A 103,381-nucleotide genomic window follows, 5' to 3' on the forward strand; every position below is an offset into this window, starting at 1 on the left:
TTTTTCGCATGTATTTCTTTGCTTCTGGCACATACCTAATCCATAATTCTCCCCTCCCTCGCATGTATTTTACACGTTGCTCCTCATATATTTCCTATGCATGTATAATTTTCACAAACTAACCTCTAAAAAAATAATGTTATTAAAGTAATAATTGAAATAAATATCTTGAAATATCCGACACAGAACTGTGTCATTAAATGGTTAAAAGAAAAAATGATCTTTGAATTAATTTTTTGAATTATTATTCTGCGTTACTATTCTGCGTTATTGTGTAAAAAAATGGGGAAGTACAAGTACTTCCCCAGAATAAAAGCTATATACTATCTATCAAAAATTACTCAATGATAGTAGCTACACAACTGTTAATATCACAATTTGTATTGTTCGGAATATTTTTAGTGATGTTGTATTTCATAAGATGTTACATTTTGTGATTATTATATCTATTTCGAAAGTTTTTCAAGTCCAAAATAAGCCCATGGATTTTTTACCTCCAATTCAAATGAAAGGACTGATAACAATGAAATTAATACACACAGAATATAACCCGATGCATAACAGCATCGACATTAACCACTATAACGGCTACATCCTCCGGATTGATTGCAATCAGGCTGAATCCGGGATACGAACTACTCCTAATTCCCAGAGGTGTCTGAACGCTCTGGCAATTGATAATCCGTTAGAATATGCCCGGCTTGCGCTGGATGGCGAGATGCAGGCATGGGTGGATGCAGAGGATAGTTTGGAGCCTTTTTAAATTTATCGACTCAATTTATCTCTCTACATATAATTACAACAGATGGCTCATGCGAGCCATCCGCTACTTTTTCATTCATTACCTCTTTCTTACTTGCCACCTTTATAATCCATATAAGCACGATTATCTTTATCTGTATACACGTTACTTATATTATCGTTTTTATCCTTATCATATGAAAGATGTCGGTTTTCTGTTGTGCTATAAACTGAAACATGCATTGTTCCATCTGCTTTCGTTTTTTCACTAATTCCACCGCCACTTGATAAAATAGATTTCGTAGCAACATCAAGATTAATTGTACCTGGATTGTAGTTCTTTGCCATGCTATCCGCTCCTTTTTATAAATTTTAAAATGATATTACTATACTGGCATAAATAAATTTTACACCAAATATACTCACACAATTGGATGCTTTCTATAATCAATCGTATCTATTCCATATACTTCAGTACCGATACACTCAAACAAATCCGGATCAAACAAAGCTAAATTATACCCTCCGCTATGCATTACGCTTTTATATTCTATACCAGCATATTCCGCTTTACCATCACGAATAATACTTTTGACAAAATCAGTAATATATTGAGTCGGGACATAATCTAAGGCACTATCACTCCTTCTCATGATTTTGCCCATCTCGTCATTTATCTTGTTTAAATGTTCTTTATTAATCGCATATTCCAAACAATCCAATCCTTCTATAAATGGACTAATTTGATTGATTTTCTTTAAATCAACAACAATAATATCTTCTTTCAATCTAAATTTTCCAACCGTTACATAATCATATGCACCAGCTCTAGCTTCATATATTGTAGTCTCAGCAGTATCACCCAAATATAAACACCTAATGCCTCTTGCATTTGCTCTACCATCTGTTGTCTTATCAATTGGCGGTGCCCCCATTTCTTCAATAGGAATTCCTTCTTCTGTTGAAATTCTACATCTATAGAATACTTCTCCTGCTTTATACGGCTTGCGAATATATGAGCAAAAACGTTCCAATAAATCTAAATCTACATAATGAGTATGGAAACGATTCTTCGTTTTTAACGCTTCCACAAAATCATCCCATGAATTTGTGGTCAACAAGGAATGTTTTGATAAATACTCATGGTCATATAATTCTTGAATCCCAACCGGCTGGTCAAACAACTCAGCATTGTATTCATACTTTTCCTTACATATTGCAGTAATTATGTTATATACATCTGCTTTGCTTTTTTTATTAAATATATTCCAGTTGTGAATTAACTCACTCTTCAGCAAGCTAGTATCTGATTTCGGATATGACTCGGGCAACAATGAAATCGGTGTATATATGCTTAATAATTCATCAAATATCATACTCAAATCTTCATATTTATCCGTATCATATATATGTACATTTTTGCTTTTACATAGTGGGCAATCCCCAATCTCTGCTTTATTTCGAATAACAGAGATAACTTCTGTATCGCAAAAACATCTTTCGCAAATTATCATAAGCTACTCCTTATCCAAATATTTTCCTATCAGCTCTAAGTGATGCATAATAGATAGCTTCTTCACGGTTCCCAGTCCCGGATATGCTTCTCGGCGATACAAATCCTCAAACTCTTTCATTGCCACCGTATCAAGTTTCTTTTCTGCATTCCATTCTACCAATTTCGACAAGGCTTCTTGAAATTTTCCCGCAGGGTCACTTATGTCATCATTCGAGTCAGACACAAAATGCTTTACACGCAAACTTTCATCTGTATCAAAATAAACAATATGTATTGCAACTGCATATGGTGCAAAGCCGGTTTCATTATATTCCTCACCAACTACAGAATAATCCGCAAATCCCACATATCCATCTTCTGAATAATACAAATGATCTTCTGAAAATGGCTCATCGTCAATTTCTATATAATCATTGTTTCTTTCCTGTTTATTAAACTTATCCGCTAATAGCACTCTATTTTTTCTTACTTTCCTTCTAAAGCCACTTTCATCAGGGATTAAATTAAATTTAACATCTGTCTCTGAAAAGTATGATTCATAAATAGGAACTGCATCTTTATCAACACAAATGGTTCCCATATTATCTGCATGTCTTTCAATAAACTTCTCCGGTTTTGAATTCGCCCTTAGTAAATTCATATAGAGAATGTTGCTATTTTCTTTTAAGCATGCAGACAAACTTTCCTTTAACTTCTGATTTTTCTCTTCTTTGACATCACTACTAAAACTACCCACATTAGGATTAGTAATGATGGCAAGTTGTTTACTATTTTCCCCATATGCTTCTATTGTCTTAACCAGTGTGGAAGATAATTTTACAGGTTCAATAATTGGTGTGATTCTATTACTCAAAACACCTTTCTCCACCAATTCACGCAATGCAATCAATTCAAATTGTCGTCCTCTTAAATAAGGGAAATACATGTCTACGCACCTCCATATTGACGTTCTAAAAACACTTCAAGTTTCTGATAATCATCATATGTCAATTCCATGAAATACGCCAAAAACTTTAATTCGTATGGAATCTTAACAAACTCTTCTTTCTCTAGTTGCATTCTCTTTTTTAATATTCTCAAAACACATAAATATGACTGTTCTATTGGTATCTGTAAAAACATTTTTTTACAAGCAGCATAATATTTGAACTGTGTAACTTCCGGTAAATATCCATACCACTGAGCAATTATATCTTCATATTCACTTTTTCTTAGCAACTTGAAAATAATATCCTTGTCTAAATCGCTTATGTGCCTTTGCGGTTTCCGAACCGTACCCAACTTCCCATTTTTTCTTAGCACATAAATACCAACAGGTTTATCTATACCATCCAGCACCCTTTGTAACTGTTGCAGATTTTTCTCATAAGTTACTACAGCCACATGATCAAATGCCTTATAATAGTCATCTATCTGAGAACTTAGTCTCTCCAAGTTATCAAGTTCTGTTTTGATCTCATATACAACAGCTTTACCATTTATCAAAACAAAATCTGCTTTAGATTTTGCTATCGCAACTTCTGTCAACGCAGTTGTCGTATTAACACTATGCACACCTAGAAGCAACTTATTAAGTAAAGTATTTTTATAAAAATACTCATTACGGTAATTATTCTTCAATTCACAATAAATTTCACTTATTAATTCTCGGTTATTCTTTTGGTCAGCATTACTTGTATATCGTCTAACTACTAATGAATATACATTATCAATTTTCCCATCTATAAAGTGGCGAAGCATATTGCGGGTAAATATTCTATTTAAATTACTCATTTTATTCGTTTCCATCAGCTTCGCCTCCTTCCTGTACCTGATTATTAAATGATATTTTACCATACTTCTTTATGAATTCACAGATATTCTTTTAATGTTTCTGCCAGACGAATGTTTCTGCCAGAAAGTTTCCAGCATTCACATTCCATAATATTAAAATTATTACTGCCTATCAGAAAAATAGAATCATCCCTGCCATAAATCCAAACATAATTTCAAATATAATTAACTCGACAACATATTTTATTTTTTCTACCCTGTTTCCTTTAGTACCATAATTACTAGGTGCCATAAATATAGCCCATAGCATTATACCCAGCAGAAACAATAAAACAAATATTTTATTAATAATCTCCTGTATCCCATAATTTAAATTAGCATACCATACTTTGACACACTCAATTAATTCATCCACTAGAATCGTTAAATTATTTCCTAGCCATATCGTTACAAACATAATTACTACTGTCACAAATATGTAGAAAAAAAATTTAATTATCCTCTTTTTCTCACCATTTTTCCACTTGAAGATTATAAGTTTTATACTTTTTTTTAATCCGTCTAAAAATTGTATCCTGAATTTCTTACATCCATCTTTCGCTCTGCTATATTCCCTGAGGATTTCATCCCTACGCTCATAAACTCTTTCTGAATGTGGTTCCACCAATTTTGCAGGTATATTCTTCATCCATTCATATATTGTAGGAATTGTAAATACAGCACTAAAGAATAAAATAAGCATATCCTCTAATCCAATCTGTGTCATATCTTTCCAATAATGATTTATTCTTATGCAAACAACAACCAACCAGACAAATGATATGAATACACTCAAAATTGCTTTTCTTCTTTGTCTTATCTTCTTTTCACATTTTCCATATACAAACAATGCATACGCAACAAATAAGCCTATTACGAGGGCCATCATTAAAGTATCAGCCGATAATATCTCTAACGCTTCCATCAGCGATGTCATTCCCCATAACACTCCAATAAACAGCAACAGAAAATGTATTACTTCAGCTAGCAATATAAACTTGTACCTTTTTACTTGCGGTTTGTTATTTTTATATTCATCGATGTATAATGCCCCTAACAAGAAATAATCTTCTATTTTCTTCTCTTCTTTTCTGTTTGATATAACAAAATAAACCAAAGGTCCAACAACAAAGAATGACACTAATCTCATCACAATACCAATATCAACACTTTCACTCCCATTAATTACCACAATAAGAAAAGATAAGAATAATACAGGTAACACTGATATTACTACACAATACATACATTCTAGAATTATGTGCACAATTTTATTTTTAGACTTCCAAACAGATAATACTGCCGACATATATATAACAATTTTCAATGTCCAATTTAATATACTATTATCCATTATTCTCACCCACTTTGCTTGTACATTAATGAGAGCTACTTACCTTTTTCTATGTAATCCTCCCATGTTTCTCCTATTACGTTTTAATTCTCTATCCCCCATACGGATAATAATGCTCTGCCTTCGACTGAAACTCCCTTAAATCGTAAATCTTCATATCCGCATCAAACCCAGCAATGGTGACTCCATCAAAACCATCCACATTTCCCTCGTAGTCACACTTAAAATACCATTCCACAACGGCTGTATTCACGGAAACAATCACACGCTTTATATCCCACTGCAAAACAGTACCTTTTCGGTTCCAATCCCCAAACCATCTGATTATCTGTCCGATGCCTTTATACACTGGACCATAACACTCACTGTAAATAATATCCTCGCTAAAAATCTCCTTTACAGCATTAATATCTTTATCCAGCCAGCATTGAAAATATTTTCTTATAACATCTTCCATTCTGAACTTACCCCTTCATTCGCTTGATCGTTTCATCCACAGAAATACACTCCGCATATCTGCTCTTCCACATAAACTCGTTATAATACTTATAACTCTGCTCCCCTGTCATAAAAGCATTATCAAATGTAGAATTTGCATTCTCCGGTACAATCATTTTAAAACTATGCTCAAAACCACACTTAATTGTTGCATCAATACAGTAATCGGTCTGCAATCCAACAACAGCTACTGTGTGGACATTCTTTTCCGCCAAATACTCCAACAGCCCCGTCCCCTTAAAAGAACTATTTACCGTTTTATCGAAAATCTTCTCACTCGGCTGTGGACCAAAACCTTCATATATCTCAAAACCCGGTGTTCCCTTTGTCAATTCCGCACCAGCTCCATCATCGTGTCTTACATAAATAACCTCAACATTATTCTCTCTGGCTGCAGCAATTAACGATTTAACAGCACATTCGAACGCATTGAAATTATATAAATCAGGTGTCGTTATTAATTTCTGTGTATCGACTACTAAAAGTACCATTTACGCTCTCCTCATCATAAATATTTCTCTATCACGCTCTGCTCCACAACCCTTTTTCCAAGCAGCGTCATAGCTTGCTTCGGGCAATTATTAATGCACCTATAACACATAGTACACCGGTTATTCTGTACCACTTTCTTATCGACAATCTTGATATTATTCATAGGACATAACTTTTCACACTTGCCACAACCTATGCACTTATCTTCATCTACACGCAATTTATCAGAATAATTCTTTGTCTTATGTCCAAAATACAGTCTTTGTCCAAAGATACCCGCCATGCGATATAATACACCAATTCCCTCCTGGGTTGGTTTCCCTGATTTCAAAAGCTGAACCGACTTGTTAATCTTCTGCTCCGCTTTCTTCACAAGCTCCTTATTCTTTTCCAACGGACGCTTCAACACTTTTTCATCACCTATGCTATCCGGCATTTTTAGATGCAAACCACCTAGTATTTCTGCTCCGTATTTCTGCAAAAGTCGCCCAAGAATGCCTGCACCATCACCACTAAACAATCCCATCGTGGCAATAACAAAAACCTTATTACTCTCCCACAGTTCTTTATTTTCAATTATAAAATCACGCAGTATTTTCGGCACAGTACTATATTGCACCGGACAGGCAAATACAAGCATTTCTTCGTTTTTCACAACCCGGGTAATATTATCGTCTTCTAATGAAAATTCTTTAGTCGCTTCATCATATTCCTTGCAAAACAATTCTGCTGAATATCTGGAATTGCCGGTGCCACTAAAATATATTCCAACCATTTATATCACAAACTTTCCATTTTATATCGTAGTTTTCTTCTATATTTCATACTTTTTAATTATATCATCTACAAAACACAACTACAACTAACAAAAACAGCCTCGCCACACTGTAACGAAGCTGTTCTCTTCATCTTTTACTCAACCATCTGCAAATAAATCCACATTGCGGGTTGATTTTCTTTTATCCAATCCATATCATGTTGTTCCAATACCTGCACTGCACCCTTTGCCCATTCATCAAAGTACTTTTGTCCGGTTTCTGCATATAATCGAAGCTTTGCTTCCGGTGCCAAATCATCTAAAAGTATCCTCATCAATTGACCACGCAATCCGTTCTGCTCTCCTTCCATAAATTTATTAAAGATATAGTTTAAACTGTATTGTCCATAATACGTAAGCTCTCTATATTCCAGAGAATGTGCATCAATATAATCTGCCGGATTCGATGAGGTTGCCGGAGATGATTCAATTGTATCAAATAATTCGTCTATAACGGCTTCTGTATCTATCTGATAATACTGAACCGCTCTACTATAACACTCTTGTATTTGAGCCACCACATATTTCTGCGTATCCAGAGCATCTTCTTCAATTTCATCCGGAAATTTGTCCCTAATATCCGATACATAATAACTTCCATCTCCGGGAACCCAAAAATCAGTCACCGTATATGTGTTATCTGCCACTTCAAAAGTAATGGCCACCGGCATATGGCTTCCACCGACTTGATTTAACTTACCTTCCGAATAAGAAAATGACTGTTCCAATGCCATTCCGTATACCGTTATCAACTCTTTCGACACATTCCCACCAGCAATAGACACTCCGCATAATTCCTCCCTATGCAACTCTACAAAGCTGGCACAATGATAGGCACCAACCGGATAATCGAATGCAGTATGTTCAACAATAGCGTTTAATATGGCTGTATCTAAGGAATCCGTCTTGTCCACTATATTTTCAACTTCCGGCGTTTCCGACCTATCAATTTCCACTGCGCCCTCACTTGTCTGAAAATCTATCTTCATTACATAGAATCCGGATTTTCCACGAACATAAATGGAATAGATTGCTTCATCACGTTCATCGCCTCGAACAGAAACCTCCAACTCAAACTTTCCCTGTGGATTACATTCCAGCTCATAAGTTTCTCTTTCTACAATTACTTCTTCCGATGTGTATTTATGATACTCCTCATTAACAACCAAAATATCCGTATCTGTACCACCATCCACTGTAAATATCAGCTTACCGGAATTATTTATAGGATTGGAATATAAATCATCATACTCCCCTTCATAGCTACTTGAATAATAGGCAGGCTCAATATAAGCATTGTAATCTGCACTAACGGCATTGCAACTTAAAATATCTGTACGTTCCAATCTAAACAGGAAACGGATGTGTGAGCCTTCCTCCAATATATTCGTACTATTATCTATATCATATCCGTAAGTCAGATATACACTGCCATCTTGGTTCTGCAGAAAATAGTAAAAACTATTATCCGCATTTATCCGCCATGCCTTATTTATTTCACTTCTGAATTTGGACCAGGTATCATTTGAAATAGTGAACCCTGTCATATTAAAATGGTTATCAAAATTTTCAGCTGTAATCTCTACCTCTTCAAAATCCCCCAACTGTTGCACCCACTCCGTTGTACTCTTATCATCCAATACATCTCCGGATACAAACATAGCATAATCTGAAGTAAACTGATATCTGGGCGCTGTTTCCGGTGTGATTGCGGAGGAATAACGGGCATCTATGAAGAAAATCTTTTCCACCCTGTAGCTATGACCAAAAGGTTCCGATGCATGCAAAGGTTCTTCCTTGGGATTGGATACACATATCACAATTCCTAAAATGCATATCACAATTGCCCCTATGGTAACCCAAAAAGTAGGTTTCTTCCACGCTGCCAAGTTTTTGATGCGTCCTTTGGTATCCACCTCACCAAATGCAAGTGGCATTCCAAACATAATAGCATTATTTGTTGCTAAATTCAGTAAAGAAGCAGAATAATCTGCTCGTACATCTTCCCCAAGTTTTTTGACAACCGCCTCATCACAACTCATTTCCATGTCCTTGCTAAATAATAGAAAGGCCAGCCAAACAAGTGGATTAAACCAATGGATGCAAAGGGCTACATAGGCAAGTAACTTAAAAATATGGTCCCCTCTGCGAATATGATATTGCTCATGTTTTAGAATATACTCCTGTTCCTGTTCGCTTAATGAAGATAACAAATAAATATGCGGTCTGAATATGCCAAGAACAAAAGGAGTGGTAATGTAATCCGCAACATAAATATTATCCTTTACCCGTACAGCTCCAACCAGACTCTTTCGTAACTTAACATAAGAAATCATGCTAACGCCTATCATAGCCACGATTCCAGCCAGCCATATATAGGTTGCAATGCTGACAGGTGCCTCCAAAGGGTCTGCCACAAGTTGTTCCTCTCCTTGCGGCAACACATTATTTATCATATTATCCAATACTGGAACGGGTAATGTCACTTCAGGCTTCCCTGTATGAACAATATTAGTCGGAATATATGTAATCTGACTCACACTATCAGTTGTTTCCACAATTGGGGTATCAAATAACCTCAATAACGACAATGGTGTATTTATGGTGATAGGACAAAGCAAACGAAACAATACTACCGACCATAACATATAGGAATATACCTTGGGCGCCCGTTTCAACAACACTCTGAGTATAATCACCGTAACAATGATAACGCTTGCTGTAAGACTCATATTCAAAATCTTCGGTAATAATTCATACCAATCCATCCACTCACCTCCTCATACTATCTATCACCTTTTTCAATTCTTCCACTTCCTTATCCGATAACTTTTTTCTGGAACCGAATGCAGTCAAAAAAGCCGGTAACGAACCTTCAAAAGTATCATTCACAAACTTTTCACTTTGGAGAGCATAAAACTCTTCTCTACTGATTAAGGAAGTAATAATTCGGTCCTTGTTTTGAAAAATTCCTCTTTCACATAACCTTTTTAAAATGGTTAAAGTAGTCGTCCGCTTCCAATTCAATTCAGCTTCCGCGAGTTTCTCCAATTCTACTGGTCGCAATGGTTCATTATTCCATATGATATCTGCAAACTTGGACTCTACTGCTCCTAATCTTATTTCACTCATATGATCCCCCTTTTGTCTACTGTGTGTAGTCGTTTGTGTATAGTCTACTATCAGTAGTCATTTTTGTCAACCAATTTTTACTTGAAGATACAACCACTTTATATGTAACATTCTATATGCGTGTTTCCTCGATGAATGCGGCATTCGCCGCATTCTCATAAGCATAAAAAAGCCCAGAAGCAAGCAAGCTTGCTCTGGACTTTTTTACACTTATTTAATGCTTCTCATTGCTAACGCACAATTACTCAATGATGGTAGCAACTCTACCAGAACCAACGGTTCTACCACCCTCACGGATAGCGAAGGTAAGACCCTGCTCCATAGCGATAGGATGGATCAGTTCGATGGTCATCTCTACGTTATCACCAGGCATGCACATCTCAACACCAGCGGGCAATTCGCAAACGCCGGTAACGTCGGTGGTTCTGAAGTAGAACTGAGGACGATAGTTGTTGAAGAAAGGAGTATGACGTCCACCTTCATCCTTGGTCAGAACGTAAACCTGAGCGGTAAACTTTCTGTGGCAGGTAACAGTACCGGGCTTAGCCAGAACCTGTCCTCTTTCGATTTCAGTTCTCTGGATACCACGAAGCAGAGCACCGATGTTATCACCAGCCTGTGCCTCATCCAGCATCTTACGGAACATTTCGATACCGGTTACAACAGTCTTCTTGGTCTCTTCCTTGATACCAACAATTTCAACTTCATCATTCAGATGCAGAACACCACGCTCTACACGACCGGTAGCAACGGTACCACGACCGGTAATGGTGAATACGTCCTCGACGGGCATCAGGAAAGGCTTATCAGTATCACGCTGAGGATCAGGGATATAAGAATCTACAGTATCCATCAGTTCCATGATCTTGTCGCCCCACTCGCTGCTGGGATCTTCCAGAGCCTTCAGAGCGGAACCCTTGATGATAGGGCAGTCATTGAAGTCGTACTCTTCCAGCTGCTCGGTTACTTCCATCTCAACCAGCTCGATCAGCTCGGGATCGTCAACCATATCACACTTGTTCAGGAATACGATGATGTAAGGAACGCCTACCTGACGGGACAGAAGGATGTGCTCCTTGGTCTGAGCCATAACACCATCAGTAGCAGCTACAACGAGGATAGCACCATCCATCTGTGCAGCACCGGTGATCATGTTCTTAACGTAGTCAGCATGGCCCGGGCAGTCAACGTGTGCATAGTGTCTCTTCTCGGTCTGGTACTCGATGTGAGCGGTAGAAATGGTGATACCACGCTCTCTCTCTTCGGGAGCCTTATCGATGTTATCGAAGTCAACCTTCTCGTTACCGGGTACTCTCTCGGAAAGAACCTTGGAGATTGCAGCGGTCAGAGTGGTTTTACCATGGTCAACGTGACCGATGGTACCAATGTTACAATGGGGCTTTGTTCTGTCAAATTTAGCTTTAGCCATTATTTAAGTCCTCCTTAAAATAATTAAACTGTTTATATTTTTCTACTCGCCGAAGTGGCGAACGCGCACTCGGCGCTTTTTAACTCGGCTACCTCTGATTATATTAAATAATCAGAGGTTTTTCAAGTTATTTTTATTGTTTTAATGCTTATTTCGCCTTTGCAGCAAGAACCTTTTCCTGAACGTTCTTAGGAACGGGCTCATACTTTTCGAAGAACATGGAGTAGTTACCACGACCCTGGGTCTTGGAACGCAGGTCTGTGGAGTAACCGAACATCTCAGCAAGGGGAACGAAAGCCTTAACCATCTTACCACCGCCGATGTCTTCCATACCTTCTACACGACCACGACGGGAGTTCAGGTCACCGATTACATCGCCCATGTATTCCTCGGGCATGGTAACCTCAACCTTCATGATCGGCTCAAGCAGTACAGGAGCTGCCTTCTGCATTGCTTCCTTGAATGCCATGGAACCTGCAATGTGGAATGCCATCTCGGAGGAATCGACCTCATGATAGGATCCATCATATACGTTCGCATGAACACCCAGTACAGGGAATCCACCCAAGATACCAGCCTGAGCTGCTTCCTGGATACCTTCACCTACTGCGGGGATGTATTCCTTAGGAATGGAACCACCAACTACAGTAGATTCGAATAACAGGGTAGGAGGATCGTTGATCAGAATGTTTGCCTTAGGATCAAATTCAAACTTCTCACAGTTAGCCTCCAGGGGCTCAAACTTAACTTTACAATGTCCATACTGTCCACGACCACCGGACTGCTTAGCATACTTGGAATCCACTTCGACAGCCTTGGTAAACGCTTCCTTATAAGCAACCTGAGGAGCACCTACGTTAGCTTCTACATGGAACTCACGAAGCAGACGGTCAACGATGATCTCCAGATGCAACTCACCCATACCGGCGATGATGGTCTGACCGGTTTCCTGATTGGTATGAGCACGGAAAGTAGGATCTTCTTCTGCCAGTTTTGCAAGAGCTTCACCCATCTTGCCCTGACCGGCTTTGGTCTTAGGCTCGATAGCCAGCTCGATAACGGGCTCAGGGAACTCCATGGACTCCAGGATTACAGGATGCTGCTCATCACAGATGGTATCACCGGTAGTGGTGAACTTGAAACCAACTGCTGCTGCGATGTCACCGGAGTAAACCTTTTCCAGCTCTGCACGCTTGTTCGCATGCATCTGCAGGATACGTCCTACACGTTCCTTCTTGTCCTTAGTAGCATTGAGTACATAAGAACCGGAATTCAAAGTACCGGAATATACACGGAAGTAAGCAAGCTTACCTACGAACGGGTCAGTCATGATCTTGAATGCAAGTGCAGCGAAAGGCTCTTCATCGGAAGACTTTCTCTCTACTTCATTACCGTCAAGGTCAACACCCTTAATAGCCGGTACATCCAGAGGAGAAGGCATATACTCGATAATAGCATCCAGAAGCTTCTGAACACCCTTATTTCTGTAAGCAGTACCGCAGCATACGGGAACGGCTCTGCACTCACAGGTAGCTTTTCTCAAAGCAGCCTTCATCTCTTCAACGGAAGGAATTTCACCTTCCAGATACATCATTGTCAGATCATCATCCAGCTCACAAACCTTTTCAATGAGCTCGTCATGATATAAAGCAGCCTCATCAGCCATATCTCCAAGATCATCGGTAACAGTGATGTCATCACCCTTATCATCGTTGTAGATGTAAGCCTTCATCTCGAACAGATCGATGATTCCCTTGAATTCATCTTCCTTACCGATAGGCAACTGAAGGCAGATAGCATTCTTACCAAGTCTGGTACGGATCTGATCTACTGCTGCGTAGAAGTTAGCACCCAGGATATCCATCTTGTTGATGAATGCCATACGAGGTACATTGTAGGTGTCAGCCTGACGCCATACGTTCTCAGACTGAGGCTCTACACCACCCTTTGCACAGAAGACGCCGACAGCGCCATCCAGTACACGAAGGGAACGCTCAACCTCAACGGTGAAGTCTACGTGACCCGGGGTATCAATGATGTTGATACGATGCTCCAAAGCACCGGGCATGGGTTTGGTCTCTTTTTCAAGAGTCCAGTGACAGGTAGTAGCTGCAGATGTAATGGTGATACCTCTCTCCTGCTCCTGAGCCATCCAGTCCATGGTAGCAGTACCTTCGTGAGTATCACCGATCTTATAGTTAACACCTGTGTAATACAGGATACGCTCGGTAGTAGTGGTCTTACCGGCATCGATATGAGCCATAATTCCGATATTTCTAGTTCTCTCTAACGGATATTCTCTTCCAGCCAAGTTTTTTCCCTCCTACTAGAATCTGTAATGAGCAAAAGCCTTGTTTGCCTCTGCCATCTTGTGCATGTCTTCTTTTCTCTTAACTGCAGATCCGGTATTGTTGGCTGCGTCAAGAATTTCGTTAGCAAGTCTGTCTTCCATGGTCTTCTCACTTCTCTTACGAGAGAACATGGTCAACCAACGAAGGCCCAGAGCCTGACGTCTCTCAGGTCTGACTTCGATAGGTACCTGATAGGTAGCACCACCGATACGTCTTGCTTTTACTTCCAGAACAGGCATGATGTTGTTCATAGCCTCTTCGAATACTTCCAGAGCAGGCTTGCCGCTCTTCTCTTCAACCTTAGCAAATGCTCCGTATACGATCTTCTGGGCTACACCCTTCTTGCCATCCAGCATGATGTTGTTGACAAGCTTGGTAACCACTTTGTTGTTGTATAAAGGATCTGCTAATACATCTCTTTTCTGAATATGTCCTTTACGTGGCACGGTTCTTCCCTCCTTAACAAATTGTTCTCGTGAGATACGTTATCTCGGTTTTCTGCGAAAACCTCGATGTCGGCTGTTCGCCGACCAATCCCTCCATAAAAAGTTCGCTCGTAAGCAAGCTTACGCTCTCTTTTCATGTCGGTCTTGCCTTCTCACTAGTTGCGTTAAATCATCGGTACTCACATGTGTTTCCCCAAGTGTTCGCGCTGTTATATCTGTATCACAGAATTCCAACACTTTTCTTAGTTTCGTTTTTGTGGTACAAAGATGTCTCTCTGACATCTCCAAAAATCCTTGCGGATTTTCATCGGACTTATCATCCGACGTTCAAAACGCCCCGGATACTACTTATTTCTTAGCATCCTTAGGTCTCTTAGCGCCGTACTTGGAACGAGCCTGTTTTCTGTTAGCGACACCGGCAGTATCAAGGGTACCACGGATGATGTGGTATCTGGTACCGGGCAGGTCCTTAACACGACCACCACGGATCAAAACAACGCTGTGCTCCTGCAGATTGTGACCTTCACCGGGAATGTAGCTGGTAACTTCAATTCCGTTGGAAAGACGTACTCTGGCGATCTTTCTAAGAGCAGAGTTAGGCTTTTTAGGAGTTGCTGTCTTAACAGCGGTACATACACCACGCTTCTGGGGAGCAGAAACGTCTGTTGCTTTCTTGTGAAGAGAGTTGTAACCCTTCTGGAGAGCAGGTGCAGTAGACTTCTTAACAGAAGTCTGACGTCCTTTTCTTACTAACTGGTTAAATGTTGGCATTCTGTTTCACCTCTTTCTTAATAGTATAATAGACGCACCTTTTCTGGCACGCTTTAACAGTATACTTGTTCCGACTTCCGTTGTCAACAGGTTTTTCGTGAAATTTACAGGGTTTTTCATGACTTTTTCATATATTATAAGTCGAGTAGGCTGGCTCCTACTCGATTTGTATACTTTGTACACCATCTCGCTTAAAAGCTCGATGATGTACATTCGCCAAAATGGGAGCCGTACCGTTTCCGATACCGCTCCCTGAAGTATTTCCCGTTATTTTCCTGCTTACACAAAATCTGTTTACAGGATTTCTTTCAGATATCTCTCTAACGCATCCTGCCAGGAAGGAAGCCTTACGAATCCGTTCTCTGTCAGCTTGGCTTTGCTCATGCGGCTGTTCTCCGGTCGCTTGGCTTTCGTCGGATACTCGGAAGCCGGTACAGGAGCCACATCCACTTTCATGCCAGCCTGGCGGAATATCTCGCAGGCAAATTCATACCAGTTACAGATACCTTCGTTGGTAGCATGATAGATACCGTATTTATCCGTCAGGACCATATCCACCAGAAGTCTTGCCAGATCATAAGTATAGGTAGGAGATCCGAACTGGTCATTCACCACTGTGAGATGATCATGGGTCTTGCCCAGATTCAGCATGGTCTTGATGAAGTTCTTGCCGTTGACTCCGAATACCCAGGAGATTCTTACGATAAAATATTTCTCCAGTGTATTCTGTACTGCCAGTTCTCCTTCGTATTTGGTCTGTCCGTATACATTCAGCGGATGACGCTCGTCCTCTGGCTCCCAGGGTCTGGTGCCCTCGCCGTCAAACACATAATCGGTACTGATATAGACCATCTTGCAGTCCAGCTTCTTGCAGACATTCGCAATGTTCTGTGTGCCGTCCGCATTGACCTTACGGCAGATTTCCACGTTATCCTCCGCTGCATCCACTGCGGTATAGGCTGCACAGTGTACCACAGCGTCCGGTGCCGCCTCTCCAATCACCTTTTCCACGCTGGCCGCATCTGTGATATCCATCTCCTGAATATCCACGCCGACAGCCTCAATTCCGCGCTTTGTCAACTCATTTACCACATCATATCCCAACTGGCCTTTTACGCCTGTTACCAAGACTTTCATAGATTGCCTTCCTTTTCTTTCCTATGCTTGTGGCGCGGGTCTCTGAACCGGCCACATACATGATTATAACATTCCCGGCAGACATCAGCAACGAAATACTTCACTTTTATAAATCTGGTGTAAAAGATCCGGGGATGATCCCCGGATCTTTCTGATTAAATTTAAACAGTCATATAGCTTTGCGCTGCCCGCCGGATATCCTCGACAATTCCTTCTGCCTTTTTATCCTCCAGTTCGGTTACCTGCTTTCTAAGTTTCCACCAGTTCCAGCCGGGATGTGCATTTTCCTGCAATTCTATGATTCTTTTCTGGTATTTTCTGCATAATATAAAATAAATCACCAAGAGTAATAAAACACCAATGCCCAGCATTCCGGCTACTGTGTCACCGTAATATCCACTCTTTGCTGCCTGTGCAAGCGGTGTCGCTTCATCTTCAATTTGTACGATTCGATAACCTGTCAAAATCACAGGTATGGAATATAACATGCCGCTCATCTCGACCGCCTCCGTTATTTCTTAGTCTCTATCTATAAAGACTACTTATCCATGAAAAACGGCTCACATTTTTCGATATTTTTTTCAGGAATTCCTACCGGTCTGCTTCCGGAAATTTTTATCGCATAAATTTACTTTTTATGGGAAATCCGATATAATGGTGATATAGATTTTCACACGGCTATTTGTGCTGCAGGCGTCACAAAGCAGCCCTTATCGCAGAATCAAATTTGAAATTTGATTCGCGATTTCTCCGACGGAAGGAATCGTCTGCAGAATGGAGATTATTATGAAAAAAAGTTTCATACGACATATTTTTGCTGTAAGTATATTGTCCTGTTGTCTGTTATTCGGAGGATGCAGTCAGAATTCTGACGGAGAGGATACATCCTCCGCCACGACTGCTTCCACCTCCCCGTCTGAGACTGTTGCCGCCCTGCCTGCCGATGTTTCCCCGGATTCCGAGTCGTCTGCCATAGAATCCACTTCGGAGGATACCAGGGCACTCACCCTGTCGGTAGTCAATATGTGTGGCATCGAAGTCGGTATGGTAGCGGTCATTGATCCCGTGACCGGGGAACAGGTAAATCTGGATTCCCTGTCGGATCAGGAATCGATCTCTATGGAAGCAGACTGGCCCTCCTCTGTCAATGAGTTCCAATGGGCTCTCTACAATACTGACGGTGAATTATGCGTTGAGGGGACAACCGATATCAGCAGTGCCCAGGCCACAGTGACTCTTCTTCTGACCGGAGACGGTGATCTGGAAAAAGTTGAAGAGCTCTTCGAGTAATCCGCTTTCCAAGGTCTAAAAAACGACATCCACCGGGAAAATCCCGATGGATGTCGTTTTTGTTATCTTTTATTCTTCGATATCTCCTGCATTTTCTGCCTGAGCCTTCAGCTTCTTCTCATTGTGCTTCTTGTACATTTCATATCCGGTTGCACCGAGGATCAGAATGATCAGCCACCACCACCAGGACATCTTTGCATGTTCGCTTTCCACAGCTACATCTGCCAGGGGAACAGCCTCTTCTTCGATATTTACGGCTTCCTTGGTCTCTTCCTTATCGGAACCTGCCTGAACGGTTTCCTGTGTATTTGCAGGAGCTGCTTCTGCAAGAGGCGCTGCTTCGTCAGCGATCTGTACAACGGGTGCTGCTGCCTGGTTCTGTGCAACTACGGTTGCCTGTGCTGCGGGTGCTGCTGCCAGTGCAACAGGTGTAACAACTATTGCTGCCTCTCCGGCGCCGCCTTCCTCTGTATCACCGGCACCTCCGATCTCACCTTCTCCACCTGCAGGTGTTCCGGGTGTAGGTGCAGGAGTCAGACGCTCGATCACCTTATCCAGCTCTCCGCCTGCCTCATCCAGGCTGCCCAGAATCTCCTTCAGAGTATCTTCTGCATCCTTTTTGTTCTGTTCAGCCACGGCCAGCTTTCCTTCCAGTTCCTTCAGAGCTCCAAGGTTACTGGTTCTGTTACTCTTCAGAGCTTCGATCTCTGCCTTCAGTTCCTCTACCTTGCCCTGTGCTGCTACCACATCTTTCTGTGCGTCCTGTGCATTCTGTAACAGCTTCTGATACTTTTCGGTCAGAGCCTTGGCATCATCTACAAATTTACGATATGCTTCATCCTTCTGGGTCAGTTTGATGTTGCCCTGAATGTAATTCAGGTTCTGGATAATCTGGCCGGTCAGCACTTCTGCATTTTCATAAGTCTCAGTTCTGACAGCAGTATTGGTTGTGGTCTCTCCGGTTTTCTCCAAATAATCAATCTCATAGGAATAGCTGGTATGAGCAATGGTATCGGTATCTGTAGTCTTCACATTGTACACACCGGTTGCGCCACTTGCTTTTGCCTGTGCCAGTGCTGCATCCTGTACCGCATTCTGTGCCTCCTCAGCAGAGGTCTTCTCATCGGTCTTAACGCTGACACCTGCCACATAGCGGATGGTTGCCTTGCCGAACTTCCAGTCATCCCAGTTGGCACTTACAAAAATACCACCGTCTGCCTCGACTGCCTTTCTGGCTGCATCTTCCAGCTTCTTGTTCGTAGCTTCTCCCTTACCAAACAGGGCTTTGATATCATTCCAAAGAGAACCGAAGGTACTCTGATCGACAGTTTTCTTGGTAACCTTTGCGTAGGTTGCGGATACAGTGCCGGATACGAGGAAGTCGGAATCATCATACCAGTGATCTTCTGTATAGCCGGTTACCTTAAGATCACTGCTTACACCGATCAGGTATAAGTCGTCATCATCGTTAATCTTATTGCTTAACGCCTTCTCCTGCTCTTTCGTAACCTTTGCTACTGCTTCTTCCTCTGTTCTTACACCATAATCCGTCTTTTTATCTGTATGCTTCCATTCAACCTCTTCATCCTTCACATTCACAGTCTTCGTAAAGGTAGGAATGTAGGTTCCGTTACCGGTATAAGTATAATCCGTTTTTTCTGTTCCTGTAACGGTTACATCCTTGCCGGCAGCGTCCTTCAAATCCTTTTCCTTTGCAGCAGCTGCAGCATCTCTCTCTGCCTCTGTCTGATACTGTTCGGTAGAAGTGAATTTTGCATCGGTATAGGTGATGGTGGTCACATCAGCGGTCACGGTCTTGATCAGGTTGCCGTTCTCATCCAGTTTCCAGGATTCCTTCTCGGTAGCCTCATTTACATCAGTATCAACCTCGCCGTTTTCGGTCTTCTGGTTATTGTCAGAAATAATGATACTCTCGGTTCCGTCGTTCTTGATCACTTTCTTTCCATCTACTGCAATAATGGTTCCGTCTTTCAGACCTTTTTCCACTTCGGAAACAGTGATAGTATCCCCATTTTCCTTCACATACTGATCCGGATTGGTCTCCTGCGCCGTCTTCCAGTTTACTTCCTCAATTCGCTTCTCAAAGATCACGATATTGTCCTTGGAAGTCTGTTTGTCATCCATCACATAGTTGTAAAACTTTGTCTGCTTATTACCATTCTCATCGGTATAGGTTACTTCAAAATAATTCTTGGTATTATTGTCTTCACCCTGTCTGCGGACAACCTTAATATCATCGGCAGTGATCTTCTGTACCTCGGGCAGATAGTAGTTCTGCATAATGGAAATGAAAAGCTTATCCTCATTTTTCCAGTTAAGTCCCTGATCTCCCTGTGTCAGAGCTTCCTTATCTGCAATATCCATGGCACCTGCTGCGGAGGTATCCACTGCGCTCTTGGCAGCTTCCAGAGCCTTTGCCAGTGCTTCTGCATTTTTCTGTGCTGCCGCAAGTTCCTCTGCTGCTGCCACAGCGTTAGCATCCGCACTGTTTATAGCAGCCTCATAAGCCTTTTCATAATCTGCCACCTTCTGTGCTGCCTCTTCATAAGCTGCCTTGGCGGTATTGTACTCCCCGAGCTTTGCATCAAAATCTGCCTGTGCCTGATCCACGGTAGTCTTTACTTCTTCATAGGCAGCATTGGCATCGGTGATAGAAGCAGCATCCTTGATATTCTCGATCTGTCCATTTACCTTATCCTGGGAAGCCTGCATGGCATCCTTTGCTTCTGCCGCAGTCTGTCCTGCATTTGCCGCAGCATCAGCTGCCTTATTCAGTTCTGCGTCGGACAGCTTGTCATTGGCTTCCGCAACCCCCAGCGCAGTATCTGCATTCTCTACGGCAGACTCTGCATCCTTCAGGGATGAACCGTCTTCAACAGTCTTATCCTCTACTTTGGCATTGGCATCCAGAATGTCCTGAGACAGATCCTTTCCCTCGGCATCCTTCACATCTCCGGCTGCCACCTTGTCAACCACTTCCGCCTTCACATCAGCGGCACTCTTTTCGGCGCCCTCTACAGCCTTGTCGGCATCTTTTGCGGCTGCTTCCGCCTGATCGCATACACCGGCTTCCGGTGTCACTGTAATGTTCTTATCCTCGTTTCCTTCGGAAGAATTCCCCTCTCCTTCTGCTGCCAGTGCAGTCAACGGTGAAGATGCCATCAGCATTGCGGAAATGCCGATCGCCATAGCACGAATCACTTTTTCGTTCTTACTGTTTTTTCTCATATGATTTTTCCTCTCCATTCTATTTTTCAACAATATGTTCGAATAAATACTGCAACACTTCCGGCGTGAATTTTTTCGCCGAAATAGCTACTTTGAAGCTTCCGTCTTCCAGTGCTTCCTGCCTGGTGACATCCGCATACATGATCATCGTATCCGCTACGATTATGATGTCTTTCCCCTTAAGATCAGGAGATCCGGCCGGCATCGTAAAAGCTATGCCCAGTGGGCTGACATTGCATGTTTCGACAAAAATGCTCTCTCCCGAATCACATACTACGATAACGCTCTTAGCCTGATAGCCAACACGGTCGATCCGTCTTCGTTCTTCCATGTCCCCTTTTGCTCCTTTCTTCCAGAGATGCCTGTTAAAACGCCCCTTTTATTCTGTCTTATCTATTAAGACTCTCCGTCTCAGAAAAAAGGTTCAGAAAAACAGAAATATTTTTCTTTTTTTTTACATTTTTTTCAAAACATTGTATTCTTAGCATTTTTCCCATCCCTTTTCCTTACACTCACCTCCATGGCCAGCAGATCCGCAAGCAGGATCATCCCTCCCAGCACCGCCGCCAACGGTTCTCTCCACCATCCATATCCAAACAATACCACGGCACCGGTCATTCCTACCCAGTTCACCCGGGTTCCATGCATCTTCATTCCACCTCTTCTGCCTCTCTTTCTAATACGCATCCGCATGCTTTAACAACACTGTCACCGTCTTGCACAAAATCCGGATATCCTCCATCAGTGACCAGTTATCAATATATTCCACATCCAGCTCCACGATCTTTTCGAAATCCGTCACCAGACTCCTGCCGTTCACCTGCCACATGCCCGTCAAGCCCGGCTTGATACTGATCCGCCGCCACTGCCTTGTGCCGTATTTCTCCACCTCGTCCGGGGTCGGCGGTCTCGTTCCCACCAGACTCATGGAACCTCCCAACACATTAAAAAACTGTGGCAGCTCATCAATGCTTAAATTCCGCAGGATCCTGCCCACCCGGGTGATCCGGGGATCCTCCCGGATCTTGAACATTACGCCCCCGGCGATCTCATTTTGCGACAGCAGCTCTGACTTTCTCTCTTCCGCATCCACATACATGCTGCGGAATTTATAGATCTGAAATGTCCTGCCGTTTTTCCCGACCCGGATCTGCCGGAAGATCACAGGACCGGGGGAATCCAGCTTAATGGCCAGCGCCGCCAATAACATCACCGGAGAAAACAAAACGATCCCTGCCAGGCCTCCTGCCACATCCATGATCCGTTTTATCACCTGTTCTCCGGTATTCAACGTCACCGTATGGTAGGTGATGACCGGATAGGTTCCCACACAGCTTACATAGCTGTCGGCTCTGCGCCTCTTATAGAAATCCACCACCATCCGTACCGTCACCCCCATATCAATGCACAGATCCACATATTTCTGCATGGAAAAAAGCTGTTCCTCGCGCTTTTGCAGAATATAGATCTGATCCAGATGGTACCGGCGGATCAGCATTTCCAGATCTTCCAGACTTCCCAGATATTCTCCTGCATCTCCTTCTGAAATCTGTGCCAGTTCCTGTGCCGATGCCGCAATATACCCCACAAGCTCCAAGGGGATGCTGGTCTTCTTCAAAAAATACCGAAACTTGTTGTACTGCGCCCTTCTTCCCACAAATGCGGTACGCGGCACTTCCCCGCGATTTCTTTCCATGTCTCTGCAGCATCTGCCGTGTCGCAGCAACGGTACGCTTTCCAGACTGTACGCCAGGATCAGAAACAGAAAATATCCCCTCTGATCCTCTGTAATGTATGGCAGCAGGACCACGGTTGCCGCTGTTGCCACCAGAAACGATCCTGTTCTGCGCCGCTGTATCCTGTCCGGATAACCGAACAGGGTCACATTATACAGATATTGCTCTTCCTTTCCCAATACATAAAGCAGCACGAATATCGCTGCCAGTCCTGTCATACCCCCAAGTGTCCGAAGGCTCCATGCTCTTCCCATAAATAACACAGCCACTCCATAAGCCACCAGAAGCCGCAGCATATCCTTTACTATGTGTCCGATATCCTTATTTGCACTCGTATTTGACCGATTCATTTTTCTCCCCCTTCTCGTGTCACTTTTTCATCCGGTCTGTCGTTTTCCGCTGTCCTTTGTCTCTCTCTGTCGACCTTCCTTTGGTGACAATCGTTTTTCCCCCATGCTAAAATAGCACCAGCAAAGGAGGTAAGATAATACTATGTTCAAGCTTGTGCTGATCGATGATGATGCCGAAGTGCTGGCGATCAATCAGAAATATCTCACCGGTGCGGGATTCACCGTGTATACTGCCATCTCCCCCCGGGAAGGCGTCTTATCCATTCGAAAGAATCTTCCGGATTGTATCTTACTGGATGTTATGCTGCCCGAAGCCGACGGTTACCGGGTGTGCCGTTACATCCGCTCTTTTTCCTCTGTGCCGATCCTGTTTCTCACTGCCAGAAGTTCCGAGGAAGATGTGATCCGGGGACTTACCTGCGGCGGGGACGATTATCTGGTCAAACCCTACAGTCTCCGGGAGCTGAAAGCCCGGGTGGACCTCCTGATCCGCAGACGCAGACAACTGGCGCAGGCTTCCTCCGATCTGGTACTGACGATCGGAAATCTTTCCATCGACAGGGTAGCCCACAAGGCCTTCTACCGGGAACAGGATCTGTGTCTCGCCAACCGGGAATATGAAGTCCTGCTGTATCTGGCAGAACACCCGGACCGGGACATCACCTTTGAGGAACTGGGCACGGCTCTCTTCGGTGTCTACCGGGAAAGTGACAGACGCAGCGTTATGGTCAATGTCAGCCGTCTCCGCAAACGTTTTGAGGGCAATTACGAATTGGAGAACCGCATCGAAACCGTCTGGTCCAAAGGGTATCGTTTTCTGAAAGGAGGTATCTGACCATGGCACAAAATTCCCGCCCCGCTTTCCGTTCTCCCTCTCTCGAACAGGAGACCGTGGAAGAACTGTCCCGCAGGCTGCTGGAAATCACCGCGCAGCTAAATGCCAGCAATCGCTCCCTGCAGCACCTGCAACAGGAACGTACGGAAATGCTGGCCAATCTCTCCCATGATCTGCGGGCTCCCCTCACTGCCATCCGCAGTGCCGTGGATTATCTTACTTCCGGACAGTCTCTGTCTGCACAGGATATCGAAGGTGCCCTCACCCTGATCGATCACCGGACTGCGACACTGGAACATCTGATCCGGGATATGTATGAGTTGTTCACTCTGGAGGATCCTTCCCACGCCTTTTCCTTTCAGGAACTGGATGCCCCGGCCTTTCTGGAAGAATATTTCTATACCGCACTTCCGGACAGCCACTATGCCGGTCATCTTCTCTGTTTATCTGTACCGCAGGATCTCCATGCCACCCTTTTTGCAGATTCCGGAAAACTGGTACGGATTCTGGACAATCTGCTCGGCAATGCCGCAAAATATGCTCCCGCCGGAACGAAAATCACTCTGTCTGCCGCGCCTTCCGCTGACCTTACTTCTCTCCGGATCTCCGTGACCGATGAGGGGCCCGGCATTCCGCCGGAGGACCTCGAGCGGATCTTTAACCGCACCTACACCGTCTCCTCCGCCAGAACTCCCGGTTCTGCCACCGGCAGTGGTCTGGGACTGGCCATTGTAAAGACGATCACAGAACGTCACGGCGGAACCGTGTCCTGCGAAAATGCCCCCGGTGCAGGCAGTATCTTTTCTGTGACACTTCCTGCAAAATTCTTACAATCATGATACATTTCTTTACTTCCGCCCCTGTGTTCCCTATGCTGTAGTCACACAGGGACTTTCCCCGTGTACATCTCTGCATAAGGCAGACGGAAAGGAGAATTCTTATGAAGCATTGGACACAACCTGAACTGATGGAACTGAAGGTATCCGAGACCGCCTGTGGATGGTTTCCCTGGTACCCCGGACATCCCGGCGGAGGAGGACATCATCCCGGACACCATCCCGGTGGCGGCGACTGTCAGCCCCCGCAGCCTTCTGAGGAACCGGAAGAGTTCTTAAGCTGACACGACGTTTCGCAGTGCGTGTACTTCCGCTGCCACCTCGGCAGTGGAATCACCTGCTGCCGGTCTCCTTATCCAAAAGACCGGTATCTGCTCCGCTATTTTCAGGCAGTTCTGCCAGATTTCCATTCCCGGATCCTGTTTTTTCCACAGATGTCTTAAGAACAGATTGTCTTTATACACGATCATGCTGTCGGGGCCTGTGATTTTTTCTGCTTTTATCTTCCCGGACTTATCTTCCGCCTCTTTTTTCCATCGGATTCCCAGAAAAACAAATCGTTCCAGTCTGGCCTTTTCCCTTTGAAATACCCCGGTACAGGGCACCAGAAATTTGTCCTTTTTTTCATCAATATACAAAAGTTCTTCCGGGGGATATCCCTGCCTCAGCACCACATCCCTGCACAGCTTCATATAAGGAAAAGCCGGATACACCCACACCCCTTCTTTTCCGGAAATGTCCACCACTGCCATATCGTCTGCCAGAAAACGATACCCCCGTTTCAGCAGTTCTGCCGTCAGTGTGGACTTGCCCGCGCCACTCTCTCCGGCGATCAGGATCGCACCACCTTCCGGAGTTGCCAGCGCACTGCAATGTATGGGAAGTTTTCCCTGCTGAAGGCTGAGCATTGCTATTCCAAAGCCCAGCAGATAGGTTCGTACCGCTCCGGGATCTCCTCCCTTCCGGATGTGATACCGGATCACCTGTCCCCGCTCCACACTCATGGCCAGCGTACGATTACACAACCAGCCTTTTTCTGTACCCAAAAAACTTCCGCAGACGCAGTCTCCGTGTTCTTTCCGAAACTGTGCTTCCTCCTCTTCGTCCATCGCCCGGATCCGGACCTTTTCCAGTCCGAAGTCCCTGTCATCCTCCGGTAAACGTACCGGATCCAGCTGTACAAAGTCCAGATCCGCTGTTACCCTCATGCCGTACAGATAGTAGTGGTACTGCATTCTTCCGTCACACTCCCTTCCCGGATGCAAAGTTCTCTGTCACAATATTTTAAAACACCCTTCCTGTGGGTGATAAGCAGGCAGGTGGGTCTCGGTTCTAATGCCCGGAGCCCCTGCAATACAGCGACCTCCGTAGCTTCATCCAGCGCCGAGGTGGCCTCATCCAGGATCAGAAACGGTGCTCTCCGCAAAAAGGCTCTGGCAATGGCGATCCGCTGCGCCTGTCCTTCCGACAGGCCATGCCCTCTTTCCCCGATGACGGTATCCAGCCCCTCCGGCAGTGACCGGACAAAATTTTCTCCGGAAGCCAGTTTCAGGGCCGCCCACAATTCTTCCTCCGAAGCATCTTCTCTGCCCATCTGCAGATTTTCTCTCACGGTTCCGCTGAACAGAGTATTCCCCTGGGGGACATAGGCAATAAACTTCCGGACGAAAGCTCCGGTCTCCTGCCTCTGTCCGCTGCCATTGTAGAAATCCACCGTTCCCGCTCCCGTTTCCAGAAAGGCCATCAGAATGCGGATCAGTGTTGTCTTGCCGATACCGGACTCTCCTACAATGGCGACAAATTCTCCCGGACAGATCTTCAGATTCACCCGTTTCAGCACCGGTTCCCTGGTATATCCGAAGCATACATTTCGAAGCTCCACTCCGATCTCCCATCCACGGATCTCTCCGGCTGCCCTTTGCTCCCCGGGAATTCTCTGTAACTCCATGATCCTCCCGGCGGAAGTCAACAGGGCAATGATCCGGGGAATCTGCTGGGCCAGTCCCAGGATCGGCGCCTGTACCCGGTTCACCAGTGTCAGAAATACCGACATAGTACCGTAGGTGATCTGTTGTCTCGACAGCTGCCATGCCCCGTAGGAAAATGCTGTCAGATATCCTCCCTGAAAAGCCAGTGACATCACCGTGGAACTGGCGGTTCCCAGTCCGGTCTTGCGGTATACCCAGTAGAACCGTTCCTCCCGTAGCTTTGTCAGGCGCTCCACCGCCCGGTCCTCTCCGGTAAAAGCCTTTACGATCAGAAGGTTGGCCAGACTTTCCTGCAAAAAGGAACGGTATTCCGACTCACTCTCCTGCACTTTCCGCTGTAACCGTTTCAGGCGTTTTCCCAGCCACCAGGAGCACAGGGCTGCCACCGGTGCCACCAGCAGGGCAAACACCGCAAGGAGCGGGGAATAATAAAACAACATACAAAACACTAGTACCAACTCGATCCCCAGCTGTAAGATATTGGGGATCGTCCCCACAATACCGTCCGCCACATTTCCCGCATCGCTGGTCAGTCTTGTCATGAGATCACCGGTATGATAGGCCGTCACTTCCCGCCAGCCAGAATGCAGGATCTTCTCATAGATCTGCCGTCGGATCCCGAAGGAAAACCGCTCCGTTACCAGTGCAGTAAGCAGTGTCGACAACACCGAGATTCCCTGCATTCCCAATAACAGCAGCACATAACCCGTAAGCAGCCGTCCGAAACCGCTTCCCACTGTGGCATGATCAATGATCTCCTTGGTGATCTGCACCATGGCCAGCGAGGCAAAAGTCTCCAACAGCCCAAACAATAACAACAGACCAATCCTGCCCGCATAGGGAGCGGTATATTGCCACAACCAGGAAATATAATCTCTTCCTCTTATTTTTCCCATATGTGTCTACACCTCTTCCAGGATCCCTGCCTGTTCCAGTTTTTCCAGAAATGCCAGCACCTCTTTTTCACACACCTCTTCCATCACTTCATATTCTTCCATCAGTTTATGTAAGATAGCCTCCACCGTTATGCCGTCTTCGCCTTCCTGCCCGTCCAGCATATCCCAGATGTCGTTTCCCACACCTTTGATGCAGAAATATTTCCCCTGTTCGAAATCCACCATGACCTTTTCTCCCGCCAGGTCCGTCACATTCCTTTTCGCTTTCATTCGGATTTTTGCCGTTTTGTCCATTTTCTGTTCTCCCTTCTTTTACACGCTCTGTCTCCGTCTGTTAATCGAGCAGGCGGACTCATCATATACACCAAAAAAGCCCATGTAACCATGAGCTTCCCTGATCCATTCTGGCATTTTCCTCTCATACAGTCCGAAAACTACTGTACGTCTACGGTAGGTTCTCCGGAATTGCCGGAAGAAGGACCGTAAGTGGGGATAGTATACTTACCGTCATCGGACTGGTAAACGCCGTCCTCGATCAGACCTCCCTTAGGGCTGTAAGCCGTTGCTCTTACGTTCAGTTCCTCCATTTCGGGCTGACTCCATGCTTTCATTTTCCATTCCTCCTTATTACATTTTTATGATTTCTTACATTTCTGATTATAATAATTTCCCTGTAAAAATACCCTCTTTCTAACAAAACTGTAAGATTTTCGTTACGACCTCGTGGAGTGTATCCTTGTCCGACTGCCTGATCACTTCATAGATTCCGGCCTGCCCTGCGATCCGGACCAACTGTTTCATCAAAGGATACGGAATCCCGGTACTGTACCGGTAGGTATCCGCCAGATACAACTGGCTGCTCAAAGTCTCCAGTGCTTTCTGCCCGGTGAGCTTTTGGATACTCACTGCCTCTTCCCCGGTATTCTGCACCGCATCCTGCCACCCGGCCACAGCATCCTTTCGCAGCAAAAAAATCTTCCCGAGGAGCGCCGCCTCTTTCCGATAGCAATCCTGTCTGCGCCAGGCATATTTGTCCCTCTCTTCGTCAATATAGATCAGTTCTTCCAGCGGCTTCCCGCATTTCAGTGCCATATCACGACAAAGCTTCTGCTGCGGGTAGGAAGGCTCCGCCAGCATCCCCATAGTTCCCGGATGCACCCTCACTGTGTCATCCGCCAGAAATCCAAGCTTTCTTTGCAACAATTCCATGGCCACCGTAGACTTCCCGGCCCCGCTCTCCCCACAGAGTAAAATGGCCTGTTCCCCGGTATACAATGCACTTCCGTGAAAAAAGGGTTCCCCCCTCTGCAGACAGACCAGTGCCATCCCGGCACTGAGCAACAGGGAAGTGATCACAAGCAGTTGCGGTTCCTCCGAAAGCTCAACGGTGATCCTGCTGCCCCCTTCCACATAGACCTGTGTTCCGTCCCGGATGCGGAACCAGGCCGATACAAAGCCGTTTGTCCAGGTCCCGTAGCCCTTCTGTCCCGCTTCCAGCAGGAAATCCGGCATCCTTCCGAATACAATTTTTACCTCTGCCTCTCCCGCCGTCTCCGGTACTGCCTCCGAAAAGGGGATCTGCGACTGCACCCGCAGTCCGTAGATTCTGTAAAAATATTCCATCATACCTCAAACCTTCTCCGATATTCCTGTGCCAGGCCCACATAAAAGCCACGCACCATGTCTGCTTTTGAGTGCCCGTTTTCCCCGGACATCGTCTCACCCGGAATCCCCGACAGTTCCTCACAGATCCGTTCCCACTGCAAGGCGAGCAGTTCCTCACTTCCCACGCCCTGTCTTCCCTTGTGGAATTCATCCGCCAGGATCTCTTCCGGGATCTTCCCCTGTAAATACTGCCGAACCAGGCGTCTCTCCTGCCCGGCATGGGTGAACTGTTCCGCCGGGAGACTTAGCACCAGTGCGATCAGCCGCTTGTCTCTGGTGGGATCTCTGGGCACCACTCCGGTGGCCAGAGACAGCTTTACTTCATATTCTCCGATCTGCCGCAAGGCACTTTTGTCATACATATACCGGGACACCGCTTCATGATCCCCACCGGCTTCCGCCGTGAGAAGATCCCACCAGATCCACTTGCGGCTCCTGCGGTATTTTCTGCTGTAGACATTGATCTCCCGCACCAGTTCTTTGATTCTTCCCTGATGTAACAGTGTCAGGAACAGGCTTCGAAAATCCCCATAGGATATGGTAATATTTCCGTACTGTCCCGACAGCAGGATCCCACAGTCTTTCTGAGCTGCCAGACGATAACTTTCATACATCCAGGGCAGATTCAGTACCGCTTTACAGGGAACTTCCAGAACTTCCCACAGCCTCCGGTTCTCCGCCAGCAGATCTCCCCGGTTGGTCACCAGATACTCCGGTTCCAGATTCCCGTGAAATCTCCGCACCAGTTCCACACTGCTTCTCTCATCCTCCACAGCGTATTGTCCCGGGATCCGTGCTCTTTCCTTCTCCTCCGGCACCGCAGTAAAGGAATACAGTTTCTTTCCTCTGGCAGCAAGGTAAGGTGCTGCATAAGCTGCCACCGCATTGGAGTCCAGCCCGCCGCTTAACAGAATTCCTGTTTCTTTTCCACCCCGGCCTTCCCGGATCACATCCTCCACGCAGTGCCGGAACACCGTGGTCACCAGCTCCCGGTACCCTGCTTCCGTCTTCCCCCGCAGGATCCTCCTTCCCGCAAAGGGATCCCAGTAATCCCTTCTGTGCACCCCTTCTTCAGTAAATACCACAATTTCTCCCGGAGCCAGTCGCAGGATCCCCGCATAGGGTGTCTCTCTGGGTTCCGACACCGCCCGCAGATCCCGGATGGTATAGAACCGGTCAAACCAGCCCGTATTTTCCTTCCAGTTCTCCCGTTCGCAGGTGATCCCCGCAAGCAGCGTGGAAAAATAGACCTTTTTTTCCTCCTGAAAATAATAGACCGAACGGTTTCCCACCGCATCATTGAACAAAGTCAGGCTCCGCTTCCCCGGCTCCAGATACGCACAGGCATAGGCTCCTCTGGCCACGGCAAGCGTTTCCTCCGGATGGCTGCAAAAGCTTTCATACAGAATTTCCCCGTCCGGATGGCTGCACAGATCCCGGATGCCTCCAAACCGCTGCACCAGTTCTCCGCGGTTATCCAGGATCACATCCGCCACGAACAGACTTCTGCGCTCTCCCTTTCTTTCATAAGGGAATCTTTCTTCCACAGCTTCCCTTGTGACATCCTGTACCCCGCAGGCCAGATAATAGGTTGCCTCCCTTTTTTCCTGTATCCGGTCCAGGCAGCTCGTCCTATAGGCCTGCCGCATCCGCAGAGCCTCTTCCCACAGGTTCCCTGCACGATTTTTTCTTTGTGCCTCTGACTGCGCCGCACTCAGATCCACAATTCCCCAGATTGCCGACATACTTATCCCCTCTTTCCGGAAGCCTCCTTACAGAACCGGGCCACGGTAGTATATCCGCCGCCGTCCCCTCCGGTCACATACATTTCCCCAAAACGCAGCCAGGCATGGGCCACCATTTTACCTTCTTCCATGCCACACCCCAGATACAGGGTGGAAGAAAGTCCCTGTCGGTACAACAGTCTCTGGGCCGCCAGCGCCCGCACCAGACATTTACTCTCCCAGGGAGTCTTATCACAGACCTTTCCCACGATCCGGGCGATACGCGCCGCCTGCCGGTATCCTTCCCGGGATGCCGTTCCTGCGGATTCTTCGTTTTCTCTGCCCCAGCCCTTCCGCAGTTTCCCCGGCGGCAGGAGCAGCAGTTGCATGCGGAAGATCGCCGAATAATAATAGGTAAGTAAGGTTTCTTTTTTCCATGGGTTCTTCCAAAGAAACCCTGACGGACTTTTCATGGCTTTCTTACACTCCTTATAAATATTTCAATGGAACAGACTAATGAAAATGTAACTGCAGTCTGCGGTAGATATCCTGTCTTACACCGATCTGTGATGCATCGATCTGCCGCAGCATTTCCCGCTTGTATTTTCCCCGGCCGCAGACCACACCCCGAGCGGCCCGGATTCCCCAGGCTGCCGGAAGCAGAAATTTTCCCGCAACGGGATTTCTCGAAAGCCACGGGTAATACAACACCATATATTCATAAGGAGGGAACCAGTACCAGCGTTTCAGGGCATCTCGGCCCTTTTCTCCCTTCTCCGGCTGCGCATCGCAGAACCGGTTCCAGATACCGTTTTCATCCTTGCCATAGATTCCACACCCCTGCATATAGTCAAACAGTTGCTGATAAAACGCTTCACCGGGCTCTCCCTGCAGCCAGATCCGGGCCAGCTTCTCCATATGCTCCGTAAATGCCGTCAGTCCCAATCCCGCAAACTGCTTTTGCAGATAGTCTGCGTTCATTTCCCCACCGAATTTTTCCAGAAACACATAAATGTCCACCAGATTCCGGATACCACAGCCTCTCTTGTAAAAATGCTTTGCCATATGAGCCATCATGTAAATATAGAAATCTTCCGCCTCAAAATCATACACATACAGAAAACCCTTTCTGAGCACCGCCCGGGACAGATCCGAGAAATAGGCATACTGCCTCTCGTCCACTGTCCGGTCATACATGGCTCTGTGCGCCTCCACCACGATTCCCGGTGCTTTCCGATAGATATCATGATGCTTGATCTTCTGTTGCAGGACATACCCCATGGCTTCCAGTTCCACTGCCGCCTGCTCCATGAAATCTCCGTGGATCAGAATGTCAATATCACTCATTTCCCGCAGAAACGAAGACGGATAATAGAATTTCATCCGGGCTCCTTTCATGGGTTGACAGGGAATCTTTGCCTGTTCCATCCGTTCCTCCAGCTTCTTCAATTCCTGCAGCTGCATACCGGTAAAAAGCATGCTTCCCAGTACTTTTTCCCGCAAAAGCCCTTTTTCTTCCTCCGAAAGCCCATCTGTTTTTAACAAGGCTCCCAAAAGCAGATAATCCATATGGTTCTCCTCTGAAATCTTTACAATCTCCCTTACAGAGACTCCCTCTGGCAGAGACGCCGCCTTTCTGTCCTCCAATCCGGCCTTTACCAGTTCCGCCAGATATTCTGCCATTGTTTCCATACGTAGTCCCCTTTCCCTTTATTCTTCAGGTACGCTTTCCGTGACCGTTTCCTGTACTCCGTCAGGAGCCTCCGTCTGATCCACAAGCGTTATAAGCTCTTCCGTATATCGCAGAATATATTCTCCCCGTGAGGCAAAATATTCCTGAATCGTATCCCCGTCAGCCAGATATCCTTCCTCTGTCTGTCGCAGGCCGTAGCGCTCCGCCGTGGCTGTCACTGCCACCCGGTAAGTTTCCAGAAGCGGTGTCAGATACTCTTCTGCCTTTTCCTTCGTCAGTTCTTCCACGTATTCCCGCATTCTCTGCCGGAACGCTGTCTGAAAGTCCTTATTTTTCAGCAATCCCTGTAAAAACAGATCTTCTGCCACCCCCGGACACAGATAAGTATTCACACTGTAATTACTGACCTTATTCCGTCCCAGAGTATCCGTGGCATCCGAGAATTCCCAGTGCCATTTTCCCGTCTCTCCTTCTCCTGCCCGTCGCCACAAAGTGGTGGAAAAAGAGTCAAACTGCGAATTACCGAAATAGAGATTGGCACAGTAATAATCCAGATAGCTTTCCAGATCCATCTGCTCCAGGATCTTCTGATACGTTCCGTGTCCGGAAGTATTCCCCTCGGTCACCAGCCGGTACAGTTCTCCGTATTCCGGAGCGATCTGGGAGGGATAGCGGTTCTCTATGACCTGAATTTCTTCCGGGGAACCGCCGGCTCTTCGGGCAAAGGTTTCCGCCGTATTTACCCTGCCCACCAGATACAATCCCCAGAACTCCCCGTCCACAAACACCAGACAGCCCTTCCGCTCTTCCAGCGTAAAATCCGTGATTTCTTTTAACAGCAGTTCCTCTAAAACCTGTCTGTTCTTGGCCACATGATCCGTGCCGCCCCCGTACAGAAGAAACGTGCCGTCCCGGAAAAGCTCATACAGCTCACAACTGCTCTCCGGCACCGGATCCGCTCCCGTCATAAGAAAACTTTTCTGCCCGTAATCCAGATTTCCGTCCTTCCGCAAACTTAAAATTACCTCCCCCTCATAAGTCAGATATCTGTCCGCTTCGAAGTATTCCACATGGGCATTCATCTCTCCACCCCGGTAATAATTGGCAGAATCAAACCGCAGGTCATCCGCCGCCAGCGCATTCTCATAATCCACACCTGTGACATAATTGCCGCCAAAATAATCAAACAGCTCCACAGGATCCACAGTCAGCGACAACACCGGCAGATCCCGGTACATTGCTCTGGCCTCCATAGCCACAAAATAGCTGGCGCAGGTGACATTACTTGTCCTGCCTCCGGCATCTACTGCCACTGCCTGTAACACCACCGCTTTGTCCACGTCATTAAACGGCGCATAGTCCTGGTAGGCTGACACTGTGGAAATGGCGGAGTAGACATTGGGACTGCCGCAGACATTCGTTATCTCCACCGGTGCCTCATAGAGAATTCCGTTCTCCGGATCCGGCACCGTGCCATCCAGTGTATAATAGATACTGCTTCCCGCCGGTGCAGCGATCTCTACCGTAATATCCTCCGGATAAAACCCTCCCGGCAGGGAAAATACCGGCTGATCCCCTGTTTTGCTCCGTGTAACACGACTCCGGATCTCGATCTGCCTGCTTCCTTCCGTCTGTTCTTCCCGCTGCCCGCTGTCCTGTACCTGTTGTGTCAGCTGCTGTCTGTCATTCTCTTGGCTTTGCTGCAGCCAGATCAGAAAAGCGGAAAATCCCACACATGCTAACAGTGCCAGCGTGATTCCTATTCGTTCCCCCGTTTTTTTCTCTGTATCCATTTCTTCCCTCACTCAGTCCCTGTAATAAATATCTCTGGTGTATACCTTCTCCCGGACATTCTCCAGATCTCTGTGATAACGATTGGCCACGATCACATCCGACTGCCGCTGAAAGGCTTCCAGATCCCGTATGACCGGGCTTCCGAAAAAATCATCCTCCGAAAGTTCCGGCTCGTACAACAAAATCTGTGCCCCTTTGGCCCGGATCCGTTTCATGACGCCCTGGATACTGGACTGACGGAAATTATCGGAGCCGGACTTCATGATAAGCCGATAGATTCCTATGACCACCTTTTGCCCCGGTACACCGCCTCTACCCTGACTTCCCTGATAAAATCCCGCCTTCTCCAGAATACTGTCCGCGATATGATCCTTGCGGGTACTGTTGGCGGACACGATGGCCTGGATCAGATTCTGGGGAATGTTCTCATAATTGGCCAGTAGCTGCTTCGTATCCTTCGGCAGACAGTATCCTCCGTAGCCAAAAGAGGGATTATTGTACTGCATCCCGATCCGGGGATCCAGGCAGACACCCTCGATAATACTGCGGCTGCTTAAGTTCCGCATCTCCGCATAAGTGTCCAGTTCGTTAAAAAAACTGACCCGGAGCGCCAGATAGGTATTGGCAAACAGTTTTACCGCCTCCGCTTCCGTAGGGTCCATGATCCGTATGGGGATCTCCTGTTTTTTTGCACCCTCACGCAAAAGCTCTGCAAACCGTCTTGCATACTCCGCCATTTCAACGGACTTTGTGTCTGCTCCCACAATGATCCGGGAAGGATACAGATTGTCATACAGTGCATGCCCTTCCCGCAAAAATTCCGGAGAAAACAGGATCCTGTCCGTGTGATATTTTTCCATCAGAGACACTGTATATCCCACCGGCACCGTACTCTTGATCACGATCACCGCGTCAGGATTCACCCTCCGTACTGTCTCCACCACCGTTTCCACAGAACCGGTATCAAAAAAGTGAATTCCGGGATCATAGTTCGTCGGTGTGGAGACGATCACAAGCTCCGCATCCCGGTAAGCCACCTCTCCGTCCAGGGTAGCCTGCAAATGCAGCCTGCCGCCTGACAGATATTCTTTGATCTCTTTATCCCGGATAGGTGATCTCCCTTTTTGTAACAACTCTACCTTCTCCGGTATCACATCCACCGCCGTTACTTCATGATTCTGGGCCAGCAGAACTGCCATGGACAATCCCACATACCCGGTTCCCGCTACTGCAATCTTCATAGAAAGCTCCCACCTTTCCGTAATCTGCAAACTTTGTGGTTTCCTCTGCGGATCGGTCATTTCCCGAAGCCGCTTTATCATGAGGTATTTCAGGCAGAAATCTCTTCCCCATTGCCAACAGGGCCCGGAAATCCTTCCGGCCTCCGTAACACAACAGAAAAATGCCGTTGGACACAAGCAGACATACCAGTGCCCGCTCCAATAATTCCCGGATTCCTTCTACCGGTATCTGACTGCATACCCGGTCGGTCAGCATACAGTTTAAAAATGTTACGCTTCCATAGAAGACCAGTGTCCCCAGATAGCTTTGCCGGTCCTCTCCGTCAAACAACGTCGTAAACAGATTATGTATCAGCCACGGCATTCCTACGATGAGCGTAGCAACTACCGTAGACAGGATCACTCCGTACAGCCCCATAGGTTTCACCAGCAGAAGATTCAGGACCAGATTCACTCCTGCCGTTGTCAGTGTCCGGAACCGGTCTCTGTGCCAGATCCCGGCGGCATCCTTGTAGGCATTGAACAGCTGGTTGAACTCGTAGATAAAATAATATACACACAGACAGATCACGATCTGTCCGGGCAAAATGCCTGCCTCTCCGATCCACAGTTTCATAAAGGGCTGCAACAGACACAGCAGGCAGCAGGTGCAAAGTCCTGCGATCCAGGCGATCAACAGTGTAAATTTACAGAAGTCCGCATAATTTTTCCCCCGGCTCTCGGTCAGAAGACTATTGCCGATCCCGGCTAGAGTGGAGGTGAAAAGCACCCCTACCAGACCAATAACGGAAGTAACGATGTAATAATAATTCTGATAGACTGCCAGCACCGTCAGTCCCAAAAATGCCGAAATGACCAGAGTATCCGCGGAATTCACAATGACCACCCCCACCCGGGAGGTAAACAGGTCCTTGATCTTGCCCCGGATTTTTTGCCTGGTCTGCTCTTCCACCTGTCCCTTTGGGACATAATCCGGATAATTTTTCTGTGCCACCAGTGCGGTACACAGATTCGTCAGGATCTGTGCTCCCAGTGCCGCCAGCAGATACCAGTAATAATTCCGAAAGCCCACCAGCAGCCCGGCCTGTATAAGATACTGCAGCGTCCGTACCGCCAGATCCGCCTTATTTGCCAGGTCACTTCGCTGATGAGCTGCCAGCAGACTGTTTTTATACGCAAACAGCCAGTAACTGATGACACAGGCTCCCAGATGCAGCAGATACAATACATACAAATCCACATCCGGCGGAATACTGTCCGTTTTCACCAACGATGGCAGAAACGGCAGCAGCACTATTCCGGCCAGAAAGATCCCCAGACCGATCAGGCGGTAATATCTGCGATACAATGACAACAGAGCACAGATCTCGTCCTTCTTTCCTTCCGCGATGGGAGCATACATACTGTAGCCCAGTGCACTCCCTACTCCCAGCTCCGCCAGATTCAGGATCTGCAGTATGGAAGTAAACAGACTGTTCAGCCCCAGATATTCCATTCCCAGATACCGGATCAGCAGCGTGCGCATGATAAAAGGAACCAGAATCTGATACCCCTTCAGGAGTCCTCCGAAGATCACATTTCTGACGGCATTTCGGGTCCTTTTCATTCACACTTTCTCCTTCCGGCTTTCTGGCCGATCCACAGATCATAGGGAAAGCTCTGTAGCAGTCCCTCCCTCAGTTCTTCCAGTTCGGGCAATTTCATGGGTTCTGTTTCCTTTGCTTCCGCAAGGGATGTTGCCGAGCGCACCTCATATCTGCCGGTGGCAAAGTACCAGTCATAATATTTCAGCATCTCTTCCTCCATCCCCTGCCGAAGGAATACCGACGGGACCCCATAGCTCTCCGCCAGAATGATCCCATGTAACGAAGACGAGTATACCACCTCCGCCTCCAGAATTTTGTCGAGGAAGGTCCGGTAATCTCCGGTTCGTATGGAAAGTCTGTCATCTCCTGTCGTTTTCCGCTTCATGTAATGGTCGATCACCACATATTTTTTCTTTTTCTCCGGTCGTCTGCCGGGATAAATCAGAGGCAGCAGGATCGCCGGGTCTCCGTAGATCTGCGGACAGGTATATCCGTTCTCCCGGAGCACCTGTGCGGTGATCGGACCTCTGACTGCCCGGATATCCAGCTTCCGGTATCCCTTTTGTGTAGTCACCCGTCCCACATGAGCGAAGGAATTGACCCCGCTGCCCCAGATCACCGCATCGAAAACTCCCAGTCCCAACACGGAACCAATGGTCATCAGATGGCAGGGCTTTGCCGCCTCTCTAGACAGATCCAGTCCCAGACGGTGCAACATCCACTGCGTCACCACCGGTGCCAGCAGATCCCCCAGATTCTCATTAAAATTCCAGTACTCCAGATTTACTTTGTTCCTGTCTGCTTTTCTTCCGTCCAAGGTTTTTCGATTGCGCAATACGCCGATCTGTTTTGTCAGTTCCAATCCTCTCTCCTTCCCCTGTCCTACCGCCACCGGTACAGACTGTCCAATAGCCGGAATCTCTTATGCAGGAGCAACTCCCGCAGCAAGCGCCTCTTTCCCGTGGCACGGTATTCCCGCAGGGCATTCTGCAGCGGCAGGGAACCACCGATCCGTTTCAGTTCCGCATATTTCCTGGTTTCCTCATAGCCGGAATCTCTATAGATCTTATGCAGATACATCAGACTCTTCCCCACGAAACAGGCATTGACCTCCGCATACAGTTCCTGCTTTGCCTGAAGCGTTCGGAAGCACTGCCAGGTGCGGTCCCGGAAATACAATAAAGCCTCATAATAGTTCTCATGAAAACGGTTCACCAGATTCTCCGCTTCCTTATAGTGATAACAATACAACGACTCCGGAACCACACAGATCCCTTTGCTCTTTTCCAGCACCTGCATGGAAAAAGCCATATCCTCACAGATGGCAAATTCCTCTCCGAAGCGGATATCATTTTCCAGAAGCAATTCCCTGCGGATCAGCTTATTCCATGGCGGATTGAAAAATTCCCGCCGGAAGTCCGATAAAAACCGCTCCTCCAGATATTCTTTTCCTCCACCGCAGAAAGCTTTTTCCGGAAGGTTATCCACACATTCTTTCGTCTGTTCCACCAGATATGTAAAACCGCACACCGAAAGATCCGCGCCGGATACTTTTGCCTTTTGATATAAAGTTGCCAGGGTATCCGGGAACAGGGTATCATCACTGTCCGTAAAAAAAAGATACTCTCCTTCAGCCTTACAGATCCCCAGATTTCTGGCACTGCTGACACCGCCGTTTTCCTTGTGCCAGACCCGGACCCTTGTGTCCTGCGCCCCCAGCCTGTCACACAAGGCCGAAGAGCTATCCCTGCTGCCGTCATCGATAAGCAGCAGTTCCCAGTTGGAAAAGCTCTGCCGGAAAATACTGTCTACACAGCGCTGTAATTCTTTTTCCGCGTTATACACCGGCACTACGATACTGATCTTTGTCTCTCTCATTTTTCTCCATCACACTGCATATTCTCTGCGCCACCTTGTCCCAGGAATACTCTCTCAGATACCATTCCCTCCGCCGTTCCACTTCCTCCCGGTATTTCGGATCCTGAAGTACTTCCCACAGATCCAGTGCCAGTTCCTCCGCATCCTCCCCGGAAATAAGCCTGCCGGTGCATCCGTCCTCAATGAACTCCGACATAGCGAATTTATCTCTGCCGATACAGGGCAGACCATAAGTAAGTGCCTCTGCAAATACCAGTCCATAGGCTTCAAAATAAGACGGCATACAGAAGACATCACACAGGTTATAATAGTCTGTCAGTTTTTCAGACCCCAGATCTCCCAGCAGGTGGATCTTCTGCCAGTCCACCTCTTCTACCCTGATCTGCCTCTCCCGCAGAGCGTCCCGGATGTCCGACTCCTTTGCCCCCGCCAGATACAGCTCCGCTGACCACAGATATTTTTTCCGCAGGATTGTGAAAGCCTGTACCACCAACGGACCACCTTTTCTCACAAAATTCCTTCCCACAAACAGGATACGCCGCCCCTCCTTTGATCCCGGGCGGATCCCTGCAGCATCCACATTGATGCCGCCTCCCACCGCATGGACCTTTTCCCGGGGGAGCCCGCATTCCCGGATCAGGAACTCCGAAAGCCACCTGCTCATGGTGAATACCCCTTCACTTTGCCGGTATTGCTCCAATTGTCTCGCCGCCCTGCGTTCCAGCGTCTTTTGCGGCACCTGATCATACTCGCAGTACCGATAGCCCACCGGATCTTCCCTCTGCAGCCACAGAATCGCGGAAATGGAAAGGTCCTGATAGAGATAGGATGCCAAATGCGCTCCCGACGGCCAGCCGCCAAACTGAAACACAGGCATTTTTTCGTCTGTCCTGTGCCGATGTCTCCACGCAGCATATCTCCCCGACAGCCGCAGCCGGTCCCGCAGGACCGGCCCGGGGTTCAGTCCCTTCTTCCTCTGCAGTCTCCGGAGTATTTTGCGGTACAGAGGATCCGAAAGTGCCAGATCCTGCACCTGCAGATAAGACTCCATGGCCTGTCGCAGGGACCAGGCCGTTCCGGACCAGGTTCTCTTTTTATCTTTGTACCACAGGCATATATACAGTACTTCCGTCATAATCATCTCTTCCTTTCCGCATACAGTGCGATCTGTGTGCACCCGTCCGTGATGTCATAGCATACCGCCCACTGTGCCCCCGGCACCACCACATCGATATCAAAGGGAAAATCCTCAAAGGTCATATCCGCCGTTCTGTCCTCATAGGGCGGACACGCCTTAACAGGCAGTATTATGGTCTGTCTGGGCGTCACGATCATCAGCTTCCGTTCCTGCGCCGTATCGTTGGTCACGCTGAAATGGATCCTGCCCTCTTCATCCACGAATCTGCTGCCTACATACAAAGTATCCGTCGTATAAATATTCTCCATGGTGACCCCCGCCGTGACATTGCGATGGTAGAAGGTTCCATAACGGGCCGCATCCCCTACCGAGATATTACACAGCACCACATTCTCCAGAGAAAAACCGTCTTTTACCAGTGTGTAGATGGCATAACCGCCTCCGTTGAGAATGCAGTTTGTGAAATAGATTCCTTTGGCACCGCTCTTCTCCGGGGCAATCATGAGACAGGCATTCACATAGCTCCCCCCTCCGGGGATCGCCGGTACTTCGAATCTGCAGTTGTCGAAGGAAATATTCTCCGCCGTAAGAGAAGGATATCCGAATATCTGTACCCCGTCAGAATGTACTGTATCCCCGCTGTCCGGATGTGCCAGATCCGCAATGTAGCAATCTCTCAGTGTCACATTGCGATAGGGATTCAACGCATCTCCGCTGCTGCCACCCAGACGGCACCGGGTAAACGTGGCATTGCTTCCCTGAAAATTACGCAGGGTGCAGTCTTCGAACACATAGGATATCCGGGCATCCTCCCGCCCGGTAGTGACTGCATCGAATTTACAGTTCCGGAAAGTCACCGTGGTCTCCACGACAATTTTGCCCTCATTGACCATCAACAGTGCATACCGGGAAAAATCCATATTCCGGATCTCTATCTCATTCCCCGCCTGTCTGTTGCTGTAGACCAGATCCAGTGCCAGCTGTCCTCCGGCTCCGGTCTTATACTGGATTCCACCGTAAATCCCCGGTTCCGGGATCTCCGTCAGCTCTGTATCTGTATCCACACCGGTATTGAAATGGTCCGGGATCTCTCTGGGTGCCGCCTGCGCCCGTATCCCCAGACTCATACTCAGAACTATTGCAAACAGCCAAAAACTTTTTCGCATTTTCGTTTCCTTTTTTCGTTTCTTCTCTCTATTTACCTTATGTATCTGTGCACCGCTTTGTGTTGCAAATCCGACATATTTTCCCATTTTTCCCGGGAGATCACCTGGAACAGTGCGATGGGAAGATACGCATACTTGATGGTCTGCAGCGTATCCATCCACCACAGATTTAAGAAGTACCCGCAGACCGCAAGCGCCAGACTTAACATTGTTCTGTCCTTCTTTTGAATCCCGCATCGCACCATCTCCCCCACCGCCTGCAGGATCAACAGTCCGTAGACCACCAGTCCCGGATACCCGTAGCGGATATAATTGGCCACATAGAAATTGTCAATGGAGTGGATCGTGGCCCCTCCCGGAATATACCAGGAGAAATGATATCCGGAGCCCTGCCCCAGCCAGGGGTTCAGCCAGTCCACCGTGAAAATATCCAGCAGGGCATCCCTGTAGGAAGCGCTGTTGGCAAGGGAGGTGCTGTCCACCCCGTAACGGATGGCATAGGAGGTTCCAAACATCTCATCCACCACCGTACTAAGCTGCAACAGAATATAATGTCCCAGCGGAGAATTGGGGAATAAAAATGCAAGAAGCAGAATCAAAAGCCCGGCCGGTACTATGGTAAATAACAGTTTCTTCCTCTGCTCTCCCGGTGCCAGCACGGTCAACAGCAAAAGCTCCAGTCCCATGACCGCCAGCGTGGAGCGGGATCCCGTAAGAAATACATTAACCACCACCAATAGCAGGAGAGGCAGATGCCGAAACAGCGTGAAGCAATGTTTCTCCTCATCAATGCACAATAATGGTAACCCGGAGATCAGGATCAGCCCATACGCCAGAGAATGATTGGCCGGTCCCATGATCCGGTAGGCACCGGAGCGGATCATGCCTCCGGTATAAAGTCCCCTGATGGTCTCCAGATAGGCAAAGGGTGTCTTTCTCATGACCGCCTCCACGAGTCCCAACACACACAGAAACAAAAGCATCCGCCGGAAAAGCACCAGAAATCCATCACTTCCCAGATACTCCCGCAGTACGTAGATCACCAGAAAAGCTCCCAATAATTCAATGAACGGATAAAGAAAAGTACCTATGTGAAAACGCAGTACCGCCGTATAGAAACAGATTCCCAGATATCCTGCCATAAAAAGCCACAATCTGCAGCTTCTCACCCCTTCCCAGAACATCTTTTTCCTGGATTCTTTGCTCAACAGAAAGAGACACAGAATCGTTATGAGCATTCGCTGTGCCGTCAGATCAAAGCCCGGCAGCCGGATTCCGAAATACTGTGGTAAAATATAATAGGCCACAAGAAAAGAAACCGACAAAAACTGTCCAAGACTCCGCTCCCCACAATTTTCAAAATAGCGGTTGCTGCTCTGCCAGCCCTGCCCCGTTGTCTTCGTTTTTTCCACCAGATATCTGCTCATTGCCTCATCCTCTGACTGCCATGGCAAATTCCACCGGCAGAGATTTTTTGCTGTGATAACAATCCCGGTATTTCCATAAAAGCGGCACAATATTCCACAATTTTCGCTGTTCCATCAGCTCGATCCGAAGGGTGGTGGCCCGGATATTGCGTCTTAACAGTTCCTTCGCTTCCTCCGGCATTCCAAAGTCCTCGGCGAACCGCAGAGTGGTTTCATGACTCTTCTGCAATTCCCTGAAAAAAGCGATCCGTCTGTCCAGATCCCGCATCTTGCGTTTGGATACATTACCCGAGTGCATTCGCCGCCGTAACGTAACACTGTGCAGAATGTAACAGCCGTCCATGCACAGGGACAACTTCCAGGCATATTCATCATGCGCCCACCCGGGATACCAGTACTTCTTCGTCTCTTCCAGGAACTCTCTGCGCAGACACATGGTACAGCCCTCACTGCCGATGAAAATATGGGCCGGACTCCATGCAACATGCTCCATGCTTCCGTCCCCCCGGAAGCTTTTCAATACGCTCCGGCTGACAGAAGGAGCATCGGGATCCACTGTAAACGGTACGAATTCCGATCCCAGCACCAGTATCTCTCTCCGTTTTTCCATCTCGCTCACCATATCTTCCACCCGGTCCGGTTCCCAGATATCGTCCTGATCGCAGAAAAAGACATAATCACCGTCCGTCTCTTCCACCGCTGCCCGGAAATTCTCCGCATACCCCAGTCGTTTTCCGTTCTGTGTGATCCTCCATGCCGGTGCCAACTCGTAAGTCTCCAGATATTCCCGTACGATCTCCAGCGTCTGATCCGAGGAACCGTCATCCCGCAGGATCACCTGATCCACCGGAAGGCTCTGAAGCCGGATGGAATCCAGCTGTTCTGTGATAAATCTGGCCCCGTTATAAGTGGCCATTGCTACCGATATCCGCATATTTTTCCCCTTTTCTCTGTCCGCCATTTTCTATCCCGGTAACCCTCCCGGCCTGCATCTGCCGATGGTTCCCCCACAGATCCCGCACAATGCCGGTGTGGCGATCCGCAGATAACGCCCTTTCAGTCCATTGCCCAGATAAGGGTTCTTCCGATACTCCGGAAAATTTTCCCGAAGGAACACAAAAGTCTCTTCCCGCAGAGATTTCCGCAGCTTCCGGTCCCGCACTCTGGAGATCCGCCCCATGGAACTGCACAACAGGATCCTCATACAGAAATATTCCAGTTCTTTCCCATAAGTATCCATCAGTTCTTTTTCCCGGTAAAACCGACAGGCATCCTGCAATACCGGAAAAATATTTCCCACCCGTCTGCTTTTATTGTCATTCATGGTAGAATCCCCTCTGTCCCGGTGATAGACATAGACTCCCAGCATTTTCGCCTGTTTTTTCACAAAGGGACGTAACTTCAGGTAGAAAGAGGTGTCCTCATAGATATACCCCTCCGGGAACCATATATCGTTGTCCGTAAGCAGTCTCCTGCGGATCAGCTTGTTCCAGGGAGCCGCCGAACCGTAAGAGCGCTTCTCTCTGCCGTCTTCCTCCAGATAATGAAAATCACATTCCACCAGATCCAGTTCTTCGGAACCGGCCCTGGTGTACATGGCCGCGTACATACGCCTGTCCACATAATCATCCGAATCCACGAATCCCACATATTCTCCCGTGGCAGCCGCAAGTCCTACATTTCTTGCCTTTCCCTGCCCTGCGTTCTTCTGGGTGATGACCCGGATGTGTTCGGGATCCCTGGCACGATATCTTTCCAGAATCTTGGGAGAAGCATCCGTGGAACCGTCATCCACGAAGATCAGTTCCAGTGAAGACAACGTCTGCTCTGTCAGGGAACGAATGCATTCCTCCAGATATTTTTCCGTATTGTATACCGGAACGATCACGCTGACTGCCGGCATAAGATTTCCTCCACACTATGTAATAAAAATTCCGGAAAATACAGACTGATCTCCCCGTGTTCCTTGTAATGTGCCACGTCCTCGCTGCAGCGGTATCCCTTTTTCGCCAGATCCCGGCGCAGATAGCGGATATGTTCCTCATAGGTGTGTTCGCTGTCGGAATAATGCAGATAGATCCTCTGGGAGGGCGCATAACGGTTGGCTGCCACCTTTTTCGGAAGATACTCATTGAGGAATTCGACCTTTTCCTTACAGACCTGTCCGGCAATATGCTTCAACGCCTCAATATTCCCGGTGTCCAGCAGGCTTTGTCCCAGAAAATACTGGGGACCACCCACCACCATATAGCTTCCGGGATAGTCCAGTCCGAAATTCAGTGCCGTGTAACCGCCCTTGCTGGAACCGCAGAAGATCAGGCGTTTTGCTCCGGTCTGCTCCCGTACCCGGTCGATCAGTTCCCTTACAACGACCGCCTCCTCGAATTTCATATTGCTGCCCAGATAAAAGGAACCTCTGTGATCTGACGCAAAATCATCCAACAGAAACAACTTGTTACAGGGAACTTCCTTTAACGTCCGGACATAATTGTATCTGGCCCGGATCCCTTTTCTGGTGCAGGAGCTGAAAACGATGATCAGATCCCGGGAATCCACCCGGTCCAGCATATATTTTAATGTTACTCCCCGGGAGCGATATTTTTTCTGATCCCGCAAAAGGCGCAGCTTCGTCATCATATACTCTCCCAGTTTTTTCCCTTTTTTACGAAATTTTTGAATGTTTTCCATGGTTTTCCCCCTCTTCCGCAATTAAAAAATTCTCAATATCCTTAAGGATCCTCCGGGTATTGGAATGGTATCCGGCAAAGTCCCTGCTGCCGGTATCCCGGATGCAATCCCCCAGTTTCTCACTGTCATAACAGGCACAGATCAGGTTCATTCCGTCGAATTCCCGAAGCAGCTGTACCTGATGATCGTCCACATGCTCCCCGTAGCTGGCAAGTCTCGGCACTGCGATCACTTTTTTCCCTTGTTTTACGGCGCCGATGATCACACCGGTTCCACCATGGGTAATGACCATCTGGCATTCCCGCAGCTTCCCGGTGAAGCCTTCTCTGTCCAGAAACCTGCAGTATTCATAATGCTTTGGCTGATAATCGCTGACTCCGATCTGGGCAAACACCTCCTCTCTTATCATGCCTTCCTCGATCAGCAGATCTATCCTTTGTAACAATCGATTGAACTGGAACTTCTGAGATCCGGTCGTTACAAATATCATCCTAATAAATTCCCCCCAGGCAGATCGCATCCGGATAGATTTCCTTCATCTGTGTCCATTGGACATAAAAACGATCCGCATAATGATATAACAGTTTTCCCGTCAGTGTGGCCGAAGTCACTTTGGCAAATGACTCGATGTAGATCAGCTTCCTGCCGGAGAGCTTGGCTTCCATGCACAGCGGGATCATGGCCAGCACTCCGGTGCAGACCACCACATCCGGCTGTTCTTTATGCAACAGCCGCAACGAATCCACGGTATTTTTCAACAGATAAAAAAGGCATCTCCACTGTCTCCGGTTCACCTGCTGCAGATAGTAACATTTCACCGGTGTCTTCACCTCATAGCCTGTTTTCTCCGTTACTACAAAACTTTCGTATTTTTCCATTAGCGGTTTTAACATCATCAGTTGTTCAAAGTGGCCGCCCGACGATGCGGCAAAACATATTTTCATAAAGACCTCCCGGTTTTTTTCAAACTGCTTCCCCATTTTGCTGTTTATATTCCTGCCAGTATTGCTGCAGTCTGTAGTTACAGTCCTTAGATTTTGGCGGCAGGCCGTTGAACAGGATGCCGCAGATATCCGCATCCACCTGCTCTAACAGTGTCACCGCCGACTTTTCCCGGCTCATATGGCTGACGCCGGCCCGCACCACCAGAAGATAGGCGGTGACTTCATGGGACAATAGCAGGGCATCCGTCACAATTCCTACCGGCGGCAGATCAATAATGATGCAGTCGTACCGGCTACGCAACGTCGTAAGCAGCTCCTTCATCCGCTCTCCGCCCAACAGTTCGGAAGGATTCGGTGGATTTTCTCCTCCCACCAGCACATCCAGATTCTGCCGGTATTCCACGATCTGCGGTGTCTCCCGCAATCCCGCCAGATACTGGCTCAGTCCAAGTCTGCCCCGGAGCTTTAGCAGAGATGCCACCGACATATTCCGCATGTCTCCGTCGATGAGCAATACTTTTTTACCCAGCTGTGCGTAACTGATGGCGATGTTGACACTGTTCAAAGTCTTGCCTTCATCCTTATCCGCACTGGTGACGGCATAGACCGGACAACGTTCTCCTTTTCCCGTGAACAGCAGGTTTGCCCGGATGGTATTATAGGATTCCTTCACGGCAAAGGAGCTGTTCTCCCCCAATACCAACACGGGCTTACTCTTCCGGTCCGGCGCCTGGATCTGCGGAATATCTCCCAGCACCGGAATCCGGAATGCCAGCTTCAGTTCGTACCGCCTGCGGATCGTGGTATCCATCAGTCCTGCCAGCAGAAACAATACAAAGGATGCCCCAAAGCATCCGGCAAAGCCCACCAGTGCATATTTGACCAGACTGGTGGAACTGTAGGGTGCTTCCGGCAGTGTGGCATAATCGATCACCTCAATGCCACCGGACTTCACGATCCGGCCGATCTCCTTCGGAGCCACCCTGCCGATAGCATTGGCCAGCTCCAGGGCCCGGTAAGGATCGCTGTCATAAGTGTAGACATAGAACACTGCCGTGTTTTCCACCACACTGGTACCGATTCTTCCCGACAAAGCTTCCGTTCCGTAATCCAGCCCGGCTTCCTCCAGCACCTTCTGAAGGATCGTGTTACTCTTCAGGATTAATATGTAACTCTGTACCAGATTCTTGGCCTGGGTAAATTCGGAATTTGAGATATTGACCGAAGAATCATACACGTAGTCCGGATCACTGTATACATAGAAGGATACCTCCGCCCGGTAAAGTGTACTGTTGGTCAGATATGCATAAGCGCCTCCTGCCATTCCTCCCAGTACCCCCAGGATCATAATGTATGCAATCCTTTTTTGCAGGATCCACAGGATCTTCTCCAGATGAAAATTATTCAAGATCGTTTCCAACATTGTCCTCTCCTTTTCGACAAATTCTGCTTTTCCCTAAAATGAAAATATCCACCAGGGAATTCCCTGATGGATATCTTACGCCGGACATTGGCCTGTCCGTTTTCTTCTTATGTAAACCGTATAAATAATACGTTCCATATATGCAGCCACGCCTCCACTCATACACTCCGGAAGCATTTCCGTATATAAAGACGGCGCTAAGAAGCGGAATGGCTCAATATTTCTTTTCTTTTTTTTAAGTGCCTGTTATGATATAATGAGCGTAAGAGAGCCAACATGCTTGCATGATTGGCGAACGGCGAAGTTGATCATGATAGTTGCGAAGCAACGTTAAGCACCGAAGGTGCGAATCATGATATAATAAGCGCAAGAGAGCCAACATGCTTGCATGATTGGCGAACGGCGAAGTATTTTCCCGATGTACACCTCACCACCAGCGCAATCAAAGGAGTGAACCTATATGATACAGAAAAAGAAATTCGTAAAAACCTTCCGTAACACCAAAACCGTGCAGTTAATTCTTCTTCTGCTGTTGGAAACCGCCTATGTTCTGGTCCTGACTCTGAACCCTGCACTGGGCACAAAGCTTTTCGAAGACCGGACTCTGTTTATCTTATGCACACTTTCCTGGATCCTTGCATTATTTAATCTGATATGGTTATTATACGATTTCTATAAATTACGCACTTTTGCCGAAGAAAGCCATGCTCTGAACCGTGCGGCCTTCCTGGATCATCTGACCGGTATCCCCAACCGGCACGGTCTGGATGTGGTCTTTGAGACCTACGATTCACCGGAATCTCTGGCCCACGTAGCATGCTATATGGTCACCATCACCAATCTGAAGGAGATCAACCAGACTATGGGACATGTGGTAGGCGACCAGATGTTAAAAGATTTCTCCGGCATTCTGGAGAGCGTTGGCGATGCCTTCGGTGTAGTGGGACGTAACGGCGGTAATGAATTCCTCATGATCGTCAACCACGGTTCCCATGACACCATGGAATATTTCATCGAAAGTCTGAACCAGCAGTTAAAAGAATACAACGAGGAGCACAGTAACGCTCCCATTCAGATCCAATACGCATATATTTTAAATGAAGAAGCACATGCAGAGTATTTCTCCACTCTGCTTACAGAGACATACAATAAGCTCCACGCTTAAGGAACCCGTTAACCAAGCAGTGAGACGAACGCATGAAAGACATGAACATTCCTTACATTGCCGGTCTTGTGATCCGTGCCCAGCACAGCGACTCGGATGCCTTCGCGGAATTGTATGCTCTTACCTATAATAAAGTATACAACTACACCAGGCATTATCTGAGAGATGACTTTCTCGCTCAGGACGCTATGCAGGAGGTCTACATACTGGCTCTGAAAAACATTGGAAAACTGAATGATCCCACGGTTTTTATCGCCTGGCTGAACCGCATCTGCTTCCACGTCTGCTATGACATGACCCAGAAGAACCGACCGCAGAACGACTGCCAGGTCTTGAGCCAGGAGATTCTGGATATTGTCCAGGATCCCCACCTGGACACCAATCCGGAACTGCACTACCAGCAGAAGGATGAATACTCCCGGCTGACGGACGCCTTAGAGCAGCTTCCTTTCAATGAGAAGCAGGTCCTGATCATGCGCTACTATAACGACATGAAGCTCGAAGAGATCGCTGCAGCCATGGAGATCAGCCGCAGCAGCGTCAAACGCTACATTGCCTCCGGACAGGAACATTTGAAAGAAAGTATGAAAGGATAACAGAATGATGTTTTTTCATAAAAAAAACAGATATGAACTGGACATGACAACTGCCAACAATGCTTTGCAGAATATCCTGTCCAGTTGCAACCAGCCGGTCAATACGATCCCTTTTGACAAGCTGGTGCTTCGCAAAAAAGTGAATGCCGCCTCCTACAACCGGCTGATCGTTGCCACGACACTGATCTTCGTTCTGACCTTTTTGTCGCCGCTCGCCATCGTTCCTCTCTCTGAGATGACTGAAAAACTGTTGGCCCCCACACCTGCGGTGCTTACACTGGATTATGTGGAAAATAATATTTTAAGTCTGAAGTTCACCGGTGACAACATTCTTTACGAGGAGGCTTTTATGGAGACTGTGTCCGGGGAGATCATCGAACCGCTCTCTGTGGATTCCTCCAAGGGTGTGATCAATTTTCCGTTTTTGTCCGAGGAAGCCAATATTTATGTCCCCGTCAAAAACGGTGAGACTCTCCACCTGCTTTTTACTCCCGATAATGTAACGGGCCTGGAACAATAACAACAGGATGTAACGATTTTTATGCGGATGCCAAAATTATCTGCGCGACTGCGCATTTTGCTAATTACATATTCCATGACAATCGGCTTATGTGCCTGCGGATCCGGCTCTGACAATCTGCCTGTGGATGCCCCCGTCGCAGACACTTACGGCGAACCATCACAATCCTCCGCAGTTCCTTCTTCTGCGGATACGAATATCAGCTCTGCGGATGCCTCTTCTCCTGAAACGGAAGCCGTAACTGACGCAGAGCCTCTCCGGGATGCCACGCCTGTCTGTCTTGTGCCCCGGGCCGACGGAACAGCAACAGCTTCCAATGATGTGGCTGTCATTGACTATTCTCATATGTCTGACGGCTATGTCTGTGCCAATTACACCGGCACCTGTCCCAAGGTCAAACTGCGCATTACCGGGCCGGATACCGTTGTCTATACTTACGATCTGCACGGTGGCGGCTATGAGACTTTCCCCTTGTCTTCCGGAGACGGATATTATGACGTGACGATCTATGAAAATATCTCCGGTACCAATTATGCCACCTGCCTGTATGCAGACCTCGATGTACAGATTACGGATGCATTCAGCCCTTTTCTCTACCCCAACCAGTACGTGAATTTTACTGCGGACAGCAAAGTGGTAGCCAAGGGACAGGAACTTGCCGAGGGTGCTTCCTCGGATCTGGAAGTGATCACCCGGATCTATGATTATATTACCCAGAATATTACTTACGACTACGACAAAGCCTCCGATCCTCCTACGGGCTATACCTCCGATGTGGATGCCATTCTTGCTTCCGGCACCGGTATCTGTCTGGATTATGCCGCGGTAATGGCAAGCATGCTGCGAAGCCAGCGGATCCCGACCCGGCTGGAGGTCGGCTATGCCCAGGATGCCTACCATGCCTGGATCAGTGTCTACACCGATGATACCGGATGGCTGAACGGCATCATAGAATTTGACGGCAATGTCTGGACCCTGGTGGATCCTACGTTCGGTGCCAACACGGATGACAAGACTCTGAAAAAGTTCATCGGTGACGGCAGTAATTATATCCTGCAGAAAATGTATTAGTGAAAGGGAACAAAACGCCATGAAGACCACAGAGAAAAAACTACTTTCTAATGAAGAGATCGCTTCTTTTTGCAGTCAGGCTGCCATGCTGTTTCAGGCAGGCATTCCGCCCGTGGAGGGCATGGCCATCCTGCAAAGTGATGCCCAGTCTCCCGAAGGCAAGGCGATCTTCGAGGAGATCCTTACCGTATGCCGACAGGGAGAAAGCTTTCACAAAGCACTGGAAGCCACCAAGGTCTTCCCCGATTACTGCCTGCATATGATCGCTCTGGGTGAAGAATCCGGTAATCTCGATGTGTGTATGAGCTCTCTGGCGGATTATTATGAAAAAGAGGATGCCATCGCAGGCAGTATCCGGGATGCTGTAACATATCCCTTTATCATGATCGCCATGATGGCCGCTGTCATCGTGGTACTGGTCAGCCGCGTCATGCCGATCTTCGAGCAGGTCTATATAGAGCTGGGCAGTGAGATGACCGGGTTTGCTGCATCACTTTTGCGTCTCGGCAACCATCTGAACCGGTATTCCTTTATTTTCGTAAGTATTCTGTGCATATTGTTGTTACTGTACCTTTTTGCTACCAGAACCCAGACCGGCAAACGTGTCACCGCCCGGTTCCTGAACTGGTTCCCCCTCACCAGACGTTTTTATGAAAGTGTGGCCTGCGAACGTTTTGCCAGCGGTATGGCACTGACCTTAAGCAGCGGTATGGATACCTATTCCAGCCTGGATATGGTGGCCGCTCTGGTAGGCAACGAGAAAATGAAACAGAAGATTCTGAGCTGTAAGGAAGCCATTAATGCCGGTGCCAATTTTGCCGAAGCTCTGACCGGTGCCGGCATTTTCAACCACCTGTATTCCCAGATGGTATCTGTCGGTTTTCGCAGCGGTAACGTAGATGTGGTTCTCAAAAAAATAGCGGATCGTTATGAGGAAAATACCAACCGCAGACTACAATCCATCATTGCCATTCTGGAGCCGACCCTTGTCATTATTCTGTCGGTGATCGTGGGCTTGATCCTGTTATCGGTCATCCTGCCTCTTATGGGTATTATGACCAGCATCGGATAGGAGTACGATACTATGAACCGTTTTGAGCAAAAAAGTATGTCCCTCGGGCGTAAGCTGATCTATTTACTTCCCATTCTGGCCTTTGTGATATTGTTTGTTCTTTTTCTGCGGGGCATCGGCTCCGTCGGTGAATCTACTCTGAGCAAGCAGCAGGAAAGTCTGGAAACCGCATTGGAACACAGCATTTCCCAGTGCTATGCCGTAGAAGGCTGTTATCCTCCTTCTCTGGAATATCTGGAGCAGCATTACGGACTGTTGTATGACGAGGACAGCTTCTTCATTGACTATGAATATTATGGCAGCAACCTTCTTCCGGAAGTCACTGTACTTCGCCGGACCGGTGCTCACTAAAGGAGTTTCTGACATATGAACAATAGAAATCATCAGAAGCAGGAAAAACATTTTATTGTGGATATCTTGTTCGTTCTGGCGTTGTTCGGTGTATTCGCTGTCTCCGCACTTGCCCTTGTTACCATCGGAGCAGATGTATACCAGCACACTGTAGAAGATATGGGCGTCAATTACGAAAGCCGGACGGCGGTGTCTTATATCATGGAAAAGGTGCGGCAGAACGATACCGCTGACAGTATTTTCCTGACCGATCTGGAAAATGTTCCGGCGCTCTGCATGCTTTCCGAAATTGACGAAGAAACCTACTGTACTTACCTCTATCTGTATGACGGACATTTAAAAGAACTTTTTATGCGGGAAGGAGCTTCTCTCGGCGGACAGGTATTGCCTGCCGGTACGGATATTATGGACTTGCAGGAGTTCTCCTTATCCTATGCGTCGGACGATCTGATCCGGATATCCCTGAGAACCGCCTCCGGAGAGGACCATACTTTTTATATCCACGTGCACTGTAATACTACCACAGAATAGAAACCGAACAGAAAGGATTCCGAACTTATTATGAAACATTCCAGATCCAGTTTATTTTTAATGGAAATGATCATAGCGATCCTGTTTTTTTCACTGGCCAGTGCCGTCTGTATCCAGTTGTTTGCCCGCTCACATCTTTTGAGCACACAGACGGTAAACCAGAATCATGCTGTCATTCAGGCACAGAATCTGGCAGAGTCCTATCTCTCTCTGGAGGGCAATGTGGCTGCCATGCAGGATTTGTTCTCCCCATCGGAGCTGACCGATGAAAACACTCTCCGCCTTGCCTTTGACAGCAGCTGGACTCTGTGCACTGCCGAAGATAACGCCGGCTTTTATGCAGAACTAAAAAGCACTCCGGCAGAAGAGACCGGAATCATGAAAGGCGAGATCACCGTCTATGATGTATCTACACCGGAATCTCCCATTTACACACTCTCTGTCATGCATCACACCGCAGAAAGGAGGGGATCCCATGAATAATTCCTCCAGAAAAAAACAATTCGGCATGAATATCGGATCCGCCTCGATCCTTCTGGTATTCGTGATCCTCTGCCTGGTGTCTTTTGCCGTACTGTCCATCGTCAGTGCCAACGCTGATAGCAAACTCAGCGCCCGTGTGCTGGAACGTACCACCGCTTATTATGCCGCCTGCAATCAGGCAGAACAATCCCTGGCAGGTATGGATAAGACGTTGCAACGCATGTATGCATCCAGTGACAGCGAAGAAGCCTATTTTGTGGCGGTAGGTCACGGAAAATCTTACGTGATTCCAATCTCCGACTTACAGACCCTGCAGGTGACCATTGAGATCCTCTATCCGGAATCTGATGAAGATACCTTTTACCGGATCACTGCCTGGCAGGTTCTGAATACAGAAGAATTGCAATAATTGTTCCGATTCTAAAAGGCTCCCCGGGAAAATCCCGGAGAGCCTTTCTTAATAAAGTCTTTTTATTTTACTGATTATCAGCGTCTGTTCCCACTTCCACAGTTTCTGCTTCTGTGTTCACATCTTCATTCAGTTCTGCACCTTCTGCATCCAGTTCGCTTCCGTCGCTCAGGTTCAGTTCTGCATCGTCACCGTACATATCACCACCGAAGTCAATGGTCTCTACGGTATCGGTGCTCAGTCTGGTATTGCGATATCTCTTCATACCGGTTCCTACAGGAATCAGCTTACCGATGATAACGTTCTCCTTCAGACCGATCAGATTATCTACCTTACCCTTGATGGCAGCTTCTGTCAGGACCTTGGTGGTCTCCTGGAAGGATGCTGCAGACAGGAAGGACTCGGTTGCCAGTGCTGCCTTGGTAATACCCAGGATAATACGCTTACCTTCTGCAGGCTCCTTGCCTTCAGCGGTCAGCTTCTCGTTCATTTCTTCGAAATCCAGAACATCTACCAGAGTTCCGGGCAGGAACTCGGTATCGCCGTTATTCTCGATACGAACCTTCTTCAGCATCTGACGTACCAGGACTTCGATATGCTTATCTGCGATATCTACACCCTGCAGACGATATACACGCTGTACTTCACGAAGCATGTAATCCTGTACGGCACGGATACCCTTGATCTTCAACAGATCGTGAGGGTTTACACTACCTTCGGTCAGTTCATCACCGGCCTCCAGTACCTGGCCGTCGATAACCTTGATACGGGAACCGTAAGGAATCAGATATGCCTTGGATTCACCGGTCTCTTCGTTGGTAATTACCACTTCACGCTTCTTCTTGGTATCACGGATCTCAGCCTTGCCGCCAAATTCAGCAATGATTGCAAGTCCCTTAGGCTTTCTGGCCTCGAACAACTCCTCGACACGGGGAAGACCCTGAGTGATATCGTCACCTGCGACACCACCACTGTGGAAGGTTCTCATGGTCAGCTGGGTACCGGGCTCACCGATAGACTGTGCAGCGATGATACCAACTGCTTCACCTACCTGTACGGCTTCACCGGTTGCCATGTTGGCACCGTAACATTTTGCACAGATACCAACGTGTGAACGGCAGGTCAGGATCGTACGGATCTTCACTTCCTCAATGGGCTCACCCTGTGCATTGACACCAACACTTAAGATCTTGGCAGCACGGCTGGGGGTGATCATGTGGTTGTGCTTAACGATCAACTGTCCGTCTTTATCATAAATATCCTCGCAGGAATATCTTCCTGTGATTCTGTCTTTCAGGCCTTCAATGGTCTCTTTGCCATCCATGAATGCCTTGACTACCATACCAGGGATCTCAGCCTGACCCTCACAGCAGTCTACTTCACGGATAGAAAGTTCCTGAGATACGTCAACCATTCGTCTGGTCAGATAACCGGAGTCTGCGGTACGCAGAGCGGTATCGGACATACCTTTTCGTGCACCATGTGCGGACATGAAGTATTCCAGTACGTCCAGACCTTCACGGAAGTTTGACTTAATGGGCAGCTCGATGGTTCTACCTGTAGTATCAGCCATCAGTCCACGCATACCTGCCAGCTGTTTGATCTGCTGACTGGAACCACGCGCACCGGAGTCTGCCATCATGAAAATGTTGTTGTATTTATCCAGACCGGACAGCAGTACGTCGGTCAGCTCTTTATCGGTCTCGTTCCAGGTCTCTACAACGGCACGATAACGCTCTTCCTCGGTGATCAGACCACGTCTGAAGTTGCTTGCGATCTTGTCTACGGTAGCCTGTGCAGCTGCCAGCATTTCACCCTTCTTCTCAGGGACGGTCATATCGGAAATGGATACGGTCATAGCAGCTCTGGTAGAGTACTTGTAACCGATAGCCTTAACATCATCCAGTACCTCTGCGGTCTTGGATGCTCCGTGGGTATTGATGACCTTCTCCAGGATCTGCTTCAACTGCTTCTTACCTACGTGGAAGTCTACTTCCAGCTTCAGGAAGTTCTCGGGATCGCTTCTGTCTACGAATCCCAGATCCTGAGGCAGGATCTCATTGAAGATGAAACGTCCCAGAGTGGACTCTACCGTACCGGTAATGGTCTCGCCCTCTGCATTTACCTTGTGCATACGCACATGGATGCGGGAATGTAAGGTCAGCGCCTGGTTCTCATATGCCAGGATTGCTTCGTTTACGCTCTTGAAATACTTACCTTCACCGATCGCACCGGGTCTCTCCTGGGTCAGATAGTAGATACCAAGTACCATATCCTGGGAAGGAACGGCTACGGGTCCACCATCGGAAGGCTTCAGTAAGTTGTTGGGAGACAGCAGCAGGAAACGACACTCTGCCTGTGCCTCCTGGGACAGAGGAAGATGTACAGCCATCTGGTCTCCATCGAAGTCCGCGTTGAATGCGGTACATACCAGGGGATGCAGCTTGATTGCCTTACCTTCTACCAGGATCGGCTCAAATGCCTGAATGCCCAGTCTGTGCAGTGTCGGCGCACGGTTCAGCATAACAGGATGTTCCTTGATAACCTCTTCCAGCACATCCCATACCTGTGTATCCAGCTTTTCTACCAGCTTCTTCGCATTCTTGATGTTCTGGCTGATTCCCTTGGCTACCAGTTCTTTCATTACGAAAGGCTTGAACAGTTCGATTGCCATTTCCTTCGGCAGACCACACTGATAGATCTTCAGTTCCGGTCCAACGACGATAACGGAACGTCCGGAGTAGTCTACACGCTTACCTAACAGGTTCTGGCGGAAACGACCGGTCTTACCCTTTAACATATCGGACAGAGACTTCAGTGCTCTGTTACCGGGGCCGGTAACAGGACGTCCGCGTCTGCCGTTATCGATCAGAGCATCTACCGCTTCCTGCAACATTCTCTTCTCGTTACGAACAATGATATCAGGAGCACCAAGCTCTAACAGTCTCTTCAGACGGTTATTACGGTTGATGATCCTTCTGTACAGATCATTCAGATCGGAGGTAGCAAAACGTCCGCCATCCAGCTGTACCATAGGACGCAGATCGGGAGGAATGACAGGAACCACATCCATGATCATCCACTCCGGCTTATTACCGGACTCACGGAAAGCTTCTACAACTTCCAGTCTCTTAATGATACGTGCACGCTTCTGACCGGAGGATTCCTTCAGACCGGTCTTCAGCTCTACTGCCTCTTTTTCCAGGTCAATGGCCTGCAGCAGCTCTTTGATAGCCTCTGCACCCATGCCTACACGGAACTTGTTGCCCCAGGTCTCTCTTGCATCCTGATATTCCTTCTCGGACAGCACTGCCTTGTATTCAAGGTTCGTGGTTCCCGGATCCAGAACGATATAGGAAGCGAAGTACAGAACCTTCTCCAGGATTCTGGGAGACAGATCCAGGATCAGGCCCATACGGCTGGGGATACCTTTGAAATACCAGATATGGGATACGGGAGCTGCAAGCTCGATATGTCCCATACGCTCTCTACGTACGCTGGCTTTGGTAACTTCTACACCACAACGGTCGCAGACAACGCCCTTATATCTGATCTTTTTATATTTACCGCAATGACATTCCCAGTCTTTGCTGGGTCCGAAGATTCTCTCACAGAACAGACCGTCTCTTTCGGGCTTCAGTGTTCTATAGTTGATCGTCTCGGGCTTTAATACCTCACCATGGGACCACTCCCGGATTTTCTCCGGGGAAGCTAATCCAATCTTGATGGCATCAAATGTCATAGGCTGATAGGTTGTTTCATTTTTTGTTTCTGACATTAATGGCACTCCCTTCTATACAAAGCATTAAAATTCATCATCACTGCCGTCAAAGCTATCATCGGTGTAATCATCGTCAACGTAATCGTCGTCCTCAGAGTTCACCAGCTCACCATTGTCATCAAATTCCTGTGACTGATAGCCCATCTCGCCAAGGGAGCTCTTGTCGTAATCGTCATCGTACTTACGATCACCTTCCATCTCATAACGGTAATCGGTATCGCCGTAATCGACAGTCTCCATGATCTCAACCTCGGTCTGATCCTCACGCAGCACTCTGACATCCAGACCCAGTGCCTGCAGTTCCTTTAACAGAACCTTGAAGGACTCGGGGATACCGGGCTCAGGGATATTGTCTCCCTTGATGATTGCTTCGTAAGTCTTCACACGTCCGATCACATCATCGGACTTCACAGTCAGAATCTCCTGCAGGGTGTAGGATGCGCCATACGCCTCCAGAGCCCATACTTCCATCTCTCCGAAACGCTGGCCGCCGAACTGGGCTTTACCACCCAGAGGCTGCTGTGTTACCAGGGAGTACGGTCCGGTAGAACGCGCATGGATCTTATCATCTACCAGATGATGCAGTTTCAGGTAATGCATGTGTCCGATCGTTACAGGGCCATCAAAGTATTCACCGGTTCTACCGTCACGAAGACGCACCTTACCGTCTCTGGAAATGGGAACACCCTTCCATACTCCTCTGTGATCTCTGTTCTCAGACAGATACTGCATAACCTCAGGAAGAAGCTCTTCACCATGCTTGCTGGTAAAGGTCTCTCCTGCCCAGGGCTTACCGTCTGCGGTAGTTTCCTGTCCCTTTTCTTTCCACTCTGCACTTTCTGCATCGTCGAAAGGAAGGTTTACATAATCGTTGGCAAGATCCAACGTATCCATAATATCTTTCTCGTTCGCACCATCGAAGACAGGTGTTGCCACATTGAATCCCAGAGCCTTGGCAGCCAGGGAAAGGTGGATCTCCAGGACCTGTCCGATATTCATACGGGAAGGCACGCCCAGAGGGTTCAGCACGATGTCCAAAGGACGTCCGTTGGGCAGATAAGGCATATCTTCTACAGGAAGCACGCGGGAAACGACACCCTTGTTACCATGACGGCCTGCCATCTTATCGCCTACGGAGATTTTTCTCTTCTGTGCGATATAAATGCGGACTGCCTGATTTACTCCGGGTGCCAGCTCATCGCTGTTCTCACGGGTAAATACCTTGGCATCCACTACAATACCATATTCGCCATGAGGTACCTTTAAGGAGGTATCTCTTACTTCTCTTGCCTTCTCACCGAAGATGGCACGCAGCAGTCTCTCTTCTGCGGTCAGTTCAGTCTCTCCCTTAGGAGTAACCTTACCTACCAGAATATCACCGGCACGAACCTCTGCGCCGATACGAATGATACCTCTGTCATCCAGATCCTTCAGTGCATCGTCACCGACACCGGGAACATCACGGGTGATCTCTTCCGGTCCCAGCTTGGTGTCACGGGCTTCTGCCTCATACTCCTCGATATGAACGGAAGTATAAACATCGTCACGTACCAGTCTCTCACTTAGCAGAACCGCATCCTCGTAGTTGTAACCTTCCCAGGTCATGAAACCGATCAGAGGGTTCTTACCCAGTGCCAGCTCACCCTGAGAGGTGGAAGGACCGTCTGCAATGACCTGACCTGCCGCTACATGGTCACCCTTGAATACGATAGGCTTCTGGTTGTAGCAGTTGGACTGGTTACTGCGGGAGAACTTGGTCAGATGGATCTCTGCCTTTTCTCCGTCATCATAAGCAATGCGAATGATCTTGGAAGATACATAGGTAATGGTTCCGGGCTTCTTGGCCACTACGCAGACACCGGAGTCAACCGCTGTCTTTACTTCCATACCGGTACCAACCACAGGAGCCTCAGTGCTTAACAGAGGCACAGCCTGACGCTGCATGTTGGATCCCATCAGCGCACGGTTCGCATCATCGTTCTGCAGGAAAGGAATCAGTGCAGTAGCCACAGAGAATACCATTCTCGGGGATACATCCATGTAATCAAACATTTCCTTAGGATATTCCTGTGTCTCATCCAGATAACGTCCGGAAACAGATTTTCTCACGAAATGTCCCTCTGCATCCAGTGCTTCGTTTGCCTGTGCCACATGGTAATTATCCTCTTCGTCCGCAGTCATGTAGACTACTTCATCGGTAACGCGGGGGTTCTTAGGATCGGACTTGTCGATCTTGCGATAAGGAGCCTCTACGAAACCATATTCATTAATTCTTGCATAGCTTGCAAGAGAGTTGATCAGACCGATGTTAGGACCTTCGGGTGTCTCGATAGGGCACATTCTTCCATAATGGGAGTAATGTACATCTCGAACCTCGAATCCGGCACGGTCTCTGGACAGACCGCCGGGGCCCAGTGCAGACAGACGTCTCTTGTGGGTCAGCTCACCCAGAGGGTTATTCTGATCCATGAACTGAGACAGCTGGGAAGATCCGAAGAACTCCTTCACTGCAGCGGTTACAGGCTTGATATTGATCAGAGACTGGGGAGAAATATCCTCAGCATCATGTGTTGTCATACGCTCACGTACCACTCTCTCCATTCTGGACAGACCGATACGATACTGGTTCTGCAGCAGCTCACCTACTGCGCGGATACGTCTGTTGCCCAGATGGTCGATATCATCATCGTTGCCCAGGCCATACTCCAGATGCATATTATAGTTGATGGAAGCCAGGATATCTTCCTTGGTAATATGCTTGGGTACCAGTTCATGTACGTTCTTCTTGATTGCTTCTGCCAGCTTCTCGGGATCATCGCCGAACTCTTCCAGGATCTGGGCCAGAACCGGATAGTATACCAGTTCATGGATACCGAAATCCTTGGGATTGCAATCTACATAGTGGGTCAGATCTACCATCAGATTAGACAGTACTTTTACAGTTCTCTCTTCGGTCTGGATATATACGAAGGGAACTGCGCTGTTCTGGATGGTATCTGCCAGCTCTGCGGTCACCTTGTCTCCTGCGGATGCGATCACTTCACCGGTGGAAGGATCCACTACATCTGCAGCCAGGATCTGATGACGGATACGATTCTTCAGAGCTAACTTCTTATTGAATTTATATCTGCCGACTTTGGCTAAATCATATCTTCTGGGGTCGAAGAACATAGCATTGATCAGGCTCTCAGCGCTCTCAACGCTTAAAGGCTCACCGGGACGGATCTTTTTGTATAACTCTAACAGACCCTCCTGATAATTCTCAGCAGTGTCCTTGGTAAAGCTTGCCTCGATCTTGGGCTCGTCACCGAAGAGTTCACGGATCTCATCATTGGTACCGATACCCAGGGCTCTGATCAGTACGGTAATGGGAACCTTACGGGTTCTGTCCACACGTACATAGAAGACATCGTTAGAGTCGGTCTCATACTCCAGCCATGCACCACGGTTCGGGATCACGGTACAGGAGAAGAGCTTCTTACCGATCTTATCATGTCCGATTCCGTAGTAGATACCGGGAGAACGAACCAACTGGCTGACGATAACACGTTCTGCGCCATTGATTACGAAAGTACCGGTCTCAGTCATCAGCGGAAGATCACCCATGAAGATCTCATGCTCACTGATTTCTTCCTTCTCCTTGTTATAAAGGCGAACCTTAACCTTAAGAGGTGCTGCAAAGGTAGCATCTCTCTCTTTACACTCTTCGATAGAATACTTCACGTCGTCCCTGCAGAGTTCAAAATCCACAAATTCCAGACTCAAGGAACCGCTGTAGTCAGCGATCGGAGAGATGTCGTCAAAGACTTCCTTCAAGCCTTCGTCTAAAAACCACTGATAGGAGTCCTTCTGGACCTCGATCAGATTGGGCATCTCTAAAACCTCTTCTTGTCTTGAATAACTCATACGCATAACCTTGGTACCGGCAATCGGACGTATTCTGTTCTTTTCCATTGACATTTCACCCCGTTCTTTCAGATTTAAAGCCTATTTTGCGTCGGCAACAATGCAGTATATATAAACGCCAGTTTTTTGGCATGACAAATAAGCATGGTACCGCACAATAGTGCACTATCCATAATAGCACAATGTTAGAAATACGTCAAGGAAATATTTTGAATTATTTAAAAAGAATAGATATTTTTAAAAATTAATAACTGACAGATGCGAATAAGAAAAACCATGCGCCGGCAGGTGCCGGCACATGGTCCGTCATATACTGGTTAAAAATTACTTCAGAGTAACCTTTGCGCCAACTTCCTCAAGCTTCTTCTTGATGTCCTCAGCCTCTTCCTTAGAAGCGCCTTCCTTAACAACCTTAGGAGCTCCGTCAACTACGTCCTTAGCTTCCTTCAGGCCCAGACCGGTTACTTCACGAACAACCTTGATAACCTTAACCTTCTCAGCGCCAACCTCGGTCAGCTCTACGTCGAACTCAGTCTTCTCTTCTGCTGCTTCAGCAGGGCCAGCTGCTGCTACAACAACGCCAGCTGCTGCAGATACGCCGAACTCCTCCTCGCAAGCCTTTACGAGATCATTTAACTCTAATACAGATAACTCTTTGATAGCATCGATTAATTCCTGTGCTGTTAATTTAGCCATTTTAATTTCCTCCATTTGAAATATTTTGATTGATTGTCAATTAGCTGCAATTATTATTCAGCTGTGGGTGCTGCTTCGCAAGCTGCTGCGCCGCCTTTTTCAGCCAGCTGATTCATAACACGTGCAAAATTGGTGATAGGACTCTGTAAGCTGCCAAGCAGTTTGGAAATGAGTACGTCTCTGGAAGGGATGTTAGCGATTGCAGCCATACCCTTAGCATCATAAACAGTACCTTCTACCACACCGGCCTTGATCTCAAGCTTATCAGCAGTCTTAGCGAACTGAGCCAGTACTCTTGCAGGAGCGGTTGCATCCTCGGTAGAGTAAGCCATTGCGCTGGGTCCTTCCAGATACTCGGACAGACCTTCGAACTGTGTACCCTTGAACGCGAAGTTCATCATGGTGTTCTTGTAAACCTTGTAGCTAACTCCTGCCTCACGTAAGCTCTTACGTAACTGGGTATCCTGCTCAACAGTAAGTCCACGGTAGTCTACCAGAACTACAGACTGGGCATCTTTGATACCAGCAGAAATCTCTTCTACTACAGGCTGTTTTAATTCAACTTTTGCCATTTCTTTACCTCCTTATAGATTTTGTGCCGATAAGAAGAATATAAATAGAATCCTGCTCGCAGGATTCTACGCCTGCGGCGAATCGCTTTAGCGATATATTCCACTTCGCCGCAGTGCGATCCTCGCGGAGCGTTTTGCTTTATAGGATAAAATCCTATAAAGTAAAAAAAACTCTCTGTGAAGACACAGAGAGATGATATCATCATACTTATCTCCTCGGCAGGACTTACGCTCGGTCTCCCTTGCACCTGCTGTCTTCGGCATGGTTTTACAACCTCAGATAGAATAGCATGGGAGACCGTGTTTGTCAAGGATTATTTAATAATTTTCTGCATGAATTTCAAAATAGCTCTGGGGATGATTACATACGGGGCAAACCTCCGGTGCCTTGGTGCCTACCACGATGTGCCCGCAGTTGCGGCACTCCCATACCTTCACTTCACTCTTCTCGAACACTTTTGCTGTCTCCACGTTCTTTAACAGTTCGCGGTATCTTTCCTCATGATGCTTTTCGATCTCTCCAACCATACGGAATTTCTGCGCCAGTTCAGGGAATCCCTCATTCTCTGCAGTTGCCGCAAAACCTTCATACATATCAGTCCACTCGAAATTCTCACCTTCGGATGCTGCAGCAAGATTTGCTTTGGTATCACCGATGCCGTTCAGTTCCTTGAACCACATTTTTGCATGTTCTTTCTCATTATCTGCAGTCTTTAAGAAAATAGCTGCGATCTGCTCATACCCTTCCTTCTTTGCTACAGATGAAAAATAAGTATATTTGTTACGTGCCTGGGACTCTCCGGCAAATGCCGCCTGGAGATTTTTCTCTGTCTGGGTTCCCTGATATTTGTTCATGGTGTTTTCTCCTTCTCTTTTCATCTACTATACCTTTTGGAGGTAACCTTTATTCTAAAACATACGGTTTCTCCGTTCTTCGAACGTTCGAACTCGTAACCAGCATACCTGCAGGCAGCCAGTTATTGTTTCCTAAGGATAAATGTATTCTATCACAAAAACCGCCTCACTGTAAACAGTGAAGCGGCTCTTTTGCATTCGTTATCTAATTAGATTAGAGATCAGATTAGAACTTTGCTACGCTAACCTTAACGCCAGGTCCCATAGTGCTGGTCAGAGTGATGCTTCTCAGATACTGACCCTTTAATGCGCTGGGCTTAGCCTTTACGATTGCGTCCATAAGTGCATTGAAGTTCTCCTGCAGAGCTTCCTCAGAGAAAGAAGCCTTACCAACGGGAACATGCACGATGTTGGTCTTATCAAGTCTGTATTCAATCTTACCGGCTTTGATATCGTTAACTGCCTTGGTTACATCCATGGTTACGGTACCAGCCTTAGGGTTAGGCATTAAGCCCTTAGGTCCGAGAACCTTACCCAGACGACCTACAACGCCCATCATATCAGGGGTTGCTACTACAACGTCGAAGTCCAGCCATCCTTCGTTCTGGATCTTCGGGATCAGCTCCTCGCCACCAACATAGTCAGCGCCTGCAGCCTCAGCCTCATTGATCTTATCGCCCTTTGCGAATACCAGAACTTTTACAGTCTTACCAGTTCCGTTAGGCAGTACAACTGCGCCACGGATCTGCTGCTCAGCGTGACGTCCGTCACAACCGGTTCTGATGTGAACTTCGATGGTCTCATCGAATTTAGCAGTTGCAGTTTTCTTAACCAGAGCGATAGCATCGTTGGGCTCATAGAATGTAGCACGATCTACCAGCTTGGCAGCTTCGGTATATTTCTTACCATGTTTCATTATTTTACCTCCTAGGTTCCAGCGGCAATATTTTTTTCATTGCCTCCCAAATATTTATAAGTTACTCCTCAACAACAATACCCATGCTGCGTGCAGTACCAGCGATCATGCTCATAGCTGCTTCCAGGCTTGCTGCATTCAGATCCGGCATCTTCATCTCAGCGATTTCCTGAACCTTAGCCTTGGAAATGGTAGCTACCTTGGTCTTGTTAGGAACGCCGGAACCGGACTTAATGTTGCAGGCTTTCTTTAACAGTACTGCTGCAGGGGGAGTCTTTGTAACGAAACTAAAGCTTCTGTCTGCATATACAGTAATAACTACGGGGATGATAAGATCTCCCTTGTCTGCTGTTCTTGCGTTGAACTGCTTGGTAAATTCAACGATGTTAACCCCGTGCTGTCCAAGTGCAGGACCAACAGGGGGAGCCGGTGTTGCTTTGCCGGCAGGGATCTGTAACTTGATATATCCTTCTACTTTCTTTGCCATTGTGGCACCTCCTATAATGTGGTAATTCGGCGCAGGCTGCCTTGTTGCTCGCCTCCTGCTCCCACTGGAACGACTTCTCGTTCCTTTCATGCTGCCACTCTCTTCACCTTGCGGTTTCTGAGAGTTTTATATTTTATCTCCGGAATTGCCCGTGAGAAAAAATATCCTTGTAAACTTATTAAAGCTTTCTGACCTCTGCAAAGCTGATTTCCACAGGGGTCTCTCTTCCAAACATTTCTACATTGATCGTAGCTGTCTGTTTGCCATAGTCCAGTTTCTGCACCACGCCGACGGTATCCTTCCATACTCCGGCCACAACAGCAATGCTGTCGCCTTCACCAAAGTCGATGGATACATTCTCGGTCTTAATGCCCAAAGGCTTCATCTCAGCTTCTGTAAGAGGTACAGGTTTACTTCCGGGACCTACGAAACCGGTCACACCACGGGTATTACGAACGACATACCAGGTATCATCGTTCATCTCCATGTTGAGAAGCACATAACCGGGGAACATTTTCTTGGAGACCGTCTTGCGGGCGCCGTCTTTCAGTTCTACGACATCCTGCATGGGAACTCTTACTTCAAGGATCTGTTCTGCCAGACTCTTGTTGTTCTCTATGGTCTTCTCAATATTGGCTTTGACCTTGTTCTCATATCCTGAATAGGTATGGACTACATACCATTTTGCCTCTGCCATACAATCACCCTCGCTCTATAATGATGTTAAGAAGTTTACGCCGTACTGGATAAAATAATCCAGAACCGCAATAATCACACCCACTACAACTGATATTGCAACAACCGCTACGGATTGCTTCAATGTTGATTGTCTGTCCGGCCATGAAATTTTCTTAAATTCAGCTTTTGCGCCTTTAAAGAAACTGGGGCGCTTCTGTTTTTCTGCGGAATCTCCCATTTCGACCTCCCATACTAGAACGGCTGATTATTTGGTTTCTTTGTGCAATGTATGTGTCTTACAGAATCTACAATACTTCTTGGTTTCCATTCTATCAGGATGAGTCTTCTTATCCTTGGTAGTATTGTAGTTACGCTGCTTGCACTCGGTACATGCTAAAGTAATTTTTGTACGCATTTTTCTACCTCCACGTGTTTTCTGATCTCTAAATTTAAGCATAAAAAAAAGACCTAAATCTCATCTCGCTTGGATACTATAACATAATCTGCGGTCTTCGTCAACTGTTTTCCCAAAAATCCCACTATTTTTCTTGTTTCTTCTTATTTATTATGCTATAATGATCGCATAAAAGTGGGGTATTGGATTTCCCCGTCCCAATTCATCCGCAGGGAAGAAAGGAGATGCCTATGAGTGCTATCATGAACACTGTCTATAATAACTACTTGACCACCTATGCATCAAGACAGATTACAAAATATGACACCCATAAAAAGAGTGAGCTTCGCAGTGTATACAACTCTATCGTAAAGCTGAACAAGGACACTCCCTGGTATCTTCCCACCACCAATAAAGACACACAGCATTATGCCGTGGATCTGAAGGAAAACGCCCGCGAACTGCACAACACCATCGCACAGATCGGCGGACTGGAGACGGATGGACTGTTCCGGAAAAAGAGTGCCTACTCCACAGACGATGATATCGTGGAGGCTTCCTACATAGGCTCCGATACCACCACAGGAGCTTCTCCGGAATTTGATATCGAAGTAAAACAGCTGGCCACGCCGCAGGAGAATCTGGGTTATTTTCTTCCGGATCTGGCAACCACGCTTGCTCCTGCCACCTATTCTTTTGATATTGCGATCAACGATATGAACTATGAATTCCAGTTCAATATTGGCGAGGGTGATACGAACCGGCAGATCACGGAACGTCTGTCCCGTCTGATCAACAACGCGGATATCGGTATCACAGCAGATGTGATGGAATCCGATTCCCGTTACGCACTTCGTCTGACCTCGGATGCTACCGGTGTACCGAACGGCAAGGCCTATCATTTTCAGGTCAGCGATGATCATACCAGCAAGACCTCCGGTGTTGTGGATTACCTCGGACTGAATTATGTCAGTCGTCCTGCCGGCAACGCAAGATTTTATCTCAATGGTGAAGAACGAACCGCTTCTTCCAACCACTTTACAATAGGAAAACTGTTCGATGTACAGTTAAAAGCCGTCAGTCCGGAGGATCAGCCCACACATGTCGGTCTGAAAACAGATACCGAATCCATCACAGACAATATCATCCAGCTGGTAGGCAGTTATAATGAATTTATTAAAACAGCTTCCTCCTACCTGGAGACACAGTCCAGAAGCAAACAGCTGATTCACGAATTCTCCTCCATAGCTTCCCACTACGGTACTTCTCTGGAAAACATGGGAATGCACCTGCAGGAGGATGGTATTCTATCTGTCAATGATGAAAAGCTGCGGCAGACCGCCGCGGAATCCGGGAATGACCTGTCCGGCTTCAATGTACTAAAAGAATTCAGCAGTTCGCTTTTACACAAGAGTGATCAGGTTGCTCTGAATCCTATGAATTATGTAGACAAAAAAATTGTGGCCTACAAAAATCCCGGTCACAATTTTGCCAGTCCTTACATTACCAGCGCTTACAGCGGTATGATGTTTAACAGCTACTGTTGATTCCCTTCCGGGGAATTAACAGTAGCTGTTATTTCATTTTCTGCTTCTGTTTTCTTATTTTGCCTTTTTGGATTTGGCCTTGTACTTATCAATCTGTACAAAATCATCCATCAGCTCCAGAATCTTGTCTCTACCTGTCTGGTTCAGCTTCACGTAGTTCTGCATAACACGGTTTTCCAGAAGCTGTGCTCCCAGAGAAGCATCTCTCTCCAGAGAAGAGAAATCCACCGGGTTCAGGCTCAGCTTGTCACACATCTTGATCACTGTTCCGTACGCCATTCCTTCAATCCCGCGCTCCAATGCAGTCACCAGTGTGCTGTAGGGAATGTTCATCTCCATGGCAAACTGTCTGACACTACGATACTGTCTCAAAATTTCTTTCTTTAAAATCTCCGCCTTAGTCATATTTATTCCTCCACGTATCCTCCAAAATTGGTACAGCTATAATATACGATTTCCCGTTTTCCATTTCAAGTAAAAAACAGAAAATTAAGAATTTCGACGAATTTTTAACAATATTTTTATATTTCTTCCAATTGATCCAGCCAGATCCTGGCACAGGCATCGGACGGCATCCGCAGATCACCTCTGGGTGACAATGCCACACTTCCCACTTTCGGTCCGTCCGGCAGGCAGGAACGCTTAAACTGCTGTGTGAAAAATCTCCGGTAAAAATTCTTCAGCCACCTGCGGATCGTCGGATCGTCATATTTTCCTTCAAAGGTCTCTCTCGCGATCCGGTAGACCTTGTCCGGTGCATAACCGCACCGAAGCATATAATACAGGAAAAAGTCATGCAGTTCGTAAGGACCTACCAGATCTTCCGTCTTCTGTGCAATGTTCCCCTCCACCGGTGGAAGCAGTTCCGGGCTCACCGGCGTATCCAGCACGTCCTTTAGGACTGCGGTAAGCTCTGCATTATTACAGGTATCGGCATAATAGGCCACCAGATGTCTCACCAGTGTTTTGGGCACTCCGGCATTAACGCCATACATGGACATATGATCTCCGTTATAGGTAGCCCACCCTAAGGCCAGTTCCGACATATCTCCCGTGCCAATGACCAGAGCATTTTCCTTGTTGGCAATATCCATGAGCACCTGGGTACGCTCTCTGGCCTGTCCGTTCTCATAGGTGACATCATGGCACTCCATATCCTGACCGATATCCGTAAAATGTCTGGTGACCGATTCCCGGATATCCACCTCCCGCAATGTAGTTCCCAGCGTCTTCGCCAGCAGACAGGCATTCTCATAAGTCCGGTCTGTTGTTCCGAAACAGGGCATGGTCACTGCAATGATCCCCGACCTCGGAAGTCCCAACAGATCAAAAGTGCGCACTGCCACTAAAAGTGCCAGTGTGGAATCCAGTCCTCCTGAAATACCCAGGACCGCTGTCTTACATCCGATATGCTCATATCTCTTTTTCAGGCCGAAAGCCTGAATGGATAAAATATCTTCACATCTGCGGTTGCGTTCTACCATGTCCTCCGGTACAAACGGGTGTGCAGCGAACTTCCGGTCCAGTTTTGTCCCAGTCAGCTGCATGGAAAAAGGAACTGTAAGATAGGGCTTCATCGGTCTCTTTCCGAAGGTACCCATTCGCCTGCGCTCACTGCTTATTTTTAATACATCCAGATCTGTGTAAAGAATTCCCGTAGTAAAACGAGCGGACTGTACCAACAGTGTTCCGTTCTCTGCGATCAGATCATGTCCTCCGAATACCAGATCCTGCGTGGATTCCCCTTCTCCGGCAGAGGTATAGATATAACCGCACAGAAGTCTTGCACTGGAAGCTTTTATCAGAAGGGTACGATAATCATCCTTGGAAACCGTCTCATTGGAGGCCGACAGATTCGCAATAACTGTAGCTCCCATCAGTGCATGCGAGGTAGAGGGCGGCTCTGCCACCCACAGATCTTCGCAGAGCTCACATCCCAATATCAGCTCCGGAAGTTCCTCACACCGGAACAACAGGTTGGATCCGAAAGGAATCACCTGTTTTCCCAGACGATATTCCGTCACCGTTTCCTCTCCCGGTGTGAAATGTCTGCCTTCATAGAACTCCGCATACATAGGGATATTTTTCTTAGGAATCATTCCCAGTATCCTACCCCGGTACAATACCGCAGCCACATTGTACAGACGGCCATCCTTGTCCACGGGAAGTCCCACCAGAAATAACGTTTCCAACTGTCCGGTCTCTTCTGCAATCGTAAGCAATGCTTCTTTTGCTTTTTCCAACAAAAGTTCTTGCAAAAAAAGATCGTTACAGGTGTATCCGGTAATACATAATTCCGGAAACACTACGATCTTTGCTCCATGCTCCGCCGCTTCTTTTGCCTGTTCGCAGATTACCTGCGCATTATAGACCGGATCCGCCACCCGGATCCTGGGTGTGGCGGATGCTACCTTGACAAATCCCTGTTTCATAAGCTTCCTCGCTTTACTGTATACATTACTGGATCATCTGTTTCAATTCATCCACGGTAAAATTATAGTTTTTATTACAGAAGTGGCAGTTCACTTCGATGGTCTCTCCATCATCGATCATGGACTGCAATTCTTCCCTGCCAATGCTGATCAGTGCTTTTCTCACTCTGTCCTTGCTGCAATTGCAGGAAAATTCCACAGGAAGTGTATCGTTGATCTCCAGATCCATTCCGGAAAGCAGTACTTCCAGCATTCCCTCCGGAGTCTTGCCGGCATCCAGCATAGTAGTAACGGAAGAGAGATTCTTGATATTCTCTTCCAGTTTGCTGATCATTTCCTCTTCCGCAAAGGGCATCAGCTGTACAATGAAACCGCCTGCCTGTCTCACGGTATTGTCTCTGTTCATCAATACCCCAAGTCCTACCACGGAAGGTACCTGTTCGGATACCGCAAAATAATAGGTCAGATCCTCTGCAATCTCGCCGGTCTGCAGCTCTATCTGTCCCACATAGGGATCCTTCAGTCCCATATCGCGGATCACGCTTAAAACACCTGCACCTACGGCACCGCCCACATCCAGTTTCCCCTGGGCATTGGCTGGCAGGATCACATCAGGCACATTGGCATAGCCCTTTACGTGACCGTTCATATCTGCTGTAACTGTCAGTCCGCCAATCGGACCATCTCCTTTGATCTGCAGTGTGATCAGTTCATCGTCACCCTTTAACATGCTTCCCATCATGGCGCCCGCGCTGAGTAATCTTCCCAGTGCCGCCGTTACCACAGGGCTGGTATTGTGAGACGCTCTTGCGGTCTCCACCGTCTCTCTTGTCGTGCAGGCGAACGCTCGGATCTGCGCATTTGCCGCGGTTGCACGTACCATATAATCCTTCATTTATTCCACGTACCTTTCTGTCTACAGCTCTTTCTGCTGCTCTTTTGCTACGATATATACTCTTTCACTGGTCTCCGTTACCGCCTCACCGGTATCGGAATCCATGATCTCCAGAATCTTCAGTCCGGCCTGTTCCACCAGTGTCCTCATCTGTTCTACGGTATAACCCCTCTGCAAATGGGTCTCGGTAAATCTGTGGAAGGTATCACCCTCTTCCTGGACGAAGATTGTCAGATCATACTCGTTGATCTCTTCTTCCGGATCATAATAATTTTCCCAGATAAAACTGCAATCCTCCCGGTTCTCCGCAATCGTCGTATTGCCGATGACTTCCCGGTATTTATAATCTGTATTAAAATCAAAGATAAAAATGCCACCGGGGTAGAGATAATTGTTCACCAGCCGGAATACCTGCAAAAGTTCCTCTTCTTCCAAAATATAATTGACGGAATCACAGACGCTGATCACCGTACCAACAGTAGAATACAGATCCAGTTCCCGCATATCCTGATGCAGATAGAGGATCTCCGAACCGCTCTCCACCTTTTTCTCCATGGCAATGCCCAGCATCTCTTCAGAATTGTCCACGCCGATGCAATCATACCCTTTTTGGTATAACAGTTCTGTCAAAGTGCCGGTGCCGCAGCCCAGATCCACCACCAGATTCCGCTCGGAATCCAGAATTCCTTCCGCGTCCCGCGTAGGTCTGGATACACCATAGGACGCAATCAGCTGATCCAGACGATTGCACCACATTTCATAGGGTGTATTATCCATCAGTTCGTCATATACTCTTGCAAAGTCTGTATAGATTTCTTCCGTATTCTCCATAATTGCAGCATCTCCAGTTTTTTTAGAAAACAGTCCCCAATGCGCCGAATACTCCCATGCTGAGCAATCCCATGATCACGCCTGCCAGAACCACACCGCACATTACTGCAATGACACTGGACTTGAAATCCATGTCTAACAAACTTGCTGCCAGCGTTCCGGTCCACGCACCGGTTCCGGGAAGGGGAATACCCACGAACAACAACAGCGCCACGAACAGACCTCTGCCCGCTTTTTCCTGCAGCTTTTGTCCGCCTTTATGTCCTTTTTCCAGGCAGAAGGTAAAGAACTTGCCGATGACCGGCTTGTCCGCACCCCATTCCAGTACTTTTCTTGCAAAAAAGAAGATAATAGGTACCGGCAGCATATTTCCCAGAATACAGATAATATAGCTGGGAAGCAAAGGAAGATTCATTCCAACCGCAATAGGGACAGCACCTCTCAGCTCGATCAGAGGAACCATAGATACCAGGAAAATCATCAAATATTTTTTTAACATGTGTTTACTCCAATTCTTTTAATTTATTTATGCCCGCTTTTCCAGATAATTTTTCAAAAAAGCGATCAATCGGTCCATTTCCTCATCCGTGCCGACTGTAATACGCAGGGAGTTGGCAATTCTCGGTTTATTCCAGTGTCTGACATAGATGTCAGCCTCACGGAGAGCCCGGAACAGTTCTTCCGCGGGAACTTCCTTATGAGAAGCAAATATAAAGTTTGCTTTCGAATCCGGGAAAGTAAAGCCCAGGCTCGTCAGTTCCTTCTTGATCCGCTCTCTGGTAGCTGCGATCTTTGCCGTGGTGGCCTTGAAATAAGCATCATCCTTTACCGCTTCCACGCCCATGACCTGGGAAGGCAGGTTCATGGTATAGGAGTTAAAGGAGAATTTTACATCATTCAGATAGTGTATCAGCTTCTCATTACCGATACAGAAGCCGATACGCATTCCCGCCATGGCTCTGGATTTGGAAAAAGTCTGTACTACCAGAAGATTCTCATATTTTTTAAGCAAGGGCAGTGCACTTGTGCCTCCAAAGTCCACATAAGCCTCATCCACGATCACTACCACGTCCGGATTGGCCTGTAAGATTTCTTCGATCATTGCCTGGGACTCTTCCACACCGGTAGGTGCATTGGGATTCGGGAAGATCACACCGCCGTTGGGCTGTTTGTAATCTTCAGGGTTCATGTGCCAGTTCTCATCCAGGGCGCAGGTATGATACGGAATGCGATACAGATCCGCCCACACATCATAGAAGGAATAAGTCACATCTGGGAACAGAACCGGCTTTCCGCTGTTGAAAAATGTCAGAAATGCCATGGATAATACATCATCCGATCCCACACCTACAAATACCTGTTCCGGTTTCACACCATAATATGCTGCCAACTCGTCCACCAGGGGCTGCGCATTTGAATTCGGATATAAGCGCAGTGCCGCACTCTCCATATTTTCTGCTGCCTTCCGCACTCCCGGGGCAGGAGGATAAGGACACTCATTCGTATTCAGCTTGATCATGTTCGGGCGGTTCGGCTGCTCTCCTGCCACATAAGGAACCACCTTACGTACGTTTTCTTCCCACTTCATGTTAATAACCATGCCTTTCTCAAAACCTGCAAGCTTTCAGAGACTTTCGTCCCTTGTGCAGGCACAAATTTGCGTGTGAAAAATTTATTTTCAGTTATCTGTTTGTTCATTCTGTCGATGTTTTAATTCTTCCGCATAGCTCCGGGCCTGTGCAGGAAGTCCCAGCTGCTCATAACAACGGATCAATCCCTGTAAAGGTTCTTCTTCCGAACTCCGCAGCGCCAGTACCGGCTGTGTTTCATAAGCTGCATTATAATACCAGACAGCCGCTTCCTCAAAGTCTCCCGTCTCTTCATAGAAATACCCCAGTTCACAGCAGATTTCCGAACAGCCGTCCCCTGCAATCACCTTGGAAGTATACTTGAAAAATGTCACGGCAGCTCCCCGCAGTCTGGCGGCTCTGGCCACCACACAACAGCCTTCCGTAATCTCATCCGCACTTCTGTCCGGGGATGAAACTTCTGCCCGGAAATAATCTTCCGCTTCCAGAAAATCCCTTGCCTCTCCCGCCAGGAACAGTTCTCTCGCATACATTCCGTACAGTCTTCTGGAAAGTCGTCTTCCCTGCGCGATCTGTTTGCGGAAATTTGCCAGATCCCTGCCCGCATGATTCTGTTCCGGCATGTGGGTGATGACTATATCGCTGTCATAGACTACCGGTTCCAGCCGTACAGTTTCATGGATTGGTTCTTCCCACACGAAGCTTCGCAGTCTGCGGAATAATTTGGGACGATATTCTTCATCAAAATTATACACTGTGCCGTTCTGTAGCTGATTGCCGTATTTCATCTGGACGATCTCGATCTCCGGAAGCAGTGTCTCCTTTAACAGTCGGAACCTTCTCCGGTTCTCTTCCGAAAGCACCTCATCCGCATCTGCGGAGTAAATATATTCCTTCGTAGCTTTGGAAAATGCAAAATTTCTCGCCGCACTGAAGTCATCGTTCCATGTGAGATCATATATTTTATCGGTGTATCCGGCTGCAATCCGCTTTGTGGCATCCGTGGATCCTGTATCCACAATAATGATCTCATCCACCAGATCCCTGACACTGTCCAGACACCTTTTCAGAACCCGTTCTTCATTTTTTACAATCATACACAAAGATATTGTGATCATTCCGGATCTCCGTTCCCGCATTTTTGCATGCGATGCTGTTCCTACAGCACTTTGGATAAGAATTCCTGTAATCTTGGGCTCTTAGGATTGGTGAAGAACTCCTGGGGAGTATTCTCCTCCACGATATTACCACCGTCCATGAAAAGCACCTTCGTACCCACTTCTCTGGCAAATCCCATCTCATGTGTCACGACCACCATGGTCATACCGCTCTCTGCCAGTTCTTTCATAACTTCAAGTACCTCTCCCACCATTTCGGGATCCAGTGCGGAAGTAGGCTCATCAAACAGCATTACTCTGGGATTCATTGCCAGAGATCTGACAATTGCAATTCTCTGCTTCTGACCGCCGCTTAAAGATGCCGGATAAGCATCTGCCTTTTCCTCCAGTCCAACTCTCTTTAACAGCTTCAGGGCATTCTCTTTTGCTTCTTCCTCACCCATCAGTTTCAATTTCACGGGGGCAAGGGTAATATTGTTCATGATCGTCAGATTGTTGAACAGGTTAAAATGCTGAAATACCATACCCATATGCTGACGAACTTTGTTGATGTCGATCCTGGGATCCGTGATGTTCTGTCCATCGAACCAGATCTCACCGCTGGTAGGTCTCTCTAAAAGATTCAGGCAGCGTAAAAATGTACTCTTACCGGAGCCGGAAGGTCCTACCACCACGATCTTCTCACCGGGGTGAATATGATAATTTACCCCTTTTAATACCTGATTATCTTCAAAGCTTTTATGCAGATCTTTAACGATTATCACTCTTACGCAGTCTCCTTTCCAGTTTTGCAAGCAGAATGGACAATACCTTGGTCAGTACAAAATAGATGAAGGCAATACCAAGCAGCGGTGTAAATACATCAAACAGCTTGGAGGTCATCTGGTTGGCCACACGGGTAAGGTCACTCATTCCTACGTAACCTACAATAGAGGTTTCCTTAATCAGCACGATAAATTCATTGCCCAGAGGCGGCAGGATGCTCTTGAATGCCTGCGGAATGATAATGTATCGCATCGTCTGGAATTTGTTCAGTCCCAGTGATCTGCCCGCTTCCATTTGTCCCTTGTCCACAGCCAGGATGCCTGCTCTGACGATCTCCGCCACATAAGCACCGGAATTGATACCGAATGTCAGACTGGCGATCAGCACACTGTTCTTACAGGTAGCCAGAATGCCGGACCACATGATCAACAACTGTACCGTAGTAGGAGTTCCGCGGATAATATCAATATAAGCACTTGCAATCCGGGACGCTATGGTCTTCGATCCGTTTTTTCTCGTGGATAATTTCAAAAATGCCGCTATGGTTCCGATCAGGATACCAAGCAGTGCCGCAAAAAAAGAAACCTCTAAGGTTACTCCCAGTCCTTTCAGATAAAGCTTCCATCTGTCCGCTTCAATGAAGGCTGCATAAATATGTTGCCAGATATTTTGCATGTTATTTCCTATGCCTTTCTTGTGAAAATATAAGTGTACGATTGGTCAAACCGTATATGTTGCCTACCTTAATATAGCAAAAAGAAGAGAATGGCACAAGCCATTCTCTTCTTTTTCATGTATATTTTGTATAAAAATTATTCACCGATGTACTCAGCTACCAGTGCATCAAAAGTACCGTCAGCCTTCAGATCAGCCAGTGCCTGATTTACCTGCTCTACCAACTCGCTTCCCTTAGGCAGTGCGATAGCGTATTCCTCAGCTTCGAAGCCGAAATCAGCACCGTCGATGATCTTAACCTTACCCTCGAATTTGGTATTAAATACTTCTGCAGGGTTCTTATCAATGATAACAGCGTCTACTCTGCCGTTTACCAAATCGTTTACTGCATCGATTGCTCTGTTGTAGGTCTGTGCGGTAGCACCTTCGATATCCTCTGCCAGGAACATACCGGTGGTACCCAGCTGACAGCCGATGGTCTTGTTCTTCAGATCATCTGCAGCTGCGATCTCGGAATCTGCCGGTACGATCACAAACTGTACAGCTTCATAATACGCATCGGAGAAATCTACCTGCTCCTTACGATCATCAGTAACGGTCATTCCTGCGATAGCACCGTCGATTCTGTTGCCAATGGAACTAACCAGAGAGTCAAACTCCATATTCTCTACCTGTACTTCCATACCCAGTTTCTCGCCTACAGCCTTGATCAGAGCTACATCGAACCCGTCGGGTTCTCCGTCATCTCCTACATACTCAAAGGGAGGGAATTCTGCGTTGGTACCGAATACCAGTACGCCACCCTCGGTCTTATCAGCGGCCTCAGTAGTAGCTGCTACTTCTGTAGTGGTTGCTGCAGCAGTCTCTGCCACACTGCTCCCGGAAGCCTGAGAGCTCTCGTTTGCTGCGGAATCAGAACCACAGCCGGTCAACATTGCTGTACACATTACAGTTGCAAGTAACATTGCGATTGCTTTTTTCATAATATTATCCTCCTGTCTGTTTTCTACGGACGACAGCCGTCCTTAAACGTTGATTACTATAGCACCTTTTTGAAAATTGTGCAACTGTTTATGCATAAATATACGCAGCTTTACTCTGCAAATACAACATTACCGGGATCTGCACCCAGAAGGTTACCACTATATATGGAATAAACGGCTTCGGTACACGAAGTTTTCCATCCGGTGTCACATTTCTTCTGCAAAACTGTACTGCAGCCAGCAATGTCAACGCCGATAACATATGGATCAGAAACCACAACAGATTCCCCTGCCAGGCGCAGCCTGCCAACGCACATACAGAAAATGCATGACAGTCAGCTCTTCCGTACATTTGGGCAAACAATATCTGCTGCAGGAGTACAAACAATGCCACTGCTGCCGCCTGCTGTATGCTAAACCTGTCAGTAATCCTGCACACTCCATCCTCCATATAAGCTTCCGACACCGGAAGCCCCAGCAGTATTCCTGTCCATGGCAGGCACCACCACCATACATAATTATACACATAACTGTGTACAGCATCCATGCAGGCCGCCGCTAACAAACCTCCCGCCAGCAGGGAGCACAGGATCTCCTGTGCCCCCAGGATCACCAGTCTGTTTTCTTCCGGAAGTCTTCCACCCATTCCCCCTATAACAAGAATCACAACTGCATTGATCCAGGCCAGTCCCCCGAGAAGCCACGCTTTTCCGGGTTTCATCCTCTCGATGTCTCCCGATAGTTCCACACGCAGCAGCCAGATTGCACTGCCATAGATAAGGCCTCCCAGAACCACCGACCACAGTATCCGGAACACGATTTCCAAGACTCTCATACCTCCTTACCGTAACCGGGTACGCAGTTCATCCAACACATTTCCCGACACTCCGATCACGCTGATCGTCGGATGATCTTCCAGCCTCTTGTCACCTTTAAAGGCCCGCACTGTGATTTCCTGTGTCTGGTTCTCCGGAGTATATAAAGGCACCATAAATTCCAGTTCTTCCGTCTTACGATACCCCTGACTTTCGGTATAATCATAGACTTTATTCAATGTCGGATCCAGTGCTGTCATACATTCCGGGAAAATGACCTCCACCCGGTCCGCATATCCCCATGTGGTAAAGGTAAGAATTCCGCTTTCGCCGCATTTGAAGACCGGCTCCTGCGGCTCCAAAATACGTTTCACACTGCTTTCCAGTGCAAATTCCGTCGTACCGTAACAGATACGGCTCTCATTCCCCACATGATCCGAAGCATATCCCAGTACCGTAAAATCCCCGCTGAACAGCGGTTCGTCCTCTGTGATTGTAATCACGATACAGCCATCTTCTCCGGGAAAGTAGGTCTTAGAAACAGCATTGTCCGTATTACTGATAACAATTGTAAAATGATCCACACCACTTAGAGCATCTGTGGCAGTAACACGTATGGTAACAGCTCCGTCTCTGCGATCGATCAGTGCCCGGTTCTCCAGTATTTCCATCCCCCTGATGACCGGAGCTTCTCCGTCAGCGATCAGAGCGATCCCGTTTTTCTGATCCTGCGTAGATACAGAATATATTTTATCTGTTCCGTGATCCGCTTCCGCTACCGGAATCACCCGAATCGTTTGTCCGTTCCGGTCTCCACTTATGACAAATTGCTGTACTCCGGTAAGTTCCTGGTTCCGGTGTGACCGCAAAGTATAGGAATAGGAATGTTGCTGCAGCACATTGGTCCCCTCAGTCGCATAAGACAGTCCCTCCGCATCTGTCCGGATCACATCATCCGTTATCTCCGCAGACGGTGTGACAATGATATTTCTCGCCCTGCCACCGTCCTCCGTCACCGTTTCATATATTGTCCCATTCAGTTGATAGTCCGGTCTGGCTGTACCTTCCATATAAGATGCATTCGTTAACGTGAACGGTGTCTTTCCGTCCGCCCGGACATACCAGGTTTTGTCCGCTGCCGCCGGATATACATTGCCCTCTGCCTCGTTTATCTTAAGCTGTTTTGTATGAAGCTTCCACAGAATCTGTTTTCCATCCACACAAATATGTGTGGTCTCGCTTACATTTCCCGCCACATCCACAGCGGCAACATGCAGATACTGCACCCCATCCTTTACCTCCAGTTCCATATGGGGTTCTTTACAATAACCGGCATCGTCCGTTACGACGGTATCCCTGTTTTGATCCACAAGATAATAATATCCCCTGATACCGCTAAGCAATGTGTTTTTTGCGATATTGGAGTCACATAGTTTGGAAGTACTGCCCGTCAGATAAGATTCCGCTCTATGATAATATACCGTCCCGTAATCCTCCGGCTCTGTCCACGAGATTCTTATTCTTTCACTGTCCAGTGCTTCTCTTACGACGTTCTCCGGAATTTTCCCGGGAGCCGCAAGATCAGTTGCCCTGACTCCCTTCAGCTGTAAAGTCTCCTGGTAGCCTATTGCTTTTGACTGCAGACACAACAGCCCGTCTCCACTCCGTACTCCACTTTCACTTTCATATAGCAGTGCACATTCCGGATTTACATAATTGCTTCCGCCATATGCCGGCTTCGAGAATAGGACCTGGCCTTCCGTATAACCGCATACAAGAGTTCTCCCACCACTGAAACTAAGTGAGCTGATTCCCGCGGTAAACCAGACATTTCCTCTTAAATGAAAATTCAGATGCACGTAGATATGTGTCGTTCCTTCCGGTAATGAGATATGCAGGGACTGCCGGAAATCACTGGCTGCCGGGTCTCCGCCGCCATGTTTATCATAAAAAGGATAATCCCGAAATTTTCCCTGTGCAATTTTTGTTCCTTTCTGATCCAGGATTACAAATTCCGACGGCTGCTCCTCATCCGGCAGCCAGTCGGTATTCACAATATTTCCACCCAGAGATCCCCATCCATCGCAAAAATATGAAAGATTCAATGTCGTATTGCCATTGGTGGGAATCCCCCGATAACCGGAAACATTCCACATCTGTTCCTTAGGATAATTCCCGTTTCTGGCCCATCCGACCCGGACTATGGCACGGCTCCACTCATCATCGTCCGTACTTGTGGTATGTCCGTTATACTGATAAGAATTTGTGCCTGAGGAATCAAAGCAATTCGATCCCCACATAAAATATTCCCAATCTCCGAATGTTGGTGTATAAGAAGCATTTCTATAGCAGTCATTCGTATGGTGATGCACGATCTTCTCTCCGGCGGTTCCTCCATAATATCCGGCTCCGCCTCCGGCCATACCCGCTTCTCCTTCCTGCTGCCCGAGGACACTTTCCATGCTGCCACCCTTGCCGCCTGCACCGCCCGGTGATGCTCCACCGCCTCCTCCTGCGATCAGCAGGATTCCCTTCCGGTCGGATACCACGGATGTCATTCCTCCTCCGTTTCCATAATTTGAAGCTCTGCCGCCTTTGTTATACCCGTTTTGACCACCCACGGCATAGGTCAGCTGTTCCCCCCTCTGCAGCCAGAATGTTCCGGAGGCACTTCCCCCACATCCTCCCCGAAAGGAACCATAGCCCTGTCCCTGCGCCCCCATCGCCTTTATGACGTAGAGTCCGGTATACGGCACGTTATATGTCCTCGTCTTTGCTTCATAAATACCGGTCAGTTCAACGGCCGCTCCGCTGTTGATATCCGTTGCACTATTAATCCGCATCCAGGCACCGTCTTCCAGTCTCTGATAAATAAGGTACGTTTTGTTGTTGTGATCCGTCTGCTCCCAGGACAGATCCACTGCTCCTTTTCCTTCGTTTTCCTTGTAGTTATCTTTCGCCAGCAGGGTAAGATCCACCCATTGCGCGTACAATGTCGTATTTTCGGACGGTATGATGCTGTCGCCCGCTCCTCCTGCCGGCCGTCGGAATTCCGAGTCATAATACCAGCCTCCAAAGGACCACCCGGGTCTGGTGGTCTCCGGTAATGTGACAGGTTCCGGCTGATAGACTGCCGTCAGCCTGTCCACATTACCGTCCGGAGCATCAAAGATATATTGCTTTCCATCCAGACTCCCCCGGAACGGATGCACCTTTTTCCATTCGACAAACCGATTTTTCCCTTGCACCGGAGTGATCTCCGATCCGCCATTAGCACGAAAACAGACTGTATACCCATCTGGTGCGCAGACCAGTTCTTCCTGCAACAGATATCTTTCAAGATATGGCTGCGTTACAGAAAATATCTCCCGGTCATCATACTTTCCTCCATTGGCATAAAGCACAAGGGTGCTTTCACTCCGCACCCATTGTGCATATAAATTGACTACACCATGATCGTTATCTGTCCAGGTTGTCCGGTCTCTCCAATCCGCCTGCCTGAGATTTTCGATTGCAGCTTTATCCGCATAAGCGGTTCCTGAACCATCTGGCTCTGTGTTCCAGCCCGCGAACAAATATCCGGTCCTGCTGTAATTGTTCTCTGTCAGGTGTGTCACCGGAGTGACCGTCTTGCCTTCGTAGACTATGGCATCGTTGTACATATGGATACTGTCATCCATATAACCGTTATAAGATGCACCTCCCGTATTGGCCTGATAACAGACCTTATACTGATTCCAGGAAATATTTTTACATTTATGTGCCGGCAGATCCACCCCCTGCTCCAGATTGTCGCAGAACGGACAGAGATAATAGTAGCTCATCGGTTTTCTTTCGTTGCCCAGATCCAGGTACTGTATCGAGGCCGCCGCTTCTCTGCTCATATAGATATTGTACTCTTCAATGGCTTCTCCGCAATCCGCACAATAGGCTTTCCAGCCGGAATAATAATACTGCATGCATTTTTGTCTGCCAAAAGATACCCCGTGCCAGTTTTTTCCGGTATATCCATTATGAATACACTGTCCCGACCGGTGGACCACTTTCCAATATCTCACTGGGATTTCTCCATACCGTTTCTCTGTATAAATATGTTCTCCCACTACCGGATCTCTCAGCGAAGAAGGAATCTGCGTATACACAGTGGTGCTGTCATCCCGGGCATACCACACATAATTCCGGTCTCCTGCGCAGGTTGTAAATGCACGTCCATCCGGACTGAAAGAAACATAAGGACTGTTGTAAATGGTCTTTTTCGCTGCCGCTTCCGACTGTATCGAAAACAGGAGCGCAATTCCCAGCACGAGTAATCCTGCCAGATATCTCCCATACCGCATTCTCATTCCTCCTGCCTATCCGTATCCTCTGCCTTGACCACACGCAAGGAGCCCTGTGCCAGTGCAGCATAAAAGTCCGCCACCCTTTCTTTTTCCATATAGATATTTACTCTCTGTGCCGGAGTTGTCCCATCATCACCGCCGATTGCAGCTCCATTCCGGTCAAACACCTGTTGGACAAACACATTTTCCCACAACAGTTTCCCGTTTTGTTTCTCTTCCTCCTGTTCCACACAATAAATATGGATCCTGTCTCCGGCACGCAGGACACCTCCCACTACCTGGTACAGATCTTCGGCGCGGAATCCGGCTATAACAGGTTCCCGCATCTGCTCTGTGATCTCCGACAGTGCCCGCAGCATGCCTGTAGTCAGTACCATCCCCTGTTCCACTCCATATGCCGCTATTCTTCCGCTTGCCGCCTCTGTGCTTTTCAGTGCAGTCTCCGGCACAATTCTTTTGTCGATTTCCATGACTGTAATATACTGCTCTGCATTTTCCGCGGAGATTTTTTCTCCCCTGGGAATTGCCGCCGTTACCACGCATACCTGTTCTTTTTCGTATTCCGTAAGCACTCTCTTTTCTGTCTGCAGCAAAAAAACAAATACTGCCATAGCCGCCACAAACGCTGCCAGGATACTTCCGTTCCAGATTCTATTCTTCCACGCCTGACTCATCTTCCGTTTTTTCATTCGTTTCCTCTCCCATATATTCACTGACCACATCTACCAGCTTACTTTTTTCAGCAGTTACTGTAATTCCCAGAAAACCTTCCACCGGATATGTGATCTCACTGTACACACCGGTATTCTCAATGGTCTGTCCCCCCGGAGTCCTCACTTCTCCCAGGGTTCCTTCCCATTCCAGGATCCTTCCGTCACCGTTTCGTTCCCACACCTGCACTTTTGTTCCCGTGACATTATAGATAATGTAATTTCGTATCTCTACCTTTCCGGAAATCAGCTTGTGACCTACTGCTTCATAATTTTCATTTAACCCCAGATTTTCACGGACAGCAGAACAATATCCCGCATACGCCTGTTCCTGATCTGTGATATGTACCTTATGTGTGCTACCATACTCCCGGATGTCAATGACTGCCGATGCCAGATTGGACAGTGCCAATGCATCTTCCAGATACCGTGCAGATGCCTTGTACATTGCCAGTTGCAGCTGCATATACAACAAAATTGCCAGAAACAGTATCAGAAACAATCCCAGCACCCAGGAAACCTGTCCGCTTTCTGCTTTTCCTGTCTCCTGCCGGTTCTCAGTTTTTGGCAGTCGATACTCTCTTTTCCCGTATTTCATAATGTCCGCCCAGCTTTCCGTGAATCTGCAGGATAATGCGTTCCCCATATCCTGCAGGTTCCAAAGTACTTCCCTCATAATCGATCTCTGTCAGTCCTGCCGTCTCCAGTTCTGCCGTGAGGTGTGCCTGCTCCGCCGGTTCCAGATATCCTACCGTTTCCATTTTCAGCAGATAGGCCCTCGCCAGCTGTCCTACATTCTCTTTTGCCTGGAGCAGCTGCACATTCTGCAGGTAGTTCAGCATCACTACCGTCAGTGCCAGCACACACATGCCCATCGTCAGCAGCTCTCCTATGTTCCCTGGCTGTTTCCCTCGTTCCGTCATCTTCTCTCCTATCCTATACCCCTGTCAGGATATCTGCCGCTTTGGTCTGCATCGCTGTTACAATGGTCTGTATAAACGTTGTCAGACTGTCCTTCATGACCACGCACAATAACAGTGCAATAATACACAGACCTACAGTGACCAGGATCCCGTCGATCCCCTGCTCCTGCCGTAAGGCATGTTCTTTTACTTTTCCCCAGATTCTCTGTAAATTCTTCATATTTTGTCCCTTTCTTGTTTTGTTTTATTGGTATTTCAGAATTGCACCACTGCCCGGAACATATATCCCACACAGGCATATAAAATGATTCCCAGTACCGCCCCCAGCATTCCCAGCTGATAAAAAGTAATACTACGGTCCAGAGCACTTTTTTGCTGTTGAAGCACCGTAAGTTCCATATCCTTCAACTGCTCTCCCATGTCCTTCAACAGATCTACCGCCTGCCCCGACTCTCCTGCCTGGATCAGGGTAATGCACAATGCATCGATCTGACGGTTGTCAAATTTCTGTTGGAAGTCAGACAAAGCCGTAACCAGATCCGACTGTATGACCAGATCTCCGGACAGTTCCATCAATGCCTGCTGTAATCTCTGCGTCCGTACGCTCTGGCAGCATTCCGTCAAGGCATCCGTTACATAGACTCCGGCACAGGTCTGTACCTCCAGTGCCTGATAGATCAGCTGCAGATCCGGCATCATCTTACGATTGTCCTGTCGGTTCAGGTACAGCAATAACAGTTCCGGCACATAATACAGTCCCATTGCCGCAAGCAGTGCATATCCCCAGCCGATAGATTCCAGTGTCAGTACTGCGCCAAGAGAAAGAAACAGGCGCATCAGCAGGTATTTTACCGGTGTAATTTTCTTCCCATAGTGAAATTTTGCACCGTTTTTCCTTAATTTCTTTTCTGTTCCGGTGACCCAGTTTTCATACCTTCGGCTCTCCCGCAGCATTCCGGTAAATTCCTCGCAGGCATGCAACACCGTTTTCGGCATTGTTCCCATACCCAGCCGGAACACAAAAATTCCTCCCAGCACCGCTCCCAACAGTTCGGGAATCCAGATAACTCTCCAGCTCATTCTCCACACCTCCCTGACTAGCGGCGAAAACCATACAGTTTCCGCAAAAACAGAAACAATATCAGTCCATAGACACCCACTGCCAGATGCCCCGGTAAAGTCCCGGATACTATTTTCCAGACCGACACATCGATCAGCCGGTCCACCGTCAGCAGGGCGAATACCGACATTCCCAGAAGCAACGCCATATTGATACCTGCCTCTCGAAGCATCCCTTTACGTTCCTCTTCCATACGCAGATACTCCCTTGCGGAACGTCTGCTGCTGTCTACCAGTGTGGTCAGATCTGCCATATAGCGGATACTGATCTCCAGATTTCTGGCCAGTTCCTTTATCTTGGGATGTTCTATTCGTTCTGCCATGGACAAAAGTGCCAGCGAACTATCTCCGGTCGTCTGTGCTTCATAGGCACATTCCTCCAGTGCTCCCTTTAACGGTTCTTCCACATAACGGCTCACCTGACCCAGAATCATGGTGATCTCTCCCGCTGTCAGGCTGTAATTTCCCAGGAAATTCAGACATTTCAGCAGATTTTCATTGGTCATCCGCAATTCTTCTGCCCGCAGCGTGCTCAGGAACAGATATTCCACTGCTCCGCTTATCATTATCCCCGATAAAGCTATCAGGAATTTCCCACTGCTCCCAAGCAACACTCCAAAGATCACCGTCATTCCCAGAAGATTTCCTGCGATCCATTTCTCCGGGGTGCACGCCGGAAATCTGCGCCGCATACCGCAATAACAGAGAAATTCTTCCACCCGGCAGATCCAGGTATTGTTACGCTGTAGCTCCTGCAGCTTGTGCCGGTTTTCCAACACCCGCAGTCTTGCCGACTGATCCATCCCTTTTTTCGTCCGGGACAGCAGGCTTTTTGCTGTCTCCACCCACCGTATCCTTCCAAACAGAAGCAGAAAACCCGTAAATATTAAACAAAAGATCCATACGTATATGATCATAAGTTTCTCCTCTCATGTAATGGTCAAAACAATCTCTCATACTCCAGATTCTCTTTCTCCGCATTCCACCCCAGACAGGCGAAGATCTCCTTCACCCGGTAATGTTCCATAAACACCAGGGTCTGAAAGCAGTCCATCATTTTCATTAATTCGTTGCGGGAATAACGACTGTCATACATTGCATAGTCCACGATCTTCTCCGGTGCCCTGTCCGCAGAGGGTGCATGTACCGTAGCCGCACAGATCTGTCCTGTATACGCCGCATTCAACAGATACAGCGCTTCTCCTCCCTTCACCTCACCTATGATAAAAAAGTCCACGTCCATCGTCAGTCCCGCTATACTGATATGCTTTAAATCATAATTCACACTGCTTTCCGAGGTTCCCGGAAGCGAATGAAGGAACATCATATCCGGATGAAACAGTGTGGTCAGCTCATCCGCCTGCTGTGCCACCAGAATTGCCATATCATCCGGAAGCGTCTCCTTCAACGCATTTAACAGTGTGGTTTTACCGGAAGAATTTCCTCCGCAGATCAGGGTCGATCCCTGTCGGAACCTCTGCACCAGCAGTTCTGCCGTATTCCTGTCCAGCATCTCTTTCTCCACCAGTTCTGTCATCATGGGAAAACTCTTCGGCACCTTCCGGATACACAGATAAGGTTCGCTGTAGGTATTGACAATGGGCATGGATAGGGTAAAACGAAAGATAAAGTCCGGATGACTTTCTGTATCCGTAAACCGTTGGATCGCATTCAGGTTAGAAATATTCACCTGATTTCTGGTTGCCACATAATCAATAAACTGCCGGTACTCCTTCTCCGAAGCAAAGGCAATTCCGGCATCCATACGTTTTCCTTCTCTCTTGATCCGGATACAGTCATGACTCACCACCCGGATATCCGAAATGCTTTTGTCATCCATGAGCGGTGACAGTCTGGAATAACCGAAAATATATTGTTCAAATGATTTTAAAAGTCTTTTCCTTTTCGTTGCCGGGAAATGATAATATTGATCGATATGTTTTCCTGCCTCCTGCAGAAATTCCTCCTTGCCCAACACACCCTTTTTTACCTGGATCAAAAGCACCTGTTTCTGTGTGATAAAATCTTCTACCAGCCTCTGCAATTCTGCATCAGAGGCGGTTTCTTCCCTTTTGTTTTCTCTTTCCTCCATACATCCTCCTGTTGGTTTTTCTCAAAATAATCCATTTTGCACTAATTAATACATTATGTGATTCCTGGTCGAATATGACCTGATATTTAGAATTTTGACCTCGACTGACCTGTCGGGTAATATGCAGATTACTCCCTTCCGTGGCATCTGTCAACGCCTCCGGAACTATTTTCTCATTTTCGGAAGAATGGCCAAAGAAAAACCGCATTCTGTCAGGTTAATTTCAAAAAGCCCGTCAGAATGCGGTCTGCGCATTTGTCTATTTTGTCTTTGTCTATTTTGCCATATCCAGCTCCCGTTCCTGCTGCCAAAGCAGTTTGTCGAACTCCTCCACCGGCATCGGCCGGTAGAATAAAAAGCCCTGTACATCGGTACAATTACAGCCTAACAGGAACTCCTTCTGTTCTTCCGTCTCCACACCTTCAATGACGATATGTGCTCCCAGCTGCTGCAGCATGGCAATGGTATTGCGGATAATGATCTGACTCTTATCTTTCTCCAGATCCCGGATGAATTCCCGATCGATCTTAATCTCATCCAATGTCTGATTCTTTAACATGTTCATAGTAGAATATCCGGTACCGAAATCATCCATGGACACCAGGAACCCTCGCTCCCGCAGGCTTTCCATGCGGCGATACATACCAACCTCGTCCTCCAGGAATGCGCTCTCCGTCAGTTCCAGCGGAACATACTCCGGCAGAACATCATATTCCTCCCTGAGACGGAGCAGTGTCTCTGTCAGTTTCTCATCATACGCATGCAATCGGGATACATTGATGGAAACGGGAATAAGTGTCCGGCCTTCCTTACGCAGCTTTCCAAGATAAGCAAACACTTTCTCCCAGATATATTCATCTACATTGATGATAAATCCGTTTTTCTCCAGTACGGGAATAAACTCTCCCGGTGGCACCAGCCCCTTTTCCGGATGCTTCCAGCGCACAAGCGCCTCACCTCCGATCACTCTTCCGGCCCTCATATCGACCTTGGGCTGCACATACAGCTGTAGTTCTCCGTTCTCCAGTGCGGACACGATATCATTTTCCACCTGGCGTTCTCGCATCTTCTGACTACGCATTTTTTCATCAAATACTGCATATGTCCGATATACTTTGCCTTTAATACTGTTCATAGCCATCGTGGCGCAATCTTTCAGATAGCTGATGGCAGGGGCTCTCTCCGGTGAGATTCCGATTCCAAAGGATGGTTGTACACGGTAAGCGAACGGAAAGTCAGTTATCTTTTTTCTGATCTCCCGCACAATAATTTCCAGTTCCTCTACTTCCTCATAGCTTGTGCATAAGCAAAAGATATCTGCTCTGATATGGCAGGCATAGCTATCCGGCCTGTTATTCTCATACCAGTCAAAGCAGGACGCAATAAATCTTAGCAATCTGTCTCCTTCGTCTCTGCCGCAGAACTCATTCACAGCCTTAAACTGTACAATATCCATAATTATGACACCGTATTTTTTATCCGGCTGCTGCTTGATCATTTCACCGCACAGATAGAAAAAAGAATTGATATTATGCAGATTTGTCAGCCCTGTTCTGTTATTTTCTACATTTTCTTCCGCCATTTTTCTAAGAGAATACAGATATAATTCTTCTTTTCCGGCATCTGTTTTCTGCGGAGAAGATTCAACGATTTCCTCTTTTGCTTTCTGATACGTCATAGGCACCCTCCTCAAAACATAAACCAGTCCCGATGAATGCTTTTATTATACTTCATTTTGGTGATTTTTTCTACTATATGCCGATTTTTATTGTTTTTTTTAGGAAAAATGATATAATATGGGTGTCTGTAAAGTTATTTCAGAGAGGAGCGTACTTTATGTTTTTACTTTTAGCCGGCGGACTTTTGATCATCCTTTTGGCAGTAGTGATCGCCGTAGTATCCTCCGTGGTATCCGCAGTTGCGGCAGCTACCGACGATGCAGAAGACTGACATTCCGGACTTCGGACTGTCAGTTTTCTTCGCCCTAGCTTTTCTTTTTCTCATCTGCTTCCACAGTATCTTTCAATAACACTTCTACTTTCCGTGTTTTGAATCATAATTACAATTCTACCACCAGATCTGCATGGGCCAGCGTGGATTCCCGGTGAGCAATCACAATCGTTGTCCGCCCCGCCATCATTCTGTCCAATGCTTCATTTACCAATTTTTCAGAGTTATGATCCAATGCCGAGGTTGCCTCATCCAAAATAAGGATAGGTGCATCTTTCAAAACAGCTCTGGCAATGGCAATTCTCTGGCGTTGACCACCGGATAACAGGTTTCCGCGTTCCCCCACCCGAGTCTCATATCCATCTTTCAGCTCCATAATAAAATCATGTGCATTTGCAAGCTTTGCCGCATTGATAATGTCCTCCTGACTTGCGCCAGGCCTTCCATAGCGAATATTTTCTGCAACGCTTACGTCATAAAGATATGGTTCCTGAGGCACATAACCTATCAGTTGCCGTACCTCTGCTAAAGGATATTCTTCATAAGCCTTTCCTTTGATAAAGATTTTTCCTTCCTTTACAGGATACAGGCCCAATATAAGCTTGGCAATGGTACTCTTGCCCTTCCCCGATTCTGCCTTAAGAGCCACACATTTTCCCTTGGGAATATCCAAATTGAAATGCTGCAAAACATCCTGCCTGCCATCGTAGGAAAAGGTTACATCCCGGATACTGATTTCCGCATCTCCCTGGAAGGAAATCGCCGATACACTCTCATAGCGTTCAGGTTCTTCCTCCATATCCAGAAACTCAAACACTCTTTTAGCATTTGCAAGATAATTTGCCATAGACGGAATATAAAGTCCCACCTGTAACAAATTCCAGCTCATAGATCCGTATAACAAATAAACTGCTGCCAGCCTGTCCACCGTAGTGATTCCCTGACTGACCATAACAAGCCCCACCGCAATAAACACCAACGAGCCAAGAAGTTCAAAGATCTGATTCAGTCCATCCAGACTGGCAGACATAAAGTTCCTCTTGTTTTGCTCTTTGCGATACTTTTCATTTTCTTTGATATATTGTTCTACCATCACAGATTTCAGGGAAAATATTTTAATCTGCTCTATGCCTGACAAAATATTGGAAATTCGTTCCGCAATGGATACATTGATGGTGGACATTTCCCAACTGACTCTTTGCATGGGTTCGATAAACAAGCCGTTTATCACAAGCAGTATAGCACTGGCGCCAAAGAGGCAGAGCGTCACCTGCCAACTGAGCATCAGCATTGCTGTCAGATAAAAGCTCATCATCAAAAATGGCATCAATACCCGCCGAAATCGAGAACCATAGATACCCTGGGCCCGTTCACAGTCATTAATCACCTTTGACATGAACTCGCTGCTGCCCGTCTGTTCATAATAAGAATACGGTAATCGCATACATTTGGAATATAGGGCCTTTTGTAAATCAGCGCCACCCTTTTTTGCCTCCATAGTATATACATAAAAGGACAGTGCATAAATAAAAAGCATCAGACATCCTATCCCTGCACACAGCAGCACCTCCTTTAAAAGTCCTGCAAACATATTCCTCTGTGCATAGTTTTCTACACGAAAAATAATATTTTTGAACAAGAGTGCAGTTATCATATCAAAAACAGACAAAGCTGCACTCATGAATATAATAGCCAAAAGATATCTGATAAATCCTGTCTTCATCATTTTCAACATCCGCCAAAGGATGCGTAAATCATTATCACTGTCCGCATCCCTGGGTCCACACTGTCTGATAATCACATCACTATATGCCATTTGTCCGTACCTCCCTTCTCACAATTTCCCCATTTTCAAAGACATATATCTCGTCTGCATCCGCAATAGTGTTCCGTCTGTGTGCAATAGTTATTACCGTCCGATTATGTGAAATTTCTCTCAAAGCCACCTGAATCTCCTGCTCCGTCTCCACATCCACTGCGGAAGTTGGTTCATCCAAAAGCAAAATAGGTGCGTCCTTTAAAAAGGCTCTGGCAATAGAAACCCTCTGTTTCTGGCCTCCGGACAATCTTGCCCCTCGCTCTCCCACTTCTGTGTCATAACCCTGAGACAGTTTCATAATAAAATTATGAATATTCGCCTTTTCACAAGCCTCTATGATCTCTTCTCTGGCAGCACCAATCTTACCATACGCCACATTCTGGGCAATCGTTCCGGGGAACAAAAACACATTCTGGGACACCAGACTGATATGTTTGCGCAGTGCATTCATATCCCATTCTCTAAAATCGTGCCCATAAATACGGTATTGCCCGGCCTGTGGATAATAAAAACCAAACAAAATCTTCATAACGGTAGACTTACCTCCACCAGAATTACCGATAAATGCCACATTGCTGCCCCTTTTTATGGTCAGGCTAATATCCTTCAAAATCTGCTTTTCTTCTGAATACCCAAAATTCACATGCTCAAGTTCCAGGACGCTCTCACCTTCAGGCGCAAAAACGCCTTTTCCAGACACCTCCTCTTCCTGATCAAGAATCTCCTGTAATCTTTTTATAGAAATACTGTACTCTCGGATAGAAGCAATCCGACCCGGGATATTTCCCATAGGTTTTGAAATCTGATCCAGCAGCATTGAATAGGCTAAAATTGTGCCAACAGTCATCCTTCCATGACAGGCCTCATAAATGCAGAACAAATAACAGCAGAGTTTTGGTATCCATCGCACCAAATCCCTCACAACAAAATTCATTGCCAGCACCTTGGTTCGGCATGACTCATTCCGCACAATCTAATCTGCTATATCAAAAATACGTTTCTTCTGGAGTTCATATAAATGAAAGGTCCTGCCCACTGAAATCCCCTGAATTACATCATAAGCAGAATTTTCCAATTCATCATACAACTGCCTGCGCACTACGGCTATTTTCCCAACCATTTTGGTCAGTTTCCCTGCACTCCAAAACAGCAACGGATAGCAGATCATTGTCACCAACAACAGACGTACACTTTGTAATCCTATGTAACTGCACACAGTTATTATAGTAATTATCGCTACGAAAAGCTCCGGGATGCCCTCCGCAAATAATGCCTCCGTCTGGTACATATCCGACAAAAGTTTATTCATTAAAGTTCCCGTTCCTTCTGTATCGAAATACGGAATCCGAATCTCTACCAGCTTACTCACCAACATATTGCGTATATCTGTTTGCATGCAGATACTAAAGGTATTCTTGGAATAACTCTTGCCAAAAGCTATTGCCCCTCCCAATAGCATGAGAATAATAAATGGAATCATAAACTCCAGCAAGGCAGCCTTTTCTCCGGCAAATAAACTGTCCGTAGCGTCAGCAATTTTACTACTTCCAATCACAATTATCCGAATCAATAGATAAGAAAAAATTATATATAAGAAACAAAGATACCAATATTTTCGAATGGGATCCAAAAGCTTCGGATTTTTAGTGGTCATAAAAGGCTTCATTCGTACTTCTCCTTTAACGTAAATTATGCTGGAAACACCATCTCTTCTTTTCTCCCAAATGGTACATCAGTTTTTTGAAGAAAACCTCTGTATATACAGATAGAATGCTTGATTTTTCAGTTTTTTTGATATATTTTAGAAATAAAGCTGTTATTCCATTAAATACGCATAAGGAGAATTACCGTGCCGGCACCAATCCATCCAGATTACAATTTCAAGGTAAATCATAAGAAACGTGACAACCATTACTCTATGAATACCGCTGCATCCTATGAAAATATGTACGGCATTGGTTATATGATTTCCGGGGACCGTATCATCATTACTCCTCAAAAAACGGTAACTGTACATCCCGGCACAATTCAGTTCATTCACAAAAATCTCATACATCGTACTACTTATATTTCTGAGGGAATCTATGAAAATATTGATATAAAATTTCGGGAATCCGTGGCAGAATATATCATTTCCGTAATCGGGCAGGAGCGTTTTAATATGCTTTATGACCAAATCAGCATTACTCTCACTCCACAGGCCATCGAACAAATCGATCAGCTCGTTAAACTTATAGAACATGAATGGAATAATTATGACAATTACTCCAATACCATTATTCAGGGACTTGTTATACAATTTTTCGTAACAGCATTACGCGGACAAACGTTTTCTTCCCAAAATGATGTCATTCTGAAAGAAACTCATTTTTCCTTAATAAATGCAATCCATTACGTTCAGTGCCACTATGTAGAGGATCCTTCCCTGAGAGAAACGGCAGAGGCAGTACACCTGTCTGATTCCTATCTTTCCAGACTGTTTACATCCCGTTTGGATACCACCTACTCCCGTTTCCTCACAGGGATAAAAATTTCTCATGCCATGGCATTACTTGTTAATACAAATCTGCCCATTATGGAGATTGCCGGTCAATGCGGTTATGACAACAGCAATTATTTTTCTGATTCATTTAAAAAAATTGTTGGTGTTTCTCCGTTAAAGTACAGAAAGCAGATAAATAAATAAAAGAACAGACTTTTTCTGTCTGCTCCTTTAACTAATTTCTTTGTGGGTATCAAGCCTTACTTAGAGGTTTTAATCAATCCGTTTACCTTTTCGTTACATACTTCTGAAATCTGCTCTTTGGTTTCTCTGGTATTGTATTATATGCTCTGAAATCTTTTTCTTGGGCATTGCTATTTTTCAAAGTAAACACAATATGCAAAATTATTTTATATTTTAAAATCCATTCAAACGTCCTCTCAGTTCTTCCTGAATTCCATATGCATCTAATTTTTTCTTTCCACCTTCTGTCTTTATATATACCTCTCCTTTGGACGTAGAAAATAAAATGTCATTTGTCCAACTTTTTACTACTACTTCTACAGCATACAACTCCTCAATAATCTTGCTCTCGTCAGCTATGTTTTGAAATATAACTTCAACACAATCTGAGCTTACATATGGTTTCATCTGTCCGACTCTTTCAGCTATCTTTCTACTTATAACATCCTGATCATCTTTAGATAATTTTACTCCCTTCACTATTCTTTTATCACTTATCCCCCACTTTATTGTTCCTATACCAACGACACGACTATTTAAAAAAGCATTAATGTATATCTCAGCAACATCAATTATAGCGTTTATTGGACTACTACCCTTTATTTCCTTATACTCTATATTTCTCTTTTCAGTTTCCTTCACTTCCTGATTTAACATATACTTTACAATTATTTTTCCTTCTTCGTTTTTTTCTTGCCCCCTCATTATTTGCTTCATATTATTTTTAAAAATTTTATTATAATCAAATTGAGGTCGAGTAGATATTATATCTTTGCAGGTTCTTATCAAGTATATTACATTTTCTTCTGTTTCTTCAGTTATAGTGGTAGTTAAAATAATTTGAACATCTTTTAATCTTTTCATAACTTCTATCAAATTATTTCTAATTTTTGAATCCACTTTAGCAAAAGGTGCATCTAATAATATAATACTATTTGAAGGAATAAGATATAGCAAATTTAAAATTTGTATAACGCTTTGTTGACCTTGAGACATATATACCCCTTCATATGCCAAAGAAAAATACCTTTCCATATCAACATTTTTTAATAATTTCATCGCATTCTTTATCATTTTAGTATTCAATTGACAATCATAATCCAGAAATTCTCCACTAAAAATAAACACCTTGTTTTCTTCCATTCTTGCAATTTTCTTTATATCTGCAAAAGATGATACAAAATATCCAGATTGTCCTTTTTTATATACCTTTTTTAAAACTAATTTTTCTTTGGAATCATGCAAATTCATACATATATATGCTTCTTGATTTTTATTCGTAAATTTGATTATTCCAGAATCGTGAAATAATGAATACAATAGTGCAAGTAAAGTTGTTTTCCCAACCCCATTCTCCCCTTGTATTATATTTATACTTTTATCAAATTTTAAAAATAAATTTTCCCATAATCCTAAATTCGAAATTTCTACTGTATCTATTATCATCTTACGTGTCCTTTACATAGTTTTTGGCTCTCATTTTATATATAATGGCAATAATAACTTTTGACACTCTTACTTTATTTCTCGAATATACATCATTATTAAATTCAACCCATGCCATACCCTTTCTCCTAATCATAAGCACTACACAAAGCAGATAAATATTTGTTTCATTTTAGTTGTCAATTTTTTATTTTACTCAATTACTTCCCATTCACCGGCTTTAGTAGCACCTTTTCTTGTAATTTCTCCAGATTTCTTCATCAATTTAATTCGATAGCGCACTGCCTCTGCTTTCACATTCAGCATCTCTGCTATTTCATTAGCACTAATTGCCGGATTTTCTTTCATTAACTTCTTAATTTCTTTGGTAATTTCTTTGGTAATTTCTTTGGTAATTTCTTTGGTAATTTCTTTGGTGACATCCGAACTCTTCTGCTCTTCCTCACGAATAGCTGCAAATTCATCATTAATCATGACCACTGCCATTGTATAATCATCAGTGTCGTTATCCGGCAAAAATTGCAATTCCGGTGAATGATTCTCTTTTAATGCATCCTTCGCACGTCGAATTCCCGAACCATATGACTCTATCAAATCCAGTGCAAAAAACATTTCTTTTAGCTCCGGATTCAAATACTGCCGATCATCAAATCGGGTTTCTTTATTCATTGCCTCAATTGTAACAGGAGGCACAGGCCGATTGTGGTTCACAAATGTTATTCTATCATTATAAATATAAATACCGATATAATTAGGTGACTCATACTGTTTGTGCAAAATACAATTTGTTGCCAGTTCCTCAAAAACCGTTAATGGCCAATTATAAACGATTCTATGTTCTATCGTCTCGCTATCCCTAACAGTATAGGAAGCCATAATATTGTCCTTAAAATATCGACTAACCTGCTTTGCCTGTATCCAAATCGGACCATCAAAAATTTTAGCTTCCATCTTATCCGTTCCAATAGCTTCCCTAATTATTTCCACATGAGCATAAGGTATGAATTTATCTGGTTTCTCTGTAAACATTAATACAGCAAAATTTTTCGCACGATACCCACCATATTCACTTTCACTAATTAATCCCATACTTTTTGCCATATCCAGTTTGGACTGATTTCTGATATCTTCTCTAGCATTTGTAGAAATCAAGTACTCCTTCATATATTCGTAACTCAAATCATCCAGAGTTGCTGTCTCATTCAAATTGGAGCTGAATACATCATGAGCAAATTTACGTAACAATTCATATTCCTCTTTAAAATTTGGCAAACGGCTATCTCTTTTTACTCTGATGTATCTACCGGCTTTTAATGAAATATCTTTGTCACTTTCTGCCTTATCACTTGTCTGATAAGGTCCGGAAGTTCCCGGTTCTACTGCTACAATAATATAATTCCTATCATCAACAACATCTGTAATCAGATGATAACTCACCTTAGGATAAATATTCGCCAATAATTGTTTCAACGAATTTTCTGTACTTTCTATCAACGATTCTTCTATACCATAAATAGGTCTTTTCGGAATGGCTTTTTCTCCCGTCTTTGGATCATTTACTTCCTCTATTCCAATAAACAGCAAACCAATCTCTCTATTCATGTAATTATTGGCAAATGCACAGATTGTCTTTAATATCTTATCTTTAAAAGTCGCAGACTTTTTATATTCAATATAATCATTTTCTATGCTGCCTTTTTCCAGAATGTCATGGGCCATTCTTTGAATATCTTCAATTCGCATATGCTTCTACCTGCCTTTTTGGTTATTAATATCTCCGAGAGTTCTCCGTTTTAAAAAATCCCTAAACTTATCTCTATTAAACTAAACAGATAACGCAATAACTCATCACATCTATTACTAGCAATGACATATTCCAATAATTCATCCAAATACCACCCAACTGCTTTCATTTCCATACTTTCTAGACAGGCCAAATATATTGTAGATTTCAACTAACTTCTGTCCAGAAAGATACTTTATTTTATACTATCCACTAAACTAATCTCTACTGCTCCGCAATTCTTGCCGCCAGGTCTTCTAAGTACATCCAGCGTTCCATTTTTTCTTCCAGCTGCTGTTCCGCAGCCTCTTTTTCCTGTGTTAATTCATTCAGCTTTACAAAATCACTTGCATATTTTGAAAAATCCGCTTCTAGCGCAGAGATCTTATCCTCTAATGCTGCCATTTCGCCTTCAATGGATTCATAGTCTTTCTGTTCCTGGTAAGTGAATTTTAATTTGCGTTTCTGTCCGTTTTTCCAGTTTTTAGAAGTAGTTTCCTCATCGGCGTTCTTCGGCTGGGATGCTGCCGCCGTTCCTGTGCTCTCTGTGTTCCCCTCCGCAGCTTTCCTATTGGCATAATCTGTGTAACCGCCCTCATACTGCACCATGCGGGTATCCTCCAGGGCGAAGATCCTGCGGACCACACGATCCAGAAAATACCGGTCATGGGACACGACGATGACGATGCCTGGGAACGTGTCCAGATAATCCTCCAGTACCTGCAGGGTGGCAATATCCAGATCGTTGGTAGGCTCATCGAGAATCAGGACATTGGGTGCCCCCATCAGTACCTTGCATAATTGCAGTCTGCGCCGTTCTCCACCAGACAGCTTTCCCAGCTGTCCGTACTGGTCTTCCCCGGAAAACAGGAACCGCTCCAGCATTCTCGCTGCCGTGATCTGTCCATCCTCCGTGGTGATATATTCTGCCACATCCCGGATATAATCAATGACTCTCTGCTCCGGATGCATCATGGTGTCGTCGATCTCCTGGGCATAATATCCCAGCTTCACGGTCTGCCCAATCTCAATATGTCCGCTGTCCGGAGCCACTTCACCCAGGATCATTTTCATCAGCGTGGTTTTACCACTGCCGTTAGGGCCGATAAATCCCACCCGGTCGTCCTTGCCGAACAGATAGGTAAAATCACGGATCAACACTTTATCGCCATAGCTTTTGGATACATTCTCGATCTCTACTGTGGTACGGCCCAGTCTGGATGCTGCGGAAGTCAATTCCACTTTGCCGTCCGTCACGGGTCCCTTCACATTTTTCAATTCCTCAAAACGCTGCAATCTGGCCTTCTGCTTCGTAGAGCGGGCTCTGGCGCCCCGCTGTACCCAGGCAAGCTCATTGCGTAGGATATTCAGGCGCTTTTTCTCACTGGCCTGTGCCATCTCCTCCCGCTGCATTTTCAGTTCCAGATAGCCGGAATAATTGGCATCATAGGAATAAATCTTCCCTTTGTCCAGTTCCAGGATCCGGTCAGTGACACTGTCCAGAAAATAGCGGTCGTGAGTGACCATGATCATAGCGCCTTTGCGGCGGCGCAGCTGATCCTCCAGCCAGTCAGACATGGAATTGTCCAGATGGTTGGTAGGCTCGTCCAATAACAGGATATCCGCCGGGGACAACAGTACCGATACCAGTGCCAGACGCTTGCGCTGTCCGCCGGACAGCTGCCCGCAGGGCTGATCAAATTCCGTAACCCCCAGTTTCGTCAGCATGCTTTTGGCATCCGCCTCGATGGTTCCGGCGTTTTCCTCCACACGATTGCCACGCAGCACTGCCTCCAGCACCGTCTCCTCCGGAGCAAATTCCGGGTTCTGCGGCAGATAACGCACCAGACAATGGTTTGCCTTGATCACGGTGCCATCATCGGCTTCCTCCAGCCCGGCAATCATTTTTAACAAAGTGGATTTTCCGGTTCCGTTAATACCAATGATTCCGGCCTTTTCCCCTTCCTGCAGGAAAAAGGAGGCTCCGTCAAAAATCTTGCGTACTCCATAACTTTTGGTAATATTATCAACAGTCAATATATTCATCTGTACTACCTCATATTTTCTGAATGAATTCTCTGGATGGCTTATCTAAACTTTTTTCTCAAAGAATCGTATCATTTTTCATGTGCTATGCTTTCCAAATGTAGTATACTATAAATAATCTATTTTAGGAAAGAAGGTTTTCGCATGAACTTAAAAGATGCTGCTGCGAATCTGAATCAGGCGCACCCGGAAGACATCCTTCATCCCCTCTATACTCCCTGGGGTGAAATGATGATGCGCTCCGGTTCCTATGACGATATCCTGTCGGAATATCCCCGTCCGCAAATGAAACGAACGGATTACCATACGCTGAACGGTCTCTGGGAATATGCTTTTGTGCCCGCAGATGGGAGCAGTTCTTCGGAGGATCCTGCGTATTTTACCGCTCAGGGTTCCATCCGGGTGCCTTTTTCTCCGGAAGCCCTGCTTTCCGGAGTTCACAGACGGCTGGAGCCCACGGAGTACCTGTGGTACCACCGGGAACTCTCTTTTACCACGGAAGAGCTTTCCCAAAAAGAGGAAACTATGCGCTGCATTCTGCATTTTGATGCGGTAGATCAGGAAGCAACCGTCTTCCTCGGCACAAAGCGGCTTGGCACTCACAGCGGGGGCTACCTTCCTTTTTCCTTAGACATCACAGAATATGTAAACGCAGATCCGGTATCTCTCTATGTAAAAGTCCGGGATCTGACCGACACCGGTTACGCCACCAGAGGCAAGCAGACCCTGAACCGCGGCGGCATGTTCTACACCGCCCAGAGCGGCATCTGGCAGAGTGTCTGGTACGAATGGGTTCCGGAAAACTATGTGATCAATTATAAGATCACCCCGGAGTACAACAAGGCTTCCGTAACCTTCGTTCTGTGTTCTCCGAAGCCGTTCAACCATTTGGAATTCCGGGTGAACATTCCCTCCTGCGACGGAACCCTCGCGCAGGAAAATACCGGTTCACTCACGCGGATGCGTGTACGTAAAATTTCCGAGCAACAGGATTCCTTTGGGCTCACGCATACCACGGTAGTACTTTCTTTTCCCGCCAGCGTCACCTATTCCGCTACAGCTCCCGCGGATGTGCCGGAGCCGGTGAATTTCAAGCCCTGGAGCCCGGAACACCCCTGGCTGTATCCCTTTACCCTGAACGCCGATGAGGATACCGTGGATGGTTATTTTGCCATGCGCTGCTACTCCGTAGAGCCAGATTCTAAGGGCATCCCTCGCTTCTGCCTGAATCACAGACCTTATTTTCTCCATGGGATCCTGGATCAGGGCTACTGGTCCGACGGGCTAATGACTGCTCCCTGCGATGAGGCTTTTGTCTATGATATTAACCTTGCAAAAGGCCTAGGATTCAACATGCTCCGGAAACATATCAAGATCGAATCTCTGCGCTGGTATTACCACTGCGATCGTCTGGGTATGATCGTATGGCAGGATATGGTCAGCGGCGGCTCTACCTATCATATGCCCTGGGTGTGTTATATGCCAACATTATTCCCCCACATGTCCGCCCACACGAAGGACAATCATTACGAACTGTTCTCCCGTAGCTCCGAGGAAGGCCGGAAAAGCTGGGAGCAGGAATGTTTAGACACCATAGATCATCTGTACAATGTCCCTTCCATCGCCGTATGGGTGCCCTTCAACGAAGGCTGGGGACAGTTCGATGCTGCCCGTATTGCGAAAATGGTGGCAAAAAAAGACCCCACCCGTCCGATAGACCATGCCAGCGGCTGGTTCGACCAGAAAGGCGGGGATTTCCGCAGTATTCATAACTACTTCCGTCCGTTACAGGTAAAATTGGATGAAAAAAGGGCTTTCGTTATCTCGGAATATGGTGGCTACGCCTGTCACATCGACGGGCATTCCAGTGTGGACCGGGTCTACGGATATCAGAAATATGACACCCCGGAGGAGATGGCTGCTGCCCTAAAGCAGTTATTTTCCAGACAATTATTTCCTCTGATCTCAAAGGGCTTGAGCGGTGCGGTATATACGCAGCTCTCCGATGTGGAAGAAGAGGTGAACGGTCTGGTGACTTACGACCGGCGTATCGTCAAACTGCCTGTGGGACATCCGTTTGCGGCACCATCCTCTTTTGCAGCACCTTACTCACATGGAAATAAGCCGGAATAAGGAATGCATCCGCCATGATCCAGGCAATGGGACTGCCCAGGCATACCCCGGTGAAGCCGATGATTGGCACCAGTCCAAAGCCTGCCAAGGATCTGGCGATCATTTCGAAGACACCTGCTAAAATGGCGAATTTCGGGAAACCCATACCCTGGATCAGGAAACGGACAATGTTCACCAGTGCAAGCGGAATATAGAATGCCGTATTCCATAACAGAAAAGCACACACGTTGGCAATGATCTCTGCCTCGCCGCCGTCCACGAACAGCTGCGCCAGCGGACCGCCGAAAAATACTGCAATCAAAAATGCGATCACAGAGTATCCTACCCCCAACAGTACACAGGATTTAAGTCCCTTGCCAAGACGGTCCAGTTTGCCGGCTCCCACGTTCTGTCCACCGTAGGTTGCCATAGTGGAACCCATGGCATCAAAAGGACAGGCTAAGAAGTTACCGATCTTGCCGCCTGCAGTCATGGCCGCAACTGCCGCAGAACCTAAGGTATTGGCTGCAGTCTGTAAGATTACACTGCCAATGGCGGTAATGGAATACTGTAGCCCCATAGGAACTCCCATGCCGCACAACACCATCATCATATGTCCGTCCACTTTCCATTCTTCCCTGTGGATTCGCAGGATCTCGAATTTTTTCACCATATAGACCAGACATGCCACACCTGAGACTCCCTGGGAGATCACCGTTGCCCAGGCTGCCCCCGCCACGCCCATGTGCAGGGATATGATAAAATACAGATCCAGCACAATATTAATAACGGAAGACAGCACTAAGAATACCACAGGAGTCTTGCTGTCGCCGGTTGCACGGATCACACCTGCCACGATATTATACAGATACACTGTAGGGATACCGATGAAAATAATAAAAATATAGTTATACGCCCCATCAATGATGTTGGCGGGTGTCTTCATCCATACCAGAATATCCCGGCACAGGATCGCTGTTACAACGGTCATGATGACGGAAAATGCCAGTCCCAGCCAGGCGCAGTTGGCCACATATTTGCGCATGCCCACATAATCTCCGGCACCGAATTTATGGGACACGGGGATGGCAAATCCATTACAGACACCCATGCAGAAACCGATCACCAGGAAGTTAATAGATCCGGTAGATCCTACTGCCGCCAGATCATCCACACCAAGAAACCGTCCTACGATCATGGTATCTACCAGATTATAGAACTGCTGGAATAAAAATCCGAATAATAACGGCACAGCAAAGCTGATGATAAGTTTCATGGGGCTGCCTTTTGTCAGGTCTTTTGTCATGGTAATAACCTCTCCATTTTTCAAATCAACCGCAAGCACTGAATTTATCAGTGTTTCCTGTTATTTCTATCGTTGAGAGTATATACGCGGCGCTCCAAAAAAGCAATATCTTTTTTTGCACATTTTATGTTTTTTTGCTATACTCTTTTTGTCATTTTTTTACAAGCATTGTTATTATGAGAGGGGAATTGTCATGAACGAATTTTTGAAATATCTGAAAATGATACCTGTAATTATCTATCCTTATATTTATGTATTGATTCTTGCTGTCTTCTTCCTGTTTGTAGGCGTACTGCCAGAGGATACCACGGATATCTCCCTGCTTGTCCTGCTTATCATCGCAGTCATCTATAACCTGTATTCCTTTGTCATCGTAATCGTCAATGCGGTACAGACCGCCAGGGGAAAATTGACTGCAGGGCAGGCTGCCCGGATGAACCTGATCATCAAAGGAATTCAGATTCCTGCTTATATCATGCACTTTATCCTGGGTTTCATCGGACTTGCCATGAGTGTCTGGGGCATCGGCTTTCTCCTGTGGGCAGTACTCATTGATCTTTTGACGATCCTGCTCACCGGCATCAGTTCCATCGGCTGCAGTATTCGCATGCGCAAAGAAAGGCTTGTCTCCCTGCCGGGTGCCATCTTCATGGGGATCGGATGTTTTATCTACTGTGCGGATGTGGCGATCGCCATTGTGTATGTTGTGAAAGCCCGGAAGAAATCTCCTGCTAAATAGAAAGTTAGCCTAGCTACGAGCCATGCAAAAATAGAGTGGAACACCTCGGTGGGAGCTTGCTCACACAAGAGGTTATTTCGTTCTATTTTTATACT

At 46.8% G+C, this 103,381-nt stretch carries 97 protein-coding genes and 1 other annotated feature; of the genes, 18 read left to right on the forward strand and 79 right to left on the reverse strand.

Annotation, left to right across the window (positions count from 1 at the left end; all coding sequences use genetic code 11):
• The first annotated feature begins 523 nt into the window (after nt 1–523).
• Nucleotides 524–763 (forward strand): DUF6061 family protein, encoded by a 240-nt coding sequence (locus tag DWZ61_RS09480; RefSeq protein WP_118538310.1) that lies wholly within the window; start codon nt 524–526, stop codon nt 761–763.
• Nucleotides 764–852: 89 nt separating this feature from the next.
• Here the strand turns inward: DWZ61_RS09480 and DWZ61_RS09485 are convergent, their stop codons facing one another.
• The 16 genes from DWZ61_RS09485 to DWZ61_RS09560 all read right to left on the reverse strand — a co-directional run bounded on the left by DWZ61_RS09485 (nt 853) and on the right by DWZ61_RS09560 (nt 16,993).
• Entirely contained in the window at nt 853–1,089 is a 237-nt protein-coding gene (locus DWZ61_RS09485; RefSeq protein WP_118538212.1) for a hypothetical protein, read from the reverse strand.
• 74 nt (nt 1,090–1,163) lie between these two features.
• Nucleotides 1,164–2,255 (reverse strand): RES family NAD+ phosphorylase, encoded by a 1,092-nt coding sequence (locus DWZ61_RS09490; RefSeq protein ID WP_118538214.1) that lies wholly within the window; start codon nt 2,253–2,255, stop codon nt 1,164–1,166.
• A 3-nt stretch (nt 2,256–2,258) separates the two neighbouring features.
• Nucleotides 2,259–3,182 carry a sce7725 family protein gene (locus DWZ61_RS09495; protein WP_118538216.1) on the reverse strand — a complete coding sequence of 308 codons (924 nt, stop codon included), beginning with the start codon at nt 3,180–3,182 and terminating at the stop codon, nt 2,259–2,261.
• A gap of 2 nt (nt 3,183–3,184) precedes the next feature.
• On the reverse strand, nt 3,185–4,045 hold the full coding sequence (locus DWZ61_RS09500; protein ID WP_147354709.1) for a sce7726 family protein: 861 nt from the start codon (nt 4,043–4,045) through the stop codon (nt 3,185–3,187).
• Between the two features lie 157 nt (nt 4,046–4,202).
• Nucleotides 4,203–5,423 (reverse strand): hypothetical protein, encoded by a 1,221-nt coding sequence (locus tag DWZ61_RS09505; protein ID WP_118538220.1) that lies wholly within the window; start codon nt 5,421–5,423, stop codon nt 4,203–4,205.
• A gap of 91 nt (nt 5,424–5,514) precedes the next feature.
• A complete protein-coding gene (locus DWZ61_RS09510; protein WP_118538222.1) occupies nt 5,515–5,880 on the reverse strand; it encodes a nuclear transport factor 2 family protein in 366 nt (121 codons plus the stop codon).
• A 7-nt stretch (nt 5,881–5,887) separates the two neighbouring features.
• Nucleotides 5,888–6,412 carry a cysteine hydrolase family protein gene (locus DWZ61_RS09515; RefSeq protein ID WP_118538224.1) on the reverse strand — a complete coding sequence of 175 codons (525 nt, stop codon included), beginning with the start codon at nt 6,410–6,412 and terminating at the stop codon, nt 5,888–5,890.
• Between the two features lie 14 nt (nt 6,413–6,426).
• The gene (locus DWZ61_RS09520) at nt 6,427–7,188 is read right to left on the reverse strand and encodes an EFR1 family ferrodoxin (RefSeq protein ID WP_118538226.1); all 762 of its coding nucleotides are present in this window, start codon (nt 7,186–7,188) and stop codon (nt 6,427–6,429) included.
• Between the two features lie 137 nt (nt 7,189–7,325).
• Nucleotides 7,326–9,998, reverse strand: coding sequence for a M56 family metallopeptidase (locus tag DWZ61_RS09525; protein WP_118538228.1), 2,673 nt, complete (start codon nt 9,996–9,998; stop codon nt 7,326–7,328).
• A gap of 4 nt (nt 9,999–10,002) precedes the next feature.
• Entirely contained in the window at nt 10,003–10,362 is a 360-nt protein-coding gene (locus DWZ61_RS09530) for a BlaI/MecI/CopY family transcriptional regulator (protein ID WP_118538230.1), read from the reverse strand.
• Between the two features lie 241 nt (nt 10,363–10,603).
• Complete coding sequence (gene tuf / locus DWZ61_RS09535) at nt 10,604–11,791, reverse strand: elongation factor Tu (RefSeq protein ID WP_117465564.1); 1,188 nt, start codon at nt 11,789–11,791, stop codon at nt 10,604–10,606.
• Nucleotides 11,792–11,939: 148 nt separating this feature from the next.
• The gene (gene fusA / locus DWZ61_RS09540; RefSeq protein ID WP_118503895.1) at nt 11,940–14,102 is read right to left on the reverse strand and encodes an elongation factor G; all 2,163 of its coding nucleotides are present in this window, start codon (nt 14,100–14,102) and stop codon (nt 11,940–11,942) included.
• 15 nt (nt 14,103–14,117) lie between these two features.
• Nucleotides 14,118–14,588 (reverse strand): 30S ribosomal protein S7, encoded by a 471-nt coding sequence (gene rpsG / locus DWZ61_RS09545; protein ID WP_118545676.1) that lies wholly within the window; start codon nt 14,586–14,588, stop codon nt 14,118–14,120.
• 348 nt (nt 14,589–14,936) lie between these two features.
• On the reverse strand, nt 14,937–15,359 hold the full coding sequence (gene rpsL, locus DWZ61_RS09550; protein WP_022153693.1) for a 30S ribosomal protein S12: 423 nt from the start codon (nt 15,357–15,359) through the stop codon (nt 14,937–14,939).
• Between the two features lie 294 nt (nt 15,360–15,653).
• Entirely contained in the window at nt 15,654–16,496 is an 843-nt protein-coding gene (gene rfbD, locus DWZ61_RS09555; protein ID WP_118503894.1) for a dTDP-4-dehydrorhamnose reductase, read from the reverse strand.
• Nucleotides 16,497–16,657: 161 nt separating this feature from the next.
• Nucleotides 16,658–16,993 (reverse strand): hypothetical protein, encoded by a 336-nt coding sequence (locus tag DWZ61_RS09560; RefSeq protein ID WP_117465569.1) that lies wholly within the window; start codon nt 16,991–16,993, stop codon nt 16,658–16,660.
• Between the two features lie 289 nt (nt 16,994–17,282).
• Here DWZ61_RS09560 and DWZ61_RS09565 point away from each other — a divergent pair, with 289 nt between their 5' ends.
• On the forward strand, nt 17,283–17,786 hold the full coding sequence (locus tag DWZ61_RS09565) for a hypothetical protein (RefSeq protein WP_147354710.1): 504 nt from the start codon (nt 17,283–17,285) through the stop codon (nt 17,784–17,786).
• A gap of 69 nt (nt 17,787–17,855) precedes the next feature.
• On the opposite strand, the gene DWZ61_RS09570 is transcribed toward DWZ61_RS09565, so the two are convergent.
• From DWZ61_RS09570 to DWZ61_RS09585, 4 genes are all read right to left on the reverse strand, one after another.
• On the reverse strand, nt 17,856–21,035 hold the full coding sequence (locus DWZ61_RS09570) for a hypothetical protein (RefSeq protein ID WP_118538234.1): 3,180 nt from the start codon (nt 21,033–21,035) through the stop codon (nt 17,856–17,858).
• 19 nt (nt 21,036–21,054) lie between these two features.
• Nucleotides 21,055–21,366 carry a hypothetical protein gene (locus DWZ61_RS09575; RefSeq protein ID WP_117465572.1) on the reverse strand — a complete coding sequence of 104 codons (312 nt, stop codon included), beginning with the start codon at nt 21,364–21,366 and terminating at the stop codon, nt 21,055–21,057.
• Nucleotides 21,367–21,500: 134 nt separating this feature from the next.
• On the reverse strand, nt 21,501–21,689 hold the full coding sequence (locus DWZ61_RS09580) for a hypothetical protein (protein WP_118503888.1): 189 nt from the start codon (nt 21,687–21,689) through the stop codon (nt 21,501–21,503).
• A gap of 22 nt (nt 21,690–21,711) precedes the next feature.
• Nucleotides 21,712–23,121: a sugar transferase gene (locus DWZ61_RS09585; protein ID WP_118538236.1), complete on the reverse strand. Its 1,410-nt coding sequence runs from the start codon at nt 23,119–23,121 to the stop codon at nt 21,712–21,714.
• 142 nt (nt 23,122–23,263) lie between these two features.
• Between DWZ61_RS09585 and DWZ61_RS09590 the strand changes: the two genes are divergently transcribed.
• The 3 genes from DWZ61_RS09590 (at nt 23,264) to DWZ61_RS09600 (ending at nt 25,076) form a co-directional block, all read left to right on the forward strand.
• On the forward strand, nt 23,264–23,956 hold the full coding sequence (locus DWZ61_RS09590; RefSeq protein WP_118538238.1) for a response regulator transcription factor: 693 nt from the start codon (nt 23,264–23,266) through the stop codon (nt 23,954–23,956).
• Between the two features lie 2 nt (nt 23,957–23,958).
• Nucleotides 23,959–24,795 (forward strand): HAMP domain-containing sensor histidine kinase, encoded by an 837-nt coding sequence (locus DWZ61_RS09595; RefSeq protein WP_117568841.1) that lies wholly within the window; start codon nt 23,959–23,961, stop codon nt 24,793–24,795.
• A 101-nt stretch (nt 24,796–24,896) separates the two neighbouring features.
• Complete coding sequence (locus DWZ61_RS09600) at nt 24,897–25,076, forward strand: hypothetical protein (protein WP_022312385.1); 180 nt, start codon at nt 24,897–24,899, stop codon at nt 25,074–25,076.
• Here the strand turns inward: DWZ61_RS09600 and DWZ61_RS09605 are convergent.
• The 22 genes from DWZ61_RS09605 to DWZ61_RS09705 all read right to left on the reverse strand — a co-directional run bounded on the left by DWZ61_RS09605 (nt 25,068) and on the right by DWZ61_RS09705 (nt 48,043).
• Nucleotides 25,068–26,027: a hypothetical protein gene (locus DWZ61_RS09605; RefSeq protein WP_118538239.1), complete on the reverse strand. Its 960-nt coding sequence runs from the start codon at nt 26,025–26,027 to the stop codon at nt 25,068–25,070. The genes DWZ61_RS09600 and DWZ61_RS09605 overlap by 9 nt on opposite strands.
• Complete coding sequence (locus DWZ61_RS09610) at nt 25,997–27,676, reverse strand: ABC transporter ATP-binding protein (RefSeq protein ID WP_118538241.1); 1,680 nt, start codon at nt 27,674–27,676, stop codon at nt 25,997–25,999. Before DWZ61_RS09610 ends, DWZ61_RS09605 begins: the two co-directional genes overlap by 31 nt.
• A gap of 6 nt (nt 27,677–27,682) precedes the next feature.
• Nucleotides 27,683–27,970: a PqqD family peptide modification chaperone gene (locus DWZ61_RS09615; protein ID WP_117465579.1), complete on the reverse strand. Its 288-nt coding sequence runs from the start codon at nt 27,968–27,970 to the stop codon at nt 27,683–27,685.
• 140 nt (nt 27,971–28,110) lie between these two features.
• The gene (locus DWZ61_RS19740; RefSeq protein ID WP_022312381.1) at nt 28,111–28,287 is read right to left on the reverse strand and encodes a hypothetical protein; all 177 of its coding nucleotides are present in this window, start codon (nt 28,285–28,287) and stop codon (nt 28,111–28,113) included.
• Between the two features lie 79 nt (nt 28,288–28,366).
• Entirely contained in the window at nt 28,367–29,302 is a 936-nt protein-coding gene (locus tag DWZ61_RS09620; protein ID WP_117465580.1) for a hypothetical protein, read from the reverse strand.
• Nucleotides 29,299–31,086: an asparagine synthase-related protein gene (locus tag DWZ61_RS09625; RefSeq protein ID WP_118538243.1), complete on the reverse strand. Its 1,788-nt coding sequence runs from the start codon at nt 31,084–31,086 to the stop codon at nt 29,299–29,301. Before DWZ61_RS09625 ends, DWZ61_RS09620 begins: the two co-directional genes overlap by 4 nt.
• Before the next feature lie 2 nt (nt 31,087–31,088).
• On the reverse strand, nt 31,089–31,538 hold the full coding sequence (locus DWZ61_RS09630) for a lasso peptide biosynthesis B2 protein (protein WP_118538245.1): 450 nt from the start codon (nt 31,536–31,538) through the stop codon (nt 31,089–31,091).
• 40 nt (nt 31,539–31,578) lie between these two features.
• On the reverse strand, nt 31,579–32,757 hold the full coding sequence (locus DWZ61_RS09635; RefSeq protein ID WP_118538247.1) for a nucleotidyltransferase family protein: 1,179 nt from the start codon (nt 32,755–32,757) through the stop codon (nt 31,579–31,581).
• An 18-nt stretch (nt 32,758–32,775) separates the two neighbouring features.
• The gene (locus DWZ61_RS09640; protein ID WP_118538249.1) at nt 32,776–34,551 is read right to left on the reverse strand and encodes a CotH kinase family protein; all 1,776 of its coding nucleotides are present in this window, start codon (nt 34,549–34,551) and stop codon (nt 32,776–32,778) included.
• A 12-nt stretch (nt 34,552–34,563) separates the two neighbouring features.
• The gene (locus tag DWZ61_RS09645; RefSeq protein WP_117465585.1) at nt 34,564–35,793 is read right to left on the reverse strand and encodes a nucleotide sugar dehydrogenase; all 1,230 of its coding nucleotides are present in this window, start codon (nt 35,791–35,793) and stop codon (nt 34,564–34,566) included.
• A complete protein-coding gene (locus tag DWZ61_RS09650; RefSeq protein WP_117465586.1) occupies nt 35,723–37,399 on the reverse strand; it encodes an oligosaccharide flippase family protein in 1,677 nt (558 codons plus the stop codon). The genes DWZ61_RS09645 and DWZ61_RS09650 overlap by 71 nt, the downstream gene beginning before the upstream one ends.
• Nucleotides 37,396–38,241, reverse strand: a complete 846-nt coding sequence (locus DWZ61_RS09655) for a polysaccharide pyruvyl transferase family protein (RefSeq protein ID WP_147354711.1) — start codon at nt 38,239–38,241, stop codon at nt 37,396–37,398. The genes DWZ61_RS09650 and DWZ61_RS09655 overlap by 4 nt, the downstream gene beginning before the upstream one ends.
• A gap of 20 nt (nt 38,242–38,261) precedes the next feature.
• Nucleotides 38,262–39,257, reverse strand: a complete 996-nt coding sequence (locus tag DWZ61_RS09660) for a glycosyltransferase (RefSeq protein ID WP_022312372.1) — start codon at nt 39,255–39,257, stop codon at nt 38,262–38,264.
• Nucleotides 39,217–40,392 (reverse strand): glycosyltransferase family 4 protein, encoded by a 1,176-nt coding sequence (locus tag DWZ61_RS09665; RefSeq protein ID WP_182427043.1) that lies wholly within the window; start codon nt 40,390–40,392, stop codon nt 39,217–39,219. The genes DWZ61_RS09660 and DWZ61_RS09665 overlap by 41 nt, the downstream gene beginning before the upstream one ends.
• 2 nt (nt 40,393–40,394) lie before the next feature.
• Nucleotides 40,395–41,561, reverse strand: coding sequence for a hypothetical protein (locus tag DWZ61_RS09670; protein ID WP_118503869.1), 1,167 nt, complete (start codon nt 41,559–41,561; stop codon nt 40,395–40,397).
• Nucleotides 41,562–41,593: 32 nt separating this feature from the next.
• The gene (locus DWZ61_RS09675) at nt 41,594–42,988 is read right to left on the reverse strand and encodes an O-antigen ligase family protein (RefSeq protein WP_118538253.1); all 1,395 of its coding nucleotides are present in this window, start codon (nt 42,986–42,988) and stop codon (nt 41,594–41,596) included.
• A 4-nt stretch (nt 42,989–42,992) separates the two neighbouring features.
• Complete coding sequence (locus DWZ61_RS09680) at nt 42,993–43,949, reverse strand: glycosyltransferase (RefSeq protein ID WP_022312368.1); 957 nt, start codon at nt 43,947–43,949, stop codon at nt 42,993–42,995.
• Nucleotides 43,950–43,952: 3 nt separating this feature from the next.
• Nucleotides 43,953–44,891, reverse strand: coding sequence for a glycosyltransferase (locus DWZ61_RS09685; protein WP_117465593.1), 939 nt, complete (start codon nt 44,889–44,891; stop codon nt 43,953–43,955).
• Nucleotides 44,873–45,676, reverse strand: a complete 804-nt coding sequence (locus DWZ61_RS09690; protein WP_022312366.1) for a hypothetical protein — start codon at nt 45,674–45,676, stop codon at nt 44,873–44,875. Before DWZ61_RS09690 ends, DWZ61_RS09685 begins: the two co-directional genes overlap by 19 nt.
• Nucleotides 45,651–46,166 (reverse strand): PssE/Cps14G family polysaccharide biosynthesis glycosyltransferase, encoded by a 516-nt coding sequence (pssE, locus tag DWZ61_RS09695; RefSeq protein ID WP_117465594.1) that lies wholly within the window; start codon nt 46,164–46,166, stop codon nt 45,651–45,653. The genes DWZ61_RS09690 and pssE overlap by 26 nt, the downstream gene beginning before the upstream one ends.
• 1 nt (nt 46,167) lies before the next feature.
• Nucleotides 46,168–46,620, reverse strand: a complete 453-nt coding sequence (gene pssD / locus DWZ61_RS09700; protein ID WP_022312364.1) for a PssD/Cps14F family polysaccharide biosynthesis glycosyltransferase — start codon at nt 46,618–46,620, stop codon at nt 46,168–46,170.
• Nucleotides 46,621–46,639: 19 nt separating this feature from the next.
• The gene (locus tag DWZ61_RS09705; RefSeq protein WP_117465595.1) at nt 46,640–48,043 is read right to left on the reverse strand and encodes a polysaccharide biosynthesis tyrosine autokinase; all 1,404 of its coding nucleotides are present in this window, start codon (nt 48,041–48,043) and stop codon (nt 46,640–46,642) included.
• Nucleotides 48,044–48,503: 460 nt separating this feature from the next.
• Here DWZ61_RS09705 and DWZ61_RS09710 point away from each other — a divergent pair, with 460 nt between their 5' ends.
• The 9 genes from DWZ61_RS09710 to DWZ61_RS09750 are packed head-to-tail and all read left to right on the forward strand — an operon-like array spanning nt 48,504 to nt 54,241.
• Nucleotides 48,504–49,208: a GGDEF domain-containing protein gene (locus DWZ61_RS09710; protein ID WP_117465596.1), complete on the forward strand. Its 705-nt coding sequence runs from the start codon at nt 48,504–48,506 to the stop codon at nt 49,206–49,208.
• A gap of 32 nt (nt 49,209–49,240) precedes the next feature.
• A complete protein-coding gene (locus DWZ61_RS09715) occupies nt 49,241–49,804 on the forward strand; it encodes a sigma-70 family RNA polymerase sigma factor (RefSeq protein ID WP_117568853.1) in 564 nt (187 codons plus the stop codon).
• Nucleotides 49,805–49,808: 4 nt separating this feature from the next.
• The gene (locus tag DWZ61_RS09720) at nt 49,809–50,324 is read left to right on the forward strand and encodes a hypothetical protein (RefSeq protein WP_118503859.1); all 516 of its coding nucleotides are present in this window, start codon (nt 49,809–49,811) and stop codon (nt 50,322–50,324) included.
• 57 nt (nt 50,325–50,381) lie between these two features.
• Nucleotides 50,382–51,395 (forward strand): transglutaminase-like domain-containing protein, encoded by a 1,014-nt coding sequence (locus DWZ61_RS09725; protein ID WP_172594796.1) that lies wholly within the window; start codon nt 50,382–50,384, stop codon nt 51,393–51,395.
• A 19-nt stretch (nt 51,396–51,414) separates the two neighbouring features.
• Nucleotides 51,415–52,467 (forward strand): type II secretion system F family protein, encoded by a 1,053-nt coding sequence (locus DWZ61_RS09730; RefSeq protein ID WP_118538257.1) that lies wholly within the window; start codon nt 51,415–51,417, stop codon nt 52,465–52,467.
• Nucleotides 52,468–52,479: 12 nt separating this feature from the next.
• Entirely contained in the window at nt 52,480–52,818 is a 339-nt protein-coding gene (locus DWZ61_RS09735) for a hypothetical protein (RefSeq protein ID WP_118538259.1), read from the forward strand.
• 15 nt (nt 52,819–52,833) lie between these two features.
• Complete coding sequence (locus DWZ61_RS09740) at nt 52,834–53,349, forward strand: DUF4860 domain-containing protein (RefSeq protein WP_022312356.1); 516 nt, start codon at nt 52,834–52,836, stop codon at nt 53,347–53,349.
• A 30-nt stretch (nt 53,350–53,379) separates the two neighbouring features.
• The gene (locus DWZ61_RS09745; RefSeq protein WP_118538261.1) at nt 53,380–53,832 is read left to right on the forward strand and encodes a hypothetical protein; all 453 of its coding nucleotides are present in this window, start codon (nt 53,380–53,382) and stop codon (nt 53,830–53,832) included.
• Nucleotides 53,825–54,241 (forward strand): hypothetical protein, encoded by a 417-nt coding sequence (locus tag DWZ61_RS09750; protein ID WP_022312354.1) that lies wholly within the window; start codon nt 53,825–53,827, stop codon nt 54,239–54,241. The genes DWZ61_RS09745 and DWZ61_RS09750 overlap by 8 nt, the downstream gene beginning before the upstream one ends.
• 67 nt (nt 54,242–54,308) lie before the next feature.
• Here DWZ61_RS09750 and rpoC read toward each other — a convergent pair whose 3' ends face one another.
• From rpoC to rpmG, 10 genes are all read right to left on the reverse strand, one after another.
• Entirely contained in the window at nt 54,309–58,019 is a 3,711-nt protein-coding gene (gene rpoC / locus DWZ61_RS09755; protein WP_118538263.1) for a DNA-directed RNA polymerase subunit beta', read from the reverse strand.
• A gap of 27 nt (nt 58,020–58,046) precedes the next feature.
• Nucleotides 58,047–61,976: a DNA-directed RNA polymerase subunit beta gene (locus tag DWZ61_RS09760; protein WP_118503849.1), complete on the reverse strand. Its 3,930-nt coding sequence runs from the start codon at nt 61,974–61,976 to the stop codon at nt 58,047–58,049.
• A gap of 276 nt (nt 61,977–62,252) precedes the next feature.
• Complete coding sequence (rplL, locus tag DWZ61_RS09765) at nt 62,253–62,624, reverse strand: 50S ribosomal protein L7/L12 (RefSeq protein WP_022153710.1); 372 nt, start codon at nt 62,622–62,624, stop codon at nt 62,253–62,255.
• A 53-nt stretch (nt 62,625–62,677) separates the two neighbouring features.
• Nucleotides 62,678–63,196, reverse strand: a complete 519-nt coding sequence (gene rplJ / locus DWZ61_RS09770) for a 50S ribosomal protein L10 (protein WP_117465603.1) — start codon at nt 63,194–63,196, stop codon at nt 62,678–62,680.
• Nucleotides 63,197–63,351: 155 nt separating this feature from the next.
• Nucleotides 63,352–63,475, reverse strand: a sequence feature (ribosomal protein L10 leader region).
• Between the two features lie 39 nt (nt 63,476–63,514).
• The gene (gene rbr, locus DWZ61_RS09780; RefSeq protein WP_118538312.1) at nt 63,515–64,051 is read right to left on the reverse strand and encodes a rubrerythrin; all 537 of its coding nucleotides are present in this window, start codon (nt 64,049–64,051) and stop codon (nt 63,515–63,517) included.
• 226 nt (nt 64,052–64,277) lie between these two features.
• Complete coding sequence (rplA, locus tag DWZ61_RS09785) at nt 64,278–64,967, reverse strand: 50S ribosomal protein L1 (protein WP_118503843.1); 690 nt, start codon at nt 64,965–64,967, stop codon at nt 64,278–64,280.
• A 61-nt stretch (nt 64,968–65,028) separates the two neighbouring features.
• Nucleotides 65,029–65,454, reverse strand: coding sequence for a 50S ribosomal protein L11 (rplK, locus tag DWZ61_RS09790; protein ID WP_117465604.1), 426 nt, complete (start codon nt 65,452–65,454; stop codon nt 65,029–65,031).
• Between the two features lie 178 nt (nt 65,455–65,632).
• Entirely contained in the window at nt 65,633–66,151 is a 519-nt protein-coding gene (gene nusG, locus DWZ61_RS09795) for a transcription termination/antitermination protein NusG (RefSeq protein ID WP_117465605.1), read from the reverse strand.
• Between the two features lie 15 nt (nt 66,152–66,166).
• Nucleotides 66,167–66,370: a preprotein translocase subunit SecE gene (gene secE, locus DWZ61_RS09800; RefSeq protein ID WP_022153715.1), complete on the reverse strand. Its 204-nt coding sequence runs from the start codon at nt 66,368–66,370 to the stop codon at nt 66,167–66,169.
• 27 nt (nt 66,371–66,397) lie between these two features.
• A complete protein-coding gene (gene rpmG, locus DWZ61_RS09805) occupies nt 66,398–66,547 on the reverse strand; it encodes a 50S ribosomal protein L33 (RefSeq protein ID WP_022153716.1) in 150 nt (49 codons plus the stop codon).
• Nucleotides 66,548–66,777: 230 nt separating this feature from the next.
• On the opposite strand from rpmG, the gene fliD reads away from it, so the two are divergent.
• A complete protein-coding gene (gene fliD, locus DWZ61_RS09810) occupies nt 66,778–68,073 on the forward strand; it encodes a flagellar filament capping protein FliD (RefSeq protein ID WP_182427044.1) in 1,296 nt (431 codons plus the stop codon).
• 54 nt (nt 68,074–68,127) lie between these two features.
• Here fliD and DWZ61_RS09815 read toward each other — a convergent pair whose 3' ends face one another.
• The 23 genes from DWZ61_RS09815 to DWZ61_RS09925 form a co-directional block, all read right to left on the reverse strand.
• Nucleotides 68,128–68,478 (reverse strand): transcriptional regulator, encoded by a 351-nt coding sequence (locus DWZ61_RS09815; protein ID WP_022312172.1) that lies wholly within the window; start codon nt 68,476–68,478, stop codon nt 68,128–68,130.
• 116 nt (nt 68,479–68,594) lie between these two features.
• Nucleotides 68,595–70,505 carry an NAD(+) synthase gene (locus DWZ61_RS09820; RefSeq protein WP_118538269.1) on the reverse strand — a complete coding sequence of 637 codons (1,911 nt, stop codon included), beginning with the start codon at nt 70,503–70,505 and terminating at the stop codon, nt 68,595–68,597.
• Nucleotides 70,506–70,530: 25 nt separating this feature from the next.
• On the reverse strand, nt 70,531–71,400 hold the full coding sequence (hslO, locus tag DWZ61_RS09825; RefSeq protein ID WP_118538271.1) for an Hsp33 family molecular chaperone HslO: 870 nt from the start codon (nt 71,398–71,400) through the stop codon (nt 70,531–70,533).
• A 21-nt stretch (nt 71,401–71,421) separates the two neighbouring features.
• On the reverse strand, nt 71,422–72,231 hold the full coding sequence (locus DWZ61_RS09830; protein ID WP_117465608.1) for a class I SAM-dependent methyltransferase: 810 nt from the start codon (nt 72,229–72,231) through the stop codon (nt 71,422–71,424).
• Between the two features lie 22 nt (nt 72,232–72,253).
• Nucleotides 72,254–72,730: a small multi-drug export protein gene (locus DWZ61_RS09835; RefSeq protein ID WP_118538273.1), complete on the reverse strand. Its 477-nt coding sequence runs from the start codon at nt 72,728–72,730 to the stop codon at nt 72,254–72,256.
• 27 nt (nt 72,731–72,757) lie between these two features.
• Entirely contained in the window at nt 72,758–73,819 is a 1,062-nt protein-coding gene (gene hisC, locus DWZ61_RS09840; protein ID WP_118538314.1) for a histidinol-phosphate transaminase, read from the reverse strand.
• A 90-nt stretch (nt 73,820–73,909) separates the two neighbouring features.
• A complete protein-coding gene (locus DWZ61_RS09845) occupies nt 73,910–74,938 on the reverse strand; it encodes a glycosyltransferase family 2 protein (RefSeq protein WP_118538275.1) in 1,029 nt (342 codons plus the stop codon).
• Between the two features lie 41 nt (nt 74,939–74,979).
• On the reverse strand, nt 74,980–75,702 hold the full coding sequence (locus tag DWZ61_RS09850; RefSeq protein WP_022312165.1) for an amino acid ABC transporter ATP-binding protein: 723 nt from the start codon (nt 75,700–75,702) through the stop codon (nt 74,980–74,982).
• Nucleotides 75,689–76,378, reverse strand: coding sequence for an amino acid ABC transporter permease (locus DWZ61_RS09855; RefSeq protein WP_022153726.1), 690 nt, complete (start codon nt 76,376–76,378; stop codon nt 75,689–75,691). The genes DWZ61_RS09850 and DWZ61_RS09855 overlap by 14 nt, the downstream gene beginning before the upstream one ends.
• Before the next feature lie 137 nt (nt 76,379–76,515).
• Nucleotides 76,516–77,361, reverse strand: coding sequence for a basic amino acid ABC transporter substrate-binding protein (locus tag DWZ61_RS09860; RefSeq protein ID WP_118538277.1), 846 nt, complete (start codon nt 77,359–77,361; stop codon nt 76,516–76,518).
• A gap of 88 nt (nt 77,362–77,449) precedes the next feature.
• A complete protein-coding gene (locus tag DWZ61_RS09865; protein ID WP_118538279.1) occupies nt 77,450–78,196 on the reverse strand; it encodes a hypothetical protein in 747 nt (248 codons plus the stop codon).
• A gap of 6 nt (nt 78,197–78,202) precedes the next feature.
• The gene (locus DWZ61_RS09870; RefSeq protein ID WP_182427045.1) at nt 78,203–82,513 is read right to left on the reverse strand and encodes an InlB B-repeat-containing protein; all 4,311 of its coding nucleotides are present in this window, start codon (nt 82,511–82,513) and stop codon (nt 78,203–78,205) included.
• A 2-nt stretch (nt 82,514–82,515) separates the two neighbouring features.
• Nucleotides 82,516–83,205: a hypothetical protein gene (locus DWZ61_RS09875; RefSeq protein ID WP_118538283.1), complete on the reverse strand. Its 690-nt coding sequence runs from the start codon at nt 83,203–83,205 to the stop codon at nt 82,516–82,518.
• Entirely contained in the window at nt 83,168–83,824 is a 657-nt protein-coding gene (locus DWZ61_RS09880; protein ID WP_118503823.1) for a hypothetical protein, read from the reverse strand. Before DWZ61_RS09880 ends, DWZ61_RS09875 begins: the two co-directional genes overlap by 38 nt.
• Nucleotides 83,784–84,149 (reverse strand): hypothetical protein, encoded by a 366-nt coding sequence (locus DWZ61_RS09885; protein ID WP_117465618.1) that lies wholly within the window; start codon nt 84,147–84,149, stop codon nt 83,784–83,786. Before DWZ61_RS09885 ends, DWZ61_RS09880 begins: the two co-directional genes overlap by 41 nt.
• Before the next feature lie 13 nt (nt 84,150–84,162).
• Nucleotides 84,163–84,369: a hypothetical protein gene (locus DWZ61_RS09890; protein WP_022312159.1), complete on the reverse strand. Its 207-nt coding sequence runs from the start codon at nt 84,367–84,369 to the stop codon at nt 84,163–84,165.
• 35 nt (nt 84,370–84,404) lie between these two features.
• On the reverse strand, nt 84,405–85,229 hold the full coding sequence (locus DWZ61_RS09895) for a type II secretion system F family protein (protein ID WP_118538285.1): 825 nt from the start codon (nt 85,227–85,229) through the stop codon (nt 84,405–84,407).
• A gap of 17 nt (nt 85,230–85,246) precedes the next feature.
• Nucleotides 85,247–86,113, reverse strand: a complete 867-nt coding sequence (locus DWZ61_RS09900; RefSeq protein ID WP_145985619.1) for a hypothetical protein — start codon at nt 86,111–86,113, stop codon at nt 85,247–85,249.
• Between the two features lie 95 nt (nt 86,114–86,208).
• On the reverse strand, nt 86,209–87,360 hold the full coding sequence (locus tag DWZ61_RS09905) for an ATPase, T2SS/T4P/T4SS family (RefSeq protein ID WP_118538289.1): 1,152 nt from the start codon (nt 87,358–87,360) through the stop codon (nt 86,209–86,211).
• Between the two features lie 274 nt (nt 87,361–87,634).
• Entirely contained in the window at nt 87,635–89,038 is a 1,404-nt protein-coding gene (locus tag DWZ61_RS09910; RefSeq protein ID WP_118538291.1) for a GGDEF domain-containing phosphodiesterase, read from the reverse strand.
• Between the two features lie 381 nt (nt 89,039–89,419).
• The gene (locus DWZ61_RS09915; RefSeq protein WP_118538293.1) at nt 89,420–91,126 is read right to left on the reverse strand and encodes an ABC transporter ATP-binding protein; all 1,707 of its coding nucleotides are present in this window, start codon (nt 91,124–91,126) and stop codon (nt 89,420–89,422) included.
• Nucleotides 91,116–91,976: an ABC transporter ATP-binding protein gene (locus tag DWZ61_RS09920; protein ID WP_182427046.1), complete on the reverse strand. Its 861-nt coding sequence runs from the start codon at nt 91,974–91,976 to the stop codon at nt 91,116–91,118. The genes DWZ61_RS09915 and DWZ61_RS09920 overlap by 11 nt, the downstream gene beginning before the upstream one ends.
• A 126-nt stretch (nt 91,977–92,102) precedes the next feature.
• Nucleotides 92,103–92,795, reverse strand: a complete 693-nt coding sequence (locus tag DWZ61_RS09925; RefSeq protein WP_118538297.1) for an ABC transporter ATP-binding protein — start codon at nt 92,793–92,795, stop codon at nt 92,103–92,105.
• A gap of 183 nt (nt 92,796–92,978) precedes the next feature.
• Here DWZ61_RS09925 and DWZ61_RS09930 point away from each other — a divergent pair, with 183 nt between their 5' ends.
• Nucleotides 92,979–93,815 (forward strand): AraC family transcriptional regulator, encoded by an 837-nt coding sequence (locus DWZ61_RS09930; RefSeq protein ID WP_118538298.1) that lies wholly within the window; start codon nt 92,979–92,981, stop codon nt 93,813–93,815.
• A gap of 213 nt (nt 93,816–94,028) precedes the next feature.
• On the opposite strand, the gene DWZ61_RS09935 is transcribed toward DWZ61_RS09930, so the two are convergent.
• The 3 genes from DWZ61_RS09935 to DWZ61_RS09945 all read right to left on the reverse strand — a co-directional run bounded on the left by DWZ61_RS09935 (nt 94,029) and on the right by DWZ61_RS09945 (nt 99,129).
• Nucleotides 94,029–95,300, reverse strand: coding sequence for an AAA family ATPase (locus tag DWZ61_RS09935; protein ID WP_118538300.1), 1,272 nt, complete (start codon nt 95,298–95,300; stop codon nt 94,029–94,031).
• 192 nt (nt 95,301–95,492) lie between these two features.
• Nucleotides 95,493–97,043, reverse strand: coding sequence for an RNA-binding domain-containing protein (locus tag DWZ61_RS09940; RefSeq protein ID WP_118538302.1), 1,551 nt, complete (start codon nt 97,041–97,043; stop codon nt 95,493–95,495).
• A gap of 265 nt (nt 97,044–97,308) precedes the next feature.
• The gene (locus tag DWZ61_RS09945; protein WP_118538304.1) at nt 97,309–99,129 is read right to left on the reverse strand and encodes an ABC-F family ATP-binding cassette domain-containing protein; all 1,821 of its coding nucleotides are present in this window, start codon (nt 99,127–99,129) and stop codon (nt 97,309–97,311) included.
• 144 nt (nt 99,130–99,273) lie between these two features.
• On the opposite strand from DWZ61_RS09945, the gene DWZ61_RS09950 reads away from it, so the two are divergent.
• Nucleotides 99,274–101,262: a sugar-binding domain-containing protein gene (locus DWZ61_RS09950; protein WP_118538306.1), complete on the forward strand. Its 1,989-nt coding sequence runs from the start codon at nt 99,274–99,276 to the stop codon at nt 101,260–101,262.
• On the opposite strand, the gene DWZ61_RS09955 is transcribed toward DWZ61_RS09950, so the two are convergent.
• Entirely contained in the window at nt 101,183–102,547 is a 1,365-nt protein-coding gene (locus DWZ61_RS09955; RefSeq protein WP_118538308.1) for an MATE family efflux transporter, read from the reverse strand. The two genes, DWZ61_RS09950 and DWZ61_RS09955, sit on opposite strands and share 80 nt — an antisense overlap.
• Nucleotides 102,548–102,740: 193 nt before the next feature.
• Here DWZ61_RS09955 and DWZ61_RS09960 point away from each other — a divergent pair, with 193 nt between their 5' ends.
• Nucleotides 102,741–103,286: a hypothetical protein gene (locus DWZ61_RS09960; RefSeq protein WP_117465624.1), complete on the forward strand. Its 546-nt coding sequence runs from the start codon at nt 102,741–102,743 to the stop codon at nt 103,284–103,286.
• Nucleotides 103,287–103,381 lie beyond the last annotated feature (95 nt).

Source organism: Clostridium sp. AF34-10BH, assembly GCF_003478095.1.
In the GTDB taxonomy this organism is placed as follows: domain Bacteria; phylum Bacillota; class Clostridia; order Lachnospirales; family Lachnospiraceae; genus Acetatifactor; species Acetatifactor acetigignens.

Excerpts from the sequence above, each read along its gene's own strand:
- rpoC (WP_118538263.1), bottom strand. The coding sequence starts at position 58,019 with ATGTCAGAAACAAAAAATGAAACAACCTATCAGCCTATGACATTTGAT.
- DWZ61_RS09595 (WP_117568841.1), top strand. The coding sequence starts at position 23,959 with ATGGCACAAAATTCCCGCCCCGCTTTCCGTTCTCCCTCTCTCGAACAG.
- DWZ61_RS09710 (WP_117465596.1), top strand. The coding sequence starts at position 48,504 with ATGATACAGAAAAAGAAATTCGTAAAAACCTTCCGTAACACCAAAACC.
- DWZ61_RS09490 (WP_118538214.1), bottom strand. The coding sequence starts at position 2,255 with ATGATAATTTGCGAAAGATGTTTTTGCGATACAGAAGTTATCTCTGTT.
- DWZ61_RS09620 (WP_117465580.1), bottom strand. The coding sequence starts at position 29,302 with ATGATGGAATATTTTTACAGAATCTACGGACTGCGGGTGCAGTCGCAG.
- DWZ61_RS09925 (WP_118538297.1), bottom strand. The coding sequence starts at position 92,795 with ATGAAGCCTTTTATGACCACTAAAAATCCGAAGCTTTTGGATCCCATT.
- DWZ61_RS09590 (WP_118538238.1), top strand. The coding sequence starts at position 23,264 with ATGTTCAAGCTTGTGCTGATCGATGATGATGCCGAAGTGCTGGCGATC.
- fliD (WP_182427044.1), top strand. The coding sequence starts at position 66,778 with ATGAGTGCTATCATGAACACTGTCTATAATAACTACTTGACCACCTAT.
- DWZ61_RS19740 (WP_022312381.1), bottom strand. The coding sequence starts at position 28,287 with ATGAAAGCATGGAGTCAGCCCGAAATGGAGGAACTGAACGTAAGAGCA.
- DWZ61_RS09645 (WP_117465585.1), bottom strand. The coding sequence starts at position 35,793 with ATGAAGATTGCAGTAGCGGGAACCGGGTATGTGGGATTGTCCATGGCA.
- DWZ61_RS09905 (WP_118538289.1), bottom strand. The coding sequence starts at position 87,360 with ATGGAGGAAAGAGAAAACAAAAGGGAAGAAACCGCCTCTGATGCAGAA.
- DWZ61_RS09610 (WP_118538241.1), bottom strand. The coding sequence starts at position 27,676 with ATGGGAAAAATAAGAGGAAGAGATTATATTTCCTGGTTGTGGCAATAT.
- rbr (WP_118538312.1), bottom strand. The coding sequence starts at position 64,051 with ATGAACAAATATCAGGGAACCCAGACAGAGAAAAATCTCCAGGCGGCA.
- DWZ61_RS09530 (WP_118538230.1), bottom strand. The coding sequence starts at position 10,362 with ATGAGTGAAATAAGATTAGGAGCAGTAGAGTCCAAGTTTGCAGATATC.
- DWZ61_RS09600 (WP_022312385.1), top strand. The coding sequence starts at position 24,897 with ATGAAGCATTGGACACAACCTGAACTGATGGAACTGAAGGTATCCGAG.
- DWZ61_RS09895 (WP_118538285.1), bottom strand. The coding sequence starts at position 85,229 with ATGAGCTGGAGAGTTATCTGGATTCCCGAACTGTTGGGAGCGGTGCTG.
- DWZ61_RS09870 (WP_182427045.1), bottom strand. The coding sequence starts at position 82,513 with ATGCGGTATGGGAGATATCTGGCAGGATTACTCGTGCTGGGAATTGCG.
- DWZ61_RS09635 (WP_118538247.1), bottom strand. The coding sequence starts at position 32,757 with ATGGAAACAATGGCAGAATATCTGGCGGAACTGGTAAAGGCCGGATTG.
- rplA (WP_118503843.1), bottom strand. The coding sequence starts at position 64,967 with ATGAAACATGGTAAGAAATATACCGAAGCTGCCAAGCTGGTAGATCGT.
- DWZ61_RS09845 (WP_118538275.1), bottom strand. The coding sequence starts at position 74,938 with ATGATCACAATATCTTTGTGTATGATTGTAAAAAATGAAGAACGGGTT.
- DWZ61_RS09585 (WP_118538236.1), bottom strand. The coding sequence starts at position 23,121 with ATGAATCGGTCAAATACGAGTGCAAATAAGGATATCGGACACATAGTA.
- DWZ61_RS09830 (WP_117465608.1), bottom strand. The coding sequence starts at position 72,231 with ATGGAGAATACGGAAGAAATCTATACAGACTTTGCAAGAGTATATGAC.
- DWZ61_RS09630 (WP_118538245.1), bottom strand. The coding sequence starts at position 31,538 with ATGAAAAGTCCGTCAGGGTTTCTTTGGAAGAACCCATGGAAAAAAGAA.
- DWZ61_RS09885 (WP_117465618.1), bottom strand. The coding sequence starts at position 84,149 with ATGACGGAACGAGGGAAACAGCCAGGGAACATAGGAGAGCTGCTGACG.
- DWZ61_RS09565 (WP_147354710.1), top strand. The coding sequence starts at position 17,283 with ATGAAAAAAAGTTTCATACGACATATTTTTGCTGTAAGTATATTGTCC.
- rfbD (WP_118503894.1), bottom strand. The coding sequence starts at position 16,496 with ATGAAAGTCTTGGTAACAGGCGTAAAAGGCCAGTTGGGATATGATGTG.
- DWZ61_RS09915 (WP_118538293.1), bottom strand. The coding sequence starts at position 91,126 with ATGGCATATAGTGATGTGATTATCAGACAGTGTGGACCCAGGGATGCG.
- rplL (WP_022153710.1), bottom strand. The coding sequence starts at position 62,624 with ATGGCTAAATTAACAGCACAGGAATTAATCGATGCTATCAAAGAGTTA.
- nusG (WP_117465605.1), bottom strand. The coding sequence starts at position 66,151 with ATGGCAGAGGCAAAATGGTATGTAGTCCATACCTATTCAGGATATGAG.
- DWZ61_RS09880 (WP_118503823.1), bottom strand. The coding sequence starts at position 83,824 with ATGAAATACGGGAAAAGAGAGTATCGACTGCCAAAAACTGAGAACCGG.
- DWZ61_RS09860 (WP_118538277.1), bottom strand. The coding sequence starts at position 77,361 with ATGAAAAAAGCAATCGCAATGTTACTTGCAACTGTAATGTGTACAGCA.
- DWZ61_RS09570 (WP_118538234.1), bottom strand. The coding sequence starts at position 21,035 with ATGAGAAAAAACAGTAAGAACGAAAAAGTGATTCGTGCTATGGCGATC.
- DWZ61_RS09950 (WP_118538306.1), top strand. The coding sequence starts at position 99,274 with ATGAACTTAAAAGATGCTGCTGCGAATCTGAATCAGGCGCACCCGGAA.
- DWZ61_RS09940 (WP_118538302.1), bottom strand. The coding sequence starts at position 97,043 with ATGCGAATTGAAGATATTCAAAGAATGGCCCATGACATTCTGGAAAAA.
- DWZ61_RS09750 (WP_022312354.1), top strand. The coding sequence starts at position 53,825 with ATGAATAATTCCTCCAGAAAAAAACAATTCGGCATGAATATCGGATCC.
- DWZ61_RS09510 (WP_118538222.1), bottom strand. The coding sequence starts at position 5,880 with ATGGAAGATGTTATAAGAAAATATTTTCAATGCTGGCTGGATAAAGAT.
- DWZ61_RS09955 (WP_118538308.1), bottom strand. The coding sequence starts at position 102,547 with ATGACAAAAGACCTGACAAAAGGCAGCCCCATGAAACTTATCATCAGC.
- DWZ61_RS09855 (WP_022153726.1), bottom strand. The coding sequence starts at position 76,378 with ATGCAAAATATCTGGCAACATATTTATGCAGCCTTCATTGAAGCGGAC.
- rplJ (WP_117465603.1), bottom strand. The coding sequence starts at position 63,196 with ATGGCAAAAGTTGAATTAAAACAGCCTGTAGTAGAAGAGATTTCTGCT.
- DWZ61_RS09525 (WP_118538228.1), bottom strand. The coding sequence starts at position 9,998 with ATGGATTGGTATGAATTATTACCGAAGATTTTGAATATGAGTCTTACA.
- DWZ61_RS09670 (WP_118503869.1), bottom strand. The coding sequence starts at position 41,561 with ATGCGAAAAAGTTTTTGGCTGTTTGCAATAGTTCTGAGTATGAGTCTG.
- DWZ61_RS09815 (WP_022312172.1), bottom strand. The coding sequence starts at position 68,478 with ATGACTAAGGCGGAGATTTTAAAGAAAGAAATTTTGAGACAGTATCGT.
- DWZ61_RS09945 (WP_118538304.1), bottom strand. The coding sequence starts at position 99,129 with ATGAATATATTGACTGTTGATAATATTACCAAAAGTTATGGAGTACGC.
- tuf (WP_117465564.1), bottom strand. The coding sequence starts at position 11,791 with ATGGCTAAAGCTAAATTTGACAGAACAAAGCCCCATTGTAACATTGGT.
- DWZ61_RS09505 (WP_118538220.1), bottom strand. The coding sequence starts at position 5,423 with ATGGATAATAGTATATTAAATTGGACATTGAAAATTGTTATATATATG.
- DWZ61_RS09660 (WP_022312372.1), bottom strand. The coding sequence starts at position 39,257 with ATGAGAGAGACAAAGATCAGTATCGTAGTGCCGGTGTATAACGCGGAA.
- DWZ61_RS09820 (WP_118538269.1), bottom strand. The coding sequence starts at position 70,505 with ATGAAACAGGGATTTGTCAAGGTAGCATCCGCCACACCCAGGATCCGG.
- pssE (WP_117465594.1), bottom strand. The coding sequence starts at position 46,166 with ATGATATTTGTAACGACCGGATCTCAGAAGTTCCAGTTCAATCGATTG.
- DWZ61_RS09715 (WP_117568853.1), top strand. The coding sequence starts at position 49,241 with ATGAAAGACATGAACATTCCTTACATTGCCGGTCTTGTGATCCGTGCC.
- DWZ61_RS09640 (WP_118538249.1), bottom strand. The coding sequence starts at position 34,551 with ATGGATACAGAGAAAAAAACGGGGGAACGAATAGGAATCACGCTGGCA.
- DWZ61_RS09685 (WP_117465593.1), bottom strand. The coding sequence starts at position 44,891 with ATGCCGGCAGTCAGCGTGATCGTTCCGGTATACAATACGGAAAAATAT.
- DWZ61_RS09680 (WP_022312368.1), bottom strand. The coding sequence starts at position 43,949 with ATGGCGGACAGAGAAAAGGGGAAAAATATGCGGATATCGGTAGCAATG.
- DWZ61_RS09625 (WP_118538243.1), bottom strand. The coding sequence starts at position 31,086 with ATGTCGGCAATCTGGGGAATTGTGGATCTGAGTGCGGCGCAGTCAGAG.
- pssD (WP_022312364.1), bottom strand. The coding sequence starts at position 46,620 with ATGAAAATATGTTTTGCCGCATCGTCGGGCGGCCACTTTGAACAACTG.
- rpmG (WP_022153716.1), bottom strand. The coding sequence starts at position 66,547 with ATGCGTACAAAAATTACTTTAGCATGTACCGAGTGCAAGCAGCGTAAC.
- DWZ61_RS09890 (WP_022312159.1), bottom strand. The coding sequence starts at position 84,369 with ATGAAGAATTTACAGAGAATCTGGGGAAAAGTAAAAGAACATGCCTTA.
- DWZ61_RS09580 (WP_118503888.1), bottom strand. The coding sequence starts at position 21,689 with ATGAAGATGCATGGAACCCGGGTGAACTGGGTAGGAATGACCGGTGCC.
- DWZ61_RS09705 (WP_117465595.1), bottom strand. The coding sequence starts at position 48,043 with ATGTTGGAAACGATCTTGAATAATTTTCATCTGGAGAAGATCCTGTGG.
- DWZ61_RS09865 (WP_118538279.1), bottom strand. The coding sequence starts at position 78,196 with ATGAGAGTCTTGGAAATCGTGTTCCGGATACTGTGGTCGGTGGTTCTG.
- rplK (WP_117465604.1), bottom strand. The coding sequence starts at position 65,454 with ATGGCAAAGAAAGTAGAAGGATATATCAAGTTACAGATCCCTGCCGGC.
- DWZ61_RS09575 (WP_117465572.1), bottom strand. The coding sequence starts at position 21,366 with ATGGAAGAACGAAGACGGATCGACCGTGTTGGCTATCAGGCTAAGAGC.
- rpsL (WP_022153693.1), bottom strand. The coding sequence starts at position 15,359 with ATGCCAACATTTAACCAGTTAGTAAGAAAAGGACGTCAGACTTCTGTT.
- DWZ61_RS09720 (WP_118503859.1), top strand. The coding sequence starts at position 49,809 with ATGATGTTTTTTCATAAAAAAAACAGATATGAACTGGACATGACAACT.
- DWZ61_RS09910 (WP_118538291.1), bottom strand. The coding sequence starts at position 89,038 with ATGACGTATCAGAAAGCAAAAGAGGAAATCGTTGAATCTTCTCCGCAG.
- DWZ61_RS09690 (WP_022312366.1), bottom strand. The coding sequence starts at position 45,676 with ATGGAAAACATTCAAAAATTTCGTAAAAAAGGGAAAAAACTGGGAGAG.
- DWZ61_RS09495 (WP_118538216.1), bottom strand. The coding sequence starts at position 3,182 with ATGTATTTCCCTTATTTAAGAGGACGACAATTTGAATTGATTGCATTG.
- hslO (WP_118538271.1), bottom strand. The coding sequence starts at position 71,400 with ATGAAGGATTATATGGTACGTGCAACCGCGGCAAATGCGCAGATCCGA.
- DWZ61_RS09745 (WP_118538261.1), top strand. The coding sequence starts at position 53,380 with ATGAAACATTCCAGATCCAGTTTATTTTTAATGGAAATGATCATAGCG.
- DWZ61_RS09520 (WP_118538226.1), bottom strand. The coding sequence starts at position 7,188 with ATGGTTGGAATATATTTTAGTGGCACCGGCAATTCCAGATATTCAGCA.
- DWZ61_RS09740 (WP_022312356.1), top strand. The coding sequence starts at position 52,834 with ATGAACAATAGAAATCATCAGAAGCAGGAAAAACATTTTATTGTGGAT.
- DWZ61_RS09615 (WP_117465579.1), bottom strand. The coding sequence starts at position 27,970 with ATGGACAAAACGGCAAAAATCCGAATGAAAGCGAAAAGGAATGTGACG.
- DWZ61_RS09835 (WP_118538273.1), bottom strand. The coding sequence starts at position 72,730 with ATGTTAAAAAAATATTTGATGATTTTCCTGGTATCTATGGTTCCTCTG.
- secE (WP_022153715.1), bottom strand. The coding sequence starts at position 66,370 with ATGGGAGATTCCGCAGAAAAACAGAAGCGCCCCAGTTTCTTTAAAGGC.
- DWZ61_RS09500 (WP_147354709.1), bottom strand. The coding sequence starts at position 4,045 with ATGGAAACGAATAAAATGAGTAATTTAAATAGAATATTTACCCGCAAT.
- DWZ61_RS09960 (WP_117465624.1), top strand. The coding sequence starts at position 102,741 with ATGAACGAATTTTTGAAATATCTGAAAATGATACCTGTAATTATCTAT.
- DWZ61_RS09605 (WP_118538239.1), bottom strand. The coding sequence starts at position 26,027 with ATGCAGTACCACTACTATCTGTACGGCATGAGGGTAACAGCGGATCTG.
- DWZ61_RS09675 (WP_118538253.1), bottom strand. The coding sequence starts at position 42,988 with ATGAGCAGATATCTGGTGGAAAAAACGAAGACAACGGGGCAGGGCTGG.
- DWZ61_RS09735 (WP_118538259.1), top strand. The coding sequence starts at position 52,480 with ATGAACCGTTTTGAGCAAAAAAGTATGTCCCTCGGGCGTAAGCTGATC.
- DWZ61_RS09920 (WP_182427046.1), bottom strand. The coding sequence starts at position 91,976 with ATGACTGTTGGCACAATTTTAGCCTATTCAATGCTGCTGGATCAGATT.
- DWZ61_RS09485 (WP_118538212.1), bottom strand. The coding sequence starts at position 1,089 with ATGGCAAAGAACTACAATCCAGGTACAATTAATCTTGATGTTGCTACG.
- DWZ61_RS09480 (WP_118538310.1), top strand. The coding sequence starts at position 524 with ATGAAATTAATACACACAGAATATAACCCGATGCATAACAGCATCGAC.
- DWZ61_RS09730 (WP_118538257.1), top strand. The coding sequence starts at position 51,415 with ATGAAGACCACAGAGAAAAAACTACTTTCTAATGAAGAGATCGCTTCT.
- DWZ61_RS09560 (WP_117465569.1), bottom strand. The coding sequence starts at position 16,993 with ATGAGCGGCATGTTATATTCCATACCTGTGATTTTGACAGGTTATCGA.
- DWZ61_RS09935 (WP_118538300.1), bottom strand. The coding sequence starts at position 95,300 with ATGATAATAGATACAGTAGAAATTTCGAATTTAGGATTATGGGAAAAT.
- DWZ61_RS09515 (WP_118538224.1), bottom strand. The coding sequence starts at position 6,412 with ATGGTACTTTTAGTAGTCGATACACAGAAATTAATAACGACACCTGAT.
- DWZ61_RS09760 (WP_118503849.1), bottom strand. The coding sequence starts at position 61,976 with ATGGAAAAGAACAGAATACGTCCGATTGCCGGTACCAAGGTTATGCGT.
- DWZ61_RS09665 (WP_182427043.1), bottom strand. The coding sequence starts at position 40,392 with ATGACGGAAGTACTGTATATATGCCTGTGGTACAAAGATAAAAAGAGA.
- DWZ61_RS09875 (WP_118538283.1), bottom strand. The coding sequence starts at position 83,205 with ATGAAAAAACGGAAGATGAGTCAGGCGTGGAAGAATAGAATCTGGAAC.
- hisC (WP_118538314.1), bottom strand. The coding sequence starts at position 73,819 with ATGAAGTGGGAAGAAAACGTACGTAAGGTGGTTCCTTATGTGGCAGGA.
- DWZ61_RS09650 (WP_117465586.1), bottom strand. The coding sequence starts at position 37,399 with ATGAAAAGGACCCGAAATGCCGTCAGAAATGTGATCTTCGGAGGACTC.